Genomic DNA, 115,343 nt, shown 5'->3' with positions numbered 1-115,343 from the left:
GATAGAGTTGGCGCTGCTTATATTCTCAGTCCAACACAAGCAGAGGCCGACAAAGCACAATCGCAACTGGCCATCATGAGCAAAGCCACTTATTGGGTGCCACCGTCGAACGGGGCTGAAATTGTGAAAACTATTATTAAAGACCCAGCTTTAAAAAATATCTGGTCTGAAGAATTGGCACAAATAAATATTAAAATTAAAAGTATAAGAACAAAACTTTGCGCAGCATTTTGCCAACAATCTGGAGATAATTATTTTGACTATATTCTCTCTCAAGAAGGCATGTTTGCAATGTTGCCAGCATCACCTGAGCAAATGGAGCAACTTCGAGATCAATATGCAATATACGGCTTGAACAACGGCCGTATTAATTTAGCCTCAATTCCAGAGCATAAAATCGAATATCTAGTAAAAAGTATTTTAGCGGTTACGCATCGAACGAAGTAACGCATAAAGTTTACTTAATTTTTCAACTAGCCTTCTCGCCCAATTAATATAAATATTATCGGCTAAGGCTTTAAACATAGAGCCAATGAAGTGCAATTATTAGAAATAGACTGTTTAGGTAAAAAACTCCGTTTAGAAGGTTCAATGGCTGGGTGGCAAGAGCTGTTTTGGGACGACCAATGCGTATCTCAAATTAATGCTAATGCCGACGGCGATAACTTTTCACATAAATTTACGCTGCAAAGTGAGCAAGGCGAATTACCTGTTGAACTTAACGGTTCATTACAATGGCAACCTTTCGCACTGCAATTTCAATTATTAGTTAATAACGAACTAGTGCACGACAACACCCTACTTGAGAAAGACATAGAACAACGCCAAATCACCCCAGGTGAAAAACAGCCGATGAAATTTAGCTTTATTGGTATGGCAGGCTTGGGCTTAAAATTACTCAAAAGTGCCAAAGTAATAAAAGTGTTATTCGCAGCAGGCAGCTTAGCGGCATATAGCTGGTTATTTTCTATAGAATTTGCCATCGCACTTATTCTTTGTTTAGTTTTTCATGAGTATGGCCATATTAAAGCGATGAAATACTTCGGCTTAAAAACCAAAGGCATATACCTCATTCCCTTTGTTGGGGATTAGCGCTGAGCGATGACAAAATTAATACCCGCTGGCAAGATATCGTTATTTCGATTATGGGGCCATTCTTTGGTTTAATACTCTCTATTGCCTGCTTAATTGGCTATTGGATAACTGATCTAGAAATACTGGCCGGTTTAGCGGTATTCAACGCCCTCCTCAATTTATTTAACTTGTTACCTATTTTGCCATTAGATGGCGGCCACGTACTAAAAAGCATCGCTTTTTCAATCAACTCTAAAGTGGGCTTAATTGCTTGTGCATTGGGCGCAGCACTAGGCATTTATATCAGTTATTATTTTGGTTTAGCCCTGCTAGGCTTTTTACTAGCTATTGGCAGTATTGAAATATTTTTTGAATATAAACGCCGACACCTTAGCCAGTTATTACCACTTAATCGCTATGCACAAATTGTATCAGCCTTGTGGTATGTTTTTACGGTAGGTGGTTTAAGCGCTATTATTTGGCTAGTTGGTCAAACTGGCAATGATGCCTTATCGCTGCCCCTTAAAATATTGGGTAGTTAAAGTACTCAAGCTTGCGTTTGAAGCACTGATATATTGAATGACAGCAAGTATTAGTGATTAACCACCTTATGCTATCGTGCATAAAGACTTAAAAGTCCTGTTTTTATACATGAACATTATATTTTTAACTTAGTATTCTATTAGCAACTTTATGAATTAAGCTGCTTATTAAATGAGATTGATATGAAAAAAATTTGTTATGTTTTATTTTCTTTTATTGCCTTAATGTCATATGCATTTGCTAACCCTCCTGTTAAATATAATAAAGAATTAGACGGATTTTCTTATCCGTTTGACGTGAAAACGTTTAATTTTAATTCTCAAAATCAGCCTTTAAAAATGCGCTATATGGACATTGGTGATAAAAAAGCGCAAAAAACCTTTGTATTACTCCACGGGAAAAACTTTTCAGGTTACTACTGGGAAAAGGTTGCGAACGATCTACTTAAAAATAATCACCGAGTTATCATCCCTGATCAAATTGGTTTTGGTAAATCTTCAAAACCTGATTATTATCAATATAGTTTTGGCCAATTTTCCTTAAATACTAAGCTATTACTGGATAGCTTGCAGGTTGAAGAAATTGTGCTTGTAGGACATTCAATGGGCGGAATGTTAGCAACAACTTTCGCCGCTAATTATGCACCTAGAGTTAATAAATTGATTTTAATTAACCCTATTGGATTAGAAGACTATGGTAAATATACTGACTTTAAAGACACTAATTTTTTCTATAAAAATGAGCTTGCTAAGACCTTAGATAAAGCAAGAAATTATCAAATTAAAAATTATTATGATGGCCAATGGTCAAACGAATATGAAAAACTTTTAGTTCCTTTAAAGGGTATGCTTGAAGGTGACGATTGGAAGCTAGTTGCATGGAATAATGCCTTAACTTATGGACCTATCTTCTCTGAAAATATGGTGGATAAGTTTTCACAAATAAAAACTGAAACTGTCCTTATTATTGGTACCAGAGATCAAACCGGTCCGGGTAGAGGTTGGTTAAAAAAAGGTGAAACTAGAGAACTGGGCAATTTCAAACAACTAGGTATTAATACTCAAAATAGAATTAAAGGCTCTATGCTGATCGAATTAGAAGGGCTTGGGCATATGCCGCACTTCGAAAATTATGAAGTTTTCATAAAAGCTTTTCATCGAGCTATTGATAAGTAAATAAGCTGAATTAAGTTTAAAAGGAATAGTGCGTGATTTCAAAAAAAGTACGTGAATTATTTGTCTCTTTAATGGAAGCAACCCATGACTCACCCACTGCTTATGATATTGAAACAGAGCAATACAGTGGTTTTTTCAATAACACAGTAGTCGACAAATATATTGAGCTAGGCGCATTAGAGCTTGTTGAAAGCGATACCGGCGCTACCACTATTCTGCTCAATAATCGTGACGACTTTTTAAGCTCATTCGCCGCAGGTGTTCGCGAGGCCAAGAACGGCGCAGATCAATCATACGCCGACTACAACGCCAACCCATTTGCCTTTTCAGTCGGCTTTGAGCATTTTCATAAAATATCGAAGAAAAAACGACAGTTAGTGGGTTATATTTGTCATGGCTTTGAGCGAGATGATACTGGGTTAGTGCATTCGCAATAATATTTTAAAGCATTAAACATTTAAGAAATATTATCAAAGCCGTAATTACCCATCGATTAAATTAATGTCACTTATCTTCAAGTAGCTCCATTAAACAAGCGACTTGCTCGGTTAATTCAACCACTTGTTGCTCTAACACGGTAACTCGCTGAGCAAGTTGATTGTTGTCGCCTGATGGCATGACCTGTGTTGTAGAGTTGGATTCACAAGCAACTTGAGGAATATAGGCTTCACTTGCACTACTTTCATCAATTTCACAAAATAAATGCACATAACGACACTCTCGCTTGCCGGGTTCACGTTCGAGTTTTTTAACCAGTGCTTGGTTATTCAGGTTTTGTAATTGATTCAAAGCAGATTCAACTTCATTAACATCGGCAAAGTCAGCTAACCGTGTGGTTCGCGTTCTTAATTCGCCAGGTGTTTGTGGCCCCCTTAAAAATAACACGCAAATAATTGCCCGTTGTTGTGCTGAAAACTGTAAGTTGCCAAATTCTGTATTACAAAAGCGATGAAAATACTTATTTACACGGCTTGATGCTTTTTGGTCAATCATTAACTGATTCATTTGTACCAGTTCATCTACCGTATTTTGCCAATCATTTTCGCTCAGCGACATTACCGGTTCGCGGTTACTTTTTTGATTACAGCCGGAGGTAATGGCATTGACTGAAAGTGGATATTGCTCAGGTGTGGTGGTTTCTTTCTCTAGCATTACGCCAATAACACGGCATTGCTCTGGGATAATGTGATCATATGAAGGCATCCTAATTGAAAATAACGAGTTAACGTAAACTGAGAATAAGTTATACCAAGCAACCTAAGGTTTTTCTATCTGAATATAACGGATACGTCATAAAAAAAGCCATAGTTCAACTTAAGTGTTAACTATGGCTTTCCAGTGATTAAAATAAACTAAAACACTATTCTATGTTCTGGATCTGAATATAGTAAAATTAATTAACACTACATTTATCAAACAATTAAATCAAAAATAAAAAGTTAAAAATAAATATGCCACCATTTCTGTCACCATTTACATGACGCAGTGCTGTCAATACACTTGCACCAACAACGATTGAAATGCCAACAACTATAAATAATTAAGCACACACCAGACTTAAAACGCATTAACATTATAGTTTAAGTATAAACCAGATAACAAAATCCATTATGCTAACAACGCAAGGGATTGTTATTAATGATATCTTCACTAATTTCCTTGTGCTTAACGCTTAAAAACAGAGCCTAGATAGATAAATGAAAAGAACAATGTATATATTACAGAGTAAAAAGGATCATGAGGTTTCTTCGTCCATAATATCGACAATATCCCCAATAACCAATTAACGACAAGGAAAATGTAACACTTCCGATAGATATATAACGAATTGAAAGAGCCTTATCAGGCTCCATGAATGCCAAATAACAAAAAAATAGCATAAAGAAAGATATCAGTACACAAGGTAACATGTGTGATAAAAACGCTTTGATTTTAAGTGCATAACTTTAGTGGAACATGTTTTTTATAGTATATATTTTCGTTAAAAATAGAGCTAAAAATTTCTTAAAATATTACTTATTTGATAAAAGTGCTTTAAAAGTATTAAGCCTACTGTCGATTACACATTTAAAGGTGGCTTCGCACACAACTTTTAGTAGCTCAAACTGGTTGTAATTTGATCATCTTAAAGAAAATATTATTTAGCTTCATTACATCACTCACTTTCTTAAGCGCTGTCATACCTATTGATAATAGGCTTAGTAGCATAGTTAATATTTTTATACATTCACTAATGAAATCTTTTTGTAAATACCGATTCCTGAGTACTTACTTCTCTTATTTCAAAGTAAGTATCAACAATAATGTCATCACCAAGAGGGATATTAAAAAGCAAAGGCTTTTTAGTTTTTCTTTTTAGTTTTTTAGCTCCTAAAGCCGTGTCATAATGAATTGAACCTGAATTAAACTTATAGTTCAAACATAAAATATCGTCATTAGGTTTGTCATTCTGTCCCACTGTTACACGAGTGCACCTAGAAGAAGCAAAAGTTGGCGCTCTATTAAAAAAGCTATCGGTTTTTGCTGTAGCGAAGTCTTTCTTGTAGCGTGTATCAACTGGCAATAAAATCGCAAATTCTCGCTTTATGCCATTTACATTTACAACGTAAATTATACTGTAATTACGTGCAACCTCACCCCATGGTGATGAATCCAATTGAAAAGCAATAAATCTAGTGCCGCTATCATCAAGAGCATATCTCCATGCTCTATCTACATCTAATTCAGGTAGTAAACTAGGAGCAAGTGACCAATATGGTAACCTTACTTCGGGTAGATTAAAACGTCAACATTTCCCCGTATAGGATCGATTTTTTTATCAACGAAAAGATCATAATTAAACTTGTCTAAAAATGAACTAAGTCGAGTAATATATTCAACATCAGCTTTTTTGACTTCTTCCATGAATTTTTTTGCGTGAGATACCACTTCATCACCATCAATAAATACAGAAAGTCGATGTGCTTTTTTTATTGATGCACTAAAAATGTTAGTTAAATCTGAAAACTCTTTATTTGCGAAATATAATCTTTTCTGCAATTTTGTTGTATCTAAATTTTTAACTGAAGCGGAATTTAACTGATTAATTATTTTATCTTTTGATTTTATTGCTAACTCTAATAGCGCAGTGGTTTTTTTTAATTCTAAAATTTCTTTTTTATAGTTTGTACTATTTATATATCTTTCTAACGCTTGATCTAATTGAACCCGGCTTGCGCTTGCTTCTACGATAACTTTTACAATAATTTGATCTTTATTTGAAAGTGCCTGCTTACTTTTTATTGAATATTGGGATATTGATGCTGCAATACTAGTTACAACTTCTTTTCTCTCCTTAGTGATAGAATCTGTTAAGTTAATGACCTCAAAATACTGTCCTAATTTCTTGCTAGCATCTACTTTAGCTAAGTTTTCAGCAATTGAATAAGCTTCATTAATAGTTTCACGACCTTGTAAGGTATATTCTCCCTCACCTAATACTATGTTGGTGCTTAGATCTTGTGCTTTCTCTTTAGTAGTTTCTACGGCAAAAGGTGTTGTACTAATAATTGTACATATAATAAGTAATATAAGTTTATTCATTTTTTATACTTCGCTGATTAAGCTAGCAAGCTTACTGCTAGACAAATTTCTTTTCGTCCATCTATCCGAACTACTGATTCATGTATTATTTTATTTCTAGGCAAGTTACCTTTTGATACTCTTTTAATAGTGACTTTTAAATGTTTTTTCATTCTATATTCATGAAAAGTCTCTTGAGCATCAATGTATTGTTCATTCTTTAACTGTTTGAAAAGATCTAGCCTAGCTACTTCCAATGCATAAGCTTTAGCATCTAGGTTAGCTTGATAACTGTTACTTTTAATCTTTGTACACGCAATACCTATTGGGGTGTTAATGTTATCAAAACCATCAAGCACCCAATTAGGGTATTGTTGACTAACCTTTTGTGTGTTGTTTTGAACTACACTTTCACTTTTTACTTCAACTTGCATGTTTATGTGAGGATTAGTTGAACACCCAAACATCAAAAACAAAATAAAATAAATATAATAGTTATTCACTTCTTCCCCTAAGCCCCGTAAGATCGAAAGCTAGATAAGTTAAATTATCTAGCTTACTGTAAACTTTGCTCTACCAATCGCGTGGCTTTCATTTCAGCTACTGCACTTTTTTTTCCGCTACAACTTTTTCCCTATTTAACTGCTCTTTCTCTGCTTTTGCTACTCGCAACATTAGTTCATGCTGTGCTTGCTCTGATTCAAGTTGTAAGTCTTTAGCAAAATTAGCTCGCTGCTGTGCTTCAGCCATAGCTGTTACAGGTAAATAGGCTCTTACAAAATATAAATATTCATTACCTACCTGAACCAACTCTTTACGATCGTACCTTGTACCTGCGACATTAGCTTCTTTGATAAATGATTCAATTACCGTTTGCATTGTGTTACCCGCCAGACCTTGGACACTTTTGCCAAATAACTTTTCTTGTGCTGTTATGAGCTGTGAAACTTGTCCAGCGAGGTCTGTCTGTGCTCTTAAACGGGCTTCCCTGATCGCAAAAGTTAGATCAGAGCTTTGTCCTTTAGCAACGGCATAAAAACCATTGTTATCATATGGCATTACTTCTAGAAACCAATCGGGTATTGTGTCTATAGTCTTTTGCACTTTTTTAACTTCATTTTTGTATTGCTCACCCTCTGATTTAGCGTATGCCTCCCCTGCATTCTTGGTCGTACCGCATCCAGAAATGATAAAAGTTAGTAATATTGTTAATAATAAATTAGTTGTATTTTTCATTGTTTAATTTCCGTTTACTTTGTTTAAAAATTTATTGATTTGAAGTATAAAAACCGATGCTTTACATGGGTTGTAAATACATAGTTAGTTACTTTTTAACGTAGTCTCAACTTCTTTAGCTACCCTTATTTTATAAGATTCTTCTACATAAATTGTGCCATCAATATCTATCAGTTTTTCCCCATGAGTGTTGATACCTAAAGATTTTCCTATTCTTATAAAATCATTTTTTGTCATTTTATGATATCCCTTCCCACGACCGGAAGTAATTCGGAATATTGGAAATCCATCGAGCGCACTAAATGCTACAGGTGTATAATTTCGCAATTTTTGAATTGTGCTGTTTTGCTCTTTTGGTACAAAAAAGCCATCAACTTCAATATAAAAGCTAGAATGATATGAAATTGCACCTTGGGGTAAATAGTATTTGAACACTTTGCTTCTATAATCATTAGTGTCTTCTTTCAATCTATGGTCAAAGATAAATATCCCATTTTCTTCTGCAAATATATTAGGAGTAATAAGCATCAAAAGTAGTATCGTAAATTTCATAATACTCCTTACTTTATAAGTATAAATTTATAGTTGCCTGCAGCATAAGTTGATAACGGTTTGGTGGCATTTCCCCTGAAGCAAATAGTTGAATGTTTTGTTCTAATGACCTCATTTAGTAGTTTTACCGGCCCCCCTAAATGCAATATATTTTTCTGAAAATAATTCTTATCTTTACTTTCCGTTTTGCCTCCTATTAAGCCACCATTGCCATCTCTACCATAAATAACACTATCAATTTTATTTATGTATGGAGTATCAGCCTTTAATTCTTTTGAAATATTTTTATAATCTTTTGAACCTGTTAATAGAAAAGAAAGTGCTTTGGCTTTAAGCTCCCCTAAGAATTTATTATCAGCTAGTATTTGAGGTTCACCTTCTCCTATTTTCGACCAAGCGTACAAATACATTGCAGATTTAAGGTTGATATATTCATCAAAAATTACTTTTACTTCACCTCTTCTCTCGCCTAAAACTGCTAAGCGAAATAACGGTTTGACTTCACTTAGCCTTTGATCAGGTTTCGCGGTCAATCTCACTTCAATATTCTTTAAACTGGTTGTGTTAATCAGGTTCGATTTTCTATTTAAGTTAGAGTACATCTCAGGACTTTTAATCTGACTTTGGTTAGCCTTAATTTCATGTTTTGAGCGTGTAATTATTGGTGGTAATAAGTCATAACCAGAAAACTCCCAATCACACACAAAAGAATAATCTCTAATCGATTCATGGCAGTTTGCTAAATCGGGGTCATAATCAGGTTCAAATTTGGAATGAAAGCGTGAGTATGCATCATGAGTTCTAGCATACCGTCCAAGCATTGAGGTCAGAATCCCATTTTCTAATGAATTACTTATTATATTGACCATACACAAATTCAAAGAGTATTTATGGTACAAAATATTTATATAGTCGCTATCTTCGATTTCCTCCATTCCATAATAAAATGGTGAATATTTATAGGTTTCATTCTGAATTCGCTTATTTTCAATCCCTAAAGCACCTACATTTTTTAAAGTCTTTCTATGAATTCGATCAACAGAAAGAGTGTCATTTGTTAAATTGAATAGCATTTTATTTAGAGTTTTCAGGCTTTTGAAAATTTTGTTTTCCAGCATGATAATTTCTATAATAGGATCATACTTAGAAAGTTGCTTATTTTTTTTAGCACCTTTCGGCTGAATTCTATTGTTTCTATCGATTCCAAAAAAACTTGATATCAAATGGCTTTTTCTCGTCTTTTTAGTCGGCGGATCCATCTCTAAGTAACTAGCTATAGAGCGTTTAGTTACAACTTCGCTTAGATTTAAAATTACAATCTTAGTTGGAACCCTAGATGGAAGCCCATCCATAAAAGCAGTGTATTGCCCCCAATAAATAGCATGTAAAACTTCGCGGGGGCTTTCCACAATCGTGCATAATAAAATTAACTCTGATTGATAATTCTCAATATTCTTATCTAAAGACACCATTTTTTCCTTATTATTTATTTGATTCTTTTTATCGCGGTCAACTAACTATGCAGCTAAAAGTTGCCTTTTAATGTCTCCCGTATTTAATAATTCCATTAAATCAAAGCTTGATATGCCGAAAACATCGTTGACCTTTGAATAGAATTGAAGCTCTACTGTTGTATTAGGAATACTAACCATAATTGCAGCATCACATTTAAACCGATTTTTTTTAGCAACTAAATCGTCAATATGATCTCGGGTTAGTCCATCAGCCGCCTTATGAAAAATTGACTCAGCTAAAGTTTTTACACTCACAATTGCACGAGCACCAGATCTTGAAATAATGAAATCGCCATTTCGTAATGGCTTAATTACATAATCTTGATTTAAGTTTTTAATAGCCACTGCAGTTTCTATTGCTAATTCAGTATCAGACAGTTCCATTTTCCTTAAACTGAAGTCTTGCAACTCTTCAAATCGATACTTTCCTTTAGCCCGCTTTGAAACATTAATTAAAGGGTAAATTACTTTCAAATAGCTACTGACCACCTTGGTTGTCGTTTTATCAGCAACAGTTTTTTTTGTAAAAACACGAGTGAAATTTGAAAAAACATTAATTAGTGACATGTCAGATACCGCCTATATTTAAGTTTTAATGATTAAGTTGGGAAGGATATTAATGAGTTTATAATAACTTAAATTTATTAGAACATTCTAAAAGCCAACAAGGTATTAAGATTTAACCTCAACAAGTTGAATTTAAATTTTGGAGGGCATAGAGGTTTCTGAAAATTAATAAATATTTTTCAGAAAATATGTAATTAATTTATTATGTTTAACTACGATGAAAATATAAGGATTACAGCAGAAAGATAATACAGCCAATCTGCGTGTGACCTTCTTCTTATTTGCGTTTGTTTTTTATCTTAAGATGGGCGTCAGGTTTACAGCGGTATTTGCTGATATAAACCACGAAAAGTAAAATTAAAATTGGTGTAGACCATAATAGTATTTCTAGCATTTTTATCTCCTTTTTTGATACCCCTAATAATAAAATAAAAGTCATGTTTTGAATTGATTTAGAAAATTCTAAAACGTATTAAATTATTAATCTCGATATATTATTAGCAAATGCATTTAGGAGGCATTATGAAAAATCATCTTAATATCAACCAAAATATGTTATCTGGTCAGCACATGAGTATAGTCTTTGGATATGCTTCAGCTTGTTTTATCGTTGTAGAAGCTTTTATAAAAGAAAAAAGTACATTCTCGATTGAATTTATTACAATTATTTTTATGATCTCTTTGTTTTTAAATTTTTTAGCAAGCTATTTAAAAATATTAAATGTAGCAGCATTTAAATTCGAAATATTAAAATCGGCAGCTAATGTAAATATAATTGAATGTTTGATAAACATTAAAAAAATTGCATTTTTAGAGGAGGCTTTAAAGATAAACTTTATTAACATTACCATTTTAACGATAACCGCTTTTAACCATTACTTTTTTTATCCAAATAAATATGTAAACTCTTTCCTCATGGGATTTGCCTTATGTATACAGACCTTTTGCTTTTTAATGCGATTAGTATTAGAAGATCGACAAATTAGATATTTGACCGGTATTACAGCTAACGATTGATATATGAAAAAATTTCAGAAAAAAGAGATAAGTAATAGTTGGGAACTCCAATATTCACAAAACATTACTTAAATAGAGCAACAATGTAATTTATAATTAAATTACATTGTTAGTACCAACAGATATTACTGAGGCTTCTCAGTATTATCCAAACGACTAGTCAACTTGAAAATTAGTAATATTATTTTAAAATGTTATTTCATGGAGGGCATTACTGAGACACCTCCATAATAAGCTTATAGAGGTATGCATGGATTACGCAGATGATTATTCTGGTTATGGAAACAGCGTTTTATACAACATGTGTGAGAATAAACTTTTACATGATGATATTGATGTAATCAAATCGAAGTTGTGGATTATCGGTAGATCATACGCTGCATCGATAGAAAGAAAAGCGGGGAGTGAATTTAAAATTGAAGATGCTGCTGAAATTCTTAAGTCATCAGAAATTGATGCTAAAATAGCAAAGCTTAGAAAAATTGGAAGGCCGACAAAAGACAATATCATTCATCTCTTAAGTGCACATAATTACCTTGTCGGATTATTTAAAAAAGCTACGGGATTAGATAAACGCTCTTTGGCTTCAAAATACCTTCATTTTCATGCCCCCAAGTCGGTATTTATTTATGATTCAATAGTACGTAATAAATTGCGTAAAAAATTTAATGGAAAAAGGTTTCCGATAACCAAAAAATTCGACGATGAATATGAATCTCATTTGCTAAGGTGCTTATATTATCGCGATAATATATATGAGAATCATTTGGGGAAATTAGCATCTCCTAGAAAATTAGATACTCACTTGTATGAGTAAACCTACCTCTATCTAGCTTTTCAAGAGAGACTAAACACTGTTGGCTATTTTCGTTCCTAACCACTTTAGCCAACTAAATCCCCCCTTACAGGGGGTTGTATGACAAGGAGACAGAATCGTGCGCCATTGGTACGTTTACCACAGTCAAAAAACCGTAAAGAACACGTATAGTTCACTAACAGATTCGACTGTTTTCAGTAAATCAAATCGCCGTGACTTATGCATTGGTGACATAATTTGGGTTGTGGAAGGCGATCTTAGTAATCCTGTTAATTTTACCCTAGTGGATTGTTTTATTTACAAAACTTGTGACTACCCTCCTTTTCCTCTGGAGTTCTCAAACTTTAAGTTTAAATTTTCAGGTACTAGTGTATTTTCTCACAGCTCGATTGCTCTAGATAAATCTATACCTTGGTTCTTGGATTTGCACTCGAAGTATCTTTCTAAACAAAAATTTTTCAATAACATTGTATTTGAAACAGATGTTATAAATGGCTTGTTGGATATATCAGGCGTTGTCATATCAAGTCATTAAACTAGGACAAATACAGTTGGTTTTTGTTCCTTAGTCGCTTATTTTAACCAGCTGTTATTTGCCTCTAAGTGAGGCGTTAATTTTCATGAGAAGTTGAATGGAAGAGTTCAAGTTTTATCAAACATATTTTTTTTGTAACGCTATTAGTAATGTTCTAAGGAGCCAGTTCGAATACTCTCGAAATTTGAACGACTTCTATGGTGACGGTAAAATTTTTTTATTTTCTTGGGAAGTTTGAAAAAGATACAATTTTTCACGGATTTATTGGTTGGGTTGTAACTAATTATATGATGAGCACCTAAATGATTTTGACCTGAATGAAAGTATAGTTTTACCTGTTGAACGAGCACTTCAACATTACGATATTTCTTATCAAACATTTCAGGAGTTTTATCACGATAGTGGATTGCATAAGTATCTAGCCCCTGAAGAAGGTTGCTATGATTATATGAATCATCTAGCAAGCGATGGTTCATATAGTAAACTAATTGAAAAAACCTCAAATGAAGTTTTTTTTGTATTATTTCCAAATCGAGAGCTTTTGCTGGACTTTAACCAAATGTTAGCTGATATTTTCGAAGAGGAGGATAAAAGTAGCTGTCCAATAAATTTAAAGGCATTTCTCACTGATAAGGGAAAAGCTAAAAGAGTGAATATAGCCGTTTGGGTAAAAAAGGCTGTTTTCTTTCGTGATAGGGGGCGCTGTGTTTTATGTAATAAGGATCTGACAGGACTTTGGAATCTAGACAATAGACCTAATTACGACCATATAGTCCCTTTGGATAAGTTTGGCTTTAATGATATAACAAATATTCAGCTCCTTTGCTTTTCTTGTAACAATAACAAAAGGGCAAAAAAAGGCGTCACATCAAGTAAGATTCAGCCTTGGTACTGATGAAACTTATCAAACTGTTTAATCAAGACAAAGTGCAGCTGGCTGTGCTCGTTCCTAGCTATTATAACCAGTTATTTTTAGCCCTTTTTTATGTTACTAGGTATATATGATTACTTCTCTTCAGTCACTAGACGAAACTCACAAAGAACTATTTAAAGACTATGAGTTTTGTAAAGATTTAGATGCCAATGATTACCCGGAAGATTTTATTAATAGAGGCTTAGTTCGCTCCTATTTTGCATTAATTGAAGAAACTCTATTCCAATTAAAGCAGGTAACAGTTAAAGGAAATCTAGAAAGCAAGGTTTTAGAAGTTCATGAAATTAATCTATTGCAAGAAAAATCATTTTATATTGCTGACAACGGTGTCGTAAAAAGTCGAACTTCTCAAACAGGCCTAGCTCCAAGTTTATTATTTACGGCTACTTACCTTATAAAAGTAATTGGCGTTGAATACGAAATTGATAAAGGAGCCGGCTTTAACCATTTTAAAGCAGCCATTAAAATCTGAGATAGAATTACTCACCCAAAAGACAAGTCAGACCTACTTATAACAGCTGAAGAATTAGAAGTTTTCGTTTCAGCAGGAGTTTGGTTTTCTGATTTGTTTTCTAATCTAATAATAAAAATTGCAGAAAGCAGAACCGTAACATATCAAGATATTTAAGCGGGATTGCTAATAGGCTCAAAGTAACTATATAAGTTACTCCTTCGGTTGCTGCTGGAGCACACTGTCATTTTTAGGGGCAATATAAAATGTAATTGAATAATTCAACCAAATCTTATTCCCCACCCCGCTAAAGAAACATAAATGAAGTTAAAAATAACTATCAAGAGCATCAAATAATTGTCCTAATGCATCTTTCCTTTCTTCAAAATAATCATAACGATCATAGATACCTTCAACACCTTTAATCTTATGATTTAAACATCGTTCAGCAATATGACTTGGAATGCCAATTTCAGCTAACAAACTGCGACAGGTACGACGTAAATCGTGTATTACAAAATGTTCAATTCCTGAACTAGCAAACACATCAGGAAAATTTTTTTCTTTTTATAACCTTTGTTTACAAATAACTTTGCCAACGCATGGTTTAAAGTATCATCAGAAATATAAGATCTTCTTTTGTTTACTCTTCTTGAAGGAAATAAATATTCAGAGCCGTATGAACGCAATTTGAGTTCTTCAAAAAAAGGTTTTAAACCTATGGATAAAAGAATTTTTATTTCCGCTTTTGTTTTTGTCCGATCGGCACTTAAACGCCAAATTAAATTATCAAGATCAAATTCGCTCCATTTTGCAGCTATCAACTCCCCTTTTCTAACTCCTAAACAAACAAGCAATATAGTTTTCACGAGTAAACTGATGGGAGTGCTCTTGGAAAATGACAAAAACAATTTTTAGTTCATCAAAAGATAATGCACGCGTGCGAGATTTTTCTATTCCCCCTGCATCTTTATTATTAAATGCTTGAGCAACGTTATATTCAACTAAGCCAAGTTTAATCGCATGATTAAAAATTTGCTTACATTGAATCAATGCAGCATTAGCGATAGTGGGACGATTAGTCCCTGCAATAGAACGAATTAAGCCTAAAATATCTCTGGGGTTAACTCTATCAACAGATAGCTCCCCAATAGCTGGTGAAATATCTTTTTTATAGACTCTACGTGGAATTTGTGGGTTTTCTAGACGTTTATCACAGGTTTAAGCCAGTCTTCTGCAACTTTATCAACAGTATTTAAATTAAGAAGTGGTGTTCGCTTTTTCTCAGCTATTGGATCTATTCCATCGTTTACATGAGGTCTAACAATTGCAGCTTTTAACTTGGCATTTGCTAATGAAAGCCCTTCTGACGGCCTTCCATACCTGCCAATAGTTATTTCTCGTCGTTTATTGTTAACCGTGTACCTAACAATCCAAAAAGCAGTTCTTTCAACAGTGACTCGAAAATATAAGCCACGGTCAACATTAAACTTACCAACTTTTCCATCTTTGAGTCTTGATCTTAACTGAGCGCCATTCATATACACTTACAAAAAGGGTGACAGATTATTGTATTCTACATGAACACACCAATTCTGCCACCTTACCTGCCACCATAAAGGTGAAGACCACTGCAACTAAATGACACCGGAACTACCTTTTATTACAGCCACTTAGAATAACCATGACACTCAAAGAACCTTTATTCTATATTCTGGATCTGCTCACGCATCTGCTCAATTAGCACTTTTAACTCTACCGCTGAATTAGTGATGTCAGCATTAATAGATTTAGAGCCTAAAGTATTCGCTTCACGGTTAAACTCTTGCATCATAAAGTCTAAACGTCGGCCTTGTGCGCCGCCCTTTTTCAAGATGCTGCGAGTTTCTTTTACGTGGCTAAATAGGCGATCAATTTCTTCGTCAACGTCCATTTTTTGCGCGAGTAATACTAACTCTTGCTCTACACGTGAAGATTCTAGTTCGATGTTAGCATCAGCAAACTTGTCGGTAATGCGTTTGCGTTGCCATGCAATGATTTCTGGCATATGGCCTTTAACAATATCGGCTTGCTCGACAATGCCGTCTAAGCGTTGTTCGATAAGCACTTTCATGTTGGTACCTTCATCTGCTCGGGCAACAATAAAGTCTTCTAGTGCTTGGTCAAAACCGGCAAGAATTTCAGCTTGAATGGCATTCATGTCTGACTCTTCGGCTTCCATTACGCCAGGCCATCGCATGATTTCAAGCGGGTTAATTTGGCTATTCAATGTTTGCTCATTGATCCAATTTGCATGTTTTAACAAATTTTCAGCAAGCGCTGTATTCATTGATAAATTGCTTTTTTCACCTGGATTAGCGTTAAATCGTAAATTACACTCTACTTTTCCGCGGTTTAGTTGTTTACGAAATCTTTCACGTAAAACTGGCTCTATGCTTCTGAATTGTTCAGGTAAGCGAAAGTAAGTTTCGAGGAAACGTTGATTCACACTGCGAATTTCCCAAACTGCATTGCCCCAGTCGCCTTTAATTTCATGACGAGAGAATGCTGTCATACTATGGATCATAGAATTGCCTAAAGAGTTAAAGTTAACATTGTGGTGAATTATGCCCTAGCTGATACTTGGTATCTAGTTTAATAGGGGTAAGTAAGCAAGATTATGCCTTAATAACCTTGCTGTTTAATGCCTTAAGCATTGGCTTTTTGCCAACGAGATTTAATATGATCAGCCACACGAAATGAGTTGGCATATATAGTAAACGTGTACGGCACACTGCCACCTGTTGGCATAAATGAAGCATCGGTAACAAATAGGTTTTTAACTTCATGGGTTTCGCAGTTTTTATTCAACACTGAGGTTTTAGGGTCATGTCCAAAACGACAACCACCTGCCATTAAGTTGGATGCGGGTGCACTGCTGATAGATGATGAAATGTTTGTTGCGCCCATTTCGCTAAGCAGTTTTTCCGCCTTTTCAGCTAAGTATTCACCTACATCTAAATCATGGTTATGCGCGCCAATACGTATTTTAGCCACTTGGTCGCCCCACTTGTCGGTAACTTCTTCATCTAAATCAACAAAACAATTGTCGTTGGGGAGCCAATCGTTAAACACTTCAAAACGCAGTGTTTTATACGTTGTAAATTCAGCTTTCATGCTTTGCTTTAGTTCTTCGCCCCAAATTAACTGTTCGCTACCTTGGTTTTCGTCGTATTGCCATTTTGTGCTTTGCGCACGTGATATTGGATTTTGATAAAACAAGAAATCGATCGTGCCACCTTTGGCTTTACCGTTGCGATTAATACCATTAAAGTCTTTATCGTCAATTTGATACCAGTCTTGTAAGGCGCGGTTTATAAAGGGTCCTACTTGCGTTAGTTGTGCCTTTTTTTCTGCCGTTAAGTCTTTATAGAAAAAATCACCTCGGCCAGTGCCACCACCGCTAAAGATTAAATTTTTCCCTACATTTCCAGAATTATTTGCTAGACCATTTGGGAACTTTTCACCTTTTGATGCCAGTAATAAGCGAGAGGTTTCTACCGCTTGGCAAGCCACCACGTAATATTTGGCTTGAACCACTTTTTCCCGCCCTGCTTTGTCATAATAATGCACGCCAGATATTTCACCTTGGCTATCGGTAGCAATTTTAAAAACTTTTGCATGTGGTGTAATGGTGCAATTACCCGTAGCAACCGCATGATTTAATAATGCCGCCCTACCACTGCCTTTTGCGCCTGACGAACAACCGTAGCTACTGCAATAACCTGAATACTCACAGCTATTTCTGCCCATTGCAGGTTGCGAAAGTATTGCTCGTGGTACAGGTACAGCATGATAGCCAATGTTTTTTGCACCCTCATCTATCCAAGAAGAAATTGCATGTTCAGCAACAGGAGGATAAGGAAAGTCAGTGGAGCGAGGTTCTTGATGTGGATGTATTGTCACTCGGCCTGATACGCCAACAACTTTTTCTACTAGTGCATAATAAGGCTCTAGTTCATCATAACTCAACGGCCAATCTTCAACATTAGCCCCTTCAATTGCACCAAATGCTGTTTTTAAATGGAAGTCTATCGGCTTTAAACGATGAAAATAGCCACTCATAAAGTTTGATGAACCGCCAACTACGGTACCATTCCAAAAGCTCCAACCCGACTCACTGGTTGCTTCACCTTGCCAGTAACTTTCGCCAGCGTCATTTTCATATTCTTCTTCAATGACATGCTGTTCATCTTCAAGCTTGGGGTTGTAAACATCACGCAAGCTAATGGCTAATTCATCTTTGTAGAATTCTTTTTCGGTTAACCAAGCACCTTTTTCTAACACTAAAACTTTTGCGCCTGCATTAGCTAAGGTATAAGCCACGGGTGATGCGCCTGCGCCACTGCCTACGATACAAATATCATATTTCATGCTTTTTTAGTTCCTATTTGCGAGCGAATGTATTGCTGGTGACTCACCACTTGTGTGCTTGATTTACTTGTTTTAGCAACTAGGTCTGCCTTGTTATTAACAATAGGTTGTTGACCCGGTAACTCATAATATCGCTTACCTGCAGGTGGTAGCGGAAAACCAGCTTGGTGATCTAACCATTGCCACCCTATACCGTTGGGGTTACCACCGTAACTTGGCGGCGAAAGCATCGCTTCAAAAATATAACTCACTAAATTACTTAACCAATTTTCACCCGCTCGTGAGTTACTTATTGCGCGCAATGTTTTTTCTTTTTCTGCCAGTGTCAACGCTACAAAGTTTTTCTGTAATTGACTCTGACTAAAACCATTTAACCAACCAACGCCTTTGTAGATAAATTCTATTTCGGCATTATCTGTGGGTTGTTGATGCACAACATTATATAAATATTGCGTTACTTGAATTTCATTTGCACTTGGCCCGGTTGGTGAGTCTGGCAACAAATGTGCGAGCACGGCATCAAGGGTTAACCAAGGATCAGTTTGTAAAACTTTTGCTAATTGCTCGTTGGCTAAAGCAGACCAAGCTTTTAATGGCATAGCAGCCACCATAGTTGCGCCTGCAGCAGACTTTAATGCACTGCGTCGTGACACTTTTTTTTGTAACCATGTTGGCGTTCTAAAACCTTCATCAAAAAATGAAGTTACTTGCGATATGGTTTTGCTAGCCACTTTTTTTCGGACTATATTTTTAGCTGCTTTTATTGGTGTCATGTACATTTTCCTTATTATTTTTTACCTGCCACTTTGCTAAAAAACTCAGCCAGTATGTTTCAGAATATTCCAAGTTATCAAGCAACTCTGCGGTATCTTTTGATAGTAACATTTGCCCTGTGCTGGTTGAAACATACATATGAGGATAGCCTTGCACTGGCGGTAACGACTTCATAAAGGCTTCGTTTTCGTTACTGTCGCTCACACTCACTTTAAGTAATACATAATTATTATGTAAAGCTTGGTAAATTTTCGGATGCTTTTCTAAAAAGGCATCCATTTTATGACACCAAGTACACCAGTTACCGCCGATTTCGATTAATACATTTCGATTAGTTTGCTGCGCTAAGGTAATGGCCGCTTGTGCATCTTTAAATGGATCGCGCTTATCGTCATACACCTTGCTAAAAAGAGGTAATTCATTTTCTAATTCAATAGAAACTATACGCGCAGACTCTTGTGCACTTGATAAGTTAGCAAACAATACACTAGATAAAATCAATACAAAAAATAGCTGAAATTTCATAATTACTCTCAATTTCGTTAACGGGCAAAGGCAGCTAACAACAAACACATAATAGTATGACCTTAGTTTAATTAACTATATTTCAAAATACTTGTCAGGTCATTATGTCAAATTGCCATCCGAACGATTATAATGCGCAGCAATTATATTACGATAGGAAATTCAACATGCGTCCAAGCGGCAGAACTTTAGGGCAAATTCGCCCAGTAACTATTACTCGTCAATTTACAGCTCATGCAGAAGGCTCCGTGCTTATTGAATTTGGTGATACCAAAGTTATTTGTACTGCAACAGTTGAAACTGGCGTTCCACGCTTTCTTAAAGGCCAAGGTAAAGGTTGGATAACTGCCGAGTACGGTATGTTACCTCGCTCAACTCACACGCGTATGCGACGCGAAGCGGCTAATGGCAAACAAAGTGGTCGGACATTAGAAATTTCTCGATTAATTGCTCGCTCTTTACGTGCTGCGGTTGATTTAGTCGCCTTAGGCGAAAACACAATTACAGTTGATTGTGATGTTATTCAAGCTGACGGTGGCACACGTACTGCTTCAATTACTGGCGCTTGTGTAGCCTTAGTTGATGCGTTAAATCATATGCGAGCTAAAGGTATTATCAACAACAACCCTCTTAAACACATGATTGCTGCTGTTTCTGTTGGCATGTATAAAGGCGAAGCCGTGTCTGACTTAGATTATGTTGAAGATTCAGCTGCCGATACTGACATGAATGTTGTAATGACAGAAACAGGTAAGCTAATTGAAGTGCAAGGCACCGCCGAAGAAGAGCCATTTAGCTTCGACGAAATGCAAGAAATGCTAGCACTAGCCAAAAACAGCATTAACGAACTGTTTGATATACAAAAAGCCGCTTTAAACTAAGCCATTTAGGAGCTAATAATGAAAGATTATCAACGCGAATTTATTGAGTTTGCCTTAGCTAAACAAGTATTACGTTTTGGCGAGTTTACATTAAAATCAGGCAGAACGAGCCCTTACTTTTTTAATGCTGGCTTATTCAATACCGGTCGTGATTTAGCCCGTTTAGGACGTTTTTACGCAGCGGCACTTCAAGATTCAAAAATTGAATATAACTTGTTATTTGGCCCTGCTTATAAAGGTATACCGATTGCCACCACGACAGCAGTAGCACTTGCAGACAGTTATGATATTGATATGCCGTATTGCTTTAATCGTAAAGAAGCTAAAAAACACGGTGAAGGCGGCAGCTTGGTTGGCTCTGCTCTTGAAGGTAAAGTGATGTTGGTTGATGACGTGATCACCGCAGGTACTGCCATTCGTGAATCAATGGAAATTATTCAAGCACATGGCGCTGAATTATCAGGTGTACTTATCGCTCTAGATAGACAAGAAAAAGGTCGAGCTGAGCTTTCTGCAATTCAAGAAGTAGAACGCGATTTTCATACTAAAGTCATTTCTATCGTGACCTTAGCAGACGTGATCAGTTACTTAGAAGAACAACCAGACATGGTTGATAGCTTAGTAAGTATTAGAAAATATCGTGAAGACTACGGTATTTAGTTTGTAAGTTGCCTTACAACTCAATCGAAAAGCCTGCAATTTGCAGGTTTTTTTTGTTATTCGGCTTTCATTTCAAATACTCGAAAATTAAGTTATTAATCGTTGGTTTGAGCATAATGAAAATATGGTCAAGTTATTATGGGTGGCTTGATAAATTCACAATTACCATACTTAAAAAGGGTAAATTAAGTGTAGTTTATTGTTAAAAATATGAGCAAGTTTTATGGGTGGCTTGATAAATTTGTGGCTTTATATAAATTTGGGCTATTTGAAATCAAGAGTTATTGAATTAATTTACTCCATCCTATTGCTTGGGTAAAGCCTCTGAAAGAATACGATCTACTTGATTAGAACTAATTATCTGTGCTTCAACATAATCAATAGACATGGTAAGTAGCTCAGTTTTATAAGCTCGTTCAGAAAATACACTTATCAAATTTTCACTTAAGCCGTATTTACCATGATCAATTAAAGTTTTCATACAACTGAATACTGTTTCTTTTTCAATTGCTGATTCTCCTATTTTAACTGTGTAATCCAATAAAGTTTCAACAAAAGCAGCACTATTGTTACGACAAGAAAATACAACACTTTTATATAAAAACGATCTTTCCGGCTTAATTTGTTTATCAAACATATACTTTAAAGCTGAAACATTTCCCTTTTGAACTATATAACTGAAAATTATAGCCTTTCTTTCATCAGTTAACTGGATAGAATTTAACTCAATAAATTCAAACAAATCGTTAAACGAACCATTCATAGCAAAATAGTTAATTGCAATCTCGCCTTGCTTGTCAGTCAATTCAGCGCTATTAACTACCTTAAAAGGGGATGCTGATAAAATTAAAATAGTTAATATCGCTAATAATTTATTCATATTATTTACCCTCCTTTTCCTTTAGATTATTTAATAGCACACTTAGCCCTTCGATCTTGTTACGACTATCAATAAGTAACTGCTCCATCAATTTTTTAGATTTCGTAGTTTCAATTAATATAGATAGCAAGCGGCCATTTCCGTAGCGAACAGCATACGTAAAACAATTATTAGTTGAATTTTCATCTAATGAGGTTTCTGGTTTATAACCTTTATTCAATAAATACTCGATTTTTTCTATATTCTGTTTTTGACAGATGCCAATTAAGTATTTGTCTTCATTCTGATATACACCTCCTAACTCTTCAAATTGATGAATAACAGACTCATCAACAGAATCTTCATACAGAAAATAATGTGAAATAAAGTTTAAAGACTCTAGATTGACTGAATTTATATCCACCTTTGATTCTTTAACTGATTGCAGCACACCTGAATAGCCACTGTTCTCATATTCTAGATAATACTCATCAGAATGCGCATTTATATTTACTATTGCAGCCAGACATAAAGTGAACATTTTTGTTAAATAAGTCATAAATTACCCTCCACAAGCTACAATCACCTCAGGGGTGCTAGCGCATTGAAGATGTGTAGTCATCAACTGTGCTACCGATAAGCCAGCAGCCAATCCATTACTTCTCAATATAGCATAACCATTCATTTGTAGATTTGTCGAAGGTTTATCTGCCAAGGTTTGATCCGCTTTAAGTCTAATTTTCGGCTTAGAAACACTCGTTGTTGTATTAACTGACTGTTCTAGTGCTCCATTAACACATTCTATATATGCTGAACAGGATGCCATTTGTGCGTTTTTTTTCCCCATTGCTGCAACTTGGGCCTGAGACTCCGCCATCATAAATACAATATCTCCATCAGTATTATATTTGATACTACCATCAGAATTTCTAAATGGAACCATATCTCCAACAGGCACTTCGTACGTATTGGTATTCTCGTTCCAATAACCTCTCTTGGCTTCATCATTCAATAGCCGAGAAAATGCTCCCGTTACAGCCCCATTAGCGAATTTACCACCTGTAAGAGTCGAAGCCGTGCCGCCTATAGCTGCTGCTTTGATGGCGTTACCCAATCTATCTCCATCAACAAAAACATCTCCACCTTGACTAACAGCTTGAGTAAATCCAGCAGCCACAAAACCGTGTCCAAACTTACCTCCACTAAGCACGCTACTTATTCCTCCTGCCATGCCGTGAAGTAAAGTTTTACTAGCTTTCATTCCCATTGTCATTGCTTTGCCAGCAAAACCATTATGTATACCCCCAAACATTGCTCCAGTAAAAGCCCCAATTAAAGCTCCTTTTAAAGAGCCTGTGGCTACACCTCCTGCGACAAAGCCTGTGATAGCACCTGATGTCACAGGGCCAAAACCGCTCATAAAAGAAGCTCCCGGTAAGTAAACTGCGATGGCAATAGAGGCTATTGTTCGCCAATGTTTCTTAATAAACTTACCAAGCTTTTTAAAGAAATACCCACTCGGATCGGTATAACTCATCGGATTATTCAGCACATAACTATAACGGTTGTAGTTTTGGCTATTAATTGGTGCCTGAATATGCGGATCCGCCTGCATAAAACGCCCCAAGACAACATTATATGTGCGACCATTCATATGGATAATATCCATATCATTGACCATTTTGTGCCCAGTATAGCCCCTACTTATACCGGGGCTTGAATAGGCGCTAAATATACCATTATTATAGACATTGTATTGCTTGCCCCATGGGTCATAAATAAACTGTTGCACAACCATGCCACTGGCATTAGTAATTGAAGTGGTCGAGCCTTGATGGTCTTTGTGTAAATAAAACTCATCGTTGGCATTATTACTACGTTCGGTAATAACTACGTTGCCTACATAAAACTTATGCTCGATAACGCCACTGGGTAACTTAACTTGCTCATAACCGCCTAAATACAAGGTTTTTGTTTGCTTACCCCCTCGGGTGTCAACCCGTTTATAAACTTCTCTATTAGGCCCGTAACTAAACGCGGTTTTACTGGTGTCTTGGGTGATTAAGTACGGCTTATCAAAGTTCGTATAATCTGAGGTGCGTTTACCGTCATTTTTCACATTGCCATTATCGTCATAACTTAGATTGTAAGACTTTTGGCCAGTAAAATTACTATATTGATACACCCCTAATAGACGGTTGGTTTTATTAGTATCATACTTATAATAGCCGGTATTTTGCTTATATGTAATATTACCCCAGTCGTCATATTTGTAGTTTTCGTTCATTCGATAACGACTCGGCAATTGATAATACTGATTGTTAGTATTGTCAGATGTAGAAGCATTAACCGTATTTACTTGCGTACTAAGTGAACACTCTGGTGGTGGTACAGGACCTGGAACTGGAAGAGCAAAGCTTTTATTAATGCCTGATGTTGCGCTCATCATCGAATGACTTAGTAACAAGTTACCTCCACCACTGCCATCACATGGGTCTGTCGGGTCAATGGGGTCAACTGGGTCTAGACCTGTACCATCACCTGCATTAGAAATAGCGATACTGCGACGGATAACTCGGTTTAAATCATCATAGGTATAGTGCTCCGCAAAATTACTGCTGCTACCCACACCAAAAAACACGTCACGGTCGGTTAAGTTGCCAATAGTATCGTAGTCATAATCAAAGCCATGTAAGGTTAATATGCCACTATTGGCATCAAGGCTTTTAAGCCAACCTGTACTGGCTTGGTAGCCTCGTGATTCACTCGTGCCATTGCCGTATTTTATTGCTGTGGCTTGCCCTCGACCATTCACACTTTCAATATGTTGATATACCCGACCTGTACGGTGGTTTAATTGCTTAGTCAGGTAACCATTTTGATAAGTATTTCTAATGGTAAAGTTTTTGGCAGGGTAACTTTGGGTATAAACGCGATGATAGTTGTCATACGTTGTTGTAGAGGTGTAGTTTACGCCGTCAACTTTCAGGATTTGTTGATAGGGTAATCCGTAGCTGTAATACGTTTGGCTTTGCTGATAACTTGGGGTACTTGTTGTGCTACAAGACTGATTTTGACCTTCAAAATAGCGCAGTGTTTTAAGTTTTCCAACCCTATATGTCGCATTGTCATTGTTATTTCCAATGTCCCAACAAACAGTGCCACTAGCATCATAACGTCGCACCTTTCGGCCTAAAATGTCATAACTAAAGCTTACTGTTTGGGATTGGGCATCGGTTTGACTTAATAATTCACTAAAACCGCTGTAGCTATAGCGCCATAAACCTTTATCTTGGTCGTTTGTGGTTAATTTCACCCCATAAGTGCCGTAGGTGTTCGTGGTGCGTAAGCTATTAATATTACTGCGATTAATTCCCCTAACATTTAGCAGTTGGCCGTAGGCATTGTACTGATAACGCAGTTCATTCCCTATAGTGTCAAATACACTGCTCGTTTGCCCGAGATAGTTTTTAACGGTTTCAGTGCGCTGCCCTTTAGCGTTAATGGTAAAACTTTGCTTACCGTATTGCTCCATTTCAACAAAGCCACCATTAGCTTGGCGGTTTGAAATCACTCGCCCTATAGCATCATACGTTGGTTCACTGTAATAACTACTAGCGCTATTTTTCCCTGGCTCGTAATTGCGCTTAACACGCCCTTGTTGATCATAAGTAGTTTTTGAAACACGCCAGCTGCCATCTTGCAACTTAACGCGTGTTTCAACTTCTCGTCCCCAGGCATCAATGAATTTTTGTTTTTCTGTTTGCCCATCAGCTAAAGCCCGAATTCGTAATAATGCATCAGAATTTACACAATTGGTATTGGCGCAATAGTCTTGATAAGTGTAACTTTTGATTTGTGTTTTGCCGTAAAGGCGGCTTTGCGTTACTTGCCCTAATAGATTTTGATATTTACGACTTTTTATACCACTGGCATCTGTGGTATCGGCATAATCAATCAAGCCTTTTACTGTGCTTGCTGAAACACCATTATAAGTAAAGCTAGTCGCTTCGTTTAAGTGATTTTTTACTGATAGCACATAACGATAACGACTATCGAATGTGGTGAAGCTTTTACGTGTTTCAAAATTAGTACCTGTACTACTTTTCGCAGCCGTTGACCAAGCTTCAATTTTGTTGCCAGCATTGTCATAAATATAGCGAGTCGTTTGTTTGGTCTTGTTATTTTCAGGTGAAATAATGGATGATTTCAGTAATAAACTGCCAGCATAGTAGTCAAACGAACTTTGACGACTAATATTGCTATTTAAACTGCTATTTTGGTAGAGCTTTTTATTAACAGTACTATGGGTTAGCCGTCCTTTTTGTTGATATAAAACGCTACTTCCATAAGTATTAGTCGTGGTGGTTATTAACTTATTTTGGCTATTTTCCGCATCTGATACCGTAACAATTGACGTTTTAACATTACCAAAAGTATCGTAAGTAAAAGCACTTTCTGTTGTGCTTATTTCATATTGGTTATTGTCACTACCCAAACTGTTACTTTTATCCGTACTACTATAAACATAAGGCATTAAGCCGCCGCTAACAGTGCCACGTTGTTTTAATTCATTTTTGGACGAACTTAGTATCACGTTGTCTTTCATTTGCAATGTACTGAGCGGCATACCGGTAAAAGGCCATTGCTGGTGGTAAGCGGTTTCTGTGACAATACCTGATTGGTTATCGGTGGTGCGCAATGCTTCAAACCCTAATAAGCCACGACCTTTTTTATGTAATAACAAACCGCCATATTGATAAGAGACACTCACGTTACTATTGGTTGTGGTTTGTGTATTTACGTCATCAACAACATAGAATGCAGCTTTTGGGGAGAAATAGTCACTATTAGTGTTAAAACTCGAGTTTTGTCTAAAATAAACCTCAGAATCGGTAATGTTTTTATAAGATATTTCTGTTTCCACGCCCCAACCACTGGTGATTTTATCTATAACATGATCTTTGCGGTTAGGGTTACTTGCTAGGTAAGTTTTCCAACCATTATCATTGGTGGAAGTTAATAGGTCGATCTTGCCATCAGCGTTCATATCGCCAAAGCGAACAGCAGCATTTTTATCAACGGTTTTAGTGCCGCGCTTTTCAAAAATAACTCTATTAGCTGACGTACTAGGTCGCGACAGTATTACGTGCCAGTTGGTTGATGAAGTAGGATAAAGCACATCTGCACGGCCATCGCTATTTAAATCAATAAAGTACATCATGTGACTTAAAGCGTCACTGGTATTAAAACTTGTTGTTTGGGGGCTAAGAAACTCAATACCATTAGACAGACGGTAATACCAACGTGAGCCTTGCTGAAACATTATATCGGTATAACCGTCACCATTTAAGTCAGCGGCTTTTACGGTTTTATAATTACCTAGCGTTTGTTTATCGCTATAGTTTGAACCGTCAGAAACTAATAATTTATATGTACTGGTGCTTTCAACGGTCCATACACCCTGAATACTTTCACAATCATATTTTGTATCGATGAAACCATTAAGGTTGCAATAGCCACTCCTTGTTCCGACTTTAATAACTAAGTCTGTGCGTCCATCGCCATTTACATCAATCCCTGATGCTGTTTTAATATTCGCTGTTTTACGGGTAATATTACCTTCAAAAGCTTTGCTAGATGAGCTTGATAAATTACTGATTGAGTTATCATGAATAAAACTGCCATTTCCGCCATTATTTAAATATGCTTCCAGATGGCCGTTTTTGCGAAAAACAATATCTTCTAAACCATCACCATCCACATCAGCAACTTGCGCATTTCCTTCTAACCCTGTGGCACGAACACCTGTATTAACAACGGTTAAATTTGAGTTCTGCGTGAAGGGGTGGCAGACATGCTCATAATTAGCTTCTGTCTCGCAGCTCTCAACTAAATTAACACTTGGAACATAAGAAATGATCATCCAATTGCTGGTTTCACTGTTTGCGACAAGTAAATCACGTTGACCGTCGCCGTTATAATCAATAGTTTGGGCGTATGCTTTTTTAGAAACTCCGATGTTGGTTAATCTGATATTGCTAGTATAGGAAGGCCCTAAACTGGCATACCAATAACTACCCGACGTATAAACAATATCTGAATAACCATCACCATTTAAATCAATAATTTGGTTATAGTCACGGTTAGCTGATCGGCCTTTAGTTGAGGGGTATTTATTAAAAGGGGCAAAACTTTCAGTCACGGCGACTTTATAGCGATAACCGGTTTCTGGTTCAGTTTTCCAAGTAAAACTTGTCGATTTTTCTGCCGGTTTTTGCCAAGAAAAAGTAGTTGCAGGCAAACAGTTAGTTAAGTTTGTATCAGTACATTCTTGAATAGACTCTAAGTAATTTTTCTCCTCTAATACAGCCGAAGTAAAATAATTTAATGCATAGTGACGAAATACTTCATGATCTTGATAAATGGTAACGCTATCGAGCATTTTGCTCATCGATATTGGAGTGCCAACTGACCAGCCAACAAAAATTTTAGGATTGTCATTATAGTTGAGTAATACACGTGCAAATGGTGATTTACCATCAGTACGACCAGTATAGTGCACCTCCTTTAAGTAATGTTCGCCTTTTACAGTATCTTCAAAGTAGCGAAAAACAATATAATTACCTTTAACATCTTTAATCGCCTTTAATGCCCAAGCTTTTGCAATATTACGACTGCCTGCATTAACAAAGGCATCGCTACTGCTTTCATTTCCACCACCGTACACCTTAAGACCAATATTCATTGGCAGGCCCATACTGTCGCTACCAGTAACACTTGACGCTAAACCATAATAGTGAATCTCACCTGATTTGGTTTCAACCGTGAACGCGGCAGGGCCTTGACTGGTATTGCCATGAGCTTTAACAACACTAAAGTTATCAATTTCGGTGTGGTATTTTCCTGCAGCCCAATAACTATTGTTTGATATATTTTTATCGTGTTGATTACCCCAAGTCACTAAACGTTGACCATTCAAGCACAATCGATCATTTGCTGAATGGCTTATATTGCCTTGTTCGTTGTCTAAGGTTAGGTTTTTAGCACACCTTGATATTGCTGAAGCGCCGGAAAAATTCCAGCCACGGCCCATTAACCCGTCACCACTATTGCTGTTATAGGAAAATCCAAGCTGTGGCTGTACGCCGGCAATACCAGCAGGTATGTTTAACGGAATGCTATAAGTCGCACTCCCTGACTCGTCAACACGGAATGAGCCATTCGTCTGACCAACATAAGTGCTAGCAAAAGAGTTAAAGCAAAGAATAATACAGGTGAATATAAAGAATGAGTTGCCATATTTCATAGTAAAGTCCGTTTTACTTAGTGAAGATTAATCGTCCATTTTTTATACAGCCTAGTTGAAATTCTCAATTTGTAAACGTAGAAATAAAAAATATCGCCACACAAGTTGCCAATAATTTACTCACAGAAATGAATGCCGTAACAATAACAAGATGTTATGAGGCTATATTTTTAGTCTAAAATAATTTGAAAAAACTGGTCAGTAACTGAAGAGTTTGAACGGTGGGGGAAACTATGACCTCATTTGATGAGGTCAATAATAGTCAATTTATATATGATTAATTGTTGAAAAACACAGCGGTTTTACTTTACTGATTTTAACTCAGATATTTCCTGCGCTAGCTGATATTTTTTAACGGTTACTATTGCTTCTAAAACCTCTAAGCGTTTTTTTACTGCTGTTAATTCATTCGCCATATTTTGCTTTTCTGATTCATTTAAATAACCATTTATTTTTATGGCTAGTCCAAATACTGACAAATACAATGGGCAATGCAAACGCAAACAAAATAATCATTACAAAAATCATGCCTTCGTCCATTTTTTCTCTTCTCGTTAAATAATATATAAAGTTAACTTCAAGTACATTCCAGACCATTTTTATTTTATAATAAATACAAGAGGTTATGTTAGTGGCGCAAAGCTGACATGTGAAAAATGGTATTATTGACCAACTTTTAGTTCATATAAAAATGATTTTAGCAGCTAGTTATAGGTAGGTTCTATGCTCACAATAACGAAATCCGCACTACTGCCTATATTACTGATTCGATTTTTATCCTGACTTAGTTAACCTTAAAAAGCAGCTTAATTTAATCAAAGTACGGTATAAATCAAAAAGCCTGCAATTTGCAGGCTTTGGGTTTTGTAAAAACTTTTAGATTAGGCGGTTAATTCAAACTGATAGCTTGGTGACTTGTCGTAAGCTTGATTGATATTTGAATAAAATTGTTCAATTCGACCCGCTCTTTGATCAACGGCTAAAGGCCGACTTGGCGCAATTGTTTCTTGTGCTGATAAGGTCTGTTCTATTTGTCGATCAAAAGCTTTACTACTTTCATTATTTGCAAAGCTCTCATCACTTTGCAGTATGCTTTTGTCACGGAATAAATCACCGTCTTTATATTCTTCTTCTGTATTTTCAGCATTGGCATTCGCATTAACTAGTTCTGCTTGCGCCTCTAAAATAATACTCGCTGCTGAGGCTGCTACTCGAATATCTTGTGAAGATGGGTCAGTTGGCGCTAAAGCCGCCGCCTGAACTTTATTCATTTTAGCGATCGTTTCTTTAGGTTCGCCAGCAATCGGCGTTAAGTCTACTGAGACCTCACCTTCAACAGCGTACTTTTTACCATTGGGACCCGTTTCATATGAGTAGTTCGGCGCGCCAGTGAACGCACCACCTACTGATGCATGAGCCCTTTCATGATTACGTACTTCTTTATCGCGACTTTCTAAACTGCGAATGACTTCTTTTTCTGCTACTACTTCTGCATCAGACTTTTGAGAGTTACTTGTAGAGTCTCGGCCTTGTTTTGAATCTGCAGAGTTTTCACTATCGTTTTGTTCTGAATCTTGGCCTGAACTTTCATTGTTTCCAGCGTTACGGCCTGAGCCATTGCCAATAACATCGTTAGCAAGTTCTGCTTGCTTGCGTAAACTAGCAAAATCTACTTGTTGATTATTTTGCGCAGGTGTACGACCCCGCTCTTTATCTGAAGCAACCCCTTTTTCCGCGGCTGATTGGCTCGATGGCTCGGGCCGTGTGATGATTTCTCTTTGTTGATTATCACGGCGCAAGCTATCAGTCTGCAGGTTTACAGCAGTTTGTACGGGAACTTGATTGCTTTGTGGTGTGATATTCATAGTGGCTAAACGCGAACGTCCAGTAAAGTCCCTAGGTTTTCATCAGCTGACTCTATAACGTTAGCAGACGCTTTAGCTTGAAATTCTGCCACACGTAATTCAACCACTGATTGTGTAAGGCTTACTGTGTTGTTTGAAAGCTGAGGAGATGTATCTGAAATTTGATTACTACTTTGCCCACCTATACCATATGTTTCAGGTGTTATACCTACGTTGGTGGCTATATTTTCAGCAGCTTCATAGGCACTTTCAGTGGCTTTTTGAAAGCCTTGAAGGCCAGTATTAAAAGCGGATTGAATTTCCATAAAACTCTCCTAAATTATTACACTTGCTTATCTGTTTAATTATTGACCAAAAAAGCCAAAAAGTAAACTATGTATTTTTAGTGAAATTTTGGGCTATCCAATTCTTTAATACCACTAGAAACTCGCTTTGATGGGATATGAATGGCGCATGTGAAGCTTGTTCAAATATATAACTTTGACTATTAGGTACAATTTCATCAACTCTACTTATGACTTGTTTAGGTACTAAACCATCAAGCTTTCCGTAAAGCCTTAAAAATGGCTTATCAATCGATTGTATCTGCTCAGACAAATTTGATGTCTCTAATAAACTTAATGAATCGTCTAACACCTGTCTACTAGGTTGAGCATACTGCATAACTAGATCACGAATTGTTTTAATGTCTTGGCGTATATGTGGGCTGCCCATGGCTTGAATTTTCAAAAAATTGCTAATGGTTTTTGTCGTGTCTTGAGCTAATTGCTGGTGAAACAATGCCAATACGCTCGCTTTAATACCAGGCCAATTATCACGTTCAACAAACTGAGGAGAACTTGCAACAGTAACTAACCCTAATAATAGCTTAGGGTGTGAAATGGCTATTTGACTAGCAATTAACCCACCTAACGACCAACCAATATAAATAGCAGGTTTCCCAACCGCCAGAGTAATCAGTTCAGCTATTTCAACTAAAGAATATTCAGCCAGTTGCACCGAATTATTTGTAGCAAAACCTGGAAGATCAACGGTAATAACTTCAAAATCAGTCTGTAAATTCGCTAAGCAAGGCTGCCAAACAGCAGAGTTAAGGCCCCAACCATGAATAAACACTAGCGGAGTTCCTTGTCCTGTACTCGCAATTTTTAATTTTTGTGTCATGCTTTTTGTCATGCTTAGTGAACTCGATAACGGGTAGGCGCATAGTTTAACCAATGGATGCTAAAAATGGAATTTGGCAATACCGACAACAACAAAATATTATTAAATTTACAACGATTATTAAGCCAGCGTTTTAGCGCTTTTAGGCTAAAAATAAGCAGTTGCATTTTATGTGGTAACGCTTGCCAACATCACCCCTTACTTTGTCAGTTTTGCCAAGCAGATTTACCTTATTTTAATTATCAGCTTCTGCCTTATGACTTACTTTCTTGGCCTGCGGTGACAAAACTGATACCAAAAAAGAATTTTGATCACCTAATTGCCATTGCTCCCTATGTTTGGCCATTAGATACTTGGATTACTCAGTTAAAATATCAACATAAAACCGAGCTGGCTGAATTATTAAGCTACCTATTAATTGACCATTGGCATAACTACCTTGAGATTGAAAAAACCAATATTACCCCTGACAACACCTCAGTGTTATCGGTACCATTACATTTAAAAAAGTGGCAAACCCGTGGTTTTAATCAAGCACATCTGATAGCGCGCAAGTTTTCAAAAGCTTTTGATTACTCTTATCAAGCTAATGTAGTGATTCGTGAAAAGTGTACTGAAAATCAGGTAGGAAAATCTGGTTTAGATCGCCGAAAAAACTTAAAAAACGCTTTCGGTTTATATTTAGGTAAAGGAGAGCGTTTACCGAAAAATATCATTTTAATAGATGACGTAGTGACCACAGGAACAACCGCTAATGAGATCTGTAAATTGCTGAAAAACAGAGGAGTGCAAAGTATTACACTCCTCTGTATTAGTTTAGCCATTCCGAACTAGCTTGGCTTTACTCTGCTAAGGTTGCGCTAAACGCTTTGGCAAAAAACAAGCTGTTTGCCACTATCTTCATACTGCCTAAAAAGTAACCTCTAAAAACTAAGTCGTCGGTACTTGCAATAACTCGCCCTTTTCCAACGTTATGAGCAACAAGTGTTGGATTATTTGCTAAACGATTAACCAAGTTCTGATCTGAATAGCCACTGAGTAAAGGCGTTTTGCTATATTTTGCTACGCTAATGAAGGGTTTTGCTGTTTGCTCCATAATAATAGTGCTGTTACGGAATACGGGTAATTCACTTTGTTGATAACCGTAAGCAAGTGGATGACTAATATCTAACTCGGCTTTAAATATAGCACCGGCAATGCGCTTTCTTGCAGAGAGTTTTTCTTTATCACCATAGGTTAACTTGTCGGTATCAAACAGTTGGTCGATATGATTTTTGCTGACAAAATCAATTTTAAGTATCTCATTAGTTGATAACCATTGAGCAGCACTTTTTTGGCCAAAAATTACGCCACCATTAGCCACCCATGATGCAAACTTTCCCACTACCTGAGTACTTAAAGCCTTATATTTCCCATCCACCATAATAATATGACTGTATTCGGCTAAATCAATGGCACTTAATCTTTGCATTTCGACTACCGTTACTGGTATTTCAAGCAAGCTATCAAGGTAATAAAGCATTTCTCCTGCTTCATATTGTGAAACGCCTTTGCCTCCCACTAATAATACTTTAGGTGCCGATACTGGACGAAAAGAGCTACTGCCTATATCAATACCTTTCGCCGTTAACCCCGTATCTAAAGCGTTCAACGGTATTTGGCTTTGCGCCGCTAAGTCAGTCAAAATACTCTGCCAGTTTTCAACTTGTTGAATGCCAGCAGGTACAATAATAGTGCCTTGATTAAACGATTTAACTTTGCCATTTACTGTCGCTGAAAAGTCTTTAGTAGCGACCTTTGCTGTAATGTTGGCGTTAGTAATTTTGTTTAACAATTTAGGTGCTAAAAAGTCATGCCACTCAAATGCATAAGCGTAAGCTGATTCACTTACTTCAGTTGCTTTTGCCTCGCTAGGCTGCCAAGATTTTTCTTGTGTTTTTAAGCCCCAAGTACTACTAACTTGATCAAACTTGATATTCATTGCCAGTGGTAATGTCCAGCCTGAAACATCATAAAAAGTATTATCTTCAAAGTTTTGTTGTTGATTAAACAAAGCCTTGATTACGCGATATTGTGGCTGCTCTAACGGAATATAATAACTCTGCTCAGCAATGTATGTTAGCTCATGACGCTTATAATCTTGCTTAAGCGGATAAACCTTAATTTGATGTTGTTGTAACTTACTTAAGAAAGCTTGTAACCGATAATGGTCACTTGTTTCGGTAAAAATATAACCGTTAAAACTTTCATCACTGGCTTGTTTTTCAGCTAATTTAAAAAAGTCTCGACGATAATCTTTAAATTTAGCTTGGTTTTTCCACGCACCTTCAATAGTCGATAACGATGTTAATACATGATTTTGAATACCGTATTCAAAGGTTAATAAACCATTAACCGTTTGTTGTTGAAAACCACGACTACTGGCTTGTTCAAACAACACACCAATGCCGCCATTGATATCAGGATAAGTTGAGCCTTTTCCATAATAAAAATCATCGAAGCTTTCTTCGCTGTAATATAAGCGTTCTTTTTTATCGAGCGCTTTTGCATGATAAGTTGCTAACAACTGTGTTAATTCGGTATTTTTTTCCGGTGTTAAAGGGTGGGTTCGTGTTGGAATGCCAGGCTGAAAAAAATAACTACCGTTCGCGCCCATTTCATGAAAGTCACCCAGCACATTTGGTTGATATTGATGAAAATAGGGTAAGCGATTTTGGCTTTCTTTTTGCGATAAAAGCAACCAATCTCGGTTTAAGTCAAAACCAAAATGATTAGTACGACCAGTACGCCAATTTTGATGATGTTCAATATGGTTTGGATCAGGGTTCTCGGCGATCCCACGATGTGTAGTTACCCAATTAACAAATCTGTCCATACCGTCAGGGTTAAGACTTGGCTCTATAACGATAATAGTGTCGTTGAGCATATCGGCAACAGCTTTATCTTGTGAGGCAGCTAAATGATATGCAACCACCATGGCGGCATTGGTACCACTGATTTCATCGCCATGCACACTATAGCCTAGCCAGACCACAATAGGATCTTTAGATGACGCTGCTATATTTGAGCGCCTTGCTAAAATTTCATCAATATTATTAAGATTATCGGGGCTAGAAATCGTCAGCAAAACTTGTGAACGAAATTGCGTGGTTCGACCCATCTCCTCAATATTAACTCGATCAGAAGCTACTGCCACTTTTTGTAAATAACTTAATACTTGGTCATGACGAGGGTGACGTTCACCGATACCAAAACCTAAAGTAGACTCTGGCGTAGGTATTTTCTGATTATAAACACTATCACTGGGTAAATAAGTACTCACATTCGCACTGAACACAGCAAACGAGGTGCTTAATAAAAAAAATATTACAATTCGACAACACGATAAGAACATAAAGGCTTTCCTTAATTGATTACTGATAAAATAACAAAATTATGCCTTTTGAACTAGTTATCTTCATATAATTAATCGTTTATCTACAAGCTTTATCCCTTTTCAGATTAGGAGTATATAAATTATGCCATCTAGGACTAGCGCCAAACGACTGAGAAGAGTAAAATGGTGATACTTGAGTAAAATAGTCGGGTATTGAAAACTCAATCCCTGTAAAAAGTTCCACCCAGTAGTGAGAGTAAAATAGTATGATGGTTAACATTTCAGAAACTGCACAAGAACATTTTGTAAAACTACTTTCTGGTCAAGCAGAAGGTACAAGTATCCGTGTGTTTGTTGTAAACCCGGGCACAGCAAGCGCAGAATGTGGTGTATCGTACTGTCCAGCTGACGCTGTAGAAGCTGACGATATTGAACTAAAATTTGAGCATTTTTCAGCTTATATCGATGCCGATAGTAAATTATTTTTAGAAGAAGCTGAAATTGATTTTACCACAGATCAAATGGGCTCTCAGTTAACGCTAAAAGCGCCAAATGCTAAATTGCGTAAAGTTGGTGATGACGCTCCTTTGTTCGAACGTGTTGATTACTTTTTAAAAGCTGAAGTAAATCCGCAACTTGCTGGCCATGGCGGCGAATGTACATTAATGGAAATTACCGAAGACGGCTATGCTGTCTTGCAATTTGGCGGCGGCTGTAATGGTTGTGCTCAAATTGATGTTACGGTAAAAGACGGCATTGAAAAGCAATTAATCGACATGATGGGCGATGAAATTAAAGGTGTTAAAGATATGACTGAACACGAACGTGGTGAACATTCATATTACTAATCACATTTAGTATTCGTTAGTTTAGTAATGTCATTATTAGAAAAGCTAGGCCAAGACCCTCAACGCAGCATGCAGCGTTTTCTCAGAGGACTTGGCCTTTTTATTATTGGTGCCTGCTTTATTTTTTTAGGGCTTTACCAAAGTCATATTTGGCAAATAATAGGCATTGCGATCTTAGCTATCGGTTGTCTGCTCGCTATTTACGGCTACCTCGGGTTATTTGCTAATCGTTTGTATCATATTTTTAATCGCACTAAACCTTAGATAAAACCATAAGCATGCAGACTCATTAAAAAGCATGTTTATTTCGTTGATAGTGCCAAGCCAACGTTACTCCACGCGCTAACATAAAAACAGAAAATGCAGCCCACAATCCATGATTACCATAATCTTGTAATAACCACCACACCGGAAAGAAACAACCAAAAGTAGCAATTAACATGCTGTTTCTCATAATATGTGCTTGCATTAATCCCACATACACACCGTCGTATAAATAACACCAACAAGCGAGTATGGGCAGCGCTACAATCCAGAATAAATGCTGTTGTGCATAATCAACAACCTCGGTTATATTTGAAATGGTTGTAATAAAATAATTACCCGCTAGATAAAACATTAAGCTATAAGCCAGAGCAAAGATGCCGGTCCAACATAGTGCGATATTCACGCTGACAAACATATTTTTTTGGTTATTTTCACCTTTTGCTTTACCCACCATAACTTCGGCAGCATTCGCGATACCGTCTAAACCGAACGATATTAATAACAAAAAGTTCATCAATATCGCATTGGCCGCTATGACATCATCACCTAGTCGTGCACCTTGAAAAGTCATAAATACAAAGCAAACTTCTAAGCATAAAGTACGAATTAATATATCTCGATTAAGCTTAAAATAGCTAAGTAATGCCGAGCGCTCTAACACCGCCTCAAAAAGTTGCTGTGCATTGGTAAACAAGCCAATAAATTTGTGCTGAAAGTTTTTAAATACAAAGATTAACCCTATAATTAAGCCACTGTATTCTGAAATTAAGGTCGCCAATGCCACACCTTTAACTTGCCATTCAAAACCAATAACAAACAGTAGATCTAAGCCTAAATTAATTAAATTTGTCGTAATAACTAACCACATCACCGCTTTCGCTTGGTGATTGCCAAGTAGCCAGCCCATAATGACTAAATTCGCCAATGCCGCAGGCAAGCCCCATACACGCACTTCACTATATTCTCGAGCATAAAACTGAACTTGCTCAGAGCCTCCAGCGAGTGAAAGTGCTATATCTAGATAAACGCCTTGCAGCAGAATAACCACCAAGCCAACGGTGAAAGCAACAATGATACCGCGGAGTAATATTAAGCAGTTTGATTGATCATTTTGTTGACCAAACGCTTGTGCCGACAAGCCCGTTGTCGACATTCTCAAAAAACCACAAAGCCAAGTAATGACCGTAATAATCATCGCCCCGACCGTACTTCCACCCAAATAATAAGCATGAGATAAGTGCCCGATAACTGCAGTATCAACCAAGCCTAATAAAGGTGCGGTTATATTTGATAAAATCATCGGTAAAGCGAGTACGAACAATTGCTTATGCCGATCTAAATCATTGAATTTCAAAAAAGCTGACCTTTATTGTTAATTGGGCTATATAAAGTGTTAAAAAAAAGCTATTTTACGCCTGTCTTTAATTTCCCATATTTTGCAGGAAGATTACCATGAAATACCGTCTCTTGGCAGCGTTGTGCTTTTGCATACATTTCACCAGTTTTGCTACTGTTATTTTACAATATCATCATGTTAGTGAAGACACTCCAGCTAGCACTAGCATTACCCCCGAACAATTTTCAAAACATATGCAATATCTTAAAGACAATAACTTTAAAGTAATTGCCTTATCCACCTTAATGGACGCTATTAAGCAGCAACAAGCTTTACCCGATAAAACGGTAGTGATCACCTTTGATGATGCTTATATCAACATTTTAACCAATGGTAAGCCAATTTTAGACAAGTATAACTTTCCTTTTACCATCTTTATCAACCCGGGGATGGTAGGACAGAACACTTCACATTTTCTATCATGGCAACAATTAAAAGTGATGGCTGATGACGGTGTAATTATTGCCAACCATGGCATGCACCATGATTCGTTAGCCCGAACGCCAGACGGAATGACCACCCAAGCTTGGTTAGCCAAAAATACAGAAACGCTATTACGTGCTGAAGAAATGATTAAAGCAGAAACTGGCCAGAGCTGGCGCTACTTTGCCTATCCTTATGGTGAGTTCAGTCCAGAAGTTCAACAATGGGTACGTGATAATAACTTTGTTGCATTTTCACAGCAATCTGGGGCTGTTAGTTTGAATACTGACGTGACCAGTATTCCGCGATTTCCTGCTTCGCAACCCTACGACCAACTTTCAAGCCTGCGAGATAAGCTAGAGTCATTACCTTTTAACATTCAGCTTAAAGGCGACAATCTACAAACCATCTTTGAGCAAGGTCAATCTTCTTCACTAACCGTTAATGTGGAAGTTGATGACTTTGAACCTGATCAGCTACATTGTTATATTTCTGGCTTAGGCCGACAAAAAATTGAATGGCAAAACGACGAAAGCTTTACCATTAATTTTAGTTCGCCATTACAGCCAGGTCGTGTACGCTGTAATTGTACTGCACCGAGTATTAGTGAACCTGGTAGATATTATTGGTTTTCAAAACCTTGGTTTATTCTCAAAGAAAATCGAGAATGGTATCCGTTATAAATAAGACAGAATAAACTGTGAGTAGCGAAGTTATCAGCTCGGCATTTATGTGGAAAATAGTTTAAAAACTTCACCTCATAAATACCGAGTTTAATTTTGTTGTTGCTTTAAACTTAACTCAATATAACGCGACTATTTTTGCAAAATCACTTACAAGTTTATTACCTTCAATCACCGGCACTTCACCCAACGCTTGTTTTGGCTTAAAAATAGCTTCTACTTTGCCATCAGGATTAATTAATACTAATGATGCACTGTGATCAACTAAGTAGTTAGTTACTGTTGCTCCGTGGTTTTCTATGGCATCACTATTCAATTGCAGATCAACTTCAGGCTCAGTAATCGCATACATTAAACCTAAGTTTCTCGCGAATGGAAATAATGCCCCATGATCACCATGCAAAGCTTTAAATTCAGGATTAAAATAACCAATATAACTTGCAAGCTTTTCTTGCGTATCACGTTTAGGGTCAACAGAAACTAGCAAAACTTGGTTGTTATTTGTTATCGCTTGTAAATCATCGTAGATAAAGTTCAGTTCTTGCAGTGTTGTTGGGCAAACATCAGGGCAAGATGTATAACCAAAAAACACCCAGTTCCACTTACCTTTGAGCGACTCATTATTGAACTTTTCGCCGAGATGATCAGTTAACTCAAAGGTTTTTATATCTCGTGCTTGTTGATAATGTAAGGCAAATTCAACTGGCGCCTTTTGGTTTAACTGACCAAATAACACGATACCGGCCGCAAGTGCACCTAATGCAACTATCAAGGTAACTATTTTGTTCATTAGCCGGTAACCGGTAATAAGTAGTGATCGAGTAAGAGAATAATAAATAATGCCATTAAATGCACAATAGAAAACTTAAAAGTATCCATGGCAGTTTCTTCATCAGCATGAAATTTTAATTTCCAAGCATAAGCAAAAAACACCAAGTTTAAAACCACTGCACCAATTAAATATAACCAATTACTCATACCGACTAAATACGGTAATAAACCCACAACAAACAGCAATACCGTATACAGTAAAATTTGAGTTTTAGTGAAGTTTACTCCGTGAGTAACCGGCAGCATAGGAATGTTAACTTTGGCATATTCGTCTTTTCGATGAATAGCTAACGCCCAAAAATGAGGTGGTGTCCAAGTGAATATCAAAAGTACTAATAATAGCGCATTGGGGTGTACTTCATTGGTCATTGCTGTCCAACCCAATAAAGGGGGAATCGCTCCAGCTAAACCGCCAATGGTTATATTTTGAGGGGTAGCGCGCTTTAAATACATAGTATAAATAAAGCTATAACCTACAAGACCTGAGAAGGTTAACCAAGCAGTGAGCGGGTTGACTAACGCATATAAAACGATAAAGCCTACCACGGCTAAACTGATCGCGAAGATGGTGGCGCTGCGTGCAGTAAGCCTGCCGTTTGGTAATGGTCGATTATAAGTTCGCCCCATCACTTTATCTATACGTTCATCTACAATGTGGTTAATGGCAGCGGCGGCTGAAGACAAAAAGCCAATGCCTATCATGGATGGCACTAAAACCTGCCAAGGAATAACGCCAGGCACAGATAAACACATGCCCACTAAAGCCGTTAACACTAACAATGCCACTACGCGTGGTTTTGTTATTTCATAATAATCACGCCAAATGGGCGTACTAGGTGCGCTATGACTCGCTTCTACCGTGTTGCTTTGACTCATATTATGCCCCTAAATTTTCCGTTTTAAACTGTATGTCATAGTAATTAATGACATCATTAACATGGCAGCAACCACGTTGTGACTTACCGCTACACTTAACGGTAATGAAAACCAAACATTACTTATCCCTAAGCCAACTTGTACGCTAAGAATAAAACCTAAACTCAATGAAGCATTTCTAAAAAATGGTGACTGAGCTTTACGGTATATACTGATAGCAAACCATAATAAATAAAGCGTTGTTACTATAGCACCAATGCGATGCATCACATGAATGGTTAAACGCGACGCATGATCTAAATGACCAAATTCGTAACTATCTTTCTCTGGCGGTATTAGATCTAACGCATGTTCAAAATTTAGCTGATCCATCCAACCAGCTTGACAAATAGGTAGCTCAGTACAGGTTAGCGCGGCGTAATTTGACGATGTCCAACCACCTAAACTAATTTGCCCAACTAAAATAATAATACCTAACACACCAAACTTAGCATATTTTTTTAAAGCAACATCACCGCCGGGTACTCGATAATCTCCCAAACGCAAATACAGTAAAAACAATAAGCATAAAGTGGTAAAGCCCCCGAGCAGATGCCCCATGACAACCACAGGCATTAACATCATGGTGACGGTCCACATGCCAAGTGCGGCTTGAAATATCACCACTAACAAAATTAAAATAGGCAAACCCACGGGGCCACCATGCGCTCGACGTTTAATCGACAAAAAGGCAATAATTAGAATTAAAAAACCTAAGGCGCCAGCAAAGTAACGATGAATCATTTCGTTCCAAGCTTTGTGATGCTCTACTGGGCGATCAGGGAATGCTTTTTCAGCAGCCAAAATTTGTTCACTTGTTTTTGGCACGTCAATAAAACCGTAACAGCCTGGCCAATCAGGGCAACCAAGTCCGGCGTGAGTTAATCGAGTATAAGCACCTAAACTGACCACAACTATGGCTAATAAAATGCTAACAAAAACGAGTTTTTTAATATCCGATGAGCTTTGTGTTCTCATATTAGCCAATCCTTGAATATTTTAACAACTTCTTAAAGTCGGCTAATATTGACTTACCAAAGTGCGGCAATTGCTCATGACTTTTTGGCGGTATATGGCTTAAAATGACATTGCCTAGTGGATCAACAATAAGCACTTGTGACTGGGTAATCTCAACTTTAGCTAATGCAGGCATAGCTTGAATGTGCCATTTCTTAATATTAATTTTTTCAGCTTGTGCTGGACTTAAATCTTGTTGAGTTAAAGCGATAGGTTTAACACGCGGCATTTCTTTACCAAGTGCTATATAGGTATTGTTAACGCTGACTAAAACTTTTTCACATTGTTCATCACATGTTGCTGGTAAGGTGTATAACATCAACCATTGGTGATCAAAATCGTCTACATTTAGCCCAAGTTTTGCCAAAGTCAGTTCATTATCAATTAACTGCCCTTGGTTGGTGACACCATAATTAAACCATTGTTGGTTTAGTGCTAATTTAGCTAGCACAATCGGGATAATAAATACCGCTAAGAGAATTAACATACTGCGGCGCGATTTATTTAACTCTGAAGAACTCATACAACTCAGCCTTTTATTCTTATTATTTGATTTCGGTATTTTCTACTCTACTTACTCATTTTTATTTCAGATTATTTTAGTCATTTATGATGGATCTTTTTTACTCATTTTTATAGCGGCCCAAATCATTAAACTTATCCAAGCTAATGCCAAGCTAAACCATTGAAAAGCATATCCTCGATGTTTTTCAGGTGGCATTACGATCGGCTGCCAATTTTTTTTATATCCTATAGACTCTTTTTTATCTAAGTAAACCACAAAGGGCAATAGTTTCTTGTTGATTAATTGCGAAAACTTATCGATTTCTATTTGTTGTACTCGCAGCGGCCAGTTTGAATCAGTGAAATTTTGCGCTTGTAATTGAATACCCACTTCAATTTCTCGAACATGACCTGTCATGGTATGTTGACCACTAACAGGTAATATCTCAGGTAATACACTTCGGTCAATCGAGCCTTGCACCCAACCTAAGTTAACTAAAATAGCAGCGCCGTTACTTTCAATAATTTGATATACCCGATAGCCTAAGCGCCCTTTATCAGGCTGATTATCAAGCAGAAAAACTTTATCAGCATCAAAATTCCCACTTACCTCTATGGGTAAATCATTAATTCCGTCTTGCAAGCCTTTAAGCGCTAATATTTGCTCTAACGATAATGCGTTGCGTTGGCTTAACGTTTTAATGCGTTGTTGACGTTGCTCTTTTTCAAAAGCCCGTTCAATTTGCCAAAATCCGAGCTTGATTAATAACGAAAATACTAGCATGGTAAATATAACCATCGGCCAATTAAGTTGTTTTAACTTGTGCTGAATTAATACCAGATTCATAGACTACCGCATGTTCACTAACTAAAAACAGACTATAAAAGAGAGAATGTTGTGTTAATTAAAATTATTGTTGTCGGCTTATTAGCCTTTATGATTTACAACTTGTTTAGAGCATTATTTATCATGAATAAAAATGATTCCGACAAGCCACCTATGTCTAAATATATCGGCCGTAGAGTTATAACATCCGTCGTCATCATTTTATTGCTTGTTATCGGTATATTTACTGGGGTTATCACGCCTAATCCACGCCCCTTTTAAATAATGAAAGGTACGATATTGATAATATCGTACCTTCAATAACTTACTCAATTTTGTCGTTATTAAATACTTTAGATAATATAAACAAAAACAAACAGTATTACCCAAACTACATCAACAAAATGCCAATACCAACTTGCGGCTTGGAATGCAAAATGGTTTTTCGGTGTAAAATGTCCCTTAAATACTCGAATTAACATCACTAACAACATGATGGTACCCAAGGTTACGTGCATACCATGAAAGCCGGTTAGCAAGTAAAAGGTATTACCGTAAATGCCACTGTCTAAATACAGTTTCATTTCATCAGCATAGCCATGCGCATATTCTAGGCCTTGGCAAAACAGAAAAACAATACCTAAAACTACCGTTAAACCTAACCAAAACTTTAATAATCCACGTTTTTCTTGTTCTAATGAAACATGTGCAAAATGTGCAGTAATTGATGACGTTAACAATAAAATGGTGTTAATTAATGGTAAACCATACCAACCCATAGCGGTCGTTTCAGTGCCATCAGGTGTTTTTATTAACGGCCAAGTTGCGGTAAATTCAGGCCATAGTATAGCGGCTGTTGCAGCATTATTGCCTGCACCGTCAAGCCAAGGCACAGAGAAAGTACGAGCATAAAGTAACGCACCAAAAAATGCCGCAAAAAACATGACTTCTGAAAAGATGAACCAACTCATACCTTGACGGAATGAATTATCCATTTGACGACTATATTTTCCAGCCATTGACTCGGTAATAACATTATTGAACCAGCCAAAAACCATATAAATAATCAATGCGACACCAGCCAGTAAAACCCAGCCACCGCCTGCATTTTCAGGATTATTTAAATTTGAGACATAATTGCCAGCACCCACGGCAATCAAAAACAGCGCTACAGCCCCAATTATTGGCCATTTGCTTTGCGCTGGTACGTAATAACTTTCGTATTCTTTTGTCGTCATTGTTGTTCCCCTCATTTAAGTGCTAAGCACTTAAGAATCAACTGAGCTTGTAATATCGTATAAGGTGTAAGACAGGGTGATAGTAGATACGTCATCGGGTAAGTCTACATCAACATAAAATTGTAAACCCATTTCAACATCTTCACTGGCTTTTAACGGCTGATTATTAAAACAAAAGCACTCTATCTTTTGAAAATAAATCGCAGCCCGCCCTGGTGATACTGACGGCACAGCTTGGCCGATAATATCGTTTACAGACTCATTTTTTGCGTAAAATGTAACGACTTTACGCTCACCTGGGTGCACTTTCACTTCGTTAATCATTGGCTCAAACCGCCAAGGAATACCTTTAGCTGTTCGAGTCAAAAATTGCACGGTAATCGTACGTTCGGTATCTATCGATACAGCATCGTAACTTGCTGCCACGTTAGAGGTTTTTCCATTCAACCCAGTGATATCACAAAACACGTCATATAACGGTACCATCGCAAAACCAAAACCAAACATACCAAAAACGATTAACATCAGCTTTTTTACTGTTTTTTTCACTGACGCATCATGCGTTTTTGCTTGCGCTTGTTCTGACAACTTGTTTTGCGATTCACCGTTAGTCATTTTATTTCCAATTAATCAATTTTTGGTGGTGTTTCAAAAGTATGGTATGGCGCAGGGCTAGGCACTGTCCATTCCAATCCTTCTGCGCCATCCCAAGGTTTCGCAGGAGCTTTTTCTCCGCCTCTAATACACTTGATAACCAACACCAAGAAAATTAATTGCGAAATACCAAAAGCAAAACCACCAATACTGACCCACTTATTAAAATCTGCAAACTGCAAAGCGTAATCAGGAATACGACGAGGCATGCCCGCTAATCCTAAAAAGTGCATTGGGAAGAACAATAAGTTAACTGAGATCAATGAACACCAAAAATGCCATTTACTTAAGGTGTCGTTGTACATGTAACCCGTCCATTTTGGTAACCAGTAGTATGCGCCAGCAAAAATAGAGAATAGCGCACCTGTAACCAATACATAATGGAAATGAGCAACAACAAAGTAAGTATCATGATATTGAAAATCCACTGGAGTCATCGCTAGCATCAAGCCAGAAAAACCACCAATAGTGAACAAAATCACGAAGGCAATAGAGAATAACATTGGCGTTTCAAAGCTAATTGAACCGCGCCACATAGTTGCAGCCCAGTTAAAGACCTTAACACCCGTAGGTACGGCAATTAACATGGTGCAATACATAAAGAATAATTCACCAAATAGCGGCATACCCGTGGTAAACATGTGATGCGCCCAAACGATAAACGATAAGAATGCAATTGATGCAGTCGCGTAAACCATTGAACTATAACCAAAGAGTTTTTTACGTGAAAATGCTGGAATGGTAGTAGATACAATACCAAAGGCTGGCAAAATCATGATGTAAACTTCAGGATGACCAAAGAACCAGAATATATGCTGGAACATTACAGGGTCACCACCACCGGCGGCATCAAAGAAGCTGGTGCCAAAGTAGGTATCGGTTAACACCATAGTGACGGTACCCGCGAGCACCGGCATTACCGCAATTAACAAGTAAGCTGTGATGAAAAATGTCCAAACAAATAATGGCATTTTCATGTAGGTCATACCTGGCGCACGCATATTCATAATGGTAACAACGATGTTAATCGCGCCCATAATTGAGGAAATCCCCATAATATGTACCGCAAATACAAACAGCGCCGTACTACCGTTACTGTATGTCGTTGATAATGGTGCGTAGAAAGTCCAACCAAAGTTAGGCGCGCCACTTTCTAAAAAGAAAGTCGACAATAAAATAGCGAAAGCAAATGGTAGTATCCAAAAGCTCCAGTTATTCAAGCGTGGCAATGCCATATCTGGCGCGCCAACCATCATAGGTAGCATCCAGTTAGCTAAACCAGTAAAGGCTGGCATTATTGCGCCGAAAACCATAATAAGACCGTGAACCGTGGTCATTTGGTTAAAGAAGTCAGGCTCAATTATTTGTAATCCTGGCTGAAATAGCTCAGCGCGGATAACCAACGCCATTACACCGCCAGTTAAGAACATAATAAATGAGAACCATAAGTACATCGAACCGATATCTTTATGGTTAGTGGTATATAACCAGCGTTTCAGGCCGGTCATTTTATGATCATGGTGCTCACCGTCATGTGAATCATGTTCGGATTGATCATTAATTACATCTGTAGTCATTATAACGCCTCCCTACTTCGCGCTAGCAGCAACATCTGCTGGCTGGACTAAATCACCGGTGTTGTTACCCCAAGCATTACGCTCATAAGTTACAACCGCAGCAATTTGCGTTTTAGTTAATTGGCCAGAAAATGCAGCCATTGCTGGATTTTTCTTGCTACCATTGAGAACCATGTCGATATGAACTGTTACGTCGCCCTTAGCAATTACACTATCTTTAAGTGCTGGAAATACTGGTGCCATACCAGCTCCACTCGCTTGATGACATGCAGCACATGCGGTCATGTAAACTTCTTCACCCATGGTCATTAATTCATCTTTGCTATAAACCTTGGCTAAATCTTCTTCAGGCATAATGTCGTCAATAACGTCAGTAACTTGCTCTGTTACATCTTCTACTACATCTTCAACAACATCTAAAATACCGGTACTTGCGGCGCCCGACACTGCTTTTACGTCAGCAGCTTGCACAGCATCACCCGTATTGTTACCCCAAGCATTACGCTCGTAAGTAACGACTGCAGCAATTTCTTTTAAGCTTAATTGCTTGCCGTAACCTTGCATACCTGTACCAGCTTTACCGTTAAACACTATATCTATGTGCTCACTTGCTGGACCTGTTGTAGCAACAGCACTGCCTTTAAGGGCAGGAAATGCTGGAGGTAAACCTTGACCGCTAACTTGATGACAAGCAGCACAATAAGCAGTGTAAGTTGTTTCACCGAGTTGCATTAGCTCTTCTAGAGGAACAGAAGCATTTAACGAAGCCGCTTCAGCAGCTGCTGCGTTTGCCTTCAATTGTTTTTGTTCATCAAGCCAAATCGCATAATCAGCTTCTGATTTAACTTCAACCACAATCGGCATAAAACCGTGATCTTTACCACACAACTCAGCACATTGACCGCGATAAATACCAGGTTCATCTACTTTCGTCCAAGCTTCATTAATAAAGCCAGGGTTAGCATCTTGTTTAACCGCAAATGCCGGTACCCACCAAGCGTGAATAACATCATCAGAAGTAATAACAAACCGTACTTTTTTATTGGTTGGAATAACTAAATGACGATCAACTTCTAACAGGTAGTTTTCACCTTTCTCTGCTGAAGTACCGTCTTGGTTTTCATACTGCTCGCGCGGAGTAGAAAGTACTGAATAGAATTCGAGATCTTGATCGAAATACTTATAATGCCATTTCCACTGAGAACCAGTAACTTGAATCGTCAAATCCGCATCATCGTTATTTTCCATATCAATGAGCGTAATAGTGGCAGGAACAGCCATCGCGATTAGAATAACGACAGGAATTGCCGTCCAAAGAATTTCAACTTTTGTGCTTTCATGGAAGGTTGATGGTTTAAAGCCTTTTGATTTACGGTGAAAAACCATAGACCAAAACATGGCACCAAATACCACAACACCAATAGCAGTACAGATATAGAGTACCAGCATATGTAAATCATATACGTCTCTACTGACATCCGTAACGCCCTTGGTCAAATTCAGTGGCATATCTGCCCAAACCGAACTGGACAACAAGCCCCCTAGCAACAGCAAACCTAGGTTACGTCTCTTCACTCGACATCTCCTTCACCCTTTTGAGGCAAAACAACACAGATTCATCATGAAAGCTGACTGTTTTGCGCATACATTTATTATTATTTAAGTGACGCATTAACAGACAACCGTCAATTACGCCCTATTGTTATGTTTGTACGTTTTCTAGACTAGAATTACTTAAAACTTGATCGGGGTCAAATTAAAATTTCAAAAGCATGAAAAATAAAAACCAATAAATACAATAGAGTATTAACCCTAAACTAAGCGAAGCGTCCATTTTTAAAAGGGTATGTAGAATGTTTGTTTTTTGTTCTGAGATGTTTTTTTGTACTGAATAATAAATAATCAGCCACACAATGCGCTGTATAAAAAACCTGCATAAAGCCGATTTTACGAGCGAATAGCACAATAACTCAGTTTAAAAAAGTAAGTGGGATAATGTATGACCAAATATAAGCAAAAGCAGATTTAAACGCTTAGTTTAAATCTGCTTAATGTTACGGGAAATGAAGAGAAAATAATTAAAGTAGATGAATAAGTGATTACATCCAATCGGCCCGATCGAATTACACCCACTGCCAATCCTTCAATATTAAATTGTTGAGATGTTAAATCCACTTTAATAGGTGAAAAATCGTCGTTTTCAGCATGTAAATAAACCACATTGCCTTCACGTTTAAAGCGCTTAACCGTAACATCATCTTCAACACGAGCAACAATTACTTGGCCATTTTGTACATCTGTTGTTTGATGAACCGCTAGTAGGTCACCATCAAAAATACCTATATTTTTCATACTTTCGCCGCTAACACGTAATAAATAATCAGCCGCAGGATGAAATAGACTGCCATCAATTTTATAGTGCTGCTCTACATGCTCTTGCGCTAAAATAGGCTCCCCTGCTGCAACTCGTCCAACAAGTGGTAATCCATCTTCTTGTATAAATTCTTCTGCAAGGCGAATACCGCGTGATGTACCGGGCAGCATTTCTATATAGCCCTTTTTAGCTAATGCTTTTAAATGCTCTTCTGCTGCATTGGCTGACTTAAAGCCAAAGTTAGTCGCAATTTCAGCTCGCGTTGGTGGCATACCTGTATCTGAAATTTTTTCTCTAATCAGATCAAATATCTGCTGTTGTCTTGGTGTTAAAGGGCGCATTTATATTCCTTAAGCGACTGAAGGTTAAGCCTGTATTTTTAAACAGTATTACTGTTATTGTATACAGGCTTAGAGTAAACGCAAGATCTTATTGTTCAATGAATAATCGAGTCAGCTGATTTTAATGAAAGTTAGCGTTTTTTATTGTTTAAACATGCCATCGACAAATCAATTTTATCAATGATAAATAGATTAATTCAGGCATTGATGGTTTTAAGATTATTGAATAATGTAGTATTGCCATAGTGCTAAATTCCATCGGAGTAAAAATGCTATCTAAAGTCATTAATTTTAAAGATAAGTTTACTAAATTTTCCGACCATTGGTCCCCTCGTGTAATCGCTGAAATGAATGATTACCAATTTAAATTAGTTAAAGTTGAAGGTGAGTTTGTTTGGCATAACCACCCTGATACTGATGAGGTTTTTATTGTGATTGAAGGTGAACTTAATATCGAATTACCAGATGGTGTTGTCACCCTATCCTCGGGCGAATTATTTGTAATACCTAAAGGTATTGAACATAAGCCCGTTGCTAATAAAGAATGTAAAATTATGATAATAGAGCCCAAAGGTGTCGTTAATACGGGTGATGAAACCACTAACCTCACCGCTCAAAATAACCTATGGGTATAATTTATCAGACTGATGATGAGTTTTTTAATGAGTGATGGATTGAGTATCATGGATTTTCAACAGACAAGACCAGATAAAGCTAATGATGACGTTTAGTTCATTCAAAACGAACAAATTCATTGTAAGAATTAACATATTTTGTACTGAAAGTTTACTTCTCTGCATTCACTCTTTTTAAATAAATGCCTACAGCGCTTTGAGCTCATTGCATATTTTAGTGCAATGTAGCCAAAGCTATGTGCTTAAGTTAAAATCTATTAACTATTAAATTTCTTATTGCCATAGATTTTAACAATGATAAAAATACGAGATCTCGAATACTTAACAGCTATCGCGCAATACAAGCACTTTGGACATGCAGCAGATGCTTGCTTTGTAAGCCAGCCTACCTTAAGTGGGCAAATTCAGAAGTTAGAACAACGACTTAAGTTAACGCTAATTGAGCGACAACCTCGTAACGTAATGCTAACGCCGGCAGGCGAGAAACTCGTTCAACAAGCCCAGCAAGTACTAAACGCAGCAAATAACTTTGAAGAAGCGGCTAAAGCTTTATTAGATCCCCTTTCGGGTGATTTGCACATAGGTTTAATCCCCACGCTAGCACCTTATATACTGCCGCATATTATGCCAGCGCTGAACAGTAACCTAACAAAAATAAACTTCTATCTTCATGAAAATAGAACGCAAGATTTATTACAACAGTTGGAAACAGGCAAGCTCGATATTTTAATTTTGCCTTGGCTACCAGAAATGGCACGTTTTGAACGATATGATTTATTTACCGAGCCTTTAGTCATGACAACGTCTGCATCACATCCTCTGGCTAATAGATCTACCGTAACGTTTGATGATTTACACAATCAAAAAATTCTTACTTTAGAAGATGGGCATTGTTTAAGAGACCAAGCTATGGGTTATTGTTTTAGTGCTGGGGCTGAAGAAGATCATAGTTTTCGAGCTACTAGCCTTGAAACTTTGCGTTACATGGTGGCAAGTAATATGGGAATTACATTAATGCCGCAGCTAGCGACTATGAATTATGCACCACAAAAACATATACATTATATTCCGTTTCAACATCCACAACCTATGCGCGAAATTGTCTTACTTTGCCGAACTGGCTACGCAAGAATGGAGAGTGTTAGAGCCGTTGTTAGTCATATTCGCTTTGCCGTAAAGGGCTTATTGGATTAATAATTTTATTTAAAGGCTTTGCTTAATAATTTTATTTAACAATTTTTGAGCAAAGGTTTTCTGTGATCACTCGCTAGCTAAAAACTAGACAACAAAAAACGCTATTGCTTATCACAATAGCGTTTTTATAACTAAAGCTACCCAAAACTATGCGGCAACGTCGTTAATACCTTTATCTTCAAGTGGATTTGGTGTTCTTATTAAGTAATCAAATGCACCTAACGCAGCTGTTGCGCCACTTCCCATGGCAATAATAATTTGTTTAAAAGGTGTGTTAGTTACATCTCCAGCGGCATAAACACCTGCGAGATTAGTTTCACCCTTTTGATTAATAATAACTTCACCACGCTCGGTTAAATCAACGCTACCTTTTAAAAATTGAGAATTAGGTACCAAACCAATTTGAACAAATATACCGGCAAGTTCTATGGTTTCTTGCACATTGGTGGCACGATTAAGGTAGTTTAGCCCAGTAACATGCTTGCCATTACCTAATACTTCCGTGGTTTGAGCATTAACAATGATGTCAATATTCGACATCGAACGTGCTTTATTTTGCAATATTGCATCAGCACGTAATTTACTATCAAACTCTAATACCGTTACGTGTTCAACAAGTCCGGCTAGATCAATTGCCGCCTCTATACCTGAATTTCCGCCGCCGATCACCGCAACTGATTTACCTTTGAACAAAGGACCATCACAATGAGGACAATAAGCCACGCCTTTACCACGATATTCCTGCTCGCCAGTTACGTTCATTTCTCTCCATCTTGCCCCTGTGGCAATTATGGTAGAACGTGTTTGTAAGGTGGCACCATTTTCTAGTTCCACAGTAATTAGACCACCTTCAACATCGCTTTCGATAATGTTTTTTACTCGCTGATTATTCATAATATCAACATCGTAGTCGTTAACATGCGCCTCTAAACTCGCGACTAACTTTGGACCTTCAGTCGCACTGACTGAGATAAAGTTCTCAATTGCCATAGTATCTTGCACTTGGCCACCAAATTTATCGGCAACTATACCCGTGCGAATACCTTTACGTGCACTATATATCGCTGATGCTGCGCCTGCAGGTCCGCCACCAATCACTAATAAGTCAAAAGCGGCTTTATTGTTTATGGTTTTTGCCTGTCTCGCACCCGCATTGGTATCTACTTTATTTAAAATTTCGGTTACTGTCATACGGCCTTGCCCAAACGCTTTACCATTTAGATATACGGCAGGAACCGATAAAATATCGCGTTTGTACACTTCTTCTTGGAATAAAGCGCCATCCACCATCACATGTTGAATTTGTGGATTAATTGCTGCCATCATATTCAAAGCTTGCACTACATCAGGACAATTTTGACAGCTTAAAGAGATGTAGGTTTCAAAGCTATAGTTGCCTTCCAGTGCTGCCACTTGCTCAATAACCGCTTTATCAAGTTTTATTGGATGGCCGCCGCTGTGCAACAAGGCTAGTACTAATGAAGTGAATTCATGCCCCATAGGTACTCCGGCAAAACGCATTTCGCCACCTGTTTTAACTGACTTTACTAACATTGATGGCACGCGTTCGTTACTTGCATCAGCTTCAACAACCGTTACTAATGCTGACATTTGTGCAATTTCTGCCACCAAGGCATTTAATTCTTTTGATTTTACGTCGTCACCTAAAAATACTGACAATTCAACAGCCGATGTTAAATTTTGCAAATAGGTTGTTAGTTGTTGCTTTAAGTTTGTATCTAACATGGTTATTCCTTCGAGAAAGATGATGAATAGGATTCAAGGTTCTTTGATTTTAATACTTGGGTGTAAACGTTGCCGCGATATACATTTTCAATCGCGGCAATATTTGTCTTAGTTTAAATTTTGCCTACTAAGTCTAAAGATGGTGTTAATGTTTCTGCACCTGGCTGCCAAGCTGCTGGACAAACTTCACCGTCATGGTCAGCTACATATTGTGCTGCTTGAATTTTACGTACTAATTCTTTTGCAGAACGACCTATACCTAAGTCATGTATTTCAGCAATTTTTATTTCGCCTTCAGGGTTAACAACAAAGGTACCGCGAAGTGCTAAACCATCGTCTTCGATCATGACACCAAAATTGCGAGTAATTTTACCCGTTGGATCGCCGATCATTGGATATTGAATTTTACCAATGGTGTCTGAACTTCCGTGCCACGCTTTGTGTGTAAAGTGTGTATCAGTTGATACTGAGTAAACTTCAACGCCCATTTCTTGTAACTGTGCATAATGGTCAGCCATATCGCCTAACTCTGTAGGACATACAAAAGTAAAATCAGCAGGGTAGAAGAAAAATACTGCCCATTTACCTGCTACGTCAGCTTCTGACAATTCTACGAACTCGCCTTTACTAAATGCTGTTGCGTTAAATGGTTGAATAGTTGAATTGATAATTGATTGGTACATGTGTATCTCCACTTGTTTAAAAATATGAGTGCTTGTTAAGTTGGGAGAATGATACGTCGACATTTTAAATAGGAACAATCGTTTGAATTTATCATCTTGATAGGAAAAACCTATGGCTATAAAAAAGTTATAGGTGTCGCCGCGGTTAACGTCATATTTTATCGATTTGAAAGCATTAATTGTTCTCGGACATTACATTGAATAAAAGGTGTTGCTCAAAATGCTTAATGCCGATTAGATCAGATTGACTTAAAATTTAAACAAAAAAAACGCCCCTCAAATGAGGAGCGTATAATAAAAACATAAACACTAATAAAACAAAACCGAGGGGAGAATCTCTTATTAAGTCAGAGTAACTTAATTAAAATTAGTTCAATTGGGATAAAAATAAAATGTCATTTTTTTTAGACATAAGCACTACACCTATGAAGAACGTTTTCGCAGGCAAAAAAAACGCCCCTCATGTGAGGAGCGTATAACAATATAAAAACACTAATATAAAACAACAATATAAAACACTAATAAAAACAAAATCGAGGGAGAATCTCTTATTAAGTCAGAGCATCATATTCAGCTTTAGTTCAATTTTATTTAACATAAAATTTCATAGTGTTTTTTTCTATTCACCTTAAACAATTAATTGTGTTGTTTTGTTTAATTTATAAAATATAAAGTCAGTATTTTATACTTGGTGAAATGAAGTAAATTAAGTGCTGAATAAACCAATACCTATTAGGTAAAAAATAAACAAAAAAAACGCCCCTCAAATGAGGAGCGTATAACAATATAAAAACACTAATATAAAACAATAATAAAAACAAAACCGAGGGGAGAATCTCTTATTAAGTCAGAGCATCATATTCAGCTTTAGTTCAATTTTATTTTAAATTAATATAACTTAATTATAGTTTTTAGGTCTTTTATTGATTTTTGATGCATAAAAATTACATTGCCATAGCACTATATATGCACAAACCCCTGTCTATCGGCAATTAAGTTAAGTACTTTTGTAAGCTTTTTAGCCAGATACCCCGACAATAGCTTAGGTTGTTTTTCTATTAATACTAACTCTGTATCAGTAATAGCAACATGACAATCTAATACACGTTGTATTGAGCTGAGTAACACATCGTCAGCAAGTTTATCAACATCAGCTTTATCAATATTTTTGGCTAAATTATTAAGTTCGACAAAAGATACAAGATAAAAATTAATCGACAAAACATTCTCTTCTTCTCCATACCAATTTGCTGTCATTGTATGAAAATTTAATTGTGCTGATAACTTATTGCTAATAGATAATATATTTTTTATTTCGGCAGCTAGAGCATCACTTACGTTAATAGAAATGGGCAGAGCTTCATTCATAATATCCATGATGATTGTCACCTTTATGATAATGAGTGGGTAGGAAAATGATGAACACTACCGCTTTAATTTGATTTTTCTGGCAATGACAAAGTAACTATATCAATATCATAACTAACTTTCTAAACTATTCGCGGGTAGATTTAGCTGAATTTTTTGAAAAAAGCATATAAGCTACTCCGCTATTATGATTGGCTGTATTTTAAATATAGCTTGTGAAGAATTAGCTAAGTGATAGCGCTAGTATTGCAGCACAAATATTACAGATGAATGCTTATGAAAGTAATTCTTGGAGAACGGCACCATTAATACGAAAAACACTAACACTAAAGCCACCAGAAAAAAGCGTTTAAAGCTTTTTAATATCAGCCATAAAGTTCATCGGTGGTTAATGTTATTAATTGGCGCGCAATTTGTAATATGGTCGGTTACTGGCGCCTATATGGTGTTTTTTGATATCGACTATATTCACGGTAATAGTTTGGTCATATCTCATCAAAATAGCATAAAGCCTGAAAATTTAACCTACCCAACAGAAAAACTATTTCAGCAATACCCGAAAGCAAAAAATTTGAGTGTTGGCTTATTAGTTGACCGTGAAGTTTATCGCTTTAACATCGCCAAACAACAATATATTGTCGATGCTAAAACTGGCGAAACGTTATCACCTTTAAATCAATCCAGAGCAATGGCTATAGCCAAACATAACTATTCTGGCAATGACAACATTACTCATACAGTGCTAATTTCATCAAATCCATCATTTGGACTCAGTGCTCGACACTTACCGGTATGGGAGGTTGAATTTGACCACTTTACCTCGCCAACACTTTATATTTCAGCCAATAACGGTAAAGTTGTTAGCAAGCGTCACCAGTTTTGGTATCTATTTGATTGGATGTTCCGTTTTCATATTATGGATTATGGCGATGATGAAGATACCAGTAATTGGTTATTATTTTTTATAGCTTCTTTTGCACTGTTAGCTGCGCTAAGTGGCTTAATGCTGACATATTTTAAAGTCATTAAACCGATCATAAATTCCCGCAATAAGCGCGGTAATAAGCGCAAAAAAAATCAGCGATATAATCAGCTAGACAAGCAACGAGAGAATCAATTGCCAAATGGAGATAATCGATGATTATTTGGATAAGAAAAATCCATAAATGGGCTTCATTACTCATCGGTTTGCAATTACTTATTTGGGTAGTCAGTGGCTTAACATTTAATGTAATTGATCGTGAAAAAGCACGCGGTAATACTTATCGCCAAGCAATAGCAGCGCCATCAACAACAAACACAGACTTGTTGCCCGTTGAACGTATACTCAAAGCTTACCCTGAAACTATTGAACTTAATCAAGCCACTATTCTCTCACAACCTTATTACCTGCTAACTCAACAACAAGGTTTATATCGTCATTTCACAAATCGATACCATATTGTTAATGCCATCACGGGCCAACTCACAATAGTTGATAAACAGCTCGCAACAACGATTGCTCAAGCAAGTTATTCTGGACCTGGTAGCATTGGCTCAGTCAACTTAATAGCCCCACCGAATGAAGACTTTCTGAAGGATAAAAACCCAAGTTGGCAAATAAATTTTGATGATAACCTAGAGACCAGTGTTTACGTTGAACAAGGCTCAGGACGCATTATTGGCCACAGCAATAGCAACAAACGCTTTGCCGATTTTTTCTTTATGCTGCATTTTATGGATTATGGTAGCGCCGGTAACTTCAACACAATTCAAATTATGTTATTCGCTTTTGTCACACTGTGGCTAACGCTTTCGGGATTACTATGGACGATACATTTGCTTCGCAAAGGCCAGTATCGTATAAAACGCTGACATAGCATGAATTTTCGCTAAACATTCATGCTATGTAGCCGGATAAACTCGAATAATTGAACAACAATGCCTATTTGCCACTGAACAAACCCGTTACTGTGGCAAATTAAATTCAAATTCAACTTCTCGTAGCTGATCACTGCTGCTTTCTAAAGGATAGCGCCATTGTGTTAATGCCTTTTTAGCCGAGCGTTCTAACACACGATCAACTTGCTTATTCAAGCTAGCAATATCGACTGCTTTACCTTCATTTGAAATGCGATATTGAAGCTTAACTGTACCAAATTTTCGCGCATGCAGGGCCGACTTAGGGTATTCGGGCATCACACGATGAATGGGTCTTATGTCAATTAACTGGGCGTTGATTTTTGGTACTTTAAGCGAATTTTTTAGTGCTTTTTGAACAGGTAATTGTGGCTTTAACAATACAATTTCATCTAGGCTAACATGACGGTTTTGTGAGTTTTTTGGTGATAAACTCGACGGTTGAGGAGGCAACTCCGGATTAACGATAGTTAAACCTTGCTCTTGAGATATAACTTCACCTAATTCAACGATGCGAACAGTATGCTGAATATATTGTTCACTAATGCCATGTACAGCTGGTTTTGCAAAATGGGTAACAATAGCCATTATGCCAAAAGACGCCACACCTCCCATTAAAAATATAGCGACAACATGCCAAGGCGAACGCTTTAACTTAATACCTTTGTCTAAATCTAGAGTAATATCGGTCGCTTGGGTTTGATTTTTTCTTTGTTGATAAAGTCTCGAAAGCTCATTATCAAAATTATCGGTACTCATGATTGGCTTCCTAGCAAATGATTTAAATTATTGCGGGCATAGCGTAAACGGCTTTTAATTGTTTCAAAGCTATCATTGGTTAACGTTGATATGTCTGACACTGAAAAACCTTCTTGTTGAAAGATAAAAGCCTCCCTTTGTAAAAAGGGTAATTGCTCAAGCGCAGCATTAAATTGTGTTAATCTGTCAGCACTCTGTATTGATTTTTCAAGGTTTACCGTAAGCATTTTATTTTCATCTAACAACTGAATTTGCCACTTTTTTTGACGACGAAATTCATCAATTAAGCTGTTGCGAGCAATAGTGAAAATCCAACTTTTTACATTGGTTTGTACGCTATTTTGTTGTTGAGTTTGTATCACCTTTAGCCATGTCGTTTGTACAACATCTTCCGCTATTTCTTTATTAGATTGGCTCAAAACATAGTGATATAGCGACAAATTAAATTGCGCAACCAGCAAAGAAAGGTACTTATTTTTACCGGTTGCCCTATAGTTTGTCAGTAACACTTCAGGACTAGCGTTTGGGTTATACCAACCCTTTATCATCGAAGGTAACTGCAAATTATTTCCCTAACTTTGTTGATCCATATTAAACGCTAACTGCACGGTTAAACCTTGCTGAGTAACTGTTTCTCCAGCTTCTGACTTGGCCCGATACTTCCATTTTTTTAATGCCTGTTTAGCTGCTTGATTAAATACCCGCTTCGGTTCAGCGTCAATAACCTCAATATTGGTAACACCACCTAGCGCGTTAATATCAAAACGTAATTTAACCCAACCCTCTATTCCTTCTCTGGCAGCACCCGTTGGATATTTAGGATTAATTCGCACAATAGGTCGAGCATCATTATCACGAGTATTATTACCTAATAGTAGGTTAGGCGAAGAGCTTGCGATTTTAATCCCTTGAGTATCGTAATGATAATCACCTATAACACTTGTTTCCACCACTGGTTCAAAAGTTTTTGGCATAGGCTTAGGTGTTGGGGGTGGATCATTCTTAAATACGGGCTTAATTTCAGCCGGGCGCTCGTCAGGTAATTGCGCAACTTCAACAATTAAATTAGGCATCACTTCAGGGGGCAATACCTGATCGTTACTTACTAAATATGCCATAAAAGCAAATAAACCAAAGGTCGTTGCTCCCGCTAGAGTTGTAATCGTTATGATTTTCTTCATCGTTTTTCCTCAATATTTTATGACTAAAATTAATGTAAATTAAAGAGGTGTGTACACACGCAAAGCCAGCGGCCAACTCCTGACTTACTAGTAAAACGATGAACAAGAAGTAATGGGGTTAAATTAAATAAAATTAAATAAAATAAAATAAAATAAAATAAAATAAAATAAATTCAAAAAGTATAAAAATCCAGCGGACTGACGATTGGCTAAAAGCTAAGAATTCAATATTAATTAGCAATGTAAAATAATATTACAATTTTTTTAAACTGTTAATTTGAATTTGGTTAACCAACGGTTACTATAGCTGCCCAATGTATATTTTAGAATAATGACATGACAAAATTAATTAGCCTGTTTGCAGTAATACTAACTATTTTAAGCACGGCAACCTTTGCTGAAACGTTAAAAGTAGCCTCATGGAATATCGCCTGGTTAGGCTCTCATGAATATAATCAACGCAAAGATACCGATTATCAAAAATTAGCACGCTATGCACGTGAATTAGATGCTGATGTTATCGCATTGCAAGAAGTAGAAAGCGCAAAGTGGGCCGCAAAAGTATTTGGTGATGAATACGACTATTTTTTTACCACTAAAGATTGGGTTCAACGTGTTGGCGTTGCCGTAAGAAAAAGCAGTGGCTATAAAGCTACAGCGGTTGAGTATCGAGAACTTGATCAAGGTCTTGCACGCAGAGGCATGGACGTTACATTAACTAAGAACGGTAAAAGCGTACGCTTATTAGCTGTACATATGAAATCTGGCTGTTTTGATAAAGCATTAGATCAAACTAGCATTGCTAGCATGCCAAACGCTAATGAAAAAGAAGTCTATGCAAAAACAGCCTGTGCTGAACTTGCTAAGCAAGCTATACCGTTAGAAGCTTGGGTTGACGCTCGCGCTAAAGAAGGTGTTCCATTTATATTATTAGGTGATTTTAATCGTCGTTTTGTCAAAGATATTTCATTAAATTACAGCGAAATACAAGGTTTATGGCAAACCATTAATGACGAAGGCGCAGAGGCACTTTGGGCTCCTACGATTAACGCAGAGTCAAAATGTTGGGGTGGTTATTACAAAGATTATATCGACCATATAATTTTTGATCCAAAAGCAAAAGCTCGTTATGTTGAAAATTCATTTGATCAGTTAGTATTCGAACAGAAATACACTCGTGAACTGAGTCAAACGCTTAGCGACCATTGCCCTATTTCAATACAGTTAGCACTTTAGGCTATCTAACAAAACCAACATTATTGCTAATATTGGTTTTGTTAAATTTAAATTTTACCTCGGTTATGTAGCTACTTTTTGCTCAAGTTACTGACCATTAAGTTGGAACCACCAGTGAACGATAAAATTAATCCTGCGAATGAATGTGTAATTCTATTACATGGTTTAGCCCGTTCAGCGCATTCAATGGATAAAATGGCAGAGCGCTTAACAGAGCAAGGTTATAAAGTACTAAACATTGACTACCCTTCTCGCTCATATTCTATTGAACAACTGGCAGAAAAAACCATTTCAGATGCATTAACACAATGCCAAGGTATGTCTGTAAGCTTTGTAACTCATTCAATGGGCGGTATTTTAGTTCGTCAGTTTTTAAGTAATCATACCGTTAAACACTTGAATAAAGTAGTGATGTTAGGCCCACCAAATAAAGGCACTGAAATAGTTGATAAGCTAGGAAATATACCTGGGTTTCACTTGGTCAATGGTGATGCTGGCATGCAGTTAGGTACTGGCGCATTGAGCGTGCCAAATCAATTGGGCAAAGCCAACTTTGATGTAGGTATAATCGCCGGCACACAAAGTATAAATTTAATACTATCATCTCTTATTCCTGATACTGATGATGGAAAAGTTTCAGTAGAAAGCACTAAAATTGACGGCATGAATGATCATATTGAAATGCCGACTACACATGTTTTTATGATGCGTAATGACGCGGTAATAGAGCAAGTTATTCATTACCTTCAACAAGGTAAGTTTGAACATTAGCAAGCCCCACTGCATTTATAATAATTAACCTTAGATTAAAGTATAATTGCTATTGGCAACGGCAATTATTATCTTAAGACTATAATAAGGTATATATTTAATAATATGCGGTGAATAACATGTTTACATCTCGACATCTAACCACTTTATTAGCGTTAATAAGCGCCTGCTTAATCACGCTTCTAGTGTTCTCACTAGCTAAACTTACCGAGAGCATTAATTGGCAACTTGTTATTATACTAATAGCGACTTTTATTGTTTTTCTAACCTGTATAAATTTTGCTATTAAAAAAAGCTTAAAAGCACAACAACAAATGCTTATAGCAAGCTTAGAGTTAGATATTTCAGCAAACGACTCCCTGCAAAACACGCTTCTTGAACAAACAAATAAAACACGCCTTGCAGGAAAAAATATTGACAACAAAGCCAGTAAACTCGCGATTAACTCTGCTGAAGTAGGCTATTTTCTTGAACAACTCAGTAATGCTATTGAATTATCTAGTGAAGATGTTGAGCGCCTTGCAAGTTCAGCGCATCAAATGTCGGTTAGCATTAAAGTCATGAACGAAAACTCTATTATTGCATCGCAACAATCAAGCCAAGCAATGACCGAAGCTTCGGCAGGTTCAAAGCAGCTTAATGACAATGTCGAAGTCATTAATCAATTAAATGCTGACGTGAACAATGCAGCCGAGAAAATAAAATCACTGTCTCAAAGCGCTGCTGAAATTCAAAATATCACCAATGTTATCGATGGCATTTCGGGGCAAACTAACTTATTAGCTTTAAACGCAGCTATTGAAGCGGCTCGTGCAGGAGAACAAGGCCGAGGATTTGCTGTCGTGGCTGATGAGGTAAGAGCACTGGCTTCAAAAACGGCTGAAGCGACTGAAAAAATTGGTACCATGTTGAATCAAATTAACGAAGAAACCTCACAAACAACGCATGTTATGGCGCAAGTAGTGGAACAAAGTCATCGCATTGTAAAAAGCATGGGACCACTAGCGACTTCATTAAGCGATGTAAATCAACAAATGAAGGAGTCTTCTGACGCCAGCAATCATATTAGTACAGCACTTCAAGAACATAATACAACGAGTAATGAAATTTCTGTAGCGATCACAAATTTACATAATTTTTTAGTTGAAAAAAGTAAAGAAACTCACATCGTTTCAGATAAAGCTGCAGAACTTTGCCAGAGTACAGAATCAATATTTATTGAACTCGCTCAGTTTAAAACCGGCTCTCATATTGAAAAGTTTTGTCAGCAAGCTCAAATCGCTGCCCAACAAGTAGGAGAAATGTTTAGTGATAAAATTAAAGCTGAGGTGATTAGTCAGAAAGACCTATTTGATTTTAATTATCATGAAATTGCCGACACCTCTCCGCAAAAATATCACAGCAGTTTTGATCGCATAACCGACAAATACTTACCCGCTATTCAAGAGCCAATTTTACAAAATAATCCTGATATTATTTATGCAGGTGCCGTTGATATTAATGGTTATTTCCCTACTCATAATCTGTGCTTTTCCAAGCCATTAACGGGTAATATCACAACCGATACTATCAACAATCGTACTAAACGAATATTTGACGATAGTACCGGTATTCGTTGTGGTCAGCACACGAGTAGATTTCTATTACAAACTTACAAACGTGATACTGGAGAAGTAATGCATGATGTTTCAGCGCCCATTTATGTTAATGGTAAACACTGGGGCGGCTTTAGAATTGGCTTTACCGCCCAACTAGGTTAAAAATTAAAGCTAAGGATACTCGCAAAATATAACGCTAAACTTAGGTCTTAAAATAAACCTGAAGTCTAAAAATTTATTTACGCTTAGGACAAAATAAATAATTTAGCAGAATAAATTATCGTAAGCACTTTGAGAATAAGCGCCGTAAGCTAATCAACGAAATGTCGATTGTGAAGTTATTATGAATGTTGAAAATTAACCATGTCAATGTGTTAAAAATTTAGTAAGGTGTCTGTGAGCTTTAGCAGTATTTAATGAATCTAGGTAGGGGAATCAAGATGAAATTATTTAAAGAATTAGTGCTATCAACCTTTGTTTTATCTGGTGTTTTTTCTAATATTTCAATAGCAAATGAAATGGAAATAACCGCAAAATCACAAAAAATCTCACCTGACAGTAAATTTCATACGTATACAGGCAACGTTAGAATAGCCTTTACTGACGGAAATTTATCAACTAAATCAAGCCAGGCATCTTTTCAAAATGGTCAAACTATCATGGAAGGTGATGTAGAAATTATTCTTAGCAATGCTATTGCTAAAACTGAGCGAGTTACCTTTATACCTTCGCAACAAGGTTTGATCGCAAAAATGGATAAAGTTACTTTTACCTATAAATAATCAACTTAAGTTCAATGCAGGTAAGTTATTCTAACTGATAAACTAAATTTTTAAAGCCTCCACACAAGTTATATTATATTCTGTGTCGAGGCTTTGTAATCTAGTTCTAGTGATAAATAATTATTGGTATTCGGCTAACGCCATTCTTAATTTATTTAATGCATCTACGGCAAAGCCTTGATCATAAAAATATAGTATTACACCATTTTTATTTAACAATACCACACGGGTATTGGATGCATTTTCGTTACCCGTAAAAGCCTGAATTCTCTCACCATCGTCATAAATAGTTACTACACCTTGCCATAAAGGTTTTGGTATTCCAGCTCGCATGCCGTTATCAATAACCGTGCTAAACATTTCCGGAAATAACCCTTGAATAGTGGGCACTTCATAAACCTTCACTTGGGTTTCGGTAACATCTAAAGCGATCAACCAACGGTCAATATCAAATTGTGAGTTCTGCTTATAACCAATCAACAATAACGTTAAGTCATCATTAAAATCACCAGGAATAGATACTGATTTTTTTTCTAGCGTGGTACCTACAACAGAGGGAAATATTTGTCCGGTTATATCTTTATTCGCATACTGAGTACTACAACCGGTAAGTAACAATAAAGCAAATATATAAATTTTTGTACGCATTTTACAACTCCTTAATACATGAGGATTCATACGTATAAAATGTGCTTTGGGTTCACATTATTAATAAATAAACTTAATATTTTTAAATGGACATCTTATATTGCTATAACAGGCATTAAATACCGCTATTAAAGCGGCTTATTAGGTAACTTAATCATTATTGTTTTGCTTCACTTCTCTTAACCTTTCACGGTATTTATCGCGTGCAAGTGCCTGCATGTCGGTTACGGCATCGCTTTCATCAACAATTTCTCGCCCTAGCAGAGTTTCAATGGCATCTTCTAACGTAACTATGCCCGATGTTTGACCATACTCATCTTCTACAGAATAAATATGTATATGGTTTTTGATGAACATATCGAGTAATTGCTGAACGGGTAGTTTTTCAGATACCGCTGATAACGGAATAACAAATTTACTGATAGGCTGGTCACCGTGACCGCTTCGCTCAGCTTCAAACAAGTCACCTTTAATGACTTTACCCGTAATATCATCAATGGTATTACCGTAAACAGGTATTCGAGTAAATTGTCGCGTTTGCTCATGATCAAGTGCGGCAGTTACGGTAGTATCTTGGTGCAACATGTGTACGACGGTTCTTGGTGTAAAAACGTCTCCTGTGCGCAACTCACGTAAATTAAGGATATTCGATAAATATTCGTTTTCTTGTGAAAACAAACTACCGTCCTTATAGCCTAGCGACGCTAAAGCGATAATTTCTTCTCGTGTGATTTCGCTTTCTTTACCTTGCTTGAACGAACGGGTGAGCCGAGTTGACAGCCAAACCAGTGGATAAACTATTCTGACCAACCAAGAAATTACATAAGCAGAAGGTATGGCTAAATTGCGCCAAAAAGTAGCACCTAAGGTCTTAGGAATAATTTCTGAAAAATACAAAATAACCAATGTCAGTAATACGGCAATTAAGGTTTCCCATTTCTCTCCAAATATACCAATAGCCTGCGCACCAACGCCTGCCGCCCCATGGTATGAGCAAAGGTATTAAGAATTAAAATACTAGCAAGAGATTCTTCCAATCGCGCTTTGACTTTTGCTAATACCGCACCGTTTTTCGGTTTTTTATTTTGCAATTGCTCAACAAAGCTAGGCGTTATTGATAATAGTACTGCTTCGAGTACTGAGCACAAAAAAGATACGCCAATGGCAACTGCTAAATAAATAAAAAGTAACGTCACTTATTCAATCCAACTCTATTAATTATGTATATCACTTATAAATAGCATATCACAATGTAAGAAAATCGGGTGAACGCACTGCTTAGGTTGTAGGTAATATTTTGAAGATTAAGGTAATTAATTGTACAAAATAGCTAAAGATTATTTTCCACTTCATATCAGATTTCTAAAACCTAACTAATTGTAATCAAAACCAAAATATTTATGGCCCTTTTTACTGGCACTGTTTTAAGGGATTTAAAAAAAGAAGCAGGCTTCATGCAAAGTTACTTACTAGCAAAGTTAAACAACTATTAATCGTTTTACATCAATTATAGATTGATATTAATGTTGTATAAACTTTTGAAGCTTAAGATGTTTTCCACAGGTGTTAATTGAACGGCATTGTATTTTCAGCAACACCTAAAGCTCAATTAATAAGGTTTTATAATGAATGAAAAGGAATAAAGCACTAACACTAAGCATAATTAAAAATATTATCCCAATGTGTGTCTAATATTATTTTAGCTTCGTCTAAAGCAATAGCCTGGTAAACATTATTATTAAGCTCAACTAACTCCATTCGCTCAAGCTTACTTAAGGCATCAACAATTTCAAAATCAAGCTCACATTGATACTTTACTTTAAACCAATATTCTATTTTTTCGTCCAAGGCTTCAGCAGTTAAACCGTCTTTATTGTTCAGTAAAAAGCTATAAGCTAAAATGGCCTCCTTAAAATCTTCTTCTTCTGCAGCGTCAATCAAGGTATGAAAAACACCCGCGTTATTATCAAGGTTTTTAAAATACAGGTTGTCAGAAAGCGCTTTCATAAATTTAATTTTTCTATTTTTAAATTTACTCCATTCTTTAAAAATAAAACCAGCAAATACCCCTAAGCCAATCGCAAAAGAGATAAAGTGTTGTTGAGTCATTTCTACTGCTTCTTCGCGCCAACCTATCCAAAAGCCCATTAATGCTGCCAGCAATAAAATGGATGCGCCAAGTTTAGTCACTAACACTACCGCACCACCCACTACTGCCGAAGCACCGATAAAGGCTTTATCAATGGGGCGCATACGTACTTCGCTGTTCGGAAATAGCATTTCTAGATCGGCTTTAGGAACATTCTGAAAAAGTTTCACTATGGTTGAACCGGGCTCAAAACCAAACAGGGTCTTTTTCTTGGCGTCAAAATGAGCTTTATCTTTAAAGGTTATAAATATTGCTACGCGATCATAGTTAGTAAAGTTAATCGTTTGTTTTCGCAGGCCAAATAATGAAGTAATAGTTTCGGTTAATTGCGACTCGCCTCGTCGGTAAAAAACAACTTGTTCGAAGTCATCAAATTCAACCTCTAATCTAACTTTAAATAATGATTCTTCTGTTAAAGCATCTTGTAAGTCTTGCTCAGTAATTTTTTCAAAGTTGGCGGCATTTAAAACACTGGCAAAATTATTAGCAAAACTTGCCTGACAATCCGCTTTTTGCTCTGTTGTATAAGGGTCAAGCTGCTTAGTATCTGCATTAGGATCAAATGGCGCATAGTCGTTCTTTAACGATTCTAAGGTTTGATGATATTCAACATGCAGCGAATTCGATAGCAAATCAGAAAACTGCCGAAACGATAATTCTGAATCATCTAGTTGAAGCTCTCGTAAACACATTTCAATAATGTCTTGTTTTCTATAAGGTATAAACCGATCGGCAGCCATAGCACAATATCATTTAATGTCAGATAGTTAGAGTGTAAGGTAATTTGTTTTATATTGGAATGTGAATATGTAATGCTAACTACTCGACCTAAAAGCAAAAATGGTTGATTAATAAATTTGGCTGACCATACGGTTAACTGGCCAATTAAAACAATTTTTTAATGATATAGAACAACTTAACGCGTAAAAACAATTTTTTTTACAGCCCCAGTAAGTTACATTTTAGCCCAAAGCCACGCTATAATATCAATATAATGAACCTATTCGATAGCAGGAGTTGAAATGCAAATAACTAAAGGGCAAGTTTTCGTTTGGAGTCGAAATATTAGGCTTTTTCATTGGATTAATGTTGTTGCTATTCTCTTACTCATTGCGCTTGGTTCGATGATTCTACATAGTAAAACATTTGGTATTGCCGGCGATGGAAAAGTCTTATTAAAAACAATCCATGTGCTTGTAGGTTACGTGTTTGCGTGTAATTTAATATTTCGTTTAATTATTGGTTTTGTTGGTAAAGGTTATGAGCGTTGGCATAAAACCCTGCCCTTTAACAGTGGCTTTAAAACTGAATTTACTGAATTTAAAGCAGGTAAAAAACAAGCATACAAAGGACATAATCCTGCGGGTAAGTTAATGGTATTAGCTTTACTTGCAACAATGACTGCACAAATGATTTCTGGCCTTGTTATTGCGGGTACTGATATTTATTATCCACCTTTTGGCCACTATTTTGCTGAAAGCATCGCTATTGATAAAGATAATTTAGCCGCAATACAGCCTTATTCCAAAGAGAACGTTGATGAGGTCGCTTATCAAGCGATGAGAGATATCAGAAACCCTTTTATCACTGCACATGTTTATGTTTTTTACTGTCTGTTATTTCTGATTCCACTGCATATCATTGGCGTAGTTATCGCAGAAAGGCGAGAAAAAAGTGCCCTAGTATCCGCCATGGTCAATGGTTATAAATATCTGCCAAAAAATAATACTGATGAGCATTAGTTTAATAAAACTTACATGAATACGTAAACAAACCTAGGCAGTACAAAAAGTATACTCCTCTTGTTTATTTTAATAGCTATATTTTGTGTTTCTTGATAAAGTTTTTTTGCATTGATAAATTGTTTTACACACTAACCGAGCATCGGATGGAATATAAAACAATCGTAGGTATTGATTTTTAATCAATACCTATTTTCTAGAAGAAAGTCTATCATGTTGTTTATAATGGATAAAACACTCATACCATAGTCATCTTCCTAAGTTAAATTATCAATCTAACTAAAACTAATAATAGTTTATATATGATTAATTTTCTGAGGATTTAAACATGTCAAATCAACTTATTTTATCATTAATAGCAGCTTCAGTATTAACCGCTTGTGGTGGTTCATCTACAAGTGCAACTGCGCCTGCAGATCCAGCGCCACCAAAACCAACGACAACGATAACGGCAACGACAGGTGTTATCACCGGTTTTGGCAGTGTATTTATCAATGGTGTTGAATATGAAACTGATGCAACCACCGTAACAACAGATGATAACGGTGGCGCAAGTGAATCAGATCTTCAGGTAGGTATGGTTGTAACGCTCAGTGGGGAAATAAACGAAGATGGCACAACCGGTAACGCCAATGCTATTCATTATGACGAACAATTAAAAGGCCCAATAGCTAGTATAGATTTATTCGCAAATACGATAACAATACTTGACCAAACCATAGTGTTTGACGATTTAACCAGTTTTGAAAACTTTCTATTAGCTGATCTTATACCGGGAGATATTCTCGAGATAAGTGGTTACTTCCATACCGATGGCACTTTATACGCCACACGAATAGAAAAAGAAACAGAACAAACACAGTTAAAAATTCAAGCTCGCATCACATTACTAGATAGCGTTAATAAAACATTCGAGCTAAATGGTTTAACTATCGATTATAGTTCAGCAATATTTAAAGACTTTCTTGAGGCTGACTTAGTAGATGGACAACAAGTTCGTGTTAAAGGTGAATATACAGCCTTAAATGCTGGTGTATTAGTGGTTAGCGAAGTAAAGCTTAAAGAAAAAAATGAAAATAATGAAGAAGGAGATAACCGACATGTAGAAGGTTTTATCACTGACTTTGAATCTTCAGGTAATTTTAAAGTAGATGGTATTGCCATTATTCTGGATGATAATACTGAGTTTAAATATGGCGACGCTAGCGCTTTAATGGCCAATGTACGAGTTAAAATTAAAGGTGAGTTCAACGCTGATGGTAGCTTGTTGGCGAAAAAAATACGTATTGAACAAAAGACAAATTTGAGTATTGAAGGCGCTATTGAAGCCATTAATTTAGACTTAAGCACAGTAACCGTTCTTGGTGTTGAATTTGAAATTAATAATCAAACCAAAATGAAAGATGAATCCGATAACGGCGAACGCTTCTTTGATTTGGCTGATGTAGCCATTGGTGAGTTTGTCGAACTCAAAGGTTTTGTAGATAGCGATGGCAAAAATATTGCCACTAAAATGCAACGTGAAAATGAAGATGAAAACGCTGAAGTAGAGCTAAAAGGTCATGTAAGTAATATTTTAAACTTTAGCTTTAGCCTTGTTGGTGTAACGGTTATTACCGACGCAAACACCGAGTTTGAAGGGAAAAATGGCGACGACGTAAACCAAGAGGTATTTTTTGAACAACTTGAAAATAATATGCAAGTCGAGGTAAAAGGCCAACTGATAGATAGTGTTTTTGTCGCCCTGTCCGTTGAAATTGAAGAAAAGGACGATGATAATGATAGTAACCGTACAGAGTTTAAAGGAATTGTTGAAGCGATAAATGAGGGCACTCTGGTTGTTTCAGGTCATCAAGTTTTAGTAGGTCAAACAACAATATTTAAAATCGATGACGTACGGGTTGCAGCTGAACAGTTTTGGTCTTCAATCGCAATTGATACTCAACTGAAAATTAAAGGCACTTTAGATCAACAAGGCGTTATTACCGCGAACTATATTGAGCTTGAATAACACCTATCGCGTCGTTAATAACTGTCACAACTTAACCTAAAGTTGTTATAAGAGTAGTGTTAGCCGTTTTGATTAAGTTCATAAGTACTTATCGAAACGGCTAACAAAATGCCAGAAGTACAAACTTCGATGGCAAAATTTAAACCTTTGAAAAATACATCGTCTATACCTTAACTTATACTTGTTACTCCCAACTCCGCACAAAAAAGCTTTTCGCATGATACGGCTTAAAATATGACCATGAACATACGACTTATTAGACTAGAATAATTTGTTATGAGTAAGCTTTAGGATTAGCAATTGGGGCACTTAAAAGGTAATTGAGTGTGCTTTATTAGTCATAATAAAAACCCGTTATCAACTTATGAATGCCGCATTTTAGCTGACAATTAAAATTTGACACACCTCAAAAGTAAGTACTATCTTTATAAGATTATGACCGATTATTAAATAAATTTTATGATTGTTATTAGCTATAACATTGAGTAAATAAGGAATACTTCCTCATGTTTTTTAACAAGTTTATAAAATTAAGCATACTACTCGTACTATTCTCGACGTTCAGCCAAAGTACTTTGGCGAAAAAGTTCTACGTGTGTTCTGCGTATCTATCTGGGCCTTTCGTTACCGACGAAAACGATCGTTTAGGTTTGCTCTATACTTTTACAGACTTCTTAAATAAAAAAGCACAGAACAAATATAGCTTTGAGGTTTTAGTATTACCCCGTTCTCGTTTGTTATTAGAGCTAAAATTGACCAATCATTGTATTGTGCCTTTTGTATCCTATAAATGGTTTGATCCCAGTAAGCAGCTGTACTATTGGAGTCAGCCGCTACTAAATGACGCTAATATCATATTATCTTCTCAGGATAAAAAATTAGAAAGCATTGCAAAAGAACGAGTAGCAGGTATGAGCACTAGCCAAGTGATAGGTTTTTTTGATGAGCAAGTAGGCGCATTAATCGAAGACAACACAGTAAGTGCATTCAATAGCTTATCGCTAGAAAACAGTGTCGGCATGGTTGCACGTAAACGAATTGACTTTATTGTCTCAGGGGAAATTCCGGTGCAATATTTAATCCATAAACATCAGATTCAAGACAAGGTTTACTTGAGTAAAAACACAACCTCCACATTTGAACGTTCAGTGTTGCTGCCAAAATCAAATCCGCAATTAATTGAATTTGTAGAGCAGCAAATAGGTGTTTTAAAATCATCATCCGAATGGCAACAAGCACTAGCGCAGTTTGGCATTAACGATAATAAGTAACGCGCTTAGGAATATCTCAACTAATATAAATAATAGAATCAAAAATTAAAAAAGTTATCATTTAACTTATATAATTTCATTTAAAAATGGCTTAATGTATCAATAGAGTACATCTGAAAATGACAAAGCTGATCGATAGTCCAGACAATGCACTAGCACTAAAACTACTGCGTTCAGAAAAAATATTCTCAACCCTTTTTCAATTATCACCTGTTGGTATGGCAGTAGTTGATGCCAACACAGGCAAGTTCCTGGAAGTAAACGATTCCATTTTAAAATCTACAGGTTACGCAAAACAGGAATTTATTAATTTAAGCTACTGGGATATTACGCCAAGAGAATATGAAGCGCAGGAACAACAGCAACTTAAAGACTTGGAAGCAACTGGACGTTTTGGTCCAAATCAAAAAGAATATATACGAAAAGATGGTACAAAATATCCGATCAGTATCAGTGGTGTTGCATTAACAGATATTGATGGTAAACAAGTTGTTTTAGGTATTATTGAAGATATTACTAAACAAAAAGCATATGAACATAAATTAGAACATTTCGCCTTATATGACCCTTTAACTAATTTACCCAACCGCCGTCTATTATCAGAAAACTTGCAGAAATCATTGGCTCAATGTAAACGAAACAAAAAGTTACTCGCCTTACTTATGCTTGATTTAGACAAGTTCAAACCTGTAAATGATACCTTTGGACATTGTATAGGTGATAAATTATTAATAGAGATTGCACAACGTATTAAAGGTATTATTCACCGAGAAGTTGACACGGTTGCACGCCTAGGTGGTGATGAGTTTGTCATCATACTTCCTCAGATCAGCCAAACTGAAGATGCCATCAAACTTGCAGAAAAGATTTGCAACGCACTTAATCAGCCATTCTGTATTGAAAAAAATAACATCACCATTTCAGCAAGTATTGGAATAGCGATGTTTCCAGCACATGGTAACAACGAAAAAACGCTAATGAAGAACGCAGATAGCGCCATGTATAAAGCCAAAAAAAATCCTGAATATAGTTTCATGTTATTTGAAGATTAATCAGGGTAGTAATGAAAACCCTGAGTCGTTTATCATCGCTTTTTAGTTTATTTAAATTAAGAGCCTCAAAAAAACACCCACTTCGTTCCAAAATAAAATCATCCTCTACTCGTTGGTTAGTACGCTTATAAATTTAAACGTATCAATGACCCCTTCTGTGGATTAGCTGCCTATCAGCAGTGGTTAGAAATTAATGACTATTACGTAATACACCTTAATCTCATTGCTAATGTCCAGTAACATAAAACAGTTATGTGGATCTTCAAATAAAGTAAAAATTCTTGTTCGATAGTTTTAAGGGCTATAGCTAGATAAGGATAAATCAGTTTAAACTTTCACATCAAAAATCATGAGAAAACTATAACAATCGTCACAAACCACCAAAAATAAAGACAAGTAAGTGCGCAAAGCGGAAACGAGCGGTGATGATCACATACCTTTCGTTTATCTCCTAAGCTGACGTTTTGTGAAAATTAATATTTTCTTAAAAACACTAAAATTGTCACTCGTAGTGTTGATATCTAATGTGTATTGTATGAGGGCTTTTCTCAGATGGTATAGCAAAGGATATTAATTCCATGGTGGTGCTTTAGTGAACAAATCACTTCTCTTACCAATGAGAATAAACAAAAAAACACCAATCATTACAATTGATGTTTTCTAGGAGATAACTTAAAAACTAAATTAAGATATTTTCTTAAAACGACGTGACATTAGGCCCATCATGCCAAGTGCGAAAATTGCAAGGGTTGATGGTTCTGGAACATCGGTTATGATACTACCATTTATGATTTTGGCTTCTTGGATTCCTAATGAAACAGCATCGTTAGGGAAACTTGTATGTGTTTCTAATACTGTAAACGTAGGATCCCATGAAGTAAAACGACTATGAGTTGGAAAGCCATTAATCATATTACTAGTTATGCCAATTGCTGTTCCAGCCGCTGTGGCAGTAAACCCTGTACTTTGATTTATGCCTTGCCCGTCTGCTGCGACACCTAAAGGCAACCAATCATAATACCCAGATGCACCATTGCTTGTATCTGCCCAAATATCACCGCCGCCATTAAACCAATCAGTAAATATGCTTTTATAGGTGATCAAGAAATCATCTGCCAAATTTTCTCTTACAACTAAAACATCAATTCCAGATAAATAGTTGCTGAAGTCAGTACCAGTAGCAAAACTGCTACTGTGAGTAGTAACAGTACCAAAGCCACTCAGGTTGCCAGAACTAACTAGCCCTATGTTGTAATCAGCAGCAGCTATCTCGTTAGTTGTTCCTGCACCTCGTAAATAGTTCAAAACGACATCATCATAATTGTTTTGATTACTGTGGGATAAGATATCGTGACCAGTGAGGTATATAGCCCCTGCTTGTGCTGAAGACATACCTACGAAGGTTGTTATTATGATACTACTAAAAATAGCTGATGCTTTCAGACGTTTACTTATATTCATTCATTGAAGCCTTTTTAAAAAGGCCACTCGGGATATACTGCATTCCTTTGCGGCTCGGTAAGATGGTTGTTTATTTTACAAAAGATATCAAGCAAATAATGTGCCATATAATGTAAATAAAATATAAGCAACAAATTCAGTCGCTTAGCTAACAGCAACAAGGAGGGAAATCAAAATAATGAAAAGGTGTAAATTATTCCGACACAGAACTGGTCATCAATTAGTTGATTTATTTAATAAAAAAACGTTAGTAATCAAAAATAACCAAAGAGAACAGACAATTTAGTAGCATTTAGGTATATATTTATACAAACACCTCACACTTTCCATGTGTTATAGATCTTAGGAACCAGTTACTCGTAATTTATTTTAATTCTCCGAGATTCCCTCCAATGCCAAAATATGTAAAAACACTCACACTCCTTCACTAACTTTAATTTGAAACGGTGTAGAATGAGTGAACAGACCTAAAATTGTTATTAGCCTTCTATATTTCCATTAATGTCCAAGTGACAGCAATGAAAAACTTCACCGTTAAAGTTGTTTAATTCCTGGATAAAACGATTGTGTTCTGCAACAGAACACACCTTAGCCTTGAGCTTAACAACGTCCGCTTTCATATCCTAAGTTAACGTAGAACAGAATGAATTCAAACGATAAATTAGGTCGGCTTTTTGTCATAAGTGACGGTCAAACAAACCTCCAATCAGCTTAGTTTTTTGCACTAATATTTGTTGGTGCTAATGTCCCCTTGGCGCGCTAAAGCGGAAATAAATATGTTCAAGTGTCAGGATTTTTTACAGTCCGCAAAGTGGCAATAGTGAATATATTGAAGGTTATTTCAAATAGTAAGGGCAGTCACAAACCTAATTAATATTTAAATTTTCTCATCCGGTGACGCGTTTCTAATTATTTATGGCTCCTCCACACATAAAAAAAACACCAAATATAATTAACTTTAACTTTTTTTAGAGTAAAGGCTTTACTTTTATAGAGTGGTTACTCTATAATTGCTTCGTTCTCTTTTGAGACCTGTTGTAATAATTTTGAATTCTAGCTTCCCCAAGCTTCTATACCGATGGCCAATTTAGCCATCGGTTTTTTTATGCCTAAAATTCGACATCAACCGTCTCTTGAAAAATTTATTCAGACTACCTAATCAAGCCGTTAATGCTTTTTATGCTCGTCTGCACAATGCCAAGAGACAAACTTCCATGATTTTTTATCTTTTACTAGCACATCACTACAGCGACCATGAGTAATTTTTTGATCGCCTTTTTTTGAGGTAGTACCATTAGAATAGTAATAATGAGCAACGGCGGTGTCGCCATGTACAACAATTGCAGTTGGGCTATACTCTGCAACATTATTGATGGTTCCATCTCCAAGACTAAATTTTTCCCAGCGTTTTATTGCACTTCGAGTTCGAGGCATTGGTGTACTGTTGCCCCAAACTATGGCGTCTTCGGTGACCCATTTATCAGTCCAGTTGTTATCACGTTTATCTATATCTTCATACGAAGCTAAAACAACATCCCACACTTCGGTTTGTTGTTTATTCCAACTTTCGGCATGCGCGTTAAAAGCGGCAATAGTGACTATAAATGCTATGGTAAGTTTAAAATTCATTTTTCTTTCCTTGTAATGTTTCGACAAGGCCTACTAAACAACTTACTTCTAAGTAAACTCGAATTTGCGATTATCGCCCATTAAATATAGCAGCTATATATTTTTAGGCTGATTTATACTGGAATTAACGCGATTCTTTAATGTTATTAAGACTTACTTATAATGATCTATTATTTACTTCGACAAGTATTAACGCTTGTAAACCTTGTTATATGGAAATTTTACTCAATATAGTTTCAATACATTGACGAATTAATACTTAACTTTCCGGTCTATTGTTAAGCAGTAATGTACAAGATAATATTTCATTCATTTATTGCTTTAATAAATTATTAATCGTCATCAAACAATGAGGAGTTCTTATGTCTCAATATACAAAATCAAACGATGCTATTGCGGGCTTAACCGCTGAACAATATAGAGTTACACAAGAAAGCGGCACTGAGCGCCCTTGGACTGGTGAGCTATTAGAAAACACCGCACCTGGAATTTATGTTGATGTTGTTTCAGGAGAGCCATTGTTTGCCTCAGCAGATAAGTTTGACGCTGGCTGTGGCTGGCCAAGTTTTAGTAAACCGATTGAAAATACCAATGTAAATGAACTTACCGACGATACTCATGGCATGGTGAGAACAGAAGTTCGGTCTACACATGGTGATAGTCATTTAGGCCATGTATTTACCGATGGTCCGGTTGCACAAGGTGGCTTAAGGTACTGCATTAATTCTGCTTCACTCAAATTTATTCACCGTGACAATATGATCGATGAAGGCTATGAAGCGTATTTACCACAAGTAGAGGGATAACATATGACCATTGAACGAGCCGTACTAGCCGGTGGTTGTTTTTGGGGTATGCAAGATTTAATTCGCCGATTGCCTGGCATTACAGAAACCTGTGCGGGTTATACCGGTGGTGATGTTGAAAATGCCACTTACCGCAATCACGGTAATCATGCAGAAGGTATTGAAGTTTATTTTGATAATACTGTGATCGGGTATCGAAAAATTTTAGAATTATTTTTTCAAATACATGATCCTACTACAAAAAATAGACAAGGCAATGATCTAGGCAGTGAGTATCGCTCCGCTATTTATTATACTAGTGAAGAGCAAAAAGCCATTGCGATAAAAACCATTGCTGATGTTAATGCTTCTGGTTTGTGGCCGGGTGAAGTGGTTACTGAAGTTGAACCAGTTGGCGATTTTTGGCAAGCTGAAGTTGAGCATCAAGACTACTTACAACGCGTGCCAAATGGTTACACTTGCCATTTTCCAAGAGCTGATTGGGTACTGCCTGAACAGTGAGGCTAAAGTGGCAATAAGTAAAGTAGGTTTAGGTGGTGGTTGTCATTGGTGTACCGAAGGTGTTTTTGCATCTTTGAACGGCATTGTTAAAATCAATCAAGGCTGGATATCTTCATCTGGTTCAAATAGTCAGTTTTCTGAAGCTATTGAAGTATATTTTGAGCCTGATGTTATTTCACTCGCTAATTTGGTCAGCATACATTTACATACACATGCGTGTACTGCTGATCACTCAATGCGTCACAAATATCGCTCTGCTATTTATACTTATAGTGCTGAACAGGCGAGTAAAGTTGATATAGTTTTACGCCAATTACAAACCGATTTTAATGAAAAAATTATAACTCAGGTTCTGACCTTTTGTGCGTTTAAAGCCAACAAAATCGAGCTTACTGATTACCTTTATAGCTCACCAAACCGTCCTTTTTACCAACGTTACATTCACCCAAAGTTAACGCTGTTATTGCAGCGTTTTACTCAACATGTAAACCATGAAAAGTTAAACGATTCAGCTATCAATTTGTCGAAAAAGTAACTTGTAGAGTTTTCAACATTGATATTAAATTGACCAACGAGTTCAAAAGATAAAACTTATAAAATAGAAACGCCCCGATAATTCGAGGCGCTTGTATAATCAATTATGTGGTAATTATTCTTCGATTAACGGCTCATCGCTAAGCTCATTTAACGCTTGAATATTTTCATCTTGAAACCAATCACAAATAACTTTATCTGCTTGTTCTGATCCACTGCGCTTTAATGACGAAAACGCCTGCACTTTAATATCAGCGTTTAATTTTGCGAGTTCTTTTTTAACGGCAAGTACTTGTGCACTGACTTTACCCTGAGAAAGCTTATCGCTTTTTGTTAACAACGCTAACACAGGTAGATCACCGTCTGCAGCCCATTGAATAAGGTCCATATCAAGATCTTTCAACGGATGGCGTATATCCATTAATATAACTAAACCCTTTAGGCATTCGCGTTTTTCTAGGTATTCACCTAATGCTTTTTGCCACTTTTTTTTCATTTCCATGGGTACTTTGGCAAAGCCATAGCCGGGTAAATCAACTAAGCGCTTATTTTCGGCAATTTCGAAAATATTTATCAGTTGAGTACGGCCAGGGGTTTTACTGGTACGCGCAAGGCTTCTTTGATTAGTTAATGTATTTAACGCACTTGATTTACCTGCGTTAGAGCGACCTGCAAATGCCACTTCAATACCACTATCTGCGGGTAAACGACGGATATCGGGTGCGCTAAGTGTAAAGGTCGCTTTGCTAAGATGAATGGCTGTAGATGACAAGTTTAGATCCAACTGTATAAGTAAAAACGGCATTATATCGTTTTTTCACATTAAAGATGCAATTGTATTCAATTTTTGCTAAAAAAATTAGCTAAAAACACCTCTAAAGTGCGTTAATGGTGTATGATGTTGCCGATTTTCCGGCTTATTGAATGCATTCAATAAAAAACACAAAAGCATGTTGAGAGTTTAGTTATGAAACATATTTTAACTTCTTTGATTTTAACACTACTGAGTATTAATTTTGCTGTAGCTGCATCCGGCGATGCTGATGCAGGTAAAACTAAAGCAGCAACTTGTGCTGCATGTCATGGTTCTAACGGTATTGGCGCTAGCGATACATTTCCCAACTTAGCAGGTCAACATGCTGATTACATTGTTAAACAGTTAAAGGCTTTTAAATCGGGTGATCGTAAAAACCCATTAATGGGTCCAATGGCAGCACCTTTATCTGAACAAGATATGGTTGACTTAGCGGCATATTTTTCAGGTTTACCGCACGATGGATCAAGCCAAGATGGCGACTCTGCTGATGCTGCTTCAACAGGAAGTGCTGCCCCTGCAGCCTATATACCTAGCCCAGCAGCAGGTAAAAGCTTATATGAACTTGGCGACCCTTCTCGAAATATTGCATCTTGTATCGGTTGTCACGGCAATGAAGGTAATAGCGAAGTACTGATTTACCCTAATTTAGCTAATCAACACCCAGAGTATATTGCTAAACAGTTAATGAACTTTAAAAACAAAAGTCGTAACAACTACGCAATGAATCAATTTGCTGGCAATATGACCAACGATGACATTGCCGATATGGCCGCTTATTTTGCTGACCCCGCTGCCGTTGCAAACGTAGTACCACGCAGAGTAACGCCTGCAGCACCAATTACTGCAGAGGTAATTGCAGGTAAAGCTAAATCAGCCACTTGTGCTGCTTGTCATGGCGCTGACGGTAACAGCCCTGTTGCTATCTACCCTAAACTTGCTGGTCAAAGTGCTGATTACCTCATAAAGCAGTTACAAGAATTTAAAGCCGGAACACGTGAAAACGCAGTTATGGGACCAATGGCTTCAGCGTTAAGCGATCAAGACATGTTAGAAATTGCGAGTTATTATGCCGCACAAAAAATAGCAACGGCAGAGTTAGCTGGTTCTGATATCGGTAAAAAGTTGTATTTTGGTGGTAACGTTAAGCGTAAAATCACGGCTTGTGTTGCATGTCACGGTGCTAACGGTAAAGGCATGAATAAAGCTGGCTTCCCAACGATTGCAGGTCAAAACGAATCGTACCTTAAAGCTCAATTGATGAACTTTAAAAAAGGTGAGCGTAATAACGATTACAATACCATGATGCAAAGTGTTGCTTCTAAGCTTTCAGAAAGCGATATGACTGAGCTTGCAAAATACATGGCGTCAATGAAATAGCGTTAACCTAAAGCTAATGATAAAAACCGCATTAATTGCGGTTTTTTTGTTTTTATACGGTGAGTTATGAGACATTTAATTGATTTTTTTCACCTCATTATTTCACAATCATTAAATTCGTGTAGAATGCAGAAGCAATACCTTAACAAATTTTAGCCGTAAACCTTTATCGTGTTTACGACAAGCAGAGACTAAACCAATGAAAAAATTTATCATTACTATTTTATTAGGATTAAGTGCAGTCATTACCGCCAATGCAGCGGAAGGTAACGCTGAAGCAGGTAAAAACAAATCAGCAATGTGTGCTGCTTGTCATGGTTCTGACGGCAATAGCCTTGTACCTATGTACCCTAAATTAGCAGGCCAAAGCGCTAGTTACTTAGTAAAACAGCTAGTTGAATTTAAACAAGGCATGACCTCAGGTGGTAAATCTGGTCGTGTTGACCCAGTAATGGGTGGCATGGCGATGGCACTTAGTGAACAAGATATGGCCGACGTTGCTGCATTTTATGCTAGCCAAAAAATAACCGCAGGTACTGGCAAGGCAGAAGCATTAGGTAAAAAACTTTACTTAGGCGGCAACGCAGAAATGGAAGTTACTGCATGTGTTGCTTGTCATGGTATTAACGGTAAAGGCATGCCAAGTGCTGGCTTCCCTGCTCTAGCTAGCCAAAATGCTGCTTACTTAAAAATTCAATTAGAAAAATTTCGTAATGGCTCACGTAATAATGATCTTAACGGCATGATGCAAGGTGTTGCGGCGAATTTAACTGATGATGAAATTGCTGCGCTATCGCAGTATATGTCGTCTTTGAAGTAATAGCGTTTGCGAATTAATTCGCACTTAAACGTATAAATTAAGCAGTGTTTATCACTGCTTTTTTGATCTTGGCTTTTTTAAAAATGGCTTAGGTTACATTGGTAAGCTAGCTCTGAGAATTTTAAGGTTATTAACGCTCAAAGCGCTTTCATTACATATGTTTTAGGTTGGTTGATTTTAGCCGTTGAATGTAATGCCAATAAATATATAGTTATTTACGTTAGGCATATAAAAAGGGAAGCGCTATGGCTTCCCTTTTCAGTAATCAAGTAGAGTTTAAAAACCTAAAAAGCGTATTTAAAGCCAACAGTGAAAACATCTAGTCCGTCGTAATTTTCAAATGAAGCTTCAACACTGGTTTTTTCGTTCAGTTTTTTACCTACACCAGCACCAAAACCAAACTCCCATTCGTCGTCGCTGTAGCTATTACCGCTGAAAGTAGCCTTCGCATCTATATTAGCGTAAGAAGGCATGGCATAAGCATAAAAGCCATTATCGAAGTTATACTGACCACGAACAGAAAGTGTTGCGAACCTTTCAACTTCAAGCTTAATACCGCCCATATTATCGTCAGAAATCCCCGTACCTAAACGTAATTCAGGTATAAAAGATAACTTACTGCCCTCTTGAGCAAATTCATAAGCAACTGAGCCAAAGATAACACCTAAAGAAAGGTCGTCATCTGATAAGTTTGCATAGCCAGCACCCGCCGACCAGTTAGCAGAGGCAGTTAAAGGTAATACAACTAAAGAAAGTACAATGAGTGATTTTTTAAACACAATAATATCCTTTTATTATTAAACAAAAATTAAATCAAATTGGAAAGTGCGCATGCTATCAATGCGACTTTTGTTAGGCAATTAATTTTTTGTTATAAGTTTATACAATACGTAACAAGTTATGTCTTTAGCGAAAATAGTCGCTATTAAACATGACTTATCGCAGGCATATTAAGCAATTTCGCGCTATTATCGACACACGTTTTTATTCGCTTTTTTATTCAGGATGCCTCATATGATCGACATTATTCAACCTTCACAATTTAAAACCGTACCTTGGAAAAACGGTAAAGGCGAAACGGTTGAAATGGCGATAAACCCTGGTGGAACTTTAGATAATTTTGACTGGCGTTTAAGTATGGCAAGCGTAGTAGAAGACGGTATTTTTTCAAATTTCTCTGGCTATACTCGCAACTTAATTTTAATTGACGGCGATGGCATTAACTTACAGCACAACGATAACAAAATTGATCGACTAAAAAATTTACTCGATGTTGCCACGTTTGATGGTGGCAATAAAACCGTTGGCAACTTACATACCAATGAAATAACTGACTTTAATATTATTGCCCGTACCTCAGCGTTTAATACTAACGTCAGTTGTCAAAAAAATATAACCAAGCATATGCTAGAAAAAAGCGACTTATGTTTTATCTACAGTCTATTTAAAGACGCTACGCTGTCCATTAAAAGCACACAGGAAGTTATCACCTTACCTTGCCAGCATTTAATTAAAATAACCGACCTAGAAGCAAATAATGTTGCTATAACCGGCGAGCATTTAATTATTGTTTATCTCAATCGTTGCGAACATTAAACCATCCTTTTTAGAACGAGGCATTTAAGTGTTTGTTCATCAGGTTAACGGTTGTTAATCGCTATAATTACTCGTTCTAACTTTTAAATATGACTTTTTCTTTTTGCTGTCGTAGGCTCAATATACATACAGCAAAACACACCTAACATTGGGAATATTCTGATGACAAGTCGACACTTTATAACCTTAACAGCTTTACTCTTATTGTTATCGCCGATAGCAAACGCAGAGTTTGAGCGCAAAATTGTTATTGATGAAAGCAAAACCAGTAGCCATAGCACAAAAGTTAATGGTAAAAAGTTTGATTACACCGCAACCACCGGTACACAGCCAGTTTGGGATGAAGAAGGTAACCCGATTGCCAGCCTTTTTTATACCTATTACCAACGTTCAAAAGTAAAAGATAAAGCCGCTCGTCCTTTACTTATATCTTTTAACGGCGGCCCTGGCTCTGCTTCTGTTTGGATGCATGTCGCTTATACCGGTCCTAAAGTGCTAAATGTAGATAGCGAAGGCTTTCCATTACAACCTTACGGCGTAAAAACCAATGAGTTTTCAATTTTAGATACTGCTGACATCGTATTTGTTAACCCTGTTAATACAGGCTATTCACGAGTTTTACCCAATAAAGAAGGCAAAATGCCATCAAAGGCTGAGCAAAAAGAAATGTTCTTTGGCGTAAATGCTGATGTTAAGTACTTAGCTGATTGGGTTAATACCTTTGTTACTCGCAATAACCGCTGGCAGTCACCTAAGTATCTTATTGGTGAGAGTTACGGAACAACACGTGTTTCAGGCTTAGCGTTAGAATTACAGTCTCGACAGTGGATGTATCTAAACGGCGTTATTTTAGTGTCTCCTACTGATATTGGTATTAAACGTGAAGGACCGGTTAAATCAGCTAACCGCTTACCTTATTTCGCAGCAACAGCCTGGTATCACAAAGCACTGGCTGATGACCTGCAAAATAAAGACTTATTAGAAATATTACCTGAAATTGAAAAGTTCACGCTTGAGCAATACCTACCTGCACTTGCAAAAGGTGGCTTTATTGCAGCAGATGAAAAACTACGCATCGCTAAACAAGTAGCTCGATATTCTGGCTTGTCGTTACAAGAAGTACTGCGTAATAATTTAGATATTGAAGCCTCTTACTTTTGGAAAGAAATACTGCGTAACCGCGAACAAACTGTCGGCCGTTTAGATTCACGTTATTTAGGTATTGATGAAAAAGTGACTGGCAGTCGACCTGATTACAACGCCGAGCTAACCTCTTGGTTGCACAGTTTTACACCTGCGATTAATTACTACTTACGTGAAGAGCTTAATTATAAAACTGATCTTAAATATAATATGTTTGGTAATGTGCACCCGTGGGATAGAACTAACAATAATACCGGTAAAAACTTACGTTTAGCCATGGCGCAAAACCCGTATTTAAACGTTATGATTCAATCGGGCTATTACGACGGGGCGACTAATTATTTTGATGCTAAATATACCTTATCGCAACTCGACCCAAGCGGTAAAATGAAAGACAGACTTTCATTTAAAGGCTATAAAAGTGGCCACATGATGTATTTACGCTATCAAGATTTAGAAGCATCGAATCAAGATATTCGTGAGTTTTTAAAAGCAACTTTACCCAATAAAACCACACCAGCGAAATATCAAAGCAAGCCTTAAACTGAAACAGTACTGGGTTTATTAATCAGCGTTGTCAGTGCCAAGACTGACAACGCTATTGTTTTTTGGCTCAGCTTAGTTTTTAGCTTAGTTAAAGTAAGTTAATCAAATCAATTTACTTACACATTTTTCCCTGCAACCACTACAACACAAAAGCCCTTTAAAGGTACTTGATGTACGTTAATTGCGTTTAGCTATGTTTATATTTTTAGCTGAGGTTAAGTTGGATTTAAGTTAGGCTTAAATGAGGTAAGTGAACAATTAGAGAGCCACTGAAGTAGAAAGGAAAGAATGAATCAGCATACTTCAATCATTAAGATAAGCATATTCAAATCTATACGTCTGAATTTTTTAACAGCAACTAAGTCACAAAATCTCTGTCGTTATTATCGTCGTCTGTTAGTTACTCTTCGTCATCAATAATATCAGGGGTAACTGTGTCGACAACATCGACAGCGCCACCCACAACGGTTGTAGTTACACTGACCGCCGCTGACACAACAGTAACCGCAACACAGCCTGATAGACTAAAAAGTACATAAAAAAATAAAAAACCTTGTGCAATTTTTTTCAAAACAGCCTCTGCAAATGAACGAATATCTATATTTAATCAGAATACGATAATTAAATGATAAATCAACAAATGAATTAAGCTAGCTAGCTAGCTATCATCAATTAAATAGCTTCTTGTAGTTAAGTTATATGAAGTGATGTGATAGTAGTTTAGGATATTTTATCCTGAGCAAGCATTTAGTCTTCTTGGAGTGCTGCTAGTGCAAATGTAGCTTTTGATTGGGCTGTTCAGAATTCAGACAATAAATCATCATGTAAAAACGGCTGCCAATCGGCAGCCGTCGATTTATACAAAACGCTGAGCTAGTTGAAATAAATTAAACTAAATTTCATAATTAATGACTTGGTAGCCTAACGCTTCTAGTTGCGGTTTTAATGTTTTAGCATCGCCCACGACTACCATTAACATTTCACTTAAGTTTAAGTGTTTTTTCGCTAAGGCATTAATCTCTGCTTTGCTAATGTTCGCGACAATATTATTACGCTCTTTCACAAAATCAGCCGTTAAGCCATGTTCTAAAATTTGCGCTAAAAATCCTAATTTACGGCCAGGGGTTTCATACTTTAAGGCATCCTGTTGATTAATCGCATTACGCATAAAGGCTAACTCTTCATCACTTATACCTTGTTCAGCGTAGCGTTTGATCTCTGTAACAAACTCAACAATCGATTTATCGGTTACGTCTGCACGTACTTCGGCGCTAGCGGTAAATGTTCCAGAAAATTTATCGCCATAAAAGTAAGACCGTGCGCCATAGGTATAGCCTTTATCTTCACGTAAATTTAAGTTGATGCGACTATTGAATGCTCCGCCTAACGGAAAGTTCATCAGATAAGCACGATAGTATTCACCGGTAACGTCTTGAGTAAGTGACCGCTTACCAATGCGAATGGCCGATTGCGCTGCGTTATCTTTATTGACTAAATATATAACGCCTCGCTTTGCCTTAGATTCAGGTAAGTTTAATAACAGCGACTTTCCTTCACCGGTTAGTGGCTTAAATATACTTAATGATTCCAAGACACTATTTTTATCTAAATCTGATACCAGTATTATTTCACTGCCTTTAGCTTTAAATTGTTGTTGATAAAGTGCTTTAATATCATCTAATTGAATATTCGCTAATGAGGCTTCTGAGCCATTACTAGAGGTTGCAGCAATGTTGTTCGCATGAAGTAATTGGCGATATGCATTTGAAGCTAAATAACCTGCATCTTTTTTACCGTTAATTGCCCCTTGAATAGCGTTGTTTTTATTACGGTCAAACTCACTTGGCAAGAACGCTGGTTTGGTAAGTTTTTCATAAACTAACGCGAGTGTGGCATCAATGTGCTTAGTTAAGGCATTTATATTAACCGACAAATACTGATTACCCGCTGAGATACTTACCGAAGAACCAAGCTTTTGTAAGGCTTTACTCATATCTTCAGCGCTGTGCTGAGTAGTTGACTCGTTTAACATTGCCGCTAAAAGTGCTGCCGTACCGGCTTTGTCTTTATGCTCAAAGTAATGGCCCGCAGGGATTTTAATCAACATTGACGTTGTAGGTGTTTCACTACTTTGCGTTGCCAACACCTTAATACCGTTTGCAAAAGTTTCTCGCCACATTTGTGGTACATCAACCGCTTTATTGGCACCGGTAACTGGCATTAGGCTACGGTCAAAATTATCTGTCGCTTTACGCACGTGTAGATCGGTATCGGAGGTAACAGTCAGCTCAGGAATAACACGCGCAGCAGGTGTAAAGTTGTCTTGGGCGGCAACTAATGCCTTTTGTCCTTTGGGCACTATGCTCATGATCACGCCATGTTTATTTTTAATATATTTTTTATAAACACGCATAACATCAGCTTTAGTTACATTGGCATAACGGGTGATGTCTTGTTCAATATAGTTTGGATTACCTTTGAAGGTTTCGTTCGCTGCTAGTTGGCTTACTTTGCCGGCAACACTTTGTAACCCAAAAATAAAACCAGCTTCCATTTCAGCTTTGGCTTTAATTAAGTCGTCGTCTTCAACACCACGGGCTTCGAATTCAAGTAACGTGTCACGAATGACTTTTTCCATATCGGTTAAGGTTTTACCTGAAGCCGGATGCGGTAAAGCTAAAAGATTAAAAGTACACGCGAGTTCAGCACAAGGATGGCTAACTGATGCTTGAACCGCTAACTGATTTTTGACCAAATTCTTATACAGTAATGAGGTTTTTCCACCGCCTAAAATGCTCGACAATAAATCTAATGCAGCTTCATCTTTATGCCTAACGCTCACCGTTGGATAAGACATATACACTAAAGGCAGGTGCACATTATCTTCCATTGAAATATAGCGATCAGCGTCAATGGTAAATTGTGGTTTTGCTGGCATGTTAACTTCAGGGCCACGTGGAATGCTGCCAAAGTATTTATTCACCATCGCTAAGGTTTCAGCAACATCTAAATCGCCGCCTATGGTTAAAGTGGCATTATTTGGACCGTACCAACGTAAGAAAAAGGCTTTTAAGTCATTAACGTTTACACGATTTAAATCTTCAATATAGCCTATTGTTTGCCAAGAATACGGATGACCAACAGGATACATAGCTTCAGCAACGCGCTCTCGTAATAATCCATACGGACGGTTTTCGTAGCTTTGACCTCGTTCGTTTTTTACCGTTTCACGTTGTATTTCAAACTTTTCTTGAGTTACTGCATCAACTAGAAACCCCATGCGGTCAGCTTCAAGCCACAACATTTTTTCGAGTTGGCTAGCTGGCACCGTTTGAAAGTAATTCGTGCGGTCGCTATTAGTGGTACCGTTCATGGTACCGCCAGATTCTGTCACTATTTTAAAGTGTTCATCATCTGCGACATTTTCTGAACCTTGAAACATCATATGCTCAAAAAAGTGTGCGAAACCTGACTTGCCAATATCTTCTCGGCCCGAACCTACATGGTAGGTCATATCAACGTGTACAAGAGGATCAGACTTATCTTGATGCAACACGAGCGTTAAGCCGTTTTCAAGGACATACTTTTGATAAGGGATTACCGTTTTACCTGCTTTACTTTCAACACGCTCAACAAACGTTACGCCAGAAACCGTTATTGCTGATTCTGCAAACTCTGTTTGTTTGGTATTTTCACATGCCGTTAAACCCGCTAATAACACCGGTAGCATCCATTTACTCAAAATATTCCCCTTTATATACATCAATTATACTTAGCTAATCCAATACTAACTAAATAGATAATAAGTACAATAGATTAGCACCGATATCGCATTATAAATGTAACAATATTCTACAGCCAAGTTCAGTAATTAAGCTATTTCACAATTTTCTGCCGTATCAAATAGCTAAAAACTGGTTAACAATCACATGCGCATAAAAGCACATAACGAAAACCTTTAAACCATAAATGCCTGATGGGTTATAAGTTACTTTCTTATAAAATGTGTTACGCTCGTTAAAATGGCTTTAAGTTGAGCAGAAATAATACGCTCGGAGCAAATAGATGAAAGACGCACCGCATACCTCAATTGAGCACTGGGTTGATATTATTGCTAAAAGTGAATTACCTGCAATTACCTCTACCGCCAAAATGCTGGATAAATTTAATAATGACGACAAATCGTCTTTACCTAAATTAAGTCAGGCAATTTTACACGACCAATCTCTTTCATCATGCCTACTAAAAGTGGCCAACAACGTACAACACTTCAGTGTTAACAAGGTCAACACGGTATCTCGTGCTTCGGTAATATTAGGCATTAGAGCAGTAAAAAACATTTGTCTTACTTCTAAATTAGTCGAAGGACTTTTAGCAAATAAAGAACTTAACCCTGCGGTTTATCACCAATTAACACAATCAATGGCTAGCTCCTTTTATTCGGGTTTGCTAGCAAAAATGATGGCTCCACAATATGCTGAAGACACTCAAGAAGAACTTTATTTAGCCGCCATGCTTTATCGTATTGGTGAAACAGCCTTTTGGATAGTGGGTGGAGAGTCTGCTGAAAAATTAATTGCATACGATGATATGACCACAGAAAGCTTTAGGCAAAAGTGTATCAGTGAAATTGGCTGTGATTTTTCGCAACTTAGTACTGAGTTAGTCAAAACATGGAGCTTAAGTGATTTACTTCTAAAGGCGTTAGACAAGCCTAAAAGTAGAACTATTGAAGTTCAAATAATATATTTTGCCGACAAGCTCAGTAACACGATTGCAAATCCAAGCGGTAGTGCAGAAGAGTTTCAACAACTTCTTGCTGACATAGCGAAGTTAACGGGTTTAAGTGTTCGCCAGTTGGTGCTAAAAATTGAACATATGCGTGAAAAAGCGAATGATTTATTAACCTCTTACGGTGCTACAGCATTAATAAAACACATTAAACCATTGCCAAAAGACATCGATTTCAAGGGTAATAAATACCAAGTTTTAAGACCGAATCCAGATAAAGAGATTAATATTCTCAGCACGTATATAGCGCTTAATAAATTAATTAAGTCATCGACCGATTTAACAGAATTCATTCGGTTGACTTTACAGGCTATGTCAAAAATATTTGCTTTTGAACATTGCAGCTTCTTTTTAGTTGTTGACGATAAAAAGGCTATAAAGTCACGTTTTACCTATGACATTACTAGCCAACTGGTAAATAAAAAAGTTAGATTTACACTCGGACGTAGTAATAACGTTTTTAGTTATGCCATGGATAATGGCCAAGCTATTTTAATAAAAGATCGCCAAGAAGCTAAGTGGTATCAATATATTACTGGTGAAATTGCAGAGTTCATTGTTAAAGGTTCGATGATAATCTGCCCTATAAAAGTGGGGCAAACACCTATAGGTGTTATTACTGCACAAGTTTTTCAGCATGATAAAGAAATTTCACTTACCGACTTTGAGCACTGCTCGGCATTAGTTGACCATCTCAACATGTGCTTAACTATGCTTTCTCATAAAACTAAATAAAGCTCTGATGCTGGCTCTGGTTATAGTTCTGCGAATGTTTAGTCAAAATCAGGCTTATCTACTCGTTTAAATCTTTTGTTGTAATAATATTACAAACCACAAAATTAACCCCTATTATCATTTCTGCCCTCAATAGTGATATCACTCAAATTTTAAACAAAAAAAAAGCCGATAACGAAGTTATCGACTCAAAAGCTATATGGGGAAGCTTAAAATGCAAATTATCACAACAAGTGTTAAATTTGGGAACAAGGTGATTATAGAGTAAGAGCTCTAAGCATGTAAAGTACATTTTGTAATTATTTTACATAAAAAGGTAATTTAATAACGAAATATTAAGTTTATTTATGCTGTCACACTAAATTAGCGCTGGTTTCGGCTTTAAATGAAAAAAGCAAAAAAAAAGGCCTCTGTATAGAGGCCTATAAAAACAACAACACCACGAAGGGATCGTTTGGTGTTATTAAATAAGAACGTGCTGAGGCTCAATTAATTTCACATGCGTATTAACGTTTTCAACAATAGAAGGTTGATAGTGTAATTAATGTGCTTGCTCCCAGTTATCGCCCATACCCGCTTCTGCGATTAACGGGACACTCATGGTGATAGCGTTATTCATTATTTCCACTAAAGTAGCGGTTGTTGCTTCAACAATGTCTTGGTGAATCTCAAAAATTAATTCATCATGCACTTGCATGGTCATTTTAATTCTCGGGTCGTTTTTCTCTTCTATCCAAGCATCAACATCTAACATCGCTTTTTTAATAATATCAGCAGCAGTTCCCTGCATTGGCGCATTAATAGCGGCACGTTCAGCTGCTTTTTTACGCATACCATTTTTTGCATTAATATCAGGTAAATAAAGTCGGCGACCAAATAAGGTTTCTACATAGCCATTTTCTGTCGCTTTTTGACGGGTATCTTCCATATATTGAGAAACATTGGGATAACGCTCAAAGTATTTGTCCATATAAGCTTGCGCAGTATGGCGAGGAACGTTTAATTGTTTTGCTAAACCAAATGCTGACATGCCATAAATCAAACCAAAGTTAACCGCTTTCGCGCTTCGACGTTGATCACTAGTCACTTCATCTAGTGGCACAGCAAATATCTCCGCTGCTGTCGCTTTATGTACGTCTTTACCTTCTGAAAACGCTTTAACTAAACCCGGATCATCAGATAAGTGCGCCATTATGCGTAACTCGATTTGCGAGTAATCGATAGCGACAATTTTATGCTCAGGCGGAGCAATAAAAGCTAGACGAATTTTGCGACCTTCTTCACTTCTAATTGGAATGTTTTGTAGGTTTGGATCAGTTGAAGATAATCGCCCAGTCGCAGTAACCGCTTGATGATAAGAAGTATGAACACGATTGGTTTTAGCGCCTACCAATAACGGTAATTTATCAGTATAAGTAGACTTTAATTTACTTAACCCTCTGTTTTCTAAAATCACTTTAGGTAATGGGTAATCTAATGCTAATTCTTGTAGCACTTCTTCTGCGGTTGAAGGTGCGCCTTTAGGTGTTTTCTTAATAACTGGAATTTTAAGCTCATCAAATAAAATAACTTGTAGCTGCTTAGGAGAACTTAAGTTAAAACTTTTACCAGCCAAGTTATGTGCTTCTATTTCTAACTCAGCTAAACGCACACCTATAGATTGGCTTTGCTCTGCTAGCATATCGCAATCAATTAACACGCCATGCTGCTCCATGCGAGCAAGTACCGGTAATAGTGGCATTTCAATATCGGTAAAAACGGATAATTGTGATTTTATGTTTGCTAATTGTGGATAAATAGCTTCGTGCAAACGCATAGTAATATCGGCATCTTCAGCGGCATAATGCCCAGCTTTATCAATATCAATTTGATTAAAGGTCAGCTGTTTAGCGCCCTTGCCTGCTATATCTTCAAAATGAACAGTTTGATAACCTAAATACTTATCCGCTAAAGCGTCCATGTTATGTCGTGTTGCTACACTATTAAAACAATATGACTCGAGCATGGTATCAAATTGAATACCTTGCATTGTAATGTTGTAATGTGACAATACATTGGCATCGTATTTTAAATTTTGCCCGACTTTAAATACGGTTTCACTTTCTAATAAAGGCTTAAGCTGTTCTAACACCCAATCTAGCGGTAACTGCTCTGGCGCATCAATATAGTCATGCGTTAAAGGTACATATGCTGCTTTACCTACTTCGATACAGATTGATAAACCTACCAGTTTAGCTTTCATGTAATCAACGCTGGTGGTCTCAGTGTCAAAAGCAAATAGCTCAGCGGTTTTTAACTTTTCAAGCCAAGTCGTAAAGCTAGCTTTATCTAGAATAATGTCATATTCGCTATCAACGGCGGCTGGTAAATCAGCAACTACAGTGCTCGCTGCAGTAGTGTCTGATTCTACTTTGCTATCACTACCATCTAAGTCAGCTAACAAACGCTTAAGTTCGTATTTCTTATATAATGTTCTTAATGTTTCGGTATCTGGTGCGCTTGGTTTGAGTTCAGCAACGTTTTGCTCAAGTACGACGTCAAGTTTGATGGTGGCAAGCTCATAAGATAATGGTAAAAACTCCAACGCGGTACGTAAATTCTCACCCACTTTGCCTTTTACTTCATCCGCATGTTCCATCACTTCTTTTAAGCTCGGGTATGCAGTTAACCATTTTACGGCAGTTTTAGGACCACATTTTTCAACACCAGGAATGTTGTCAACTTTATCGCCCATTAAGGCAAGGTAGTCGATAATTTGATCAGGACGAACACCAAATTTTTCAGTAACGCCGGCTTCATCCATTTCTACATTAGTCATGGTATTTATTAAGCGCACATGTGGGTTTACTAATTGCGCCATATCTTTATCACCGGTAGAAATTACCGTTTCAATACCTAAGGCCGTTGCTTGATGAGACAGCGTACCAATAACATCGTCAGCTTCAACGCCATCGACAACTAATAGTGGCAAACCCATAGCGGTAATGATGTCATGTATTGGCGCAATTTGCGTGCGAAGGTCATCTGGCATTGGCGGACGATTAGCTTTGTATTCTGGATACATGTCATTACGAAACGTTTTACCTTTCGCGTCAAATATCGCAATAACATTACCGTTGGGATAATCTTTTTTCAAACTTCTGAACATATTCAAGACACCCGTAATGGCTCCTGTAGGTTGCCCATCTGATGTTGATAAAGCTTGCAAATATGGCACGTGATATGCGCGAAATAAATAAGATGAACCATCGACTAAAATAAGCGGTGATTGGTCAGAAGTTGGCATGATAATTTTATAACTAGGGGAAAGATGGGCTAAGCATGCCATAATCGGCAAATTCTCTCTAGCTATTCATTATATTTAGTCACAAAAATAGCGAAAATTGTGGATAAGTATGTTGAAAAGCACAGGAAAAGACCCTAAAGATCTGATGAACTTTACGGCAACTAAATTTTAACAGCTTGTATTATAAGGAAAAAGGTAAGGCAGAAATCCTTTTCACATATTTATTATTTTTTTTATATTATGTGGATAAATAAATGTCCAAGCTTAGATTTACTTGTTCAATTAACGAACAATAGAAATAAGCGAGCTAAGAGATTACCAGAAAACTGCGCCATTACCAGACAATTATTAAACTATTTTTACCATTTTATGACACCTAGAAATAACAAAAAAACATAAGCTATATTTGGCAAGGGCTAGCTTAATTCGATGATTTTATTTTTCTTAAAAATATAACTTTTATTTGTCAATATACGCATTCAATTTTAGTCTCACCGATCATGCAGTGGTAAAACAATAATCGCTAAGGTTGAGGGGTTAAAATTAATTCAGTGCTCACAAGCATTTTATCAATATGGTTATTAACAAATACACAAAAGCCACATTAAAATACAACAGTTAGTATTTTGAATGTGGCTTAAGTATTAACATTGTTATAAATACTCACGTCGAATTAACGTTTGAATATTTATCTATGCTTTATCACTATTTTACATGGTGACAAATTCTTCAGCAGAAGTTGGGTGAATAGCTACCGTGTTATCAAAGTCTGCTTTTGTTGCGCCCATTTTCATCGCGACAGCAAAGCCCTGCAATAATTCATCGCTACCAAAACCGATACTATGAATGCCTACTATTTTTTCTTCTTTACCCACACAAACTAATTTCATTCTTGTTGGGTCACGATAATCTTCGGTAATCGCTTGATATAAAGCCGTAAACTGAGAACTATAAACTTTAACCTGGTCAGCGCCATGTTCAGCAATCGCATCCGCCTCAGACAAACCTACAGTGCCTATCACCGGATGACTAAACACCACGGTAGCTATATTTGAATAATCTAAATGCTCATTCGGTTTATTATTAAATAAACGCTCACATAAACGACGACCTGCAGCAACGGCTACCGGCGTTAACTGTGCTCGGCCAGTATTGTCACCCACAGCATAAATACCATCAACATTGGTATTTTGGAATTTGTCAGTAGGAATAAAGCCACGTTCATCAAGCTTAATCCCCGTTGCTTCAATATTGATATTGTCAGTCGCAGGTTCACGGCCGATAGCCCAAATTAAGGTGTCGACTGGACCAATGCTTTTACCATTATCTAAATGAATAGTTAATTTACCATCGTTATGTTTTTCAACACGCGTTGGTACGCTCATGGTATGTAAAGTAGGGCCATGCTTCGCCATTTGCTCGACTAAAGTGTCGCTTAGCATGTCGTCAAAACCACGTAGTGGCTTTTCCTTACGTACTAATAAATGTGACTCGCTGCCTAACGCGTGCAACACACCAGCAAGTTCCACGGCAATGTAACCTGCACCAACAACAGCCACTTTTTCAGGCTGCTCGGTGAGGGCAAAAAAGCCATCTGAATCAATGCCATGCTCAGCACCCTCAATACTTGGACGACTTGGGCGGCCACCGGTAGCAATAGTAATATGGTCGGCGGTATATAAAACACCTTCAACTTCAACGGTGTTTTTGTCTACAAATTTAGCAAAACCATTAATTACAGTAACGTCATTACTGGCAAAACCACGCGCGTAAGCGGCATGAATACGTTCAATATAAGCTTCTCTGTTTTCAACTAATTTTGACCAATTAAAACTTTGTAATGGCGCTTTAAAACCGTAATCATTGGCGTAATGCAATGCATCGGCAATTTGTCCGGCATACCACATGGCTTTTTTAGGTACACAACCTACATTCACACAAGTACCACCAATATGTTTAGCTTCAATAACTGCCGCTTTTTTACCTAAACGTGCTGCTCGGTTTGCTGAAGCAATACCGCCACTGCCAGCGCCAATTGAAATGTAGTCAAAATGTTGTGTCATATTAAAATTCCTGTGTGAGTATCTTTCATTATATTGGACTTAAAAAATAAAATTTCAAGTAGAGCGGATATAAAGCTGCTTTATAAGAACAAGTGACATGGTATTTAACAATTAAATTTCAATTTTAAGCATCTGCACAACTAAATAGTATTAGCTACACCTTGATTATCAACTGATCTGCCATTACATCTACATCATCATCTAGCAAACATGCGAATTTTATGACCAATCCATTATTACAACCTACATCACTGCCGCAATTTTCAAAAATTCAACCTGAGCATATTAAACCTGCGGTTGAGCAAGCCATCGAGCAATGTAAAACTAAAATTGCTGAAGTGCTAACCAACAATACAGAATTCACTTGGGCTAACCTAGTGGCTCCTATTGATGAAGTGGATGATGTTTTAGGTAAATTATGGTCACCAATTTCGCACATGAACTCTGTGGTTAGCAGCGATAAATTACGCGACGCTTACGAGTCATGCTTACCGCTTTTATCTGAATACGGTACTTTTGTTGGTCAACATGCTGGCTTATTCGCTGCCTATCAGCAATTAAGCGAAAGCGATGCCTTTAAAAAACTTAACACCGCGCAACAAAAAGTGATCAACAACGCCTTAAGAGATTTTAAACTATCGGGCATTGCACTCAACGAAGAAGACAAAAAACGCTATGGAGAAATTTCTACGCGTTTATCTGAACTTAGCTCTACGTTTGGTAATAATATTCTCGATGCTACACAAGCTTTTAGCGTGAACATTACCGACGAAGCAGAACTGGCCGGTTTACCTGAAAGTGCAAAAGAAGCTGCGCAAGCATTAGCACAGGCACAAGAAAAATCAGGTTGGTTATTTACCTTAGACATTCCAAGTTACTTGCCGGTAATGGTTTATTGCGACAATCAAGCCTTACGCGAAAAAATGTACCGTGCCTATGTTACTCGTGCTTCAGAAATAGGGCCAAGTGCTGGCGAATATGACAACAGCCCCATTATGGCAGAGTTGCTTTCGTTACGTCATGAACTGTCAAACTTGCTAGGTTTTGAAAGCTTTGCTGATAAATCTTTAGCGACAAAAATGGCTAACAATACGGCTGAAGTGTTAGGATTTTTAGAAGACTTAGCGGTTAAATCAAAAGCGCAAGGCGAGCAAGACTTAGTTGAAGTTACCGCATTTGCGAAACAAAATTTCGACCAAAGTAATTTACAGGCATGGGATTTACCTTATTACAGTGAAAAACTGAAACAAGACCGTTACGCCATTTCTGACGAAGAATTGCGCCCTTACTTCCCTGAAAGCAAAGTAGTTGCCGGTTTATTTGAAGTGGTACATCGTTTATTCGGCTTACAAATTAGTGAACGAAAAGACGTTGATACTTGGCACAAAGATGTGAAGTTTTTTGATGTTTTGGACAGTAATCAACAATTACGCGGCAGTTTTTATTTAGATTTATACGCCCGATCAAAAAAACGCGGTGGCGCTTGGATGGATGATTGTGTTGGCCGCCGTGAATTAGCAAATGGCGATATTCAATATCCAGTGGCTTACCTAACCTGTAACTTTAACGGCCCTGTTGGCGATAAACCGGCATTGTTTACTCATGATGAAGTGGTGACTTTATTCCATGAATTTGGTCATGGTATTCATCACATGCTAACGCAAATTAATGCTGCCGGTGTTTCGGGTATCAATGGTGTTCCATGGGATGCGGTTGAGCTACCTAGCCAATTTTTAGAAAACTGGTGTTGGCAACCAGAGGCGTTAGCGTTTATTTCTGGCCATTACCAAACCAACGAGCCATTACCACAAGATATGCTCGATAAAATGTTAGCGGCGAAAAACTTTCAGTCCGCTATGCAAATGATCCGTCAACTTGAATTCAGCTTATTCGATTTTAAAATGCACGCGCAATATTCACCCGAAAATGGTGATGAAATTCAGCAAGTATTAAACCAAGTTCGCGAAGACTACGCCGTAATTAAAGCGCCTGAATTCAATCGTTTTCAACACAGCTTTGGTCACATCTTTGGCGGTGGTTATGCTGCAGGTTATTACAGCTACAAATGGGCAGAAGTGTTATCAAGCGATGCTTTTTCTCGTTTTGAAGAAGAAGGTATATTCAACCAAAGTGTTGGTCATGACTTTTTAACTAATGTATTAGAAATGGGCGGTTCAAATGAACCAAGCGAATTATTTAAAGCCTTTCGTGGCCGCGAGCCTCAAATTGACGCATTATTACGTCACAGCGGCATTACAGGTTAATAACAATGGCATTAGAAAAGATTGACGATATTTATCAACGTGCCGCCGCCCGCAAAGGTGGCGCTGCTAAACTCAACTTATTGTTAGGCCCCGCTCAACAAGATGACTTATTGGCTGAAATTCCTGACGACCGATTTTTGTCTGAGTTTAGTAAAAAGGTTTTTCAATCGGGTTTTGTTTGGCGTGTTGTTGAAAATAAATGGCCAAACTTTGAAGAAAGCTTTTTCAATTTTAATATTGAAAAAGTATTGATGATGCCAGAAGAAATGATGGAACGAAAAGCCAGCGATCCAAAAATTATTAGAAACTTTAATAAAGTTAAAACCATTAAAGCCAACGCACAAATGATTTTTGATCAGCAGCAACAAGGTCAAAGCTTTGCAGAGTTTATTGCAAAATGGCCAAGTGATGACATTACCGGTTTATGGGCGTATTTGAAAAAACATGGCCAACGCTTAGGTGGAAACACTGGGCCTTATGCTTTGCGTGCGTTAGGCAAAGATACATTTTTGCTTAGTAGAGACGTTGAAGCTTATTTTCGTGCACATGACATTATTACTGGCGGCATTCAAACAAAATCAAGCTTAAGCGCTATTCAAGCAAGCTTTAATCATTGGCAGCAACAATGCGACTTATCTTTAGGTCAACTTAGTCGGTTAATTGCTTATGCAACAGGCGATAATCATGTTCATTTAGAAGAAGTCGCCAATGCTTAATAAAGTTGCGGTTGCCTATGTCGATGCTGTTGACGTCGACAAAGCCAAAAAAATTGCTCAAAAGTGGCAGCTAGATTATATCGGCGATATCGCCGCAGTAAAAAATCATCCGGAATTGCTATTTGCTTTACAAGTAAACCTACAACGCCTAGAACTGAGCAAACTTGATGAGCCCAAACTTGGTGCTATATGTGTCGACTTTGTTGATGGCGCTACGGCTCATCGCCGTAAATTTGGTGGTGGCAGAGGTCAAGACATTGCCAAAGCCGTTGGTTTAAAACACGGTTTTACGCCCAACGTACTTGATGCTACCGCTGGCTTAGGTCGAGATGCGTTTGTATTAGCTACTTTAGGTTGTAATGTAACCATGATGGAACGTATGCCGATTGTAGCGGCTTTGCTTGAAGACGGTTTAGAGCGTGCGCAGTTAAGCACAGAAATTAATGATATTACCGAGCGTATGAGCTTGATCAACTCTTCATCAATTGAAAATATGAACTTAGCGCAGCAACCCGATGTTATTTACCTTGATCCCATGTACCCACATAGAGAAAAGTCGGCGGCGGTCAAAAAAGAAATGCGCGTGTTTCAGTCGCTAGTGGGTGAAGACCTTGACGCTGACGATTTACTCGCACCAGCGATTGCCCTGGCAAAATATCGCGTAGTGGTTAAACGTCCAAGTTATGCACCACCACTAGCCGGTAAAACACCGTCTACCAGTATTAATATGAAAAAGAATCGCTTCGATGTTTATGTTAATCAAGCCATTCCAAAAAAGAACTAAGCACTTTATACCTATTAATCGTTAGGTGAAATTTGCAAATTTATAGTCTGAAAGTGCTTAAACGTGCGCTTAGCACAAGTTTATTCTAGACTAATAATCAGCGTTATAACTGATGTACAGATTAAGTATTACCCGAGAGCCGGAAGTTCCGGTAACTCATTCACCAACCACAATGGAGATATTATGATCGCATTAAATGCAGCTATGCCTGATGGGCAACTACAAGAATTAAAAGATGGTGATATGGTCACCCACAAAACGTCTGAATTGTTCGCGAACAAAAAAGTAGTTATGTTTGCCGTACCAGGCGCATTTACACCAACATGTTCGGAAACACATTTACCGGGTTACGTTGTATTAGCTGACGAATTTAAAGCTAAAGGCGTTGACGCTATTATTTGTGTTGCGGTTAATGACGCATTCGTTATGTCGTCATGGGGCAAAGCACAAAATGCTGAAAACCTAATGATGCTTGCTGATGGTGATGGTAGCTACACGAAAGCATTGGGTCTTGAAATGGACACAGCAGCCTTTGGTGGATTACGTTCACAGCGCTACGCTATGGTTATCGATAACGGTGTTGTCACAACATTAAATGTTGAACAGCCGCAAAAATTTGAAGTGAGTAATGCAGAGACTATTATCAAGCTTCTATAAAGCAAAGTAATTAGCCGCTATATATAAAAGAAGGGAGCCATAGGCTCCCTTCTTATTTTTGTTCATTTAAAAGGCACTAGAATATAAACTATTCGAACTATGCTTTTAAATATTAGCTACTGGTCTTCTGTTTGCTTAATCATTTCAATGCGATAGCCTGTTGGCGAATCGTCATCAGCTTCAACAATTAAAAATAGCTCGTCTGAGTCTTCATCAAGGGTTAATTGAAAGCTTGATAAAATAACCTCACTACTATCAACTTCTGCAATAGCAAACACCTGATAAGTATTGTTTTGTAAGTAAATTGACTCAGGTTGAGTGTATACTGCACTGCGGTTATACAATGCTGTTTCTATGGTTTCATCACTGCGTACAAAATAGAATTTCACAAAATTAAAGTCGTCACTATCAACTAAATCTATCATGGTTATTTGATGATCGTAGATACTTTCGCGCGTACTGTTTGCAACGACAAGTGATTTAATGGTTATTTCAATTTCATCAACAATACCGTCATTGTTCTCATCTACGTTACCATCGCCATCGAGATCAACATCTTCTTCATTTAAGTAAAAGAATACGGTTTTATTGGTGTTTTCAGCCAGGCTTAATAAGTGATTACTTAAAAGGCGCTCAGTAGTACCCGGAATTAATAAATCTAAACTGTAATCACCTTTATCTTGAACTTTAGTTTCGCTATAGCTACCAATTTCAAGCGCTGATATTTCTGCTTCATCATCAACACCATTAATATATATATCTAAAGTGCCGGTGTAGTTAGGGATTAGTTCATGTTCTCTGATCGCATTGTATGCGCGAAACTGTGCTTCAGAGTCAGTATCTAAATATTCAGTAATTGACGAGTTAGACATTCTATCCATAGCATAAGGCGATGTGCCTGAGCCGGTGTTCTCGCGAATAATCATCACATATTGTGCTGGGTATGCGTAATCTATGTCGTCAGAAGTAAATAGCACTTCTTGCGTACCTGACTTCGTGATATAAAAAATATATTCGTCTTGATCAAACTTTTGATTATCTGATAACTGCTTATAGTTGTATTGACCTACTAGCGTTGCTTCATTAAAAGTTTCATCAGACTCTGACATGTAAAAGTCAACGCCGACTGAATCGGGGTGTAAATTCAAAACACGTAAGTTGAATAAATCTTCATCTTCGTCTTCATCATCATCTAGCACATCAATGCTGTAAGTCTCAACTTGTGGTGCGGTAATGTCATCTGTTAGCACTAATAGTTGAATGGTATCGGTAGTAACGTTAATTTGCCCTTCTGCAACTTTCTCAAGATCATCACGGTCGCTACTGTCTTCATCTTGCCAACCCATTTCGTAAAAATAGCTGTTAGTGTCTATTTCAAATACGCTTAAAGCTTCTGTATATGCAACACCATTAAAGGTTACTTCAAAATTATCAGAATCGTCATCATCGTCTGACTCAAGATCTTGATCAAGGGTAAGAATAATGTCAGGTGCGTTTTTTGAGCTGTTATAAAATTTAACATAGCCGACATTTGAGCTGTCACTGCCGCCGCCACAAGCCGCAAGTACAAGTGCTGATGATAGTAGCAGCACTTTTGAAGGTGAAATCGTTGAAAGTAGGTTGGATTTAAAGCGCATATATTTTTCCAAAAAAGTTTATTGCCACTACTGCACAGGATTTACTGGCAGCTAATTTATGCTCACACCTGTTAAACAGCTGAAAAAGCACTTTGTAGAGCGGCATTCTAGGGTTAAGTTCAACGATTCACAGCATCTTTGCATTTCTTTACTTAACCCTACCTTTCCTTACATAACATGAAATTTAGGCCGAGGTTTATCAAAAATTATGCGTTATTTTAACTTATCGCCCTATTTTGCGATCTCAAGTATAATGCCGCCATTAAAAGCATAAACTAGGTTATTTCGTTGATATTTTCTGATGTGGTTATTATTGGTGCTGGCGCTGCAGGTTTAATGGCCGCAGCAACTGCTGGCTATCGTGGTAGAAGTGTTACTGTAGTTGATATGGGTAAAAAACCCGGTCGAAAAATATTAATTTCTGGCGGCGGTCGCTGTAATTTTACGAATGAAAACGCGAGTCCCGAAAACTACTTATGTCAAAACCCTCATTTTGCTAAATCAGCACTGAGCCGTTATAGCGCGCAAGATTTTATTGAACTAGTTGACCGTCACGGCCTTAATTATCATCATAAAACCTTAGGGCAATTATTTTGTGATGATAGCGCGCAAGACATTGTTGATATTTTGATGACCGAATGCGAATGGGCCGGTGTCGATTTAGCAATGCGTAGCGAAGTAATTTCAGTTAACAAAAATGATATCGGTTATGAAATAGTTACCGCCGGCGAAAGCTATCAATGTGAGTCGTTAGTTATTGCTTCTGGTGGCTTAACCATGCCGAAATTAGGCGCTAGCCCGATCGGCTTTAAAGTTGCTGAGCAATTTGGTTTAAAGGTTTTGCCGACAATGGCCGCATTAGTGCCATTTACCTTACATGATCACGACAAACTAAAATTTGATGGTTTATCGGGTATCAGCATGGCTACAGAAGTGACCAGTGAAGACGGTACTACATTTAAAGAAAACATATTATTTACTCACCGTGGCTTATCTGGCCCAGCAATATTACAAATTTCATCATTCTGGCGATCAGGCCAAGCGGTAACAATCAACTTACTGCCAGAAACACCCATAGATAAATTAATCAGCGAATGGCGTGAAACTAGCGGACAGAAATCATTAAAAAATATGTTAGCAACCGTATTACCCAAACGCTTTATTGAAGCGCTAGTAAAACAAAAAGATATAAGCGATAAAGCTATCAACCAAATCAGTAACGACGAAATTACTTACTTAGGCCAATACCTGCATAACTGGCAAATAAAACCTAATGGCACTGAAGGCTACAGAACAGCTGAAGTTACCTTAGGTGGCGTTGACACAGACGAACTATCTTCCAAAACCTTTGAAGCAAAAAAAGCCAAAGGTTTATATTTTATTGGTGAAGTGATAGACGTAACGGGTTGGCTCGGAGGCTATAATTTCCAGTTCGCGTGGAGCAGTGGTGTAGCTTGTGGGCAAGCGGTATAGCTATGACAAGACATAATTAGAGCGAACAAAATCTGAATTGTTCGAACAGAATCTCAACATAGGGGAAATGCTGATTTACCCTACTAGAAATTCAGCGCACTCTCAATCATATGTACTTAATGTATCAGTAATATATAAACTATTAAGTTGTTTATATAAGTAATAGCAAAATATTTTTTTCAAAAAAAAGCAGCCATTGCGGCTGCTTTTTTCACGTTGTATTACAAGCGATTAAAAGTTCATACTTATACGGCCATAAACAAACCGACCATCAACACCGTACGGAGAGAACGGTGAAAATGGAATGATTCGACCAAACGTAGATACACGTTCACTGCCGTCTTCATTTAAAAACTCATTGGCCACTTTAGGGTAAGAATCAAATAAGTTGTTAACACCTAAGGTTAATTTGATGTTATCTGTTACTTGATAAGCCACGTCTAGATCAGTAATCCATTGTGCGTCATTCACTTCTACATACCCATCGCTTTGAGGATCTCTCCACTCACCAAAACGCGTAGAACGAAGACTTACTTTAAGGTCATCCATATGCCAAGTGGCAGATAAATTAAGCTTACTGTCTGGTGCACTACTTTCAAAGCGAGCGATTTCACGTTCACTAAAAAGAATATAACTATCACCTAAAACATTTAACTCTGAAGGGTTAGCTTTTAAGTGAGTGACTTCAGTATCGCCAATATTAACTGCTGCACTTAGTACTAAGCTGCCCATATCATTTAAATCAAGATCATAAGTACCAACAACATCAATACCTTGAGTTTCAGTATCGATTGCATTAGTGAAATACCTTGCACTGCCTACACCACTTACATCGGCTGCAGTTAAAATATCGTCTACCGCCGAGCCAGATATATTTTCAGATAATACGATACGATCATCAATCTTGATATTGTAAGCATCAACCGTAAAGTTAAAGGCTCCCTGTGTATAGACAAAGCCTAAGGTCATATTAACTGATTCTTCAGGTGTTAACTCTTTAGCACCAAGGGCTTGTGCTACAGGAGTATTTACAGGAAATAATCCACTTTCTTGTGGGATCTGACCACCAGAGCCATCATCAACAAAAATGGTTGAAACTGTTGTATAAGACGTTTGTGCTAGCGATGGCGCTCTAAAACCTGTGCTAATGGCACCACGGAAAGAGAGGTTATCATTTACGACATAACGTGCGGCTAACTTACTTGTGAAATTTGTTCCAAAATCACTGTAATCTTCGTAACGGCCAGCAAGTGCTACATTTAAGTTATCGGTTAGGTCTGTATCTAACTCAATGAAAAGGCCTAAATTATTACGCCCTTGAGCAGTTGATGCAGGCAAACCTGGAAACCCTTGGCTACCACCATCAATGTATGATGCTTCTTCGCCGGCAACAATTTCATAATTTTCTTTGCGATACTCTACGCCAATAGCAAAAAACACGTCATCGTATAAACCAAAATCAAGCATATTATCAAACGTTAAGTTAACAATAGTTTGATCATAGATTAACGCCCCATTATAAAAGCTCGTTGGCGAGTTATCACCTAATGACGAGTTAACGGTATTTTCATTACCGAGACCAAAATCATTTTTTCCATAATCAATACTTGCATCCCAATTCCACTCATCAAGTTCGCCATTAACGCCGACCACTATCGCTGTATCAACAACATCGGTGGTGATATGTGGTAAGAAACCATCAGGGAAAATACCTAATGAACGACCTTGCTTAGGTTGACGATAAAATGCTGCTGAATCACCATCACGTTGCCCATAAGTACCAAAAGAATATAATTCAGTGGTATTGTTGAAGCTGTAACCAAGGTTATAAACAAACGATAAATCTTGAATATCTGCACGACCTACACGAAAATTGTTGGCATGGTCAAAGTCTAACTCGCGTGGGTCAACTGAACCGTCAGCAAGTGGGTTATATACCTGACGTGCTTCGTAGCCATTACGACTCGTAGGTGCGCGGTCTCGTGATTCAAACGCTAAATGTAGAAAGCCATCTTCGCCAAGACTAAAACCAATATCGCCCGCAATAGTTGTAGTTTCACCATCACTGCGATGAATGTCGCCACCATCTTCAAAAACTAGCTCATTACCAACAATAGTTTTACTTTTTATTTCTTTAACGCCGGCAACTTCAGTGTCATATTTACCGTAAGTAACAGCAAAAGAGCCACCTTCATCGCCATCTTTTAAAATAATGTTAATAACACCCGCAATAGCATCCGATCCGTATTGTGCTGCTGCGCCATCACGTAACACTTGAATATTTTTAATCGCTGAGGTTGGTATCATGTTCAAATCAACAGCTGTTGAGCCACGACCCACTGACCCACCTAAATTAAGAAGCGCACCAGAGTGACGACGCTTACCATTGATAAGCACTAAGGTGTGATCAGGCGCTAAGCCACGAAGCGTTGCAGGCGAAGCATGATCAGTACCATCATTTAACGCCGCTTTAGGATAATTAAAGCTTGGCAGCAAGTTTGATAAGATTTGACTTACTTCCAATTGCCCTGTTGCCGACATACTTTCAATATCGATTATGTCAACTGGCGATGTACTTTCGGCAACAGTACGATCATTACGACGAGAACCAGTAACCATTATTCTTTCTATATTTTCATCTGCGTTAGATTCCTCTGCGACAGCACCAAAAGTTACTGTCATTGCTGACAAGCCTGATAATGCAATTGCAGATGCAACTAAGGACAGTTTTAATGTGAATTTTTTAATATGTATCATTTGCTCTTATTCCCTATAGAGTTAATTTCATGCTCAATAATTTTTTATATCACTTACAATTAATCTGTTGAAATACTTATCATATTAAGAACTTTGTATTTAATATCTGTAAAATAATGGCATAACATTTAAGACTCGCTTCGCATAATGCAGCCAAAGATCTCAAATAATAAAATGAGTCTATTTGATAAGTAATTATTACTCTGTTTTTCTCCCGTAAAAGTAGAAACCTTTCATTTTTAAATTACGGCTAACGCCCACACAGCGGGTAATTCATATCCTAAACTCGAATGTAGTTGTTGTCTATTGTGAAAGTAATTAGGTAACCTTCTAATTTTGAATGTAATCAATTCATCGTCTTAAACGTATTACTTATAATTAGGTCGGCTTTGTGAGAATGAAAAATGATTAACCTCTACATTTTTATTACAACAGCTAGTTCGATTCATGCTCGTTTTGATATGCTGCTTAATCAAAAAATTTTGTACTACATGAACGCTATATTGAGCCCATAGCACGACTTTTGTCAGTAGGCTTTCGCTTATTGATAGCAAGCTTACAGAGGTTATTGGTGGTGTTATTAGTCAAATGCGACATAGTAAAGTCAGTTTAAAATTTTTAGTGCTGCTTGGGAGCATTACTTATTAACCGCTAAAAATCACTGAACCTAAGAAAACTATCCAAGTTCAGTGACTTCCAAATTTAAAACTCACTACAGGCTCACTTAACCATAAGTTGCGACAAGTAGACAATAGCTAAGTCGTTAATCCGTTTCGTGCTTTTCAACTGATTCTATTTCGATGTTTTTATCTTCAGGTTCTTTATTTTCAATAAGTTGACCAGAAACCAAATGTAAATCTCGTTGTGGAAATGGGATGGAAATATTGTGTTCTGCCAATGCTTTGTTAATAGCTATGTTGATTAAATGAGTTAGTGGCAAGCGGTTTGTTGGTTGGCTTACAAAGGCACGAACTTCAAAATCTAACGAACTATCGCCATGCGCCAAAAAGAATACCTGAGGGGATGGCAGTTCAAGCACGTCTTTTTGACTTTTTACTGCCTGCATAAGGACTTCAGTTACCTTTTCGATGTCTGAACCGTATGCCACGCCAACTTTAACCACAATGCGCGTTACGGCGTCTTTTAATGTCCAGTTAGTCACATTTTCGGTGATAATAGATTTGTTCGGTAATAGCACTTCACGGTTATCAAAGTCTGTTACTGTTGTAGCGCGAATTTTAATATTACTGACAGTACCGCTTAAATTACCGATGGTGACAAAGTCTCCCACACGAATCGGTCGTTCAAATAATATGATTAAACCAGAAACAAAGTTTGCCACAATTTCTTGCAAGCCAAAGCCCAGACCAACACCTAGCGCGGCTATGATCCACTGTAATTTGGACCAATCTATGCCAAGTTGAGAAAAGCCAATGACGATACCGCTGCCAACAATTACATAACCCAAAATTGACATAATGGCATAGCGAGCGCCATCGTCCATTTCAAATCGTTCGAAAAAACCAATTTCCATTACGCCACGTATATTTTTCGCTGCTAAAAAGCCACCAACAACAAACGCCAATGACAGAATAATATTCCACAGGGTAACGCCACTTGATAGTTCTACACCGTCGACCATTTTTACTTGTTGCCAAACGACAATATCATCAACAATCCCTAGTGCTGGTAGTAATGGCATCCAAATAAACCAAAGCCCCGCTAACAATAATAAACCGGTGAACCAGCGCATAATTGATTGGCTTTGGCGTTTCACTTCTTCTTCATCAATGCTCTGACTTTCTTCAGCTGTAGCGATTTCTTCAACGTTTGATTCGCTTTGTTGCTCGGCCTTTTTTAACGCTAACTCTTCGGTTTCTTTTTGCGCTTTTCGGACCATATATCGGCGAAATGTCACTAGAAAAACACGTAATATAATGCCGTAAATAACAGCTGACATAACCAGTAACGTGCCTGACATAAAGACTTTAGATTGCAACTCTACGGCTGTATCAAAATATCCGAAAAGTGGCATTGAACCGATGGCAAAAGGTGCCAGTACAGCAATGGGAAAGGCAATAAGCGTAAGGAGGTTTGCCGGAGTTTCACCAGCTATGCTGGTGGCCACGCCACTCTTAGGTTGAAAGAATTGATAACTGAATACCGCAATACCAATAGAGCTGATTATAAACGCTAAAATTGCGATGCCGTATCTCAGCTCAGTTTCACCACTAGCAATCGCGGTAGCAAATACAAAGCCGGTTACCGACTCTAACCACACAAACCATGTCAGCATAGCGCGTAGTTTACGTCGCGCTTTGGCACTCCAACCAAAGTGTTTTTCAAACATGCCGTTTTCACGACACATTGAACGAAAAGACAATAGTATTAAACTTACTGATGAAACCGCCGCTAATCCACTCGCTATGGCGGTAGAAAAGCTCAATGGCGAAGCACCTTCTGAGATCATGCCAGCAACAGTAAACAAGCAAACAGGTAAAGGTAAAGCTAATGCAAAAGTTAAGAGTAACGCAAAGGGCGTACTGTAATAAGTGTCATGTTCTACATCACCCACCTTTTCAAATAACGACCACAAGGTACGTTTAATCATTCTACGGCTTAGCAAAATCAGCAATGGTATAGTAACAAAAAGCAATAAGAGAAAAGGCGATGATAGAGCACCGCTGTAAAGATCGTTGACCAAGTTCCACCATGCTGTAGGTGACAAAAACCATTCAACGCTGATTAAAATATTTACAGCAAAATCACCGGCAATACCTGAACTGGACGATGGTAGCCAAATTAAACGCCGCTCCAATAACGCACTGAGTGCAGAGCTCGCTAAAAGTAACTCGCTGATTGCCAATTTTTCATCCGTTGTACGATCAGCTTGTGTGTTCGATGCGTTAATCAAATTACGTAGTAAATCTCGACGAGATGTAGTTAGCTCTTCGGCCTTTTCAAGCTCGAAGCTCGTGAATAAATCTGTCTCTTCACTTTTACTCAACTGATTTTTTTTGCTCTGCTGAGGGCTATTTTCAAGCAGTAGACGCTGTGCCGTATCAGGAATATGGGCTAAATTTCGCAGCTGGTCTTGCCATAAAATCATATTAAGCTGTTGACGAATGGTTGTTTCTTTAAGCTTTTCATGACGTTGCTCAAGCACCGATTCCACAGGTAAGCTCGCACGAAGTCTTCGTAACAACTCACCTAGCTCATCGGTAACACGGCCCGTAGCTAACACTCTATCAACCGTTTCTGCAGACTGTTGAACTTCAACAAGTTGCTTTTGTAACGCTGCTACATTGGTTTCACTTTCTGGCGCGATACTTTGTAAGTCTTGCAACTGATTCGCCAATGACAAATTTTCACTTGCTATAGCTTCAAGGGCTGGATGTTGCTCTAATTTGGCCAGAACGGCACTGCTTAGTTCTACCGTTTTTTGTACTTCACTCTCTCGGTTATCGGCTAAGTAAGATTGAAGTAAAGCGATCTGTTTATCATAAAATGTACTTTGTGTGCGCAGCTGGCTTAACTCTGCTTCTACTAACGATTGGCGAGCGGGAATAGTAGCTATCTCGCTTTCAAGAGCCTTAATAGTCGCAGTAAGTTTTTGGGCATTGGCTTGTTTTTCAAGATAGTCGGCTCTTGCATCAAGGCTTATATTATCAGCTGGTTTCTTGGCTATCGCTTGATTAATGGCCGTTTCGTCAGCCCGCGCGGCACTTAATTGCTCAGCAATTTTATTAGCCCGCAAACTCAGTACTGTTTGCTCACTTTGTTTGTCTGAAAGTTGCGCCAGCCGATTCTTTTGCTCTGCTCTTTGTAAGAGCAGTTGGTTTTCGAGTTTATCAGACGATTGGCTTTTATCTATTTGCACTTCTTGCTCTTGCAGTGCTTGGTTGCTTTGTCTAATAGCAATGACTTTTTGAGATGCACTTGCGGCTCGCGCCTCATAATCTAAGGTAAGACGCTGTTGTTCTTTGGCTGTAGCCAACATGTCTTGTGCATCTTCTAGCTTATTAAGGGTGTTTTTTTGCTGTTTTTCATCTAAGTCAGTTGTTTGCTGAACACGCTCAATAGTGGTCTTGATCTCACTTTCAAGGTTTGACTCTTGTGCTTCAACGTTCGTGATTAGCCCACTTTGGGTAATGCCAATGACAAGAATAAAAACTACACTTAATAACGTGCGCACTAACTGTTTAAGCATTCACAAACCTGCTGAAAATATGATGATGAGAAAGTAGAATAAACCACCCACCTAATCTATTCAACAAACGCTGATTTTATAGGCTTTTTTGGTTTAGCAACTGAAGGGTGAAAAAGTATAAAGATACTTTTAGAATAAATGTAGTTTAACAAAAAACATAAGTTTAAGCTGGTTAAAAATACCAGCACATTGACAACATTACTGCCTAAGTACTCCATTTTCGATAGGTACATAGTTTAAATAATCGTTTATTAACTAATTCAGTTACAGAGTCTAGAAAGTGAATTAGTCTTTATGAAGCGACGTGATTTTATCAGGCTTAACCAAATTAATAATATTACAACAGTCATCATCAATTTCGCTTTCAATAGTCACTCTATTTTTGCCATTTTGTTTCGAATGATAAAGCGCTATATCCGCTTGTTTCATGGCTTTTTCAAAGTCGAGGTAATCGCTCGGCTTACACAACTTAAAACCCGCACTGGCGGTGATCGATAAATCATGACCACCCAGTGTCGGTTTTAGACCTCGTATACCTTCAATTAAACGTGATGTTAAACTGTCGAGATCAGACTCGTTTTCGATCGCGACAGCGAATGCGAATTCTTCTCCTCCATAGCGACAGAATGCTTCGTCAACTCGGCAAAACTTTTCTAAGTAATTAGCTAACTCAACTAAAATCAAATCGCCTGCATCATGTCCATGTGTGTCATTGACTAGCTTAAAATCATCAATATCGATTAAGCCAAAAGCAATCGAAACTTTTCTTCTATTGCACGACTTAATAAGTCGATGTACTTGGTCGATAAAAAACCGTCGGTTAGGAATATTAGTTAAGGGGTCAAAAAATGCAATTTTTTCTAATTTCTCATTGGCTTTTTGTAGTTCAAGCGTTCTATCACACACGAGTTGTTCTAGTTCACTCTTTAACGATTTTAGCTCTTGGTTTCTAAACTGTAATTGCTCTAAATGAAACTTGCGCTCTGAAACGTCTCGTTCTATAGCACCAAAATGAGTAACTTCTCCGAATTTGTTTTTTAACGGAATAATATTCATTTCAATCCAATAAGGCCTACCTTTAATATCATAATTTAGCAGGGTTTCTGTGATGGCTACATGATTGGATAATGCTACATTGATGCGTGACATGGCGGCTTTATCAGTGAGATCACCCTGCAAAATTCGGGGAGTTTCTCCTAAAACCTCTTCTTTGGCATATCCGGTAAGTGTTTCAAAAGCTTTATTTACGTAAACAATTTTTGGGCCTGTTGGATACTGAATATTATCCGCTTCGCATACGATGACAATATCTTGTGTGTTTTCAACAATATCAGAGAAAAAATACAGCTGTTTAAAATCTGAAATATCATTAAAGGTAATAATAATAGAGCGCGTGTCGCTGCCGACTTCACCTTCAGGATAAGCATTTATCATAAACCAAAGTGTTTTATTATCTTTATTCACTATACCTATAATTTCATTGGTAACTGACTTTTGAGTGAGCTTTACTTTGTTTACGGGGTAGTTTTCTTCAAGTAACTTATTACCGGCATAATCAACAAAATCCCACGTTAAATCGGAAGTAACTTTGTTACTTATTTCTTCAAAGCTTAAGCCGAGCAACTTTAAGGCGGTAGGGTTTGCATATACAATCGAAGTATCCCAACGATGAACAACCACTCCAACATGCGCTTTTTCGAGTAAATTTTTTAAATTAAGACCATAAAAATCTGTCATATAGCGCTCACTTCTTTAATGCATCTTTAAAGTCTAGGACACTTTGAAGTTTTTATACAAAAAAGACTACATTTAGGAAGGCTTTATATTGTCATTATTATTAAGTGATAAATTACGCGATGGAATACCGATGGAATACCGATGGAATATTTTTATATTTGCCGAACGCCTGTTATTACAAAAATAAATCTATTAATTATATTTTGATAAAACAGTAAAAATTTTATTGTCGCTTAAAGCTAATCGCTATAAAAGTCAGCATTCAACCTTAATATATTTCAGCTTCAACACCATATTTATCTAAAATAGTTTGTAATTGACCGGAATTTTTTATCTTTTTTAACGCTAAGTTAATAGCAGGCAACATTGATTTTTTAGTTTTATTAAGTCTGATAAGAAGCTTTCCAATGGTATGTTCTGCTGCAAATTTAATATCAACATCATGAATTTTGGCCCAGTGCTTAGCGGTTTCATGTTCAAGTATTACGGCGTCAACACGCTTATACTTAAGTGCTTGCATTAAGCTTTCTTCGTCACGAAAGTTTACTCGGGTAAACTTTTGATCGTCAAAATAAAAATACCCCGCTATCGTACCAATACGCTTGTTGTGAATTTTATCTAATGTAGGGAAGAGGTGTTCATTACCTTTCAACGTCACCACATATTCTTCTACTTCAAGTATCGGATCGCTAATAACAAACTTTTCCCCATAATTTCCGCTGTCAAACCATGCCGTACAAACAAAATCGAAATCAATAATACCTTTTTTCAATGCCTGTTCCGCACGCTTCATTGGCCAATTAACTGTCTGAAATTCAATTGTGGTATGTTGCTCTATAAGTAAAGTTAACTCAGATAAAATACCGGATTGACTTCCATCCTGTCCGGTACGATAAGGAACCCAGCCACTATTTTCACCCAAGTCAAAGTGTAAGGCGGTTGATTTTTCTTCTGCCGATACTTTAGAGATACATGAAAAAGCGCTCAAGAAAATGCAAAGAAGAGAGTAAATTACTACGTTTTTCATCGAAAATAACCTTTATAGAGATGCACATGAGTTTTACAGTATTTTTAACGCCAACTCGGTATTAAAACATTGAGCTTTAAGACTTTATTTAGCAATAGAAATAATAAACTGTCAAACCTAGTGTTATTAAATACCATCCGATAATAACTTATATATGCCCTCTCTATCTAATATTTTGATTATTTTAGACAAATAAAGCGATAATAAATAAATTAAACATTCACCTGAAACCGAGGCAAATAGCGTTGGTTAATTAAATCAAATTCTGGCATGACAGGCCTGCTAATGGTATAACCGCGCCATCGGATTTAAATTTGCAGTAACAGCTAAAGCATTGGGTTAGTTGACTGCGCTAACGAGTAAAGGCAGTTACTAATTACGATGTAAACATCATCGCAATACACTGAAATAAAATGAATTTAACAATAGAATTTAATAAACCAGAAATTAAAAGCACATTCGACTGGCAACTAGTCCAGGAAATTAATGTAAAGAACGACAATAATCAAATTATTGCAAAAGCAGAAATTGAAGTTATTACCTTAAATAAGCACCGTGGTGCCGACGAAAGCTATGAATTGCTGAGTCAGCAAGATGCAACTGATTGGGAAGTACCGTTAAACTTATTTTTCAAAAAACAAAATGTTGCTGCTGATTTAGTCGAAAAATTTCAAGCAAAAATAGACACGAAAGCTAAAGATCATATATTAATTGAAGCGATTAGTGTTTTACCAGAGTTTCGTCAGCAAGGCGTAGCTAAGTTTTTACTAAACGAAATAGCTCAACATTACAATAAAGTGCAATCAATATCGTTATTGAGTATGCCAATGAATTTATTTGTTGATGCGCAAGATTGTGAAACTGAAGAAAATAAAACTTATTATCAGGCGATGAACTTAACAGACGATGCGTTAACGCAAGAACAGTTATCGGCTTTTTTTGAGCACGCGGGCTTTAATCATTTAGCAATAGATGACAGTGCTTTAGAAGCGCCCTTACCTTTTAAAGTATTTATGGCGAGTCCAAACACCATTCGTTAATTTGCACCTGTGGTTTGAACAACCTGCACGTTAGATTACGTGCAGGTTAAATACAACAACCTTATTCAAAAGGCATTATATTTACTATTATCATGATGCCGCATTTAGCACTAGTTTTTAGCTGTATCACGCTTAAGTCTTTTCACTATTTGCTTTGCGCCCGCGTATTCATAAAATGGATAAATATTTAAACTCACCACTGCTTGCATTTTTTGCTGAAAATCTGTCATTTTCTCAGCCTTTACATCGCTTAAACCTTGAATAAAATAAGCCTCAGATAAATTACAGCTATTTTCACTCGCTGCTATAAGTTCGTCAGACGTAATTTCCTCATTAGCAAAATTTAACATCTGTTGCTGCCAAGGCTTAATGTTCAAACTCTCTAACCCAGTTTGAGTAATTTGCTGTGCAATATCGATTTTATTCAACATTTTAAAAGCATGTGCACCGTACAGTACGCCATAGAAACTTCTATCGCTTCGCGTAACATATTCTTGCATTAAATCCGCTGCAGGTTGCCAGTTAAAATTAACTACATTGAATAAAATAGCTAAATATAGGTCGTCGGTATTTAGGCTTGAAGCCTCTTTAGCTGAAAAATATTCGGTAACCGCTTTATTATTGCCAAGCCAAAACTCGCTTTCAACTAATCCAGTTTTAAAGTCTGCATTAAGTGAGGCAGCTTTTTTAGCCGAAAAATTCGACATACGTATACGGGCCCATTAAACGTAAAACTGTACTTAATTGCATATGATAGTAAGCATCTTCAGGGAATTTGTTGACTAAAAACTTATAATCTTCAAAGGTTTGATTTAAACGCTCAGTGGTATCACTTTTACACAGTTGAACGAATATTTTGTCCACTCTATAGTCATTCAATATGCCTAAAATGTCGCTATTATTTGGACTATTTTTTGCCGCCGTTTCTAGTAGGAATACTGATAATTGAATGTCGTTTTGTTCAGCATATAGTGCTGCAAGTGCCATATAGCCATTCACAAAGTTCGGGTTGTCCATCACTGTTTTTTGTAAAATACTTTTACGTTCTTCAAGACTCAAACTACCTTTAGCTGCTAATGGTAACTGCATATATACCGGAGGGGCTATATCGACAGTTTTTAGAAAAGGTTGTTGTTGATAAAATGCCTGCCAATGCTCAACATCATAGCTGTTGGTTGCAAAACTTTTTATAAGATTTAAACGGTAAAAATTTAATAAAACATCATGATTATAAGGTTGACGCTTAAACAGTTCATTGTATGTCGCAATAGCCTGATTTAACGTGTATAAATTTTTATTTGTCTCATATTGTTGCAAGCGTTTGATTGCTAATTGGTTTAACGCTACGGTGTCTTTTGGATAGTTAGCGACAATATCTGCTAGCGTATTATCTCTTAGATCATGAGAAGATAATGCTGTTTTAGCGCCTTTGTTCGTACTTGCACAAGCACTGAGCATTAAAATTAAAATGGGTAAAATAATTTTCATCACTATGCTCCTAATCCTGATAGCCAAGTTGTTCTGCGCGCTCAAAAGCTTGTTCTGACTGCTCATTTTTACCGGCAAAACCAAGTGATAAACCAAGTAGGTATTGTGCTTCGCCATTATTATTATCTTCGGCGACTACCTCTTCAATTACCTTAAGTGCTTTCGCAAATTGTGCTTGTTCTAATAAGTGTTTAGCGTGTTGAATTTTGCTTGATATTGTAGCGTTATTATCTTCAGGGTTAGGCGCTGATGGTGATGGTTTAAGAAACACAAATAAGCTTTGCGAATGTGTTGGAAGGTCACTAACTTGCTGATAAAAGTTTGCATAATCGGCAACTTTTATCACTTGCTTAGGTAAAACGAAAGTTGAGCTAATATGCATACCATCCGTTTTTTCTTGCACTTGATGTGTTAATTCAAAAAATTCATTTTGAATGTTTTTCGCCGGTTGGCTATAACCTAATGTAGAGCCAGACCAAGGGTGTGGATAAAATGAATTAATCACCACAGTTATCGGCTGCAAAATAACAAAATCAAATTTTCGAGCTGCGACAGGGGCAAGGTTACTGAGCGAGGTAAATACACTTAAAATCGCACTATAATCATAACTATACCTAAAATTATCAATTGACTCTGTAATCTCTGCTATGTCATTAAAGTTGGCTGATAATGTAAAAGGTGTTGTTATATCAATAGGATCAGAGTTTTCAAAATCGCTAATACGTCTGCTAAACAATAATGGCGACACTATTTGTTCGGCGGCGGCTAAAGCGTTTGGTGAGAACTGCATAAAGCTTCGTAAGTTAGTTTCAACATGACCCGTTAAGTCTAATGCTACCCTTGCATTAATTACCGCTTTATCAACAGAAAAGTCGATATTTATTGTGGCAATATTGTCAGCACTTGTAGTGCCGGGCAGCGTTAAAATTTCACCTGACTGCTCATTAACAACTAAAGCCTTTTTATCTTCTAAATTAAGATTAATTCCGGGAAATGTACCTGTTTGACCACTGGTATCGAGCCAATA

At 37.3% G+C, this 115,343-nt stretch carries 100 protein-coding genes and 3 pseudogenes (2 of these 103 cut by a window edge); 41 read left to right on the top strand and 62 right to left on the bottom strand.

Features of this window, described 5'->3' with window-relative positions; genetic code table 11:
* The 4 genes and pseudogenes from DBO93_RS00750 to DBO93_RS00735 all read left to right on the top strand — a co-directional run.
* Positions 1 to 447, top strand: the 3' end of a protein-coding gene (locus tag DBO93_RS00750) for an aromatic amino acid transaminase (RefSeq protein WP_108454621.1). It extends 747 nt beyond the left edge of the window; the window shows 447 of its 1,194 coding nt (coding positions 748–1,194); its start codon lies off the left edge, out of view; it ends in the stop codon at positions 445 to 447.
* Positions 448 to 537: 90 nt separating this feature from the next.
* Positions 538 to 1,616, top strand: a pseudogene (locus tag DBO93_RS00745) (site-2 protease family protein).
* A gap of 183 nt (positions 1,617 to 1,799) precedes the next feature.
* Positions 1,800 to 2,792: an alpha/beta hydrolase gene (locus DBO93_RS00740; protein ID WP_108454620.1), complete on the top strand. Its 993-nt coding sequence runs from the start codon at positions 1,800 to 1,802 to the stop codon at positions 2,790 to 2,792.
* Positions 2,793 to 2,824: 32 nt separating this feature from the next.
* Positions 2,825 to 3,229 (top strand): hypothetical protein, encoded by a 405-nt coding sequence (locus DBO93_RS00735; RefSeq protein WP_108454619.1) that lies wholly within the window; start codon positions 2,825 to 2,827, stop codon positions 3,227 to 3,229.
* Positions 3,230 to 3,296: 67 nt separating this feature from the next.
* Here the strand turns inward: DBO93_RS00735 and DBO93_RS00730 are convergent, their stop codons facing one another.
* From DBO93_RS00730 to DBO93_RS00690, 8 genes are all read right to left on the bottom strand, one after another.
* Positions 3,297 to 3,995 (bottom strand): DUF480 domain-containing protein, encoded by a 699-nt coding sequence (locus DBO93_RS00730; RefSeq protein ID WP_108454618.1) that lies wholly within the window; start codon positions 3,993 to 3,995, stop codon positions 3,297 to 3,299.
* A gap of 1,027 nt (positions 3,996 to 5,022) precedes the next feature.
* Positions 5,023 to 5,448 (bottom strand): hypothetical protein, encoded by a 426-nt coding sequence (locus DBO93_RS00720; RefSeq protein WP_108454617.1) that lies wholly within the window; start codon positions 5,446 to 5,448, stop codon positions 5,023 to 5,025.
* Positions 5,449 to 5,555: 107 nt separating this feature from the next.
* Positions 5,556 to 6,374, bottom strand: coding sequence for a hypothetical protein (locus DBO93_RS00715; protein ID WP_108454616.1), 819 nt, complete (start codon positions 6,372 to 6,374; stop codon positions 5,556 to 5,558).
* 17 nt (positions 6,375 to 6,391) lie between these two features.
* Positions 6,392 to 6,856: a hypothetical protein gene (locus DBO93_RS00710; RefSeq protein ID WP_162533688.1), complete on the bottom strand. Its 465-nt coding sequence runs from the start codon at positions 6,854 to 6,856 to the stop codon at positions 6,392 to 6,394.
* A 97-nt stretch (positions 6,857 to 6,953) separates the two neighbouring features.
* Complete coding sequence (locus DBO93_RS00705; RefSeq protein ID WP_108454614.1) at positions 6,954 to 7,589, bottom strand: LPP20 family lipoprotein; 636 nt, start codon at positions 7,587 to 7,589, stop codon at positions 6,954 to 6,956.
* An 84-nt stretch (positions 7,590 to 7,673) separates the two neighbouring features.
* A complete protein-coding gene (locus tag DBO93_RS00700) occupies positions 7,674 to 8,141 on the bottom strand; it encodes a hypothetical protein (RefSeq protein ID WP_108454613.1) in 468 nt (155 codons plus the stop codon).
* 8 nt (positions 8,142 to 8,149) lie between these two features.
* The gene (locus tag DBO93_RS00695; protein WP_108454612.1) at positions 8,150 to 9,613 is read right to left on the bottom strand and encodes a hypothetical protein; all 1,464 of its coding nucleotides are present in this window, start codon (positions 9,611 to 9,613) and stop codon (positions 8,150 to 8,152) included.
* Between the two features lie 45 nt (positions 9,614 to 9,658).
* On the bottom strand, positions 9,659 to 10,222 hold the full coding sequence (locus DBO93_RS00690) for a hypothetical protein (RefSeq protein WP_108454611.1): 564 nt from the start codon (positions 10,220 to 10,222) through the stop codon (positions 9,659 to 9,661).
* A gap of 522 nt (positions 10,223 to 10,744) precedes the next feature.
* Between DBO93_RS00690 and DBO93_RS00685 the strand changes: the two genes are divergently transcribed.
* The 4 genes from DBO93_RS00685 (at position 10,745) to DBO93_RS00665 (ending at position 13,997) form a co-directional block, all read left to right on the top strand.
* Entirely contained in the window at positions 10,745 to 11,239 is a 495-nt protein-coding gene (locus DBO93_RS00685; protein ID WP_108454610.1) for a hypothetical protein, read from the top strand.
* Positions 11,240 to 11,489: 250 nt separating this feature from the next.
* Positions 11,490 to 12,056: a hypothetical protein gene (locus DBO93_RS00680; protein WP_108454609.1), complete on the top strand. Its 567-nt coding sequence runs from the start codon at positions 11,490 to 11,492 to the stop codon at positions 12,054 to 12,056.
* A gap of 983 nt (positions 12,057 to 13,039) precedes the next feature.
* Positions 13,040 to 13,486 carry an HNH endonuclease signature motif containing protein gene (locus DBO93_RS00670; protein ID WP_108454607.1) on the top strand — a complete coding sequence of 149 codons (447 nt, stop codon included), beginning with the start codon at positions 13,040 to 13,042 and terminating at the stop codon, positions 13,484 to 13,486.
* Positions 13,487 to 13,592: 106 nt separating this feature from the next.
* Complete coding sequence (locus DBO93_RS00665) at positions 13,593 to 13,997, top strand: hypothetical protein (protein WP_108454606.1); 405 nt, start codon at positions 13,593 to 13,595, stop codon at positions 13,995 to 13,997.
* A gap of 306 nt (positions 13,998 to 14,303) precedes the next feature.
* Here the strand turns inward: DBO93_RS00665 and DBO93_RS18840 are convergent, their stop codons facing one another.
* The 8 genes from DBO93_RS18840 to DBO93_RS00640 form a co-directional block, all read right to left on the bottom strand.
* Positions 14,304 to 14,459 (bottom strand): hypothetical protein, encoded by a 156-nt coding sequence (locus DBO93_RS18840; RefSeq protein ID WP_239059056.1) that lies wholly within the window; start codon positions 14,457 to 14,459, stop codon positions 14,304 to 14,306.
* 29 nt (positions 14,460 to 14,488) lie between these two features.
* Positions 14,489 to 14,845: a tyrosine-type recombinase/integrase gene (locus DBO93_RS18835; protein ID WP_239059055.1), complete on the bottom strand. Its 357-nt coding sequence runs from the start codon at positions 14,843 to 14,845 to the stop codon at positions 14,489 to 14,491.
* Entirely contained in the window at positions 14,811 to 15,029 is a 219-nt protein-coding gene (locus tag DBO93_RS18830; protein ID WP_239059054.1) for a hypothetical protein, read from the bottom strand. The genes DBO93_RS18835 and DBO93_RS18830 overlap by 35 nt, the downstream gene beginning before the upstream one ends.
* 149 nt (positions 15,030 to 15,178) lie before the next feature.
* Positions 15,179 to 15,517 (bottom strand): Arm DNA-binding domain-containing protein, encoded by a 339-nt coding sequence (locus DBO93_RS18825; RefSeq protein ID WP_239059053.1) that lies wholly within the window; start codon positions 15,515 to 15,517, stop codon positions 15,179 to 15,181.
* A 161-nt stretch (positions 15,518 to 15,678) separates the two neighbouring features.
* Complete coding sequence (locus DBO93_RS00655; RefSeq protein ID WP_108454605.1) at positions 15,679 to 16,542, bottom strand: YicC/YloC family endoribonuclease; 864 nt, start codon at positions 16,540 to 16,542, stop codon at positions 15,679 to 15,681.
* Positions 16,543 to 16,664: 122 nt separating this feature from the next.
* Entirely contained in the window at positions 16,665 to 18,389 is a 1,725-nt protein-coding gene (locus tag DBO93_RS00650) for a GMC family oxidoreductase (protein WP_108454604.1), read from the bottom strand.
* The gene (locus DBO93_RS00645; protein ID WP_108454603.1) at positions 18,386 to 19,162 is read right to left on the bottom strand and encodes a gluconate 2-dehydrogenase subunit 3 family protein; all 777 of its coding nucleotides are present in this window, start codon (positions 19,160 to 19,162) and stop codon (positions 18,386 to 18,388) included. Before DBO93_RS00645 ends, DBO93_RS00650 begins: the two co-directional genes overlap by 4 nt.
* Positions 19,140 to 19,688 carry a thioredoxin family protein gene (locus DBO93_RS00640; protein ID WP_108454602.1) on the bottom strand — a complete coding sequence of 183 codons (549 nt, stop codon included), beginning with the start codon at positions 19,686 to 19,688 and terminating at the stop codon, positions 19,140 to 19,142. The genes DBO93_RS00645 and DBO93_RS00640 overlap by 23 nt, the downstream gene beginning before the upstream one ends.
* A 167-nt stretch (positions 19,689 to 19,855) precedes the next feature.
* Between DBO93_RS00640 and rph the strand changes: the two genes are divergently transcribed.
* Both rph and pyrE read left to right on the top strand, forming a co-directional pair.
* On the top strand, positions 19,856 to 20,569 hold the full coding sequence (rph, locus tag DBO93_RS00635; RefSeq protein ID WP_108454601.1) for a ribonuclease PH: 714 nt from the start codon (positions 19,856 to 19,858) through the stop codon (positions 20,567 to 20,569).
* A gap of 18 nt (positions 20,570 to 20,587) precedes the next feature.
* A complete protein-coding gene (pyrE, locus tag DBO93_RS00630; RefSeq protein WP_108454600.1) occupies positions 20,588 to 21,229 on the top strand; it encodes an orotate phosphoribosyltransferase in 642 nt (213 codons plus the stop codon).
* A gap of 304 nt (positions 21,230 to 21,533) precedes the next feature.
* Here the strand turns inward: pyrE and DBO93_RS00625 are convergent, their stop codons facing one another.
* The 7 genes from DBO93_RS00625 to bioH form a co-directional block, all read right to left on the bottom strand.
* Positions 21,534 to 22,109: a hypothetical protein gene (locus DBO93_RS00625; protein ID WP_108454599.1), complete on the bottom strand. Its 576-nt coding sequence runs from the start codon at positions 22,107 to 22,109 to the stop codon at positions 21,534 to 21,536.
* Position 22,110: 1 nt separating this feature from the next.
* Positions 22,111 to 22,647, bottom strand: coding sequence for a hypothetical protein (locus DBO93_RS00620; protein ID WP_108454598.1), 537 nt, complete (start codon positions 22,645 to 22,647; stop codon positions 22,111 to 22,113).
* Positions 22,648 to 22,650: 3 nt separating this feature from the next.
* A complete protein-coding gene (locus tag DBO93_RS00615) occupies positions 22,651 to 29,397 on the bottom strand; it encodes a toxin TcdB middle/N-terminal domain-containing protein (protein WP_108454597.1) in 6,747 nt (2,248 codons plus the stop codon).
* Between the two features lie 302 nt (positions 29,398 to 29,699).
* Entirely contained in the window at positions 29,700 to 29,882 is a 183-nt protein-coding gene (locus DBO93_RS00610) for a hypothetical protein (protein ID WP_239059052.1), read from the bottom strand.
* Between the two features lie 396 nt (positions 29,883 to 30,278).
* The gene (locus tag DBO93_RS00605) at positions 30,279 to 31,262 is read right to left on the bottom strand and encodes a putative metalloprotease CJM1_0395 family protein (protein ID WP_108454596.1); all 984 of its coding nucleotides are present in this window, start codon (positions 31,260 to 31,262) and stop codon (positions 30,279 to 30,281) included.
* A gap of 5 nt (positions 31,263 to 31,267) precedes the next feature.
* The gene (locus DBO93_RS00600) at positions 31,268 to 31,567 is read right to left on the bottom strand and encodes a hypothetical protein (RefSeq protein ID WP_108454595.1); all 300 of its coding nucleotides are present in this window, start codon (positions 31,565 to 31,567) and stop codon (positions 31,268 to 31,270) included.
* A 67-nt stretch (positions 31,568 to 31,634) separates the two neighbouring features.
* Positions 31,635 to 32,426, bottom strand: a complete 792-nt coding sequence (bioH, locus tag DBO93_RS00595) for a pimeloyl-ACP methyl ester esterase BioH (RefSeq protein ID WP_162533687.1) — start codon at positions 32,424 to 32,426, stop codon at positions 31,635 to 31,637.
* A gap of 66 nt (positions 32,427 to 32,492) precedes the next feature.
* Here bioH and DBO93_RS00590 point away from each other — a divergent pair, with 66 nt between their 5' ends.
* Positions 32,493 to 33,260 carry a ComF family protein gene (locus DBO93_RS00590; RefSeq protein WP_162533686.1) on the top strand — a complete coding sequence of 256 codons (768 nt, stop codon included), beginning with the start codon at positions 32,493 to 32,495 and terminating at the stop codon, positions 33,258 to 33,260.
* 7 nt (positions 33,261 to 33,267) lie between these two features.
* Here the strand turns inward: DBO93_RS00590 and DBO93_RS00585 are convergent, their stop codons facing one another.
* On the bottom strand, positions 33,268 to 35,748 hold the full coding sequence (locus DBO93_RS00585; protein ID WP_239059051.1) for a M14 family zinc carboxypeptidase: 2,481 nt from the start codon (positions 35,746 to 35,748) through the stop codon (positions 33,268 to 33,270).
* Positions 35,749 to 36,071: 323 nt separating this feature from the next.
* Here DBO93_RS00585 and nfuA point away from each other — a divergent pair, with 323 nt between their 5' ends.
* Both nfuA and DBO93_RS00575 read left to right on the top strand, forming a co-directional pair.
* Positions 36,072 to 36,650, top strand: coding sequence for a Fe-S biogenesis protein NfuA (gene nfuA / locus DBO93_RS00580; protein ID WP_108457693.1), 579 nt, complete (start codon positions 36,072 to 36,074; stop codon positions 36,648 to 36,650).
* Positions 36,651 to 36,677: 27 nt separating this feature from the next.
* A complete protein-coding gene (locus tag DBO93_RS00575; protein WP_108454591.1) occupies positions 36,678 to 36,914 on the top strand; it encodes a hypothetical protein in 237 nt (78 codons plus the stop codon).
* Positions 36,915 to 36,939: 25 nt separating this feature from the next.
* Here the strand turns inward: DBO93_RS00575 and DBO93_RS00570 are convergent, their stop codons facing one another.
* Positions 36,940 to 38,271 carry an MATE family efflux transporter gene (locus tag DBO93_RS00570; protein WP_239059050.1) on the bottom strand — a complete coding sequence of 444 codons (1,332 nt, stop codon included), beginning with the start codon at positions 38,269 to 38,271 and terminating at the stop codon, positions 36,940 to 36,942.
* 98 nt (positions 38,272 to 38,369) lie between these two features.
* Between DBO93_RS00570 and DBO93_RS00565 the strand changes: the two genes are divergently transcribed.
* The gene (locus DBO93_RS00565) at positions 38,370 to 39,419 is read left to right on the top strand and encodes a polysaccharide deacetylase family protein (RefSeq protein WP_108454590.1); all 1,050 of its coding nucleotides are present in this window, start codon (positions 38,370 to 38,372) and stop codon (positions 39,417 to 39,419) included.
* Between the two features lie 118 nt (positions 39,420 to 39,537).
* On the opposite strand, the gene DBO93_RS00560 is transcribed toward DBO93_RS00565, so the two are convergent.
* From DBO93_RS00560 to DBO93_RS00540, 5 genes are all read right to left on the bottom strand, one after another.
* Positions 39,538 to 40,209: an SCO family protein gene (locus DBO93_RS00560; protein ID WP_108454589.1), complete on the bottom strand. Its 672-nt coding sequence runs from the start codon at positions 40,207 to 40,209 to the stop codon at positions 39,538 to 39,540.
* Complete coding sequence (gene cyoE, locus DBO93_RS00555) at positions 40,209 to 41,126, bottom strand: heme o synthase (protein ID WP_108454588.1); 918 nt, start codon at positions 41,124 to 41,126, stop codon at positions 40,209 to 40,211. Before cyoE ends, DBO93_RS00560 begins: the two co-directional genes overlap by 1 nt.
* Before the next feature lie 9 nt (positions 41,127 to 41,135).
* Positions 41,136 to 42,119, bottom strand: a complete 984-nt coding sequence (locus tag DBO93_RS00550; protein WP_108457691.1) for a COX15/CtaA family protein — start codon at positions 42,117 to 42,119, stop codon at positions 41,136 to 41,138.
* A 25-nt stretch (positions 42,120 to 42,144) separates the two neighbouring features.
* Positions 42,145 to 42,705 carry a hypothetical protein gene (locus tag DBO93_RS00545; protein ID WP_108454587.1) on the bottom strand — a complete coding sequence of 187 codons (561 nt, stop codon included), beginning with the start codon at positions 42,703 to 42,705 and terminating at the stop codon, positions 42,145 to 42,147.
* Positions 42,706 to 42,789: 84 nt separating this feature from the next.
* Positions 42,790 to 43,533, bottom strand: coding sequence for an SURF1 family protein (locus DBO93_RS00540; RefSeq protein WP_108454586.1), 744 nt, complete (start codon positions 43,531 to 43,533; stop codon positions 42,790 to 42,792).
* 51 nt (positions 43,534 to 43,584) lie between these two features.
* On the opposite strand from DBO93_RS00540, the gene DBO93_RS00535 reads away from it, so the two are divergent.
* The gene (locus DBO93_RS00535; protein ID WP_108454585.1) at positions 43,585 to 43,794 is read left to right on the top strand and encodes a DUF2909 domain-containing protein; all 210 of its coding nucleotides are present in this window, start codon (positions 43,585 to 43,587) and stop codon (positions 43,792 to 43,794) included.
* A 71-nt stretch (positions 43,795 to 43,865) separates the two neighbouring features.
* On the opposite strand, the gene DBO93_RS00530 is transcribed toward DBO93_RS00535, so the two are convergent.
* From DBO93_RS00530 to lexA, 5 genes and pseudogenes are all read right to left on the bottom strand, one after another.
* Positions 43,866 to 44,750, bottom strand: a complete 885-nt coding sequence (locus DBO93_RS00530) for a cytochrome c oxidase subunit 3 (protein WP_108454584.1) — start codon at positions 44,748 to 44,750, stop codon at positions 43,866 to 43,868.
* 30 nt (positions 44,751 to 44,780) lie between these two features.
* On the bottom strand, positions 44,781 to 45,365 hold the full coding sequence (locus DBO93_RS00525; RefSeq protein ID WP_108454583.1) for a cytochrome c oxidase assembly protein: 585 nt from the start codon (positions 45,363 to 45,365) through the stop codon (positions 44,781 to 44,783).
* A gap of 11 nt (positions 45,366 to 45,376) precedes the next feature.
* Positions 45,377 to 46,912 (bottom strand): cytochrome c oxidase subunit I, encoded by a 1,536-nt coding sequence (gene ctaD / locus DBO93_RS00520; RefSeq protein WP_239059160.1) that lies wholly within the window; start codon positions 46,910 to 46,912, stop codon positions 45,377 to 45,379.
* Between the two features lie 81 nt (positions 46,913 to 46,993).
* Positions 46,994 to 48,490 (bottom strand): cytochrome c oxidase subunit II, encoded by a 1,497-nt coding sequence (gene coxB, locus DBO93_RS00515; RefSeq protein WP_108457690.1) that lies wholly within the window; start codon positions 48,488 to 48,490, stop codon positions 46,994 to 46,996.
* A gap of 603 nt (positions 48,491 to 49,093) precedes the next feature.
* Positions 49,094 to 49,696, bottom strand: a pseudogene (gene lexA, locus DBO93_RS00510) (transcriptional repressor LexA); the annotation flags it as partial.
* A gap of 269 nt (positions 49,697 to 49,965) precedes the next feature.
* Here lexA and DBO93_RS00505 point away from each other — a divergent pair.
* Positions 49,966 to 50,331: a cupin domain-containing protein gene (locus DBO93_RS00505; protein WP_108454580.1), complete on the top strand. Its 366-nt coding sequence runs from the start codon at positions 49,966 to 49,968 to the stop codon at positions 50,329 to 50,331.
* A gap of 294 nt (positions 50,332 to 50,625) precedes the next feature.
* On the top strand, positions 50,626 to 51,525 hold the full coding sequence (gene oxyR, locus DBO93_RS00500; protein WP_162533685.1) for a DNA-binding transcriptional regulator OxyR: 900 nt from the start codon (positions 50,626 to 50,628) through the stop codon (positions 51,523 to 51,525).
* 147 nt (positions 51,526 to 51,672) lie between these two features.
* On the opposite strand, the gene ahpF is transcribed toward oxyR, so the two are convergent.
* From ahpF to DBO93_RS00485, 3 genes are all read right to left on the bottom strand, one after another.
* Positions 51,673 to 53,271: an alkyl hydroperoxide reductase subunit F gene (gene ahpF / locus DBO93_RS00495; RefSeq protein ID WP_108454579.1), complete on the bottom strand. Its 1,599-nt coding sequence runs from the start codon at positions 53,269 to 53,271 to the stop codon at positions 51,673 to 51,675.
* Positions 53,272 to 53,384: 113 nt separating this feature from the next.
* Positions 53,385 to 53,954, bottom strand: a complete 570-nt coding sequence (gene ahpC, locus DBO93_RS00490; RefSeq protein ID WP_108454578.1) for an alkyl hydroperoxide reductase subunit C — start codon at positions 53,952 to 53,954, stop codon at positions 53,385 to 53,387.
* A 960-nt stretch (positions 53,955 to 54,914) separates the two neighbouring features.
* Positions 54,915 to 55,331, bottom strand: a complete 417-nt coding sequence (locus tag DBO93_RS00485; RefSeq protein ID WP_108454577.1) for a hypothetical protein — start codon at positions 55,329 to 55,331, stop codon at positions 54,915 to 54,917.
* Between the two features lie 355 nt (positions 55,332 to 55,686).
* Here DBO93_RS00485 and DBO93_RS00480 point away from each other — a divergent pair, with 355 nt between their 5' ends.
* Positions 55,687 to 56,463, top strand: coding sequence for a PepSY domain-containing protein (locus DBO93_RS00480; RefSeq protein ID WP_275403669.1), 777 nt, complete (start codon positions 55,687 to 55,689; stop codon positions 56,461 to 56,463).
* Entirely contained in the window at positions 56,460 to 57,176 is a 717-nt protein-coding gene (locus DBO93_RS00475; RefSeq protein WP_239059049.1) for a PepSY domain-containing protein, read from the top strand. Before DBO93_RS00480 ends, DBO93_RS00475 begins: the two co-directional genes overlap by 4 nt.
* A 93-nt stretch (positions 57,177 to 57,269) precedes the next feature.
* On the opposite strand, the gene DBO93_RS00470 is transcribed toward DBO93_RS00475, so the two are convergent.
* The 3 genes from DBO93_RS00470 to DBO93_RS00460 are packed head-to-tail and all read right to left on the bottom strand — an operon-like array spanning position 57,270 to position 59,161.
* The gene (locus DBO93_RS00470; protein WP_108454576.1) at positions 57,270 to 57,980 is read right to left on the bottom strand and encodes a TonB family protein; all 711 of its coding nucleotides are present in this window, start codon (positions 57,978 to 57,980) and stop codon (positions 57,270 to 57,272) included.
* Positions 57,977 to 58,543, bottom strand: a complete 567-nt coding sequence (locus DBO93_RS00465) for a sigma-70 family RNA polymerase sigma factor (protein ID WP_239059048.1) — start codon at positions 58,541 to 58,543, stop codon at positions 57,977 to 57,979. Before DBO93_RS00465 ends, DBO93_RS00470 begins: the two co-directional genes overlap by 4 nt.
* 9 nt (positions 58,544 to 58,552) lie before the next feature.
* Positions 58,553 to 59,161: an energy transducer TonB gene (locus tag DBO93_RS00460; RefSeq protein WP_108454575.1), complete on the bottom strand. Its 609-nt coding sequence runs from the start codon at positions 59,159 to 59,161 to the stop codon at positions 58,553 to 58,555.
* Positions 59,162 to 59,497: 336 nt separating this feature from the next.
* Here DBO93_RS00460 and DBO93_RS00455 point away from each other — a divergent pair, with 336 nt between their 5' ends.
* The 4 genes from DBO93_RS00455 to DBO93_RS00440 all read left to right on the top strand — a co-directional run bounded on the left by DBO93_RS00455 (position 59,498) and on the right by DBO93_RS00440 (position 63,548).
* Positions 59,498 to 60,397 (top strand): endonuclease/exonuclease/phosphatase family protein, encoded by a 900-nt coding sequence (locus DBO93_RS00455; protein ID WP_108454574.1) that lies wholly within the window; start codon positions 59,498 to 59,500, stop codon positions 60,395 to 60,397.
* Positions 60,398 to 60,511: 114 nt separating this feature from the next.
* Positions 60,512 to 61,168: an alpha/beta fold hydrolase gene (locus tag DBO93_RS00450; protein ID WP_239059047.1), complete on the top strand. Its 657-nt coding sequence runs from the start codon at positions 60,512 to 60,514 to the stop codon at positions 61,166 to 61,168.
* 119 nt (positions 61,169 to 61,287) lie between these two features.
* Entirely contained in the window at positions 61,288 to 62,928 is a 1,641-nt protein-coding gene (locus tag DBO93_RS00445; RefSeq protein WP_108454573.1) for a methyl-accepting chemotaxis protein, read from the top strand.
* A 278-nt stretch (positions 62,929 to 63,206) separates the two neighbouring features.
* Entirely contained in the window at positions 63,207 to 63,548 is a 342-nt protein-coding gene (locus tag DBO93_RS00440; protein WP_108454572.1) for a hypothetical protein, read from the top strand.
* Between the two features lie 120 nt (positions 63,549 to 63,668).
* On the opposite strand, the gene DBO93_RS00435 is transcribed toward DBO93_RS00440, so the two are convergent.
* From DBO93_RS00435 to DBO93_RS00425, 4 genes are all read right to left on the bottom strand, one after another.
* Positions 63,669 to 64,196, bottom strand: a complete 528-nt coding sequence (locus DBO93_RS00435) for a hypothetical protein (protein WP_108454571.1) — start codon at positions 64,194 to 64,196, stop codon at positions 63,669 to 63,671.
* Between the two features lie 150 nt (positions 64,197 to 64,346).
* Positions 64,347 to 65,102: a CNNM domain-containing protein gene (locus DBO93_RS19070; protein ID WP_343215937.1), complete on the bottom strand. Its 756-nt coding sequence runs from the start codon at positions 65,100 to 65,102 to the stop codon at positions 64,347 to 64,349.
* Positions 65,103 to 65,119: 17 nt separating this feature from the next.
* Positions 65,120 to 65,392 carry a CNNM domain-containing protein gene (locus DBO93_RS19065; RefSeq protein WP_204100635.1) on the bottom strand — a complete coding sequence of 91 codons (273 nt, stop codon included), beginning with the start codon at positions 65,390 to 65,392 and terminating at the stop codon, positions 65,120 to 65,122.
* Positions 65,393 to 65,849: 457 nt separating this feature from the next.
* Positions 65,850 to 67,085: a TMEM143 family protein gene (locus DBO93_RS00425; protein ID WP_108454570.1), complete on the bottom strand. Its 1,236-nt coding sequence runs from the start codon at positions 67,083 to 67,085 to the stop codon at positions 65,850 to 65,852.
* A 282-nt stretch (positions 67,086 to 67,367) separates the two neighbouring features.
* Here DBO93_RS00425 and DBO93_RS00420 point away from each other — a divergent pair, with 282 nt between their 5' ends.
* The 4 genes from DBO93_RS00420 to DBO93_RS00405 all read left to right on the top strand — a co-directional run bounded on the left by DBO93_RS00420 (position 67,368) and on the right by DBO93_RS00405 (position 72,421).
* A complete protein-coding gene (locus DBO93_RS00420; protein ID WP_108454569.1) occupies positions 67,368 to 68,087 on the top strand; it encodes a cytochrome b/b6 domain-containing protein in 720 nt (239 codons plus the stop codon).
* A 328-nt stretch (positions 68,088 to 68,415) separates the two neighbouring features.
* Complete coding sequence (locus tag DBO93_RS00415) at positions 68,416 to 70,098, top strand: DUF5666 domain-containing protein (protein WP_108454568.1); 1,683 nt, start codon at positions 68,416 to 68,418, stop codon at positions 70,096 to 70,098.
* Positions 70,099 to 70,604: 506 nt separating this feature from the next.
* Positions 70,605 to 71,369: a transporter substrate-binding domain-containing protein gene (locus DBO93_RS00410; protein WP_108454567.1), complete on the top strand. Its 765-nt coding sequence runs from the start codon at positions 70,605 to 70,607 to the stop codon at positions 71,367 to 71,369.
* 119 nt (positions 71,370 to 71,488) lie between these two features.
* Positions 71,489 to 72,421, top strand: coding sequence for a diguanylate cyclase (locus DBO93_RS00405; protein ID WP_108454566.1), 933 nt, complete (start codon positions 71,489 to 71,491; stop codon positions 72,419 to 72,421).
* A gap of 684 nt (positions 72,422 to 73,105) precedes the next feature.
* Here DBO93_RS00405 and DBO93_RS00400 read toward each other — a convergent pair.
* Entirely contained in the window at positions 73,106 to 73,882 is a 777-nt protein-coding gene (locus DBO93_RS00400; protein ID WP_108454565.1) for a PEP-CTERM sorting domain-containing protein, read from the bottom strand.
* Between the two features lie 1,167 nt (positions 73,883 to 75,049).
* Positions 75,050 to 75,511, bottom strand: a complete 462-nt coding sequence (locus DBO93_RS00395; protein WP_108454564.1) for a nuclear transport factor 2 family protein — start codon at positions 75,509 to 75,511, stop codon at positions 75,050 to 75,052.
* Positions 75,512 to 75,873: 362 nt separating this feature from the next.
* Here DBO93_RS00395 and msrB point away from each other — a divergent pair, with 362 nt between their 5' ends.
* From msrB to DBO93_RS00380, 3 genes are read left to right on the top strand one after another with little or no spacing between them, the layout of a single operon-like run.
* Positions 75,874 to 76,317: a peptide-methionine (R)-S-oxide reductase MsrB gene (gene msrB / locus DBO93_RS00390; protein WP_108454563.1), complete on the top strand. Its 444-nt coding sequence runs from the start codon at positions 75,874 to 75,876 to the stop codon at positions 76,315 to 76,317.
* A gap of 3 nt (positions 76,318 to 76,320) precedes the next feature.
* Positions 76,321 to 76,818 (top strand): peptide-methionine (S)-S-oxide reductase MsrA, encoded by a 498-nt coding sequence (gene msrA / locus DBO93_RS00385; RefSeq protein ID WP_108454562.1) that lies wholly within the window; start codon positions 76,321 to 76,323, stop codon positions 76,816 to 76,818.
* 7 nt (positions 76,819 to 76,825) lie between these two features.
* Positions 76,826 to 77,353, top strand: coding sequence for a peptide-methionine (S)-S-oxide reductase (locus DBO93_RS00380; RefSeq protein ID WP_239059046.1), 528 nt, complete (start codon positions 76,826 to 76,828; stop codon positions 77,351 to 77,353).
* Positions 77,354 to 77,467: 114 nt separating this feature from the next.
* Here DBO93_RS00380 and yihA read toward each other — a convergent pair whose 3' ends face one another.
* The gene (gene yihA / locus DBO93_RS00375; protein ID WP_108454560.1) at positions 77,468 to 78,157 is read right to left on the bottom strand and encodes a ribosome biogenesis GTP-binding protein YihA/YsxC; all 690 of its coding nucleotides are present in this window, start codon (positions 78,155 to 78,157) and stop codon (positions 77,468 to 77,470) included.
* 162 nt (positions 78,158 to 78,319) lie between these two features.
* Here yihA and DBO93_RS18740 point away from each other — a divergent pair, with 162 nt between their 5' ends.
* Both DBO93_RS18740 and DBO93_RS00365 read left to right on the top strand, forming a co-directional pair.
* Entirely contained in the window at positions 78,320 to 79,546 is a 1,227-nt protein-coding gene (locus DBO93_RS18740; protein WP_204100634.1) for a c-type cytochrome, read from the top strand.
* A 199-nt stretch (positions 79,547 to 79,745) separates the two neighbouring features.
* Complete coding sequence (locus DBO93_RS00365) at positions 79,746 to 80,366, top strand: c-type cytochrome (RefSeq protein ID WP_108454559.1); 621 nt, start codon at positions 79,746 to 79,748, stop codon at positions 80,364 to 80,366.
* A 284-nt stretch (positions 80,367 to 80,650) separates the two neighbouring features.
* Here DBO93_RS00365 and DBO93_RS00360 read toward each other — a convergent pair whose 3' ends face one another.
* On the bottom strand, positions 80,651 to 81,145 hold the full coding sequence (locus tag DBO93_RS00360; protein WP_162533684.1) for an outer membrane beta-barrel protein: 495 nt from the start codon (positions 81,143 to 81,145) through the stop codon (positions 80,651 to 80,653).
* Between the two features lie 235 nt (positions 81,146 to 81,380).
* Here DBO93_RS00360 and DBO93_RS00355 point away from each other — a divergent pair, with 235 nt between their 5' ends.
* Together DBO93_RS00355 and DBO93_RS00350 are read left to right on the top strand one after the other, a co-directional pair.
* A complete protein-coding gene (locus DBO93_RS00355) occupies positions 81,381 to 81,962 on the top strand; it encodes a HutD family protein (protein WP_108454557.1) in 582 nt (193 codons plus the stop codon).
* 162 nt (positions 81,963 to 82,124) lie between these two features.
* Positions 82,125 to 83,648 carry a carboxypeptidase gene (locus tag DBO93_RS00350; RefSeq protein ID WP_108454556.1) on the top strand — a complete coding sequence of 508 codons (1,524 nt, stop codon included), beginning with the start codon at positions 82,125 to 82,127 and terminating at the stop codon, positions 83,646 to 83,648.
* A gap of 403 nt (positions 83,649 to 84,051) precedes the next feature.
* Here DBO93_RS00350 and DBO93_RS18735 read toward each other — a convergent pair whose 3' ends face one another.
* Together DBO93_RS18735 and DBO93_RS00345 are read right to left on the bottom strand one after the other, a co-directional pair.
* Entirely contained in the window at positions 84,052 to 84,222 is a 171-nt protein-coding gene (locus DBO93_RS18735; protein WP_182254838.1) for an NF038104 family lipoprotein, read from the bottom strand.
* A gap of 321 nt (positions 84,223 to 84,543) precedes the next feature.
* A complete protein-coding gene (locus DBO93_RS00345; RefSeq protein WP_239059045.1) occupies positions 84,544 to 87,393 on the bottom strand; it encodes a pitrilysin family protein in 2,850 nt (949 codons plus the stop codon).
* Positions 87,394 to 87,716: 323 nt separating this feature from the next.
* On the opposite strand from DBO93_RS00345, the gene DBO93_RS00340 reads away from it, so the two are divergent.
* Complete coding sequence (locus DBO93_RS00340; protein ID WP_108454554.1) at positions 87,717 to 89,177, top strand: HDOD domain-containing protein; 1,461 nt, start codon at positions 87,717 to 87,719, stop codon at positions 89,175 to 89,177.
* Positions 89,178 to 89,718: 541 nt separating this feature from the next.
* On the opposite strand, the gene polA is transcribed toward DBO93_RS00340, so the two are convergent.
* Together polA and gorA are read right to left on the bottom strand one after the other, a co-directional pair.
* Positions 89,719 to 92,463 carry a DNA polymerase I gene (gene polA / locus DBO93_RS00335; protein WP_108457684.1) on the bottom strand — a complete coding sequence of 915 codons (2,745 nt, stop codon included), beginning with the start codon at positions 92,461 to 92,463 and terminating at the stop codon, positions 89,719 to 89,721.
* Positions 92,464 to 93,173: 710 nt separating this feature from the next.
* A complete protein-coding gene (gorA, locus tag DBO93_RS00330) occupies positions 93,174 to 94,526 on the bottom strand; it encodes a glutathione-disulfide reductase (protein WP_108454553.1) in 1,353 nt (450 codons plus the stop codon).
* Positions 94,527 to 94,747: 221 nt separating this feature from the next.
* Between gorA and prlC the strand changes: the two genes are divergently transcribed.
* From prlC to DBO93_RS00310, 4 genes are all read left to right on the top strand, one after another.
* The gene (gene prlC, locus DBO93_RS00325) at positions 94,748 to 96,790 is read left to right on the top strand and encodes an oligopeptidase A (protein WP_108454552.1); all 2,043 of its coding nucleotides are present in this window, start codon (positions 94,748 to 94,750) and stop codon (positions 96,788 to 96,790) included.
* 5 nt (positions 96,791 to 96,795) lie between these two features.
* A complete protein-coding gene (locus DBO93_RS00320; protein ID WP_108454551.1) occupies positions 96,796 to 97,506 on the top strand; it encodes a DNA-3-methyladenine glycosylase I in 711 nt (236 codons plus the stop codon).
* Positions 97,499 to 98,290 carry a class I SAM-dependent methyltransferase gene (locus DBO93_RS00315; RefSeq protein ID WP_108454550.1) on the top strand — a complete coding sequence of 264 codons (792 nt, stop codon included), beginning with the start codon at positions 97,499 to 97,501 and terminating at the stop codon, positions 98,288 to 98,290. Before DBO93_RS00320 ends, DBO93_RS00315 begins: the two co-directional genes overlap by 8 nt.
* A gap of 183 nt (positions 98,291 to 98,473) precedes the next feature.
* The gene (locus DBO93_RS00310) at positions 98,474 to 98,947 is read left to right on the top strand and encodes a peroxiredoxin (protein WP_108454549.1); all 474 of its coding nucleotides are present in this window, start codon (positions 98,474 to 98,476) and stop codon (positions 98,945 to 98,947) included.
* Positions 98,948 to 99,063: 116 nt separating this feature from the next.
* On the opposite strand, the gene DBO93_RS00305 is transcribed toward DBO93_RS00310, so the two are convergent.
* Entirely contained in the window at positions 99,064 to 100,584 is a 1,521-nt protein-coding gene (locus tag DBO93_RS00305; RefSeq protein ID WP_108454548.1) for a DUF4397 domain-containing protein, read from the bottom strand.
* 288 nt (positions 100,585 to 100,872) lie between these two features.
* On the opposite strand from DBO93_RS00305, the gene DBO93_RS00300 reads away from it, so the two are divergent.
* Positions 100,873 to 102,057, top strand: coding sequence for an NAD(P)/FAD-dependent oxidoreductase (locus tag DBO93_RS00300; protein WP_108454547.1), 1,185 nt, complete (start codon positions 100,873 to 100,875; stop codon positions 102,055 to 102,057).
* A 231-nt stretch (positions 102,058 to 102,288) separates the two neighbouring features.
* On the opposite strand, the gene DBO93_RS00295 is transcribed toward DBO93_RS00300, so the two are convergent.
* The 5 genes and pseudogenes from DBO93_RS00295 to DBO93_RS00280 all read right to left on the bottom strand — a co-directional run bounded on the left by DBO93_RS00295 (position 102,289) and on the right by DBO93_RS00280 (position 111,788).
* Entirely contained in the window at positions 102,289 to 104,814 is a 2,526-nt protein-coding gene (locus tag DBO93_RS00295; RefSeq protein ID WP_108454546.1) for a TonB-dependent receptor, read from the bottom strand.
* Positions 104,815 to 105,053: 239 nt separating this feature from the next.
* Positions 105,054 to 105,378 (bottom strand): annotated as a pseudogene (locus DBO93_RS18810) (IS3 family transposase); the annotation flags it as partial.
* 199 nt (positions 105,379 to 105,577) lie between these two features.
* Positions 105,578 to 109,024, bottom strand: a complete 3,447-nt coding sequence (locus DBO93_RS00290) for a mechanosensitive ion channel domain-containing protein (protein ID WP_108454545.1) — start codon at positions 109,022 to 109,024, stop codon at positions 105,578 to 105,580.
* A gap of 285 nt (positions 109,025 to 109,309) precedes the next feature.
* Positions 109,310 to 110,761 (bottom strand): diguanylate cyclase, encoded by a 1,452-nt coding sequence (locus tag DBO93_RS00285; protein WP_108454544.1) that lies wholly within the window; start codon positions 110,759 to 110,761, stop codon positions 109,310 to 109,312.
* A gap of 268 nt (positions 110,762 to 111,029) precedes the next feature.
* Positions 111,030 to 111,788: a transporter substrate-binding domain-containing protein gene (locus DBO93_RS00280; RefSeq protein WP_108454543.1), complete on the bottom strand. Its 759-nt coding sequence runs from the start codon at positions 111,786 to 111,788 to the stop codon at positions 111,030 to 111,032.
* A gap of 413 nt (positions 111,789 to 112,201) precedes the next feature.
* Between DBO93_RS00280 and DBO93_RS00275 the strand changes: the two genes are divergently transcribed.
* Entirely contained in the window at positions 112,202 to 112,828 is a 627-nt protein-coding gene (locus DBO93_RS00275) for a GNAT family N-acetyltransferase (protein ID WP_108454542.1), read from the top strand.
* Positions 112,829 to 112,938: 110 nt separating this feature from the next.
* Here the strand turns inward: DBO93_RS00275 and DBO93_RS00270 are convergent, their stop codons facing one another.
* The 3 genes in view from DBO93_RS00270 to DBO93_RS00260 are tightly spaced (at most 10 nt apart) and all read right to left on the bottom strand, a layout consistent with a single transcriptional unit that may run on beyond the window.
* Positions 112,939 to 113,535, bottom strand: a complete 597-nt coding sequence (locus DBO93_RS00270) for a hypothetical protein (RefSeq protein WP_108454541.1) — start codon at positions 113,533 to 113,535, stop codon at positions 112,939 to 112,941.
* The gene (locus DBO93_RS00265) at positions 113,516 to 114,316 is read right to left on the bottom strand and encodes a hypothetical protein (RefSeq protein ID WP_108454540.1); all 801 of its coding nucleotides are present in this window, start codon (positions 114,314 to 114,316) and stop codon (positions 113,516 to 113,518) included. Before DBO93_RS00265 ends, DBO93_RS00270 begins: the two co-directional genes overlap by 20 nt.
* Before the next feature lie 10 nt (positions 114,317 to 114,326).
* A protein-coding gene (locus DBO93_RS00260) for a DUF3857 and transglutaminase domain-containing protein (RefSeq protein WP_108454539.1) crosses the window boundary here: on the bottom strand, positions 114,327 to 115,343 show its 3' end. The gene runs 1,179 nt beyond the window's last position; only the last 1,017 of its 2,196 coding nucleotides appear in the window; its start codon lies beyond the right edge, outside the window; its stop codon occupies positions 114,327 to 114,329.

It is taken from the genome of Colwellia sp. Arc7-D, assembly GCF_003061515.1.
Lineage (GTDB): Bacteria > Pseudomonadota > Gammaproteobacteria > Enterobacterales > Alteromonadaceae > Cognaticolwellia.
Note: the sequence above shows the minus strand (reverse complement) of the source record. Positions and strands in the feature narration are given on the sequence as shown.

What these genes read in the sequence shown, in the direction of transcription:
- DBO93_RS00740 (WP_108454620.1), top strand. Translation starts at nt 1,800, where the DNA reads ATGAAAAAAATTTGTTATGTTTTATTTTCTTTTATTGCCTTAATGTCA.
- DBO93_RS00730 (WP_108454618.1), bottom strand. Translation starts at nt 3,995, where the DNA reads ATGCCTTCATATGATCACATTATCCCAGAGCAATGCCGTGTTATTGGC.
- DBO93_RS00715 (WP_108454616.1), bottom strand. Translation starts at nt 6,374, where the DNA reads ATGAATAAACTTATATTACTTATTATATGTACAATTATTAGTACAACA.
- DBO93_RS00705 (WP_108454614.1), bottom strand. Translation starts at nt 7,589, where the DNA reads ATGAAAAATACAACTAATTTATTATTAACAATATTACTAACTTTTATC.
- DBO93_RS00700 (WP_108454613.1), bottom strand. Translation starts at nt 8,141, where the DNA reads ATGAAATTTACGATACTACTTTTGATGCTTATTACTCCTAATATATTT.
- DBO93_RS00695 (WP_108454612.1), bottom strand. Translation starts at nt 9,613, where the DNA reads ATGGTGTCTTTAGATAAGAATATTGAGAATTATCAATCAGAGTTAATT.
- DBO93_RS00690 (WP_108454611.1), bottom strand. Translation starts at nt 10,222, where the DNA reads ATGTCACTAATTAATGTTTTTTCAAATTTCACTCGTGTTTTTACAAAA.
- DBO93_RS00685 (WP_108454610.1), top strand. Translation starts at nt 10,745, where the DNA reads ATGAAAAATCATCTTAATATCAACCAAAATATGTTATCTGGTCAGCAC.
- DBO93_RS00680 (WP_108454609.1), top strand. Translation starts at nt 11,490, where the DNA reads ATGGATTACGCAGATGATTATTCTGGTTATGGAAACAGCGTTTTATAC.
- DBO93_RS00670 (WP_108454607.1), top strand. Translation starts at nt 13,040, where the DNA reads ATGAATCATCTAGCAAGCGATGGTTCATATAGTAAACTAATTGAAAAA.
- DBO93_RS00665 (WP_108454606.1), top strand. Translation starts at nt 13,593, where the DNA reads ATGATTACTTCTCTTCAGTCACTAGACGAAACTCACAAAGAACTATTT.
- DBO93_RS18825 (WP_239059053.1), bottom strand. Translation starts at nt 15,517, where the DNA reads ATGAATGGCGCTCAGTTAAGATCAAGACTCAAAGATGGAAAAGTTGGT.
- DBO93_RS00655 (WP_108454605.1), bottom strand. Translation starts at nt 16,542, where the DNA reads ATGATCCATAGTATGACAGCATTCTCTCGTCATGAAATTAAAGGCGAC.
- DBO93_RS00650 (WP_108454604.1), bottom strand. Translation starts at nt 18,389, where the DNA reads ATGAAATATGATATTTGTATCGTAGGCAGTGGCGCAGGCGCATCACCC.
- DBO93_RS00645 (WP_108454603.1), bottom strand. Translation starts at nt 19,162, where the DNA reads ATGACACCAATAAAAGCAGCTAAAAATATAGTCCGAAAAAAAGTGGCT.
- DBO93_RS00640 (WP_108454602.1), bottom strand. Translation starts at nt 19,688, where the DNA reads ATGAAATTTCAGCTATTTTTTGTATTGATTTTATCTAGTGTATTGTTT.
- rph (WP_108454601.1), top strand. Translation starts at nt 19,856, where the DNA reads ATGCGTCCAAGCGGCAGAACTTTAGGGCAAATTCGCCCAGTAACTATT.
- pyrE (WP_108454600.1), top strand. Translation starts at nt 20,588, where the DNA reads ATGAAAGATTATCAACGCGAATTTATTGAGTTTGCCTTAGCTAAACAA.
- DBO93_RS00625 (WP_108454599.1), bottom strand. Translation starts at nt 22,109, where the DNA reads ATGAATAAATTATTAGCGATATTAACTATTTTAATTTTATCAGCATCC.
- DBO93_RS00620 (WP_108454598.1), bottom strand. Translation starts at nt 22,647, where the DNA reads ATGACTTATTTAACAAAAATGTTCACTTTATGTCTGGCTGCAATAGTA.
- DBO93_RS00615 (WP_108454597.1), bottom strand. Translation starts at nt 29,397, where the DNA reads ATGAAATATGGCAACTCATTCTTTATATTCACCTGTATTATTCTTTGC.
- DBO93_RS00605 (WP_108454596.1), bottom strand. Translation starts at nt 31,262, where the DNA reads ATGAATATCACACCACAAAGCAATCAAGTTCCCGTACAAACTGCTGTA.
- DBO93_RS00600 (WP_108454595.1), bottom strand. Translation starts at nt 31,567, where the DNA reads ATGGAAATTCAATCCGCTTTTAATACTGGCCTTCAAGGCTTTCAAAAA.
- bioH (WP_162533687.1), bottom strand. Translation starts at nt 32,426, where the DNA reads ATGACACAAAAATTAAAAATTGCGAGTACAGGACAAGGAACTCCGCTA.
- DBO93_RS00590 (WP_162533686.1), top strand. Translation starts at nt 32,493, where the DNA reads ATGGAATTTGGCAATACCGACAACAACAAAATATTATTAAATTTACAA.
- nfuA (WP_108457693.1), top strand. Translation starts at nt 36,072, where the DNA reads ATGGTTAACATTTCAGAAACTGCACAAGAACATTTTGTAAAACTACTT.
- DBO93_RS00575 (WP_108454591.1), top strand. Translation starts at nt 36,678, where the DNA reads ATGTCATTATTAGAAAAGCTAGGCCAAGACCCTCAACGCAGCATGCAG.
- DBO93_RS00565 (WP_108454590.1), top strand. Translation starts at nt 38,370, where the DNA reads ATGAAATACCGTCTCTTGGCAGCGTTGTGCTTTTGCATACATTTCACC.
- DBO93_RS00560 (WP_108454589.1), bottom strand. Translation starts at nt 40,209, where the DNA reads ATGAACAAAATAGTTACCTTGATAGTTGCATTAGGTGCACTTGCGGCC.
- cyoE (WP_108454588.1), bottom strand. Translation starts at nt 41,126, where the DNA reads ATGAGTCAAAGCAACACGGTAGAAGCGAGTCATAGCGCACCTAGTACG.
- DBO93_RS00545 (WP_108454587.1), bottom strand. Translation starts at nt 42,705, where the DNA reads ATGAGTTCTTCAGAGTTAAATAAATCGCGCCGCAGTATGTTAATTCTC.
- DBO93_RS00540 (WP_108454586.1), bottom strand. Translation starts at nt 43,533, where the DNA reads ATGAATCTGGTATTAATTCAGCACAAGTTAAAACAACTTAATTGGCCG.
- DBO93_RS00530 (WP_108454584.1), bottom strand. Translation starts at nt 44,750, where the DNA reads ATGACGACAAAAGAATACGAAAGTTATTACGTACCAGCGCAAAGCAAA.
- DBO93_RS00525 (WP_108454583.1), bottom strand. Translation starts at nt 45,365, where the DNA reads ATGACTAACGGTGAATCGCAAAACAAGTTGTCAGAACAAGCGCAAGCA.
- ctaD (WP_239059160.1), bottom strand. Translation starts at nt 46,912, where the DNA reads ATGACCGGCCTGAAACGCTGGTTATATACCACTAACCATAAAGATATC.
- coxB (WP_108457690.1), bottom strand. Translation starts at nt 48,490, where the DNA reads ATGCCACTGAATTTGACCAAGGGCGTTACGGATGTCAGTAGAGACGTA.
- DBO93_RS00505 (WP_108454580.1), top strand. Translation starts at nt 49,966, where the DNA reads ATGCTATCTAAAGTCATTAATTTTAAAGATAAGTTTACTAAATTTTCC.
- oxyR (WP_162533685.1), top strand. Translation starts at nt 50,626, where the DNA reads ATGATAAAAATACGAGATCTCGAATACTTAACAGCTATCGCGCAATAC.
- ahpF (WP_108454579.1), bottom strand. Translation starts at nt 53,271, where the DNA reads ATGTTAGATACAAACTTAAAGCAACAACTAACAACCTATTTGCAAAAT.
- ahpC (WP_108454578.1), bottom strand. Translation starts at nt 53,954, where the DNA reads ATGTACCAATCAATTATCAATTCAACTATTCAACCATTTAACGCAACA.
- DBO93_RS00485 (WP_108454577.1), bottom strand. Translation starts at nt 55,331, where the DNA reads ATGGATATTATGAATGAAGCTCTGCCCATTTCTATTAACGTAAGTGAT.
- DBO93_RS00475 (WP_239059049.1), top strand. Translation starts at nt 56,460, where the DNA reads ATGATTATTTGGATAAGAAAAATCCATAAATGGGCTTCATTACTCATC.
- DBO93_RS00470 (WP_108454576.1), bottom strand. Translation starts at nt 57,980, where the DNA reads ATGAGTACCGATAATTTTGATAATGAGCTTTCGAGACTTTATCAACAA.
- DBO93_RS00460 (WP_108454575.1), bottom strand. Translation starts at nt 59,161, where the DNA reads ATGAAGAAAATCATAACGATTACAACTCTAGCGGGAGCAACGACCTTT.
- DBO93_RS00455 (WP_108454574.1), top strand. Translation starts at nt 59,498, where the DNA reads ATGACAAAATTAATTAGCCTGTTTGCAGTAATACTAACTATTTTAAGC.
- DBO93_RS00445 (WP_108454573.1), top strand. Translation starts at nt 61,288, where the DNA reads ATGTTTACATCTCGACATCTAACCACTTTATTAGCGTTAATAAGCGCC.
- DBO93_RS00440 (WP_108454572.1), top strand. Translation starts at nt 63,207, where the DNA reads ATGAAATTATTTAAAGAATTAGTGCTATCAACCTTTGTTTTATCTGGT.
- DBO93_RS00435 (WP_108454571.1), bottom strand. Translation starts at nt 64,196, where the DNA reads ATGCGTACAAAAATTTATATATTTGCTTTATTGTTACTTACCGGTTGT.
- DBO93_RS00425 (WP_108454570.1), bottom strand. Translation starts at nt 67,085, where the DNA reads ATGGCTGCCGATCGGTTTATACCTTATAGAAAACAAGACATTATTGAA.
- DBO93_RS00420 (WP_108454569.1), top strand. Translation starts at nt 67,368, where the DNA reads ATGCAAATAACTAAAGGGCAAGTTTTCGTTTGGAGTCGAAATATTAGG.
- DBO93_RS00415 (WP_108454568.1), top strand. Translation starts at nt 68,416, where the DNA reads ATGTCAAATCAACTTATTTTATCATTAATAGCAGCTTCAGTATTAACC.
- DBO93_RS00410 (WP_108454567.1), top strand. Translation starts at nt 70,605, where the DNA reads ATGTTTTTTAACAAGTTTATAAAATTAAGCATACTACTCGTACTATTC.
- DBO93_RS00405 (WP_108454566.1), top strand. Translation starts at nt 71,489, where the DNA reads ATGACAAAGCTGATCGATAGTCCAGACAATGCACTAGCACTAAAACTA.
- DBO93_RS00400 (WP_108454565.1), bottom strand. Translation starts at nt 73,882, where the DNA reads ATGAATATAAGTAAACGTCTGAAAGCATCAGCTATTTTTAGTAGTATC.
- DBO93_RS00395 (WP_108454564.1), bottom strand. Translation starts at nt 75,511, where the DNA reads ATGAATTTTAAACTTACCATAGCATTTATAGTCACTATTGCCGCTTTT.
- msrB (WP_108454563.1), top strand. Translation starts at nt 75,874, where the DNA reads ATGTCTCAATATACAAAATCAAACGATGCTATTGCGGGCTTAACCGCT.
- msrA (WP_108454562.1), top strand. Translation starts at nt 76,321, where the DNA reads ATGACCATTGAACGAGCCGTACTAGCCGGTGGTTGTTTTTGGGGTATG.
- yihA (WP_108454560.1), bottom strand. Translation starts at nt 78,157, where the DNA reads ATGCCGTTTTTACTTATACAGTTGGATCTAAACTTGTCATCTACAGCC.
- DBO93_RS18740 (WP_204100634.1), top strand. Translation starts at nt 78,320, where the DNA reads ATGAAACATATTTTAACTTCTTTGATTTTAACACTACTGAGTATTAAT.
- DBO93_RS00365 (WP_108454559.1), top strand. Translation starts at nt 79,746, where the DNA reads ATGAAAAAATTTATCATTACTATTTTATTAGGATTAAGTGCAGTCATT.
- DBO93_RS00355 (WP_108454557.1), top strand. Translation starts at nt 81,381, where the DNA reads ATGATCGACATTATTCAACCTTCACAATTTAAAACCGTACCTTGGAAA.
- DBO93_RS00350 (WP_108454556.1), top strand. Translation starts at nt 82,125, where the DNA reads ATGACAAGTCGACACTTTATAACCTTAACAGCTTTACTCTTATTGTTA.
- DBO93_RS00340 (WP_108454554.1), top strand. Translation starts at nt 87,717, where the DNA reads ATGAAAGACGCACCGCATACCTCAATTGAGCACTGGGTTGATATTATT.
- polA (WP_108457684.1), bottom strand. Translation starts at nt 92,463, where the DNA reads ATGCCAACTTCTGACCAATCACCGCTTATTTTAGTCGATGGTTCATCT.
- gorA (WP_108454553.1), bottom strand. Translation starts at nt 94,526, where the DNA reads ATGACACAACATTTTGACTACATTTCAATTGGCGCTGGCAGTGGCGGT.
- prlC (WP_108454552.1), top strand. Translation starts at nt 94,748, where the DNA reads ATGACCAATCCATTATTACAACCTACATCACTGCCGCAATTTTCAAAA.
- DBO93_RS00320 (WP_108454551.1), top strand. Translation starts at nt 96,796, where the DNA reads ATGGCATTAGAAAAGATTGACGATATTTATCAACGTGCCGCCGCCCGC.
- DBO93_RS00315 (WP_108454550.1), top strand. Translation starts at nt 97,499, where the DNA reads ATGCTTAATAAAGTTGCGGTTGCCTATGTCGATGCTGTTGACGTCGAC.
- DBO93_RS00310 (WP_108454549.1), top strand. Translation starts at nt 98,474, where the DNA reads ATGATCGCATTAAATGCAGCTATGCCTGATGGGCAACTACAAGAATTA.
- DBO93_RS00305 (WP_108454548.1), bottom strand. Translation starts at nt 100,584, where the DNA reads ATGCGCTTTAAATCCAACCTACTTTCAACGATTTCACCTTCAAAAGTG.
- DBO93_RS00295 (WP_108454546.1), bottom strand. Translation starts at nt 104,814, where the DNA reads ATGATACATATTAAAAAATTCACATTAAAACTGTCCTTAGTTGCATCT.
- DBO93_RS00290 (WP_108454545.1), bottom strand. Translation starts at nt 109,024, where the DNA reads ATGCTTAAACAGTTAGTGCGCACGTTATTAAGTGTAGTTTTTATTCTT.
- DBO93_RS00285 (WP_108454544.1), bottom strand. Translation starts at nt 110,761, where the DNA reads ATGACAGATTTTTATGGTCTTAATTTAAAAAATTTACTCGAAAAAGCG.
- DBO93_RS00280 (WP_108454543.1), bottom strand. Translation starts at nt 111,788, where the DNA reads ATGAAAAACGTAGTAATTTACTCTCTTCTTTGCATTTTCTTGAGCGCT.
- DBO93_RS00275 (WP_108454542.1), top strand. Translation starts at nt 112,202, where the DNA reads ATGAATTTAACAATAGAATTTAATAAACCAGAAATTAAAAGCACATTC.
- DBO93_RS00270 (WP_108454541.1), bottom strand. Translation starts at nt 113,535, where the DNA reads ATGTCGAATTTTTCGGCTAAAAAAGCTGCCTCACTTAATGCAGACTTT.
- DBO93_RS00265 (WP_108454540.1), bottom strand. Translation starts at nt 114,316, where the DNA reads ATGAAAATTATTTTACCCATTTTAATTTTAATGCTCAGTGCTTGTGCA.